The 115,343-nt window shown below is 68.7% G+C and carries 64 protein-coding genes (2 of these 64 cut by a window edge); 34 read left to right on the plus strand and 30 right to left on the minus strand.

Features of this window, described 5'->3' with window-relative positions:
- A protein-coding gene (locus ACWZHB_RS24380) for a UvrD-helicase domain-containing protein (protein WP_427904138.1) crosses the window boundary here: on the minus strand, positions 1 to 876 show its start. It extends 1,692 nt beyond the left edge of the window; 876 of the gene's 2,568 nt are visible here — the first part of the coding sequence; its start codon is at positions 874 to 876; its stop codon lies beyond the left edge, outside the window.
- A 380-nt stretch (positions 877 to 1,256) separates the two neighbouring features.
- Between ACWZHB_RS24380 and ACWZHB_RS24385 the strand changes: the two genes are divergently transcribed.
- Positions 1,257 to 1,550: a chorismate mutase gene (locus ACWZHB_RS24385; protein ID WP_056816138.1), complete on the plus strand. Its 294-nt coding sequence runs from the start codon at positions 1,257 to 1,259 to the stop codon at positions 1,548 to 1,550.
- Between the two features lie 99 nt (positions 1,551 to 1,649).
- Here the strand turns inward: ACWZHB_RS24385 and ACWZHB_RS24390 are convergent, their stop codons facing one another.
- Complete coding sequence (locus ACWZHB_RS24390; RefSeq protein WP_427904139.1) at positions 1,650 to 3,107, minus strand: NAD-dependent succinate-semialdehyde dehydrogenase; 1,458 nt, start codon at positions 3,105 to 3,107, stop codon at positions 1,650 to 1,652.
- A 352-nt stretch (positions 3,108 to 3,459) separates the two neighbouring features.
- On the opposite strand from ACWZHB_RS24390, the gene pgi reads away from it, so the two are divergent.
- The gene (gene pgi, locus ACWZHB_RS24395) at positions 3,460 to 5,103 is read left to right on the plus strand and encodes a glucose-6-phosphate isomerase (RefSeq protein WP_427904140.1); all 1,644 of its coding nucleotides are present in this window, start codon (positions 3,460 to 3,462) and stop codon (positions 5,101 to 5,103) included.
- Positions 5,104 to 5,262: 159 nt separating this feature from the next.
- Complete coding sequence (locus ACWZHB_RS24400; RefSeq protein WP_427904141.1) at positions 5,263 to 6,258, plus strand: hypothetical protein; 996 nt, start codon at positions 5,263 to 5,265, stop codon at positions 6,256 to 6,258.
- Here ACWZHB_RS24400 and ACWZHB_RS24405 read toward each other — a convergent pair.
- From ACWZHB_RS24405 to ACWZHB_RS24425, 5 genes are all read right to left on the minus strand, one after another.
- Positions 6,230 to 7,783: a GAD-like domain-containing protein gene (locus ACWZHB_RS24405; RefSeq protein WP_427904142.1), complete on the minus strand. Its 1,554-nt coding sequence runs from the start codon at positions 7,781 to 7,783 to the stop codon at positions 6,230 to 6,232. The two genes, ACWZHB_RS24400 and ACWZHB_RS24405, sit on opposite strands and share 29 nt — an antisense overlap.
- A 93-nt stretch (positions 7,784 to 7,876) precedes the next feature.
- Positions 7,877 to 8,419 (minus strand): potassium channel family protein, encoded by a 543-nt coding sequence (locus ACWZHB_RS24410; protein WP_427904143.1) that lies wholly within the window; start codon positions 8,417 to 8,419, stop codon positions 7,877 to 7,879.
- A gap of 75 nt (positions 8,420 to 8,494) precedes the next feature.
- Entirely contained in the window at positions 8,495 to 9,163 is a 669-nt protein-coding gene (locus tag ACWZHB_RS24415; RefSeq protein ID WP_427904144.1) for a nucleoside/nucleotide kinase family protein, read from the minus strand.
- Between the two features lie 205 nt (positions 9,164 to 9,368).
- Complete coding sequence (locus tag ACWZHB_RS24420) at positions 9,369 to 10,997, minus strand: acyl-CoA dehydrogenase family protein (protein ID WP_427904145.1); 1,629 nt, start codon at positions 10,995 to 10,997, stop codon at positions 9,369 to 9,371.
- 18 nt (positions 10,998 to 11,015) lie between these two features.
- Positions 11,016 to 11,621, minus strand: coding sequence for a TetR/AcrR family transcriptional regulator (locus tag ACWZHB_RS24425; RefSeq protein ID WP_427904146.1), 606 nt, complete (start codon positions 11,619 to 11,621; stop codon positions 11,016 to 11,018).
- A 204-nt stretch (positions 11,622 to 11,825) separates the two neighbouring features.
- Between ACWZHB_RS24425 and ACWZHB_RS24430 the strand changes: the two genes are divergently transcribed.
- Both ACWZHB_RS24430 and ACWZHB_RS24435 read left to right on the plus strand, forming a co-directional pair.
- On the plus strand, positions 11,826 to 12,587 hold the full coding sequence (locus tag ACWZHB_RS24430; protein WP_427909281.1) for a crotonase/enoyl-CoA hydratase family protein: 762 nt from the start codon (positions 11,826 to 11,828) through the stop codon (positions 12,585 to 12,587).
- Entirely contained in the window at positions 12,587 to 13,981 is a 1,395-nt protein-coding gene (locus ACWZHB_RS24435; protein WP_427904147.1) for a hypothetical protein, read from the plus strand. The genes ACWZHB_RS24430 and ACWZHB_RS24435 overlap by 1 nt, the downstream gene beginning before the upstream one ends.
- 24 nt (positions 13,982 to 14,005) lie before the next feature.
- Here ACWZHB_RS24435 and ACWZHB_RS24440 read toward each other — a convergent pair whose 3' ends face one another.
- Both ACWZHB_RS24440 and ACWZHB_RS24445 read right to left on the minus strand, forming a co-directional pair.
- The gene (locus ACWZHB_RS24440; RefSeq protein WP_427904148.1) at positions 14,006 to 14,704 is read right to left on the minus strand and encodes a TetR/AcrR family transcriptional regulator; all 699 of its coding nucleotides are present in this window, start codon (positions 14,702 to 14,704) and stop codon (positions 14,006 to 14,008) included.
- 44 nt (positions 14,705 to 14,748) lie between these two features.
- A complete protein-coding gene (locus tag ACWZHB_RS24445; protein WP_427904149.1) occupies positions 14,749 to 16,047 on the minus strand; it encodes an alpha/beta hydrolase in 1,299 nt (432 codons plus the stop codon).
- A gap of 133 nt (positions 16,048 to 16,180) precedes the next feature.
- Between ACWZHB_RS24445 and ACWZHB_RS24450 the strand changes: the two genes are divergently transcribed.
- A complete protein-coding gene (locus tag ACWZHB_RS24450; RefSeq protein WP_427904150.1) occupies positions 16,181 to 18,283 on the plus strand; it encodes a bifunctional lysylphosphatidylglycerol flippase/synthetase MprF in 2,103 nt (700 codons plus the stop codon).
- Here ACWZHB_RS24450 and ACWZHB_RS24455 read toward each other — a convergent pair.
- A complete protein-coding gene (locus ACWZHB_RS24455; RefSeq protein WP_427904151.1) occupies positions 18,280 to 18,972 on the minus strand; it encodes a pyridoxamine 5'-phosphate oxidase family protein in 693 nt (230 codons plus the stop codon). The two genes, ACWZHB_RS24450 and ACWZHB_RS24455, sit on opposite strands and share 4 nt — an antisense overlap.
- Positions 18,973 to 19,051: 79 nt before the next feature.
- On the opposite strand from ACWZHB_RS24455, the gene pdxR reads away from it, so the two are divergent.
- Genes pdxR through ACWZHB_RS24470 form a run of 3 tightly spaced genes read left to right on the plus strand, consistent with a single transcriptional unit; the run spans position 19,052 to position 22,208 of the window.
- Positions 19,052 to 20,470 (plus strand): MocR-like pyridoxine biosynthesis transcription factor PdxR, encoded by a 1,419-nt coding sequence (pdxR, locus tag ACWZHB_RS24460; RefSeq protein ID WP_427904152.1) that lies wholly within the window; start codon positions 19,052 to 19,054, stop codon positions 20,468 to 20,470.
- 50 nt (positions 20,471 to 20,520) lie between these two features.
- Positions 20,521 to 20,766, plus strand: a complete 246-nt coding sequence (locus ACWZHB_RS24465) for a DUF2630 family protein (protein ID WP_427904153.1) — start codon at positions 20,521 to 20,523, stop codon at positions 20,764 to 20,766.
- On the plus strand, positions 20,763 to 22,208 hold the full coding sequence (locus ACWZHB_RS24470; RefSeq protein WP_427904154.1) for a dihydrolipoyl dehydrogenase family protein: 1,446 nt from the start codon (positions 20,763 to 20,765) through the stop codon (positions 22,206 to 22,208). Before ACWZHB_RS24465 ends, ACWZHB_RS24470 begins: the two co-directional genes overlap by 4 nt.
- Here ACWZHB_RS24470 and ACWZHB_RS24475 read toward each other — a convergent pair.
- Both ACWZHB_RS24475 and cobF read right to left on the minus strand, forming a co-directional pair.
- Entirely contained in the window at positions 22,201 to 23,070 is an 870-nt protein-coding gene (locus ACWZHB_RS24475; protein ID WP_427904155.1) for an Fpg/Nei family DNA glycosylase, read from the minus strand. The genes ACWZHB_RS24470 and ACWZHB_RS24475 overlap by 8 nt on opposite strands.
- Positions 23,071 to 23,088: 18 nt before the next feature.
- Positions 23,089 to 23,847 (minus strand): precorrin-6A synthase (deacetylating), encoded by a 759-nt coding sequence (gene cobF / locus ACWZHB_RS24480; protein ID WP_427904156.1) that lies wholly within the window; start codon positions 23,845 to 23,847, stop codon positions 23,089 to 23,091.
- A gap of 58 nt (positions 23,848 to 23,905) precedes the next feature.
- Between cobF and ACWZHB_RS24485 the strand changes: the two genes are divergently transcribed.
- The 6 genes from ACWZHB_RS24485 (at position 23,906) to ACWZHB_RS24510 (ending at position 28,141) form a co-directional block, all read left to right on the plus strand.
- Complete coding sequence (locus ACWZHB_RS24485) at positions 23,906 to 24,709, plus strand: thymidylate synthase (RefSeq protein WP_358109177.1); 804 nt, start codon at positions 23,906 to 23,908, stop codon at positions 24,707 to 24,709.
- Positions 24,710 to 24,714: 5 nt separating this feature from the next.
- A complete protein-coding gene (locus ACWZHB_RS24490) occupies positions 24,715 to 25,194 on the plus strand; it encodes a dihydrofolate reductase (protein ID WP_427909282.1) in 480 nt (159 codons plus the stop codon).
- Positions 25,195 to 25,298: 104 nt separating this feature from the next.
- The gene (locus ACWZHB_RS24495) at positions 25,299 to 25,625 is read left to right on the plus strand and encodes a cupin domain-containing protein (RefSeq protein ID WP_101465662.1); all 327 of its coding nucleotides are present in this window, start codon (positions 25,299 to 25,301) and stop codon (positions 25,623 to 25,625) included.
- A gap of 67 nt (positions 25,626 to 25,692) precedes the next feature.
- Entirely contained in the window at positions 25,693 to 26,736 is a 1,044-nt protein-coding gene (locus ACWZHB_RS24500) for a Dyp-type peroxidase (RefSeq protein ID WP_427904157.1), read from the plus strand.
- A complete protein-coding gene (locus ACWZHB_RS24505; RefSeq protein WP_427904158.1) occupies positions 26,737 to 27,534 on the plus strand; it encodes a family 1 encapsulin nanocompartment shell protein in 798 nt (265 codons plus the stop codon).
- Positions 27,535 to 27,613: 79 nt separating this feature from the next.
- Positions 27,614 to 28,141: a hypothetical protein gene (locus tag ACWZHB_RS24510; protein ID WP_427904159.1), complete on the plus strand. Its 528-nt coding sequence runs from the start codon at positions 27,614 to 27,616 to the stop codon at positions 28,139 to 28,141.
- Positions 28,142 to 28,187: 46 nt separating this feature from the next.
- On the opposite strand, the gene ACWZHB_RS24515 is transcribed toward ACWZHB_RS24510, so the two are convergent.
- Positions 28,188 to 28,868, minus strand: a complete 681-nt coding sequence (locus ACWZHB_RS24515) for a TetR/AcrR family transcriptional regulator (RefSeq protein WP_427904160.1) — start codon at positions 28,866 to 28,868, stop codon at positions 28,188 to 28,190.
- Positions 28,869 to 29,085: 217 nt separating this feature from the next.
- Here ACWZHB_RS24515 and ACWZHB_RS24520 point away from each other — a divergent pair, with 217 nt between their 5' ends.
- The 4 genes from ACWZHB_RS24520 (at position 29,086) to ACWZHB_RS24535 (ending at position 34,263) form a co-directional block, all read left to right on the plus strand.
- Positions 29,086 to 30,624: an amino acid permease gene (locus tag ACWZHB_RS24520; protein ID WP_427904161.1), complete on the plus strand. Its 1,539-nt coding sequence runs from the start codon at positions 29,086 to 29,088 to the stop codon at positions 30,622 to 30,624.
- Between the two features lie 110 nt (positions 30,625 to 30,734).
- A complete protein-coding gene (locus ACWZHB_RS24525) occupies positions 30,735 to 31,481 on the plus strand; it encodes a DUF1989 domain-containing protein (protein ID WP_427904162.1) in 747 nt (248 codons plus the stop codon).
- Positions 31,478 to 32,092 (plus strand): urea amidolyase associated protein UAAP2, encoded by a 615-nt coding sequence (locus tag ACWZHB_RS24530; protein ID WP_427904163.1) that lies wholly within the window; start codon positions 31,478 to 31,480, stop codon positions 32,090 to 32,092. The genes ACWZHB_RS24525 and ACWZHB_RS24530 overlap by 4 nt, the downstream gene beginning before the upstream one ends.
- The gene (locus tag ACWZHB_RS24535; protein WP_427904164.1) at positions 32,089 to 34,263 is read left to right on the plus strand and encodes a 5-oxoprolinase/urea amidolyase family protein; all 2,175 of its coding nucleotides are present in this window, start codon (positions 32,089 to 32,091) and stop codon (positions 34,261 to 34,263) included. Before ACWZHB_RS24530 ends, ACWZHB_RS24535 begins: the two co-directional genes overlap by 4 nt.
- Here ACWZHB_RS24535 and ACWZHB_RS24540 read toward each other — a convergent pair whose 3' ends face one another.
- A complete protein-coding gene (locus ACWZHB_RS24540) occupies positions 34,264 to 35,415 on the minus strand; it encodes an epoxide hydrolase family protein (RefSeq protein WP_427904165.1) in 1,152 nt (383 codons plus the stop codon).
- 82 nt (positions 35,416 to 35,497) lie between these two features.
- The gene (locus ACWZHB_RS24545; RefSeq protein WP_427904166.1) at positions 35,498 to 36,496 is read right to left on the minus strand and encodes an NAD(P)-dependent alcohol dehydrogenase; all 999 of its coding nucleotides are present in this window, start codon (positions 36,494 to 36,496) and stop codon (positions 35,498 to 35,500) included.
- Between the two features lie 12 nt (positions 36,497 to 36,508).
- Here ACWZHB_RS24545 and ACWZHB_RS24550 point away from each other — a divergent pair, with 12 nt between their 5' ends.
- Positions 36,509 to 36,970 carry a TetR/AcrR family transcriptional regulator C-terminal domain-containing protein gene (locus ACWZHB_RS24550; protein WP_427904167.1) on the plus strand — a complete coding sequence of 154 codons (462 nt, stop codon included), beginning with the start codon at positions 36,509 to 36,511 and terminating at the stop codon, positions 36,968 to 36,970.
- 146 nt (positions 36,971 to 37,116) lie between these two features.
- On the opposite strand, the gene ACWZHB_RS24555 is transcribed toward ACWZHB_RS24550, so the two are convergent.
- The 3 genes from ACWZHB_RS24555 to ACWZHB_RS24565 all read right to left on the minus strand — a co-directional run bounded on the left by ACWZHB_RS24555 (position 37,117) and on the right by ACWZHB_RS24565 (position 40,993).
- Entirely contained in the window at positions 37,117 to 38,148 is a 1,032-nt protein-coding gene (locus ACWZHB_RS24555) for an ATP-grasp domain-containing protein (RefSeq protein WP_427904168.1), read from the minus strand.
- Positions 38,149 to 38,311: 163 nt separating this feature from the next.
- On the minus strand, positions 38,312 to 39,490 hold the full coding sequence (locus tag ACWZHB_RS24560) for an FAD-dependent monooxygenase (RefSeq protein WP_427904169.1): 1,179 nt from the start codon (positions 39,488 to 39,490) through the stop codon (positions 38,312 to 38,314).
- Positions 39,491 to 39,523: 33 nt separating this feature from the next.
- Positions 39,524 to 40,993 carry an MFS transporter gene (locus ACWZHB_RS24565; protein WP_427904170.1) on the minus strand — a complete coding sequence of 490 codons (1,470 nt, stop codon included), beginning with the start codon at positions 40,991 to 40,993 and terminating at the stop codon, positions 39,524 to 39,526.
- Positions 40,994 to 41,270: 277 nt separating this feature from the next.
- On the opposite strand from ACWZHB_RS24565, the gene ACWZHB_RS24570 reads away from it, so the two are divergent.
- Both ACWZHB_RS24570 and ACWZHB_RS24575 read left to right on the plus strand, forming a co-directional pair.
- Positions 41,271 to 42,536, plus strand: coding sequence for a sensor histidine kinase (locus tag ACWZHB_RS24570; RefSeq protein WP_427904171.1), 1,266 nt, complete (start codon positions 41,271 to 41,273; stop codon positions 42,534 to 42,536).
- Entirely contained in the window at positions 42,533 to 43,219 is a 687-nt protein-coding gene (locus ACWZHB_RS24575; protein WP_427904172.1) for a response regulator, read from the plus strand. Before ACWZHB_RS24570 ends, ACWZHB_RS24575 begins: the two co-directional genes overlap by 4 nt.
- Positions 43,220 to 43,268: 49 nt before the next feature.
- Here the strand turns inward: ACWZHB_RS24575 and ACWZHB_RS24580 are convergent, their stop codons facing one another.
- From ACWZHB_RS24580 to cobM, 3 genes are all read right to left on the minus strand, one after another.
- Positions 43,269 to 43,847 (minus strand): Uma2 family endonuclease, encoded by a 579-nt coding sequence (locus ACWZHB_RS24580; RefSeq protein WP_427904173.1) that lies wholly within the window; start codon positions 43,845 to 43,847, stop codon positions 43,269 to 43,271.
- 110 nt (positions 43,848 to 43,957) lie between these two features.
- A complete protein-coding gene (locus tag ACWZHB_RS24585; protein ID WP_427904174.1) occupies positions 43,958 to 88,549 on the minus strand; it encodes a non-ribosomal peptide synthase/polyketide synthase in 44,592 nt (14,863 codons plus the stop codon).
- Positions 88,550 to 89,627: 1,078 nt separating this feature from the next.
- Positions 89,628 to 90,389: a precorrin-4 C(11)-methyltransferase gene (gene cobM / locus ACWZHB_RS24590; RefSeq protein ID WP_427904175.1), complete on the minus strand. Its 762-nt coding sequence runs from the start codon at positions 90,387 to 90,389 to the stop codon at positions 89,628 to 89,630.
- Between the two features lie 143 nt (positions 90,390 to 90,532).
- Here cobM and ACWZHB_RS24595 point away from each other — a divergent pair, with 143 nt between their 5' ends.
- Entirely contained in the window at positions 90,533 to 91,225 is a 693-nt protein-coding gene (locus tag ACWZHB_RS24595) for a DUF3105 domain-containing protein (protein WP_427904176.1), read from the plus strand.
- Between the two features lie 4 nt (positions 91,226 to 91,229).
- Here the strand turns inward: ACWZHB_RS24595 and ACWZHB_RS24600 are convergent, their stop codons facing one another.
- The 5 genes from ACWZHB_RS24600 to ACWZHB_RS24620 all read right to left on the minus strand — a co-directional run bounded on the left by ACWZHB_RS24600 (position 91,230) and on the right by ACWZHB_RS24620 (position 94,402).
- Positions 91,230 to 91,664 (minus strand): type II toxin-antitoxin system VapC family toxin, encoded by a 435-nt coding sequence (locus ACWZHB_RS24600; RefSeq protein ID WP_427904177.1) that lies wholly within the window; start codon positions 91,662 to 91,664, stop codon positions 91,230 to 91,232.
- The gene (locus ACWZHB_RS24605; RefSeq protein ID WP_427904178.1) at positions 91,661 to 91,915 is read right to left on the minus strand and encodes a type II toxin-antitoxin system Phd/YefM family antitoxin; all 255 of its coding nucleotides are present in this window, start codon (positions 91,913 to 91,915) and stop codon (positions 91,661 to 91,663) included. The genes ACWZHB_RS24600 and ACWZHB_RS24605 overlap by 4 nt, the downstream gene beginning before the upstream one ends.
- 76 nt (positions 91,916 to 91,991) lie before the next feature.
- Positions 91,992 to 92,417 carry a PPOX class F420-dependent oxidoreductase gene (locus tag ACWZHB_RS24610; protein WP_427909283.1) on the minus strand — a complete coding sequence of 142 codons (426 nt, stop codon included), beginning with the start codon at positions 92,415 to 92,417 and terminating at the stop codon, positions 91,992 to 91,994.
- A gap of 75 nt (positions 92,418 to 92,492) precedes the next feature.
- Positions 92,493 to 93,110 (minus strand): LuxR C-terminal-related transcriptional regulator, encoded by a 618-nt coding sequence (locus tag ACWZHB_RS24615; protein ID WP_427904179.1) that lies wholly within the window; start codon positions 93,108 to 93,110, stop codon positions 92,493 to 92,495.
- On the minus strand, positions 93,107 to 94,402 hold the full coding sequence (locus ACWZHB_RS24620; RefSeq protein ID WP_427904180.1) for a sensor histidine kinase: 1,296 nt from the start codon (positions 94,400 to 94,402) through the stop codon (positions 93,107 to 93,109). The genes ACWZHB_RS24615 and ACWZHB_RS24620 overlap by 4 nt, the downstream gene beginning before the upstream one ends.
- 130 nt (positions 94,403 to 94,532) lie before the next feature.
- On the opposite strand from ACWZHB_RS24620, the gene ACWZHB_RS24625 reads away from it, so the two are divergent.
- From ACWZHB_RS24625 to ACWZHB_RS24635, 3 genes are all read left to right on the plus strand, one after another.
- Complete coding sequence (locus ACWZHB_RS24625) at positions 94,533 to 95,573, plus strand: ABC transporter permease (protein WP_427904181.1); 1,041 nt, start codon at positions 94,533 to 94,535, stop codon at positions 95,571 to 95,573.
- Positions 95,574 to 95,624: 51 nt separating this feature from the next.
- Entirely contained in the window at positions 95,625 to 96,341 is a 717-nt protein-coding gene (locus ACWZHB_RS24630; protein ID WP_427904182.1) for an ABC transporter ATP-binding protein, read from the plus strand.
- 147 nt (positions 96,342 to 96,488) lie between these two features.
- A complete protein-coding gene (locus ACWZHB_RS24635; protein WP_427904183.1) occupies positions 96,489 to 96,875 on the plus strand; it encodes an NYN domain-containing protein in 387 nt (128 codons plus the stop codon).
- Between the two features lie 64 nt (positions 96,876 to 96,939).
- Here ACWZHB_RS24635 and ACWZHB_RS24640 read toward each other — a convergent pair whose 3' ends face one another.
- Positions 96,940 to 97,539, minus strand: coding sequence for an SACE_7040 family transcriptional regulator (locus ACWZHB_RS24640; protein WP_427904184.1), 600 nt, complete (start codon positions 97,537 to 97,539; stop codon positions 96,940 to 96,942).
- Positions 97,540 to 97,626: 87 nt separating this feature from the next.
- On the opposite strand from ACWZHB_RS24640, the gene ACWZHB_RS24645 reads away from it, so the two are divergent.
- From ACWZHB_RS24645 to ACWZHB_RS24680, 8 genes are all read left to right on the plus strand, one after another.
- Complete coding sequence (locus ACWZHB_RS24645) at positions 97,627 to 99,225, plus strand: carboxyl transferase domain-containing protein (protein ID WP_427904185.1); 1,599 nt, start codon at positions 97,627 to 97,629, stop codon at positions 99,223 to 99,225.
- A 5-nt stretch (positions 99,226 to 99,230) separates the two neighbouring features.
- Positions 99,231 to 101,360 (plus strand): acetyl/propionyl/methylcrotonyl-CoA carboxylase subunit alpha, encoded by a 2,130-nt coding sequence (locus tag ACWZHB_RS24650; protein WP_427904186.1) that lies wholly within the window; start codon positions 99,231 to 99,233, stop codon positions 101,358 to 101,360.
- Positions 101,357 to 102,517: an acyl-CoA dehydrogenase family protein gene (locus tag ACWZHB_RS24655; RefSeq protein WP_427904187.1), complete on the plus strand. Its 1,161-nt coding sequence runs from the start codon at positions 101,357 to 101,359 to the stop codon at positions 102,515 to 102,517. Before ACWZHB_RS24650 ends, ACWZHB_RS24655 begins: the two co-directional genes overlap by 4 nt.
- Positions 102,518 to 102,615: 98 nt before the next feature.
- The gene (locus ACWZHB_RS24660) at positions 102,616 to 103,065 is read left to right on the plus strand and encodes a MaoC family dehydratase (protein ID WP_427909284.1); all 450 of its coding nucleotides are present in this window, start codon (positions 102,616 to 102,618) and stop codon (positions 103,063 to 103,065) included.
- Positions 103,062 to 103,898 carry an HpcH/HpaI aldolase/citrate lyase family protein gene (locus ACWZHB_RS24665; RefSeq protein WP_427904188.1) on the plus strand — a complete coding sequence of 279 codons (837 nt, stop codon included), beginning with the start codon at positions 103,062 to 103,064 and terminating at the stop codon, positions 103,896 to 103,898. Before ACWZHB_RS24660 ends, ACWZHB_RS24665 begins: the two co-directional genes overlap by 4 nt.
- 56 nt (positions 103,899 to 103,954) lie before the next feature.
- Complete coding sequence (locus tag ACWZHB_RS24670) at positions 103,955 to 105,895, plus strand: acetoacetate--CoA ligase (RefSeq protein ID WP_427904189.1); 1,941 nt, start codon at positions 103,955 to 103,957, stop codon at positions 105,893 to 105,895.
- Positions 105,896 to 105,907: 12 nt separating this feature from the next.
- Positions 105,908 to 107,122 (plus strand): TetR/AcrR family transcriptional regulator, encoded by a 1,215-nt coding sequence (locus ACWZHB_RS24675; protein ID WP_427904190.1) that lies wholly within the window; start codon positions 105,908 to 105,910, stop codon positions 107,120 to 107,122.
- Positions 107,123 to 107,202: 80 nt separating this feature from the next.
- Positions 107,203 to 108,618 carry a DUF1254 domain-containing protein gene (locus ACWZHB_RS24680; protein ID WP_427904191.1) on the plus strand — a complete coding sequence of 472 codons (1,416 nt, stop codon included), beginning with the start codon at positions 107,203 to 107,205 and terminating at the stop codon, positions 108,616 to 108,618.
- 14 nt (positions 108,619 to 108,632) lie between these two features.
- Here ACWZHB_RS24680 and ACWZHB_RS24685 read toward each other — a convergent pair whose 3' ends face one another.
- The 3 genes in view from ACWZHB_RS24685 to ACWZHB_RS24695 are tightly spaced (each overlapping or abutting the next) and all read right to left on the minus strand, a layout consistent with a single transcriptional unit that may run on beyond the window.
- Positions 108,633 to 108,848, minus strand: coding sequence for an MbtH family protein (locus tag ACWZHB_RS24685; protein WP_266293539.1), 216 nt, complete (start codon positions 108,846 to 108,848; stop codon positions 108,633 to 108,635).
- On the minus strand, positions 108,845 to 110,956 hold the full coding sequence (locus ACWZHB_RS24690; protein ID WP_427904192.1) for an AMP-binding protein: 2,112 nt from the start codon (positions 110,954 to 110,956) through the stop codon (positions 108,845 to 108,847). The genes ACWZHB_RS24685 and ACWZHB_RS24690 overlap by 4 nt, the downstream gene beginning before the upstream one ends.
- Positions 110,956 to 115,343: the 3' portion of a non-ribosomal peptide synthase/polyketide synthase gene (locus tag ACWZHB_RS24695; RefSeq protein WP_427904193.1), read on the minus strand. 13,756 nt of this gene lie beyond the right edge of the window; only the last 4,388 of its 18,144 coding nucleotides appear in the window; its start codon lies beyond the right edge, outside the window — the gene reads right to left on this strand; its stop codon occupies positions 110,956 to 110,958. Before ACWZHB_RS24695 ends, ACWZHB_RS24690 begins: the two co-directional genes overlap by 1 nt.

A 115,343-nucleotide genomic window follows, 5' to 3' on the forward strand; every position in this document is an offset into this window, starting at 1 on the left:
CTGGGCGTGGTTGGTGTCCTGGTACTCGTCGACGAGCACGTGCCGGAACCGGCGCCGGTAGTACTCGGCGACCTGCGGATGGTTCTGCAGCAGCGCCACCGTCTCGCCGATCAGATCGTCGAAGTCCATCGCGTTGGCCGTGCGAAGGCGGCGCTGGTACTCGGCGTAGACCCTGGCGACCAGCGCGGGCAGTTCGGTGTCGTCGGCTTCGGCGTCGGCGGCGGCCTTTTCCGGATCGATCAGTTCGTTCTTCAGATTGGAAATGGCGGTCGACAGCAAACGCGCCGAATACTTCTTGGTGTCGATCTCGAAATCGCGGCTGATCATCGTGAGCAACCGCCGGGAATCATCGGCGTCGTAGATCGAGAAATTCGAATTCAAACCGGGCAGCAGGGCCGCCTGCATCCGCAGAATGCGCACACAGCTGGAATGGAAAGTCGACACCCACATGCTGGCCGCCCGCGGACCGACCAGCCCCGCGACCCGTTCCCGCATCTCGGCAGCGGCTTTGTTGGTGAACGTGATGGCCAGGATCTCACCGGTGCGCACGCCACGTGCCGCGAGCAGGTAGGCGATCCGGCGGGTGAGCACCGCGGTCTTGCCCGAGCCCGCGCCCGCTACGATCAGCAGCGGTGAACCCGCGTGCATCACCGCGGCGCGCTGTGGCGGATTGAGCCCGTCGAGCAGCCGCTCGATCTCCTCGGCACGCTGTTGTTCGCGCTCCTGGCGGCGCTGCGACTGTTCGGCGCTGTTTCGGGCCGCCGCCTGAGCCAGCGCGGACGCGCCGGTGCCACCACCGTCCCGAGGCGATAGCGCGCCAGGCGCGGGTTCGTTGGGATCGGTGGCTGAGGCGTGGGGAGCGACCGTGATATCCATCGTCTGTCCACGCTACCGGCGGGCACCGACAAGCTGCGAACTGCTCCCGATTCGATGACCGGCCGGCAACGGCCCGGCAAACCACTGGTGAACTCGACCAGCTCGGCACCGCCGCCACCTGGTGAACCTTCTCAGCGAATTCATAAACAGAACTGTTTTGCCTACCTACCGCCCCGTGGCAGACTGGGCCTCATGATCAGCGCTCCTCCGCATGCCCGGATCGGCCGCCGATCCGATATCGTGACGGGGAGTACGACTGATTGCGCACTCCCGGGGGGATCCAGTACTGCCCATCGGGAAAAGTTTCAGGGTGACGGAACAGATCGGGTAACAGGCCGTTCGGTCCGACCGATCCAAGTTCTGACACGAGGAGATGAATGATGAGCACCCCTGCTACGACAACCGGGTCCGATTCGGCCTTGCCGCAATCCGAAGCCGAGATCGACAAGCTTCGCCTCGAGATCGACCAGCTCGATGCCACGATCCTTGCCGCGATCAAACGCCGCAGCGAGATTTCCCGGATCATCGGCCGCACCCGGATGGCTTCCGGCGGCACGCGCCTGGTCCACAGCCGTGAGATGAAGGTACTCGAGCGTTTCAGTGAGCTCGGCCAGGAGGGCCACACCCTCGCCATGCTCCTGCTCCGTCTCGGCCGCGGCCGCCTCGGCCGCTAGGCCGACCCCCCAAACCATGCGGCGACCAGCCAGTTCGCCGCTTCCATAAAGCCGCCCCGGGTGCGACACCATCCCCGGGGCGGTTGTTTTTTGTCTGGCTCAGGTGAGCGCGATGTATTTGGTGTTCAGGTATTCCTCGATGCCCTCGGTGCCGCCCTCGCGACCTAAACCTGATTCCTTGACACCGCCGAACGGGGCAGCCGGGTCGGAGATGACGCCCCGGTTGACGCCGACCATGCCGCTCTCCAACCCCTCCGAGATGCGAAGCGCACGATCCAGGTCCCGGGTGAAGACATAGCTGACCAGGCCGTATTCGGTGTCGTTGGCGGCGGCGAGACCCTCCTCCTCGGTATCGAAGGCGACGATCGGGGCAACCGGACCGAACACTTCCTCGCGCAGGATGCGGGCGGTCGGCGGGACATCACCCAGGACGGTGGCCGGGTAGTACCAGCCCTCGCCGCCGGGGACCTTGCCGCCGATCAGCACGCGTGCGCCCACGGAAACAGCATCGTCGACCAGGTCGCTCACGATCGTCCGCTGGTCCTCGCTCACCAGCGGGCCGAGGGTGGTCGCGGGATCGGTCCCTGGACCCATCACGACGGTGTCGGCCACCGCGGCGACGAACTTCTCGGTGAACTCGGCGACCACACCGCGCTGCACGTAGAACCGGTTGGCCGCGGTGCACGCTTCGCCACCGTTGCGCAGCTTCGCCAGCATCGCACCGGCCACGGCGGCGTCGATATCGGCATCGTCGAACACGACGAACGGCGCGTTGCCGCCCAATTCCATGGACGTGCGAAGCAACCGGTTCGCCGACGACGCCACGAGTTTCTTGCCGACTTCGGTGGAGCCGGTGAAGGTGAGCTTGCGCAGCCGCGGATCGTCGATCAGCGGGCTCGTCACAGCCCCGGAACGCTGCGTGGTGACCACCGACAGCACCCCGTCGGGCAGACCGGCCTCGCTGCAGAGCCTGGCCAGCGCCAGCATGGTCAGTGGCGTCGCCGAGGCGGGTTTGACGATCATCGTGCAGCCCGCCGCCAGCGCGGGCCCGATCTTGCGGGTGCCCATGGCGAGCGGGAAATTCCACGGCGTGATCGCCAGGCACGGCCCCACCGGCTGCTTGGCGACCATGATCCGGCCCGTCCCCGACGGCGCGTCCAAGTACCGCCCGTGAATCCGCACCGCCTCCTCGCTGTTCCAGCGGAAGAACTCGGCGCCGTAGCGCACCTCGTTGCGGCTCTCCGACAGCGCCTTGCCCATTTCGAGCGTCATCAACAGCGCGAATTCCTCGGCTCGCGCGGTGAGCTGCTCGAACACCGCCCGCAGGATCTCACCCCGCTCCCGCGACGGCGTCGCCGCCCACGCCTCCCCCGCCGCGACGGCCGCGTCCAGCGCCCGCATCGCGTCCTCCGGAGTCGCGTCGGCCACCTGCGCGATCACCGACCCATCGGCCGGATTCCGCACGTCGAAAGTCCCACCCCCGGTGGCCTCGACAGGACCGGAACCGATCCACAAACCCTTGGGCACGAATTCAAGTACGTCGCGTTCAGACACCATGAGCCCACCCTAAGCCCGCACCCGCAACCACCGAAGAAGAAACATGACCACCCTCCCGCACCACACCGTCCATGGCCTGTCCCCGCCTTCCACAACCCACCCACCCCAACCACCGCACTCCCGACCCTTAGGGAGGGACGGCCACGAAGTGGCCGGTCGCGGCCGGGTCGCCGGTTAGGCGCCGTTGCGTAGGCGACGAAGGAGCAAGCAACGGCGCCTAACCGGCGGCCCCTAGGGGCCGCGACTCGAGCGCGCCAGCGCTCCAATAAACACAGCCCCAAACCTCCCTGGGACTACTCAAACCCCATGGCTAGAGCGCGCCAGCCGTACAGCAACGCGGTACCCTCGGCTCGTGAGCAGCAGCGACATCACCGCGTCGGCGGCCTGGCAGGCACTGCACAGCAATCACCGCACGGTCGCGCCGATGCACCTACGGCAGCTGTTCGCCGACGACCCGAAGCGCGGCCACGAGCTGACGCTGCAGGTGGCCGACCTGCACATCGACTACAGCAAACATCGCGTGACTCGCGAAACCCTGCGCCTGCTCATCGATCTCGCGCGCACGGCCGGTGTGCCGCAGCGCCGCGACGCGATGTACTCGGGCCAGCACATCAACACTTCCGAGGACCGCGCGGTCGGCCATATCGCCCTACGCCTGCCGGTCGGCGATCAGCTCTGTATCGATGGCACCGACGCCGACGCCGAGGTGCACGACGTCCTGCGCCGGATGGGCGAATTCGCCGATTCCGTCCGCTCGGGCGCGTGGCGCGGCGCGACCGGTGAGCGCATCGAGACCATCGTCAATATCGGTATCGGCGGCTCGGATCTCGGCCCCGACATGGTGTATCGCGCGCTGCGCCACTATGTCGACGCGGGCATCGCCGCTCGTTTCGTCTCGAATGTCGACCCCGCCGATCTGGTCGCCAAGCTCGCCGGCCTCGACCCGGCGACGACGTTGTTCATCGTCGCCTCCAAGACCTTCTCGACCCTGGAAACCCTCACCAACGCGACCGCGGCCCGCCGCTGGCTGGTCGACGCGCTGGGCGAGGAAGCGGTCGCCAAGCATTTCGTCGCGGTGTCGACGAACGCGGAGCGAGTGGCCGAGTTCGGCATCGACACCGCGCACATGTTCGGCTTCTGGGATTGGGTGGGTGGGCGCTACTCGGTGGATTCGGCGATCGGCCTGTCGGTGATGGTGACCATCGGCAAGGAGCAGTTCGCGCAGTTCCTCGGCGGAATGCACGCCATAGACAAGCATTTCGCCACCGCGCCCCTTGACGAGAACGCGCCGGTACTGCTGGCGATGCTCGGCGTCTGGTACTCGAACTTCTTCGGCGCGGAATCCCGTGTGGTACTGCCCTATTCGAACGATATGGCCCGATTCCCGGCCTACCTGCAGCAATTGACGATGGAATCGAACGGCAAGTCGGTGCGCGCCGACGGCACCCCGGTGACCTCCTCGACCGGCGAGATCTTCTGGGGTGAACCGGGCACCAACGGCCAGCACGCCTTCTACCAGCTACTACACCAGGGCACCCGCCTGATCCCCGCCGACTTCCTCGGCTTCGCCCGGTCCACCGACGACCTCCCGACCCGCGACGGCACGGGCAGCATGCAGGACATCCTGATCAGCAACTTGTTCGCGCAGTCGAAGGTGCTGGCCTTCGGCAAGACCGCCGAGGAGATCCGCGCCGAGGGCACCGACCCGGAACTGGTGCCGCACAAGGTGATGCCGGGCAACCGGCCGAGCACCACGATCCTGGCGGCGGAGCTCACACCGTCGGCGCTGGGTCAGCTGATCGCGCTCTACGAGCACCAGGTGTTCGTCGAGGGCATCATCTGGGGGGTAGACAGTTTCGATCAGTGGGGCGTCGAGCTGGGCAAGCAGCAGGCGCTCGCCCTGATGCCGTTGCTGAGTGAGCCGGAAAAGCCGGTGTCGGTGGGTGATTCGTCGACCGACGGGCTCATCGAGTGGTATCGGTCGCACCGTCGGTGATCTCGTCCGGTAGGAGACAATAGGCAGACACACCCTGCTACCCCACTACCGTCGCAATACAGTCGAAGTGTGCGAAAACCGTGGGGCGAATTCGGCATCGATGAATGGCTGTGGACACAGATCCGCAACCCGCGACCGAAGTTCGCGACCCCAGTCCCGGTGGTCGACCTGCCCGGGTTCGCGGCGGGCGAAGTGTCGTCGCGGCGTTGGCTCGACTGGCGACAGGCGAATGCCATCAACGCGTTCGCGGTGCGGTTGACTCGTGAGATCGTGGCGGCCCTGGGGCAGGAAGGCATTACGCCCCTCGAAACCTGGCTGCACCGAGAAGTCAGAAGGACCAGCGTGGGTGGACGCTCGCGAATAATCGACCCGCGAACCGACGCCAACGGCTTCGCCATCCTGACTTCGGTGAAATTCCCGAAATACAGTATCTTCTCCGGCAGACTGGACGGCAGAATCGTGCCGGCGATCTACGCCCAGTACCCGATCTCCGCGACCACTACCGCGAGCGTCAACAGTTCGATACCCGGCCCCTACGGATTTCGCACGGGCGTGCGGTTCCCACTGAACGGCGAACGGTACGATACCCTCCAAATCGGCTCCCCCAGCTACTTCCACCGCTACCGCGAAAGCCCCGCCTATCCTGGCCGCTACATCGGGAACTGGCCCCTGGACCCCGCTGCTGAGCGCGAACCGCTCGTCTACCCCGACAAGCCACGACACACGATGCCCGCGCGGCGTCACGTTCCCGCAATCGCCGAATACACCCTGGCCGAGGTGACTCGCTGGAGCGAATACCTCGGCTACCGACTCGGCGATGCCACCTCCGGCTGGCACTTGGACTGGAATGAGTCCACCGTCAAAGGCTATGAGACCTACGTGCTCTCGGCGCCGGTCACGCTCACCGTCACCGAAGCCGAGATCGGGCGACGCGCGCTCCCCTACACAGCCGTGTCGGCCAAGCTCAACGGAGTATCTCGTGAACCGCAACCCTGGCATCGACAACGCTCGCCCCTGATTACCTTCAACATCTTCAACGGCTTGCGGGCAGATATCAATGACCCCGATACGCCGGGTCAGTTCGTCCTCACGGTCAAGAGCAGCGGCTACCGCAGTCGGCCGGCGTTCAGTCTTCCCTGCTGCCGAAGCTGCTGAAGAAAGGCTGAGAAGTGGCTTTCAGGTGTGCGGTTGCCGCGGCGCGGATCGTGGACATCGCTGAACGTGCGTCCGACCGGGCCGCTGTCTCGGTGCGGTAGACAACACTGCGCCCGCGGGGATTCTCACCGACGAAGGGCAGTGGATCGAAGGCGTAGATCGTGGAGTGGTCGAGCGGGCCGAGCTTTGCCACGATCTTCCCGAAAGCACCACGCCAGTGGGTATCGCCGCTGACCTGCGACCCCAACGCCAAGACGAGCGCGCCGAAGTCGACCCCGCGCGCGATGTGGACGACTTCGGGTGTGAGTGGGTCGATACGGACCAGGTTGCCCATTTCCGCCTTGAAGCAGATGATTTCTCCGAACGCGGTCCGGAACAGCGGGATCTGACCTGCGCGATGGGTTTCCGGAAGGTCGAGTCCCGCCAGCCATTCGTCGACGATCGGTTGCCATTCGTGCGGGTCGCACACCCACAACAATCCCTTGGCGAAGCCCGCGAACCCGACCTCCCGCCAGAAGGTGTGCACGATGCCGGGCAGATCGCTGTACTCGTCGAAGTAGCTCTCCGGAACCGCCACCTGCTCGAGCGGTTCACCGGTCCAGCTGGTGTTCCACCGGGACAGGAAGTCGTGTACTTCCAGCGGGAGTTGCTTTCCGGTGGCGCCGAGCGCCGTCCACAGCTCGTCGAACTCGGTCTGGCGGGTGATGAACTGCCGCAGTTCCCCTCGTTCGTGCAGGTAGCAGATGACAACGTAGGGGATACGGACGCTGAATCCGTATTCGTCGTGCGAGGACGTGTAGTTGGTGGGGCCGACGCTCGAGTCCCGCACATAGTCCTGCACCGAGTCGTCCAGGCTGTCGATACGCGCATCGAAGTTGCGGTAGATGTATTCGTAGAACTCGGCGATTCTCTTGATCTCGTCCCATCCCACGCATTCGTCGACGAGTTCGTCGATCGCGACGTAGTCGTGCGGGTAGGCCATGAAGGCGAAGTTCTCCAGGTACCGGTAACGCCAGTCATCGGGCATCGTCGAGAGATCCGTCGGCAGGCTATTCAGCACGCGGCCGTGGCTCCACAGAACTTCCTCGTCGAACTGAAATCCCTCGAAGTCGTCCATCATGGACAGCATCGACTCCAGGAGGAGTTCCCGTACGTCCGCGTATCCCTCGACGTGATCGGGGCAGCTACGCAGTAGGTCGTCGACCTCGTCCATCGATTCCTCGACGTCGCCGCTCCATTCGATGTCGTCGCCCCCGAGGTCATCCGACTTCTTCTCGGTCAAGCGGCGCTCGAGAGTGTCGAACAACGTCACGACAGCGTCGGAGTACCGCGGTTCCGCGGCGATGTTCCACTCGATCTCATCCAACGACACGGTGTGCCCGGTCGATTCCGCGATGAGGTTGATGGCGGCGGTCTGGTATCCCTCCGCGATGGGGACCGTCGTCGAGAACCGACCGGATTCGCCGGCCAACTCGCGCGGGATGCGGACAAGGTAGTTCCTTCTACCCTCGCTTCGGACGCTCACGCGATACATGGCCCTCCCCCTGCCCTCCAGTGTCACGTGGTGAGACTCTAGCGCGGCGACCGGGGACGGTACCAGTAGCCGATCGAGCGCAACCTACTGCGCGGCAGTCCCGTTCGCGGCGCTGAGCCTGCGGGTGACGCTGGTCGTGACAATAGTGGCCAGGGTGCCGATCACCACCAGGTCGAACACAATCTGGACCATCGTCGCGACGCGGGCCACCTGACCGACGGCGTGGACGTCGCCGTAGCCGATGGTGCCGAGGGTGGACAAGGTGTAGTACAACGCGTCGGTGCGCGTCACCAGGCCGTCGAACTCGTCCGGATGTAGTTGCTGCAGCCGGTAGTAGAACAGCGAGAACACCACGCAGACGATGCATACGACGAGCAGGACACCATCAACCCGGCCGCCCGCCGTCGCCGGCGCTTTCAGGAAATGCTCGATCCGCCGCCACACCAGCCACACCAGTCCGACGACGCCCGCGATGAAGCTGACCACCCCGAACACCCGCCCCGGCCAGGCATCGAGCTGGAACGTCCAGCTCATCGGCACGCTGTAGTAGAGCAACAGCGCGCATACCGCCGCCGCGCCGTTGCGCAACGCGTGCCCTGGCACCGATACCCGCCGACGTCGCGTCATCGCTCCATGATTGCCCGGTGACGCCGAATTTCGTGGCGCACGCGCCGACTGCGCGACCGCCACTGCCGAGTCACCTCAGCTGATCCGGTATCCCTGCCCCGCCGCCGCGAGCACCAGGTCGGCTCTGTCCCTGCTCGCGGCGACGAGATCGGCGTTGCGCAGATCGCTATCGGTGACCTTGATCCGCGCCTCGGTCGCCGACCACCCGCCGGCTGTGTGCCGGTGTAGCAATCGTTCGGTGAGGATCTCGCGCGGCGCGTCGAGGTACCAGCACGCGTCGAGCAGTCCCCGGACCTCCGCCCAGCCGGGCGCTTGGGCATCGGTGAGCAGCAGATAATTGCCCTCGACCACAACGACCTCTTCGTCACGCACGAGCACGCCGCCTTCGGTGGGTTCGTCGACGGCCCGGTCGAACAGCGGCCATGGCAAGTCAGCGCCGATCGGCGTCGCCCGCAGCGTCCGCAGGTCGGTGACGAAGGCGGCCGCGTCGAAGGTATCGGGCTCGCCCTTGCGGTGTAGTGCTCCGCGGGCGCGCAGTACGTCGTTGCGCAGGTGGTAGCCGTCCATCGGCGCGATGACAGCGGGTCTGCCCGCGCGGGTGAGCTCGGCGCCGAGCCGCTCGGACAGCGTCGATTTGCCCGCGCCCGGTGGTCCCGCGATACCGAGCAGGAAGCGCCCGCCGAGCGAGTGCGGGACCCGCCGGGCGAGGTCGGTCACCGACAGCACCTCACTCGGCCAGGTCACTGCCTCACCCTACGAGATCACCATGCCTGTATGCCTTGCAGCCAGCGCCGAATCCCTGCCCTTCGACCCGCAGAGCCAGGCGGAGGACAGGTGGGCACAGCCGGGGGTCTCGTCACCGTCGACAGCCAGAGGCGGGCGCCCGGTCCCGGGCATCAGCCCGGAGGCCGAGTTGGCCGCAGATGCCCCCGATACCGGCTCGCCCGGATCAGACCACGTCGACGAAGGCTCGCTCGATGATGGCGCCGGTGTCGACGCCGACGGGCAGGGTGCCGAAGGCGATGCCCCAGTCCCCACCGAGGCGGGTCGCGCAGAAAGCATCCGCGACAGCGGGGTGCCCGTGCCGCACCAGCTGCGCGCCTTGGAGGACGAGTGCCATCAGTTCGACGACGCGGCGGGCACGATATTCGATGTCGGACAGGTCGGTGAGTTCCTTGCCGACGCGGTCGATCGCGTCGTCCAGGCGCGAATCGGCGCCGCGGGCGAGCCCGACCTCGGCGAAGTACGCCTCGACCGTCTCGGGCTGACGCCCCATCGCGCGCAACGCATCCAGCGCCGCCACATTGCCCGATCCTTCCCAGATCGACATCAACGGCGCCTCGCGGTACAGCCGCGGCATACCCGACTCCTCCGCGTATCCGTTGCCGCCCAGGCATTCCAGCGCTTCGGCGGCATGCGCGGGCGCCCGCTTGCAGACCCAGTACTTGGTGATGGCGAGGGCGATCCGGCGCAGCGCGGCCTCGGCCGGGTCGCTGCCGGCGCGGTCGGTGGCCCCGGCCAGTCGCATCATCACCGTGGTCGCGGCATCGGATTCGATGACGAGGTCGGCGAGCACATTGCGCATGGCGGGCTGGTCGATCAGCTTGGCGCCGAAGGCTGCTCGGTGCCGGGCGTGATGGATCGCGGTCACCGCGCCGAGGCGCATGCCGGTGGCCGAGCCGATCACGCAGTCGAGGCGGGTCATGTTGACCATTTCGATGATCGTCTTCACGCCCGCGCCCTCGGCGCCGACGAGCCAGCCGGTCGCGTTCTCGTATTCGATCTCCGAGGACGCGTTGGACTTGTTGCCCAGCTTGTCTTTCAGCCGCTGGATGCGAATCGGATTGCGGGTGCCGTCGGGCAGCACACGCGGCAGCAGGAAACACGACAGGCCGCCAGGGGCCTGCGCGAGGGTGAGGAACATGTCCGACATGGGAGCCGAGGTGAACCACTTGTGTCCGACGACGCGGTACGAGCCGTCGGGTTGTGGTGTGGCGGTGGTGGTATTGGCTCGAACGTCGGAGCCGCCCTGCTTCTCCGTCATCGACATGCCCGCGATGAGGCCGGCCTTGGCCGACGGTTCACGCAGGCCGAAATCGTAGGTGCGCGAACCGAGTAGCGGTTCGAACCGGGCTGCCAGTTCGGGGTTGTGGCGCAGCGCGGGCACCACCGCGTAGGTCATCGAGATCGGGCACATGTGCCCGGCGTCGGCAGCGCCCCAGGTGTAGAACTTGGCGGCGCGGGCGGTGTGCGCGCCGGGCCGCTCGTCGAGCCACGGCGAACCGTGCAGGCCATGTGTCACAGCCACATTCATCAGGTCGTGCCAGTGCGGGTGGAATTCGACCTCGTCGACACGGTTACCCCACCGGTCGTGGGTGTGCAGCACCGGCGGGTACTCGTTGGCGAGCCTGCCCCACTCCTGCGCCTCGACACCGCCTGCCAGCGCGCCGAGTTCGCGCACCTCGGCTTCGGCCCAGCCCGCGCCTTCACGGTGCAGGCCCTCGAGTAGCGCGGGGTTGCGCGCCGCGTCGAAGGGGATCAGCGGTGGTGCCTGGTTGAACACTTCGTGGGTCGGCATGTCCTGTAACTCCTTCGACTACAACGTTTCCGGGCGCGCACCGAGCGCGCGTACGGCGAAAGCGACCAATTCCGGGATGACGGTCTCGGCGTGCGGTGCGGCGGCCAACGGGCCGACGAGTACCTCGCCGATCGCGCCGACCAGTGCGGCGGCCGTGAGGCCCGAATCCTGGGCGGGCAGCCGACCTTCGGCGACACCGTGGGCGATGGCGGTCTCGAACGAGGCGGCGAACGCGCGCCGGAACTCCAGCCGTTGCGCGTCGACGGCGGCGTCGACCGGCTCGGCCAGCAGCACGTAGGCCAGCTTCGGGTTCTTCAGCGCGCGGCCCGCGAAGGTCTCCACCGCCGCGGTGACCCGCCCGACCACGTCACCGTCGGCCACCGCGGCCCGGACCGCGTCGACCTCGCGGGCGACGACGGTCTCGAATACCGCGGCGACCAGTGCGGCCTTGTTCTCGAACTGCTTGTACACGGTGCCGGTGGCGATCCCCGCCTCGGCGGCGACCGCGGCCATCGACAGCCCGGCGAACCCGTCGCGCGAGAGCACGCGGGTGGCGCCCTGCACGATCAGCGCCCGTTGCGCGTCGAGCCGGGCCTGCACGGCCGGGGTCCTGCGGTACACCATGCGAAGAAGTGAATCATGGATTCACCTCTTCACACAAGAGGCCTTCACCCACGAGCGCTGTGCCCGTATGGTCGAAGAATGGAAACAGGTTCACCGGCCGAGAACAGCGCGCGGTCCCGAGGATCGGTGGCCGGGCAACCCGGTTCGCCCGCCGGCGGGCGATCGGCCGGGCTGCCCGTCGACGGCAGCGAGGCGGCGAAGTCGGTGCGCGTCGAGCATGCGGGCCCGGTCACCACGGTGATCCTGGATCGCCCGCAAGCCCGCAACGCGGTGGACGGTCCGACCGCGCAGGCGCTGGTGGAGGCCTTCCGCGCGTTCGATGCCGACCCCACCGCCGCGGTGGCCGTGCTGTGGGGCGAACACGGCACCTTCTGCTCCGGCGCGGACCTCAAAGCCCTCGGCACCGAGAACAGCAATCACGCCGCCGAGGACGGTGACGGCCCGATGGGACCCACCCGGCTGCGCCTGTCCAAGCCGGTGATCGCGGCGGTCTCCGGGTACGCGGTGGCAGGCGGGCTCGAGCTCGCCCTGTGGTGCGATCTTCGAATCGCCGAGCAGGACTCCACTTTCGGCGTCTTCTGCCGCCGCTGGGGCGTCCCGCTGATCGACGGCGGCACCGTGCGCCTGCCGCGCATCGTCGGCGAAGGCCGCGCACTGGACATGATCCTGACCGGCCGCCCGGTGAGCGCACCCGAGGCGCTGCAGATGGGCCTGGTCACCCGGGTCGTGCCCACCGGTGACGCCCGCCGCGTCGCCGAGGAATTGGCCGCCCAGCTCGCCGCCCTCCCCCAAACCTGTCTGCGCACCGACCGCGCCGCCCTCTACGACCAGTACGGCCACGCCGAGGAAGAGGCACTGCGCATCGAATTCCGGCACGGCATGACGGCCCTGACCGGTGGCGCGCTCGACGGCGCCGCCCGCTTCACCGCAGGCGAGGGCAGGCACGGTAGTACCGACCACCGCTGATGGACCCGCTCACCGTCGTCGACGAAATCTTCCTCCGCACCCACCGAGGCATGGGCACCCCCATCGCCCTCCAGGGCCTGTGGCGCACCCCCGACGCGATGGAACCGGCTCTCCTGCAAGCGATTCACCACCATCTGCGCACCGGCCCCTTAGGCCGCCGGGTGGTCACACCCCGAGTCCCCGGCGCCCGCCGGACCTGGCACCCCAACGTCACCGCCCACCCCCTCGACATCCTCCCCGACCGAGACGGTGGCCCACTCACCGATCTCGCGATCCTGCCGTGGGCCGACAGCCTCGGTGCCGATCTGGACCCGGAGTTCGCGCCCGGCTGGCGCCTGTCCGCGGCACGCCTCGACGATGGCGGAACCGTTGTCGCCCTGACCTGTTCGCATGCCCTGGCCGATGCCCGTGGCCTGATCCACGCCATCACCGCCGCCCTTCGATCCCTCGAATCCACCGGCCCCGGCCTCGACGAACCCGCAGGATCACGCAGTGCCGGATCGGCGCAGCACATCGACGACGAGATGGGCAGTCGCACACAGTTTTCGGAATGGGCCGACGCCTGTTCCCAATGGGCCGTCATCATCGGCGGCACCGCCCGCGCGCTGCGCCGAAGGCTCGCTCGACCGGCACGTCCCATCGAGGACCCCTCCGCTGACCGCGTCCCGGACTCCGACATCGCGCCGTTGCCGACTGCGCGGAACCCACCTTCGCGGCCCGGCACTGATGTGTCGACGGACGGGCGCGTGGGCGGTTCGGCCAGCGACCGGGACCTACGGCCACTGCTGCTCACCTTCGACGCCGATCACTGGGACACCACCGCCACCGCCCTCGGTGGAACCTCGAACAGTCTGTTCATTTACCTGATCGCAAACATCCTGTGGGAGAACGGCTTCCCCGACCCGACGATCACCGCAAGCCTGCCCGTCGACACCCGCGACGAGCCCCGCGTCGACAACGACCTCGCGATGACCGAGATCGCCATCCAACGCCGCGACACCCCCGCGACGATCCGCGACAAGGCCAAGGCTGCCTACCAACGCCGAATGTCCAGCCCCGCAGGCCTTCCCGAGCAGATCCTCCAGGTGATCCCCGACCGATGGGCCTATGCCCTGAGCAAGGGCGCGGGCGAGCGAGACATCCTGTGCTCCAACATCGGCCCCCTACCCGACACCGTGCGAAAAGTCGGCCCGCACAACTGCACCCGAGTGGCTGCCCGCGCGATCCACCCCGGCATCACCACGTTCCCCCGCACCCAACTCTCGGGCTACCTCTCCCGCCTCGACAACACCTACTCGCTCGCACTGGTCGGCCTCACCGCCGACAACGACTCGCTTTTCGACGCCGTCCAGAATGCCTGCGCGAAACAAGGATTGAGACCTACACCTTGGTGAGCGCCTCCAACGCCGCCTCGGCCGTCAGGTAGCCGTCATCCCGATGAGCAGCACGCGCAGCCCCCAGACGAACTGATCAACGGAGGTCCACGCCGCGATCTCATCCAGATGCGCGGCGGTGCGCGGCCACCGGTCCGGATCCACGTCCCGCAGGGCCACACGACGAGCGGCGATCCGCTCGGATTCCGCGGGGAGCGGCGACTTTCCGTCGGTTTCGGCCACCTCGAGGGCGATCGAGCCGAGCACGTACACGAGCACCGCGTAGACCCCATGCGCCCGGATCGCCGACTGCAGCCCGCCGCGGGCGAGGCAGACGAACAGCGACTCGGTTATCTCCCGCGCCACCGGCCCGTCCGCCGACGGACTGTCCATGGGCCCCGACATGATCAACTCCGCGACGGCGGGATGGTCGAACAGCCGACCGCGCATGCCGAGCGCGAACTGGATCACCGCCGCGGTCCACTCCACCCCTTCGTCGGCGAGCGGCCCGAGCGCCACCGCCCCGAGCACGTGTTCGATCACGGCACGTTCGAGGTCTTTCACGCTACCGACGCGCGCGTGCACCGCATCAGCGTCGACCCCCAGCCGTTGCGCCACCGCGCCGATGGACAACGCTTCGACGCCGCCGGTGTCGAGGATGGCGAGCGCGACGTCAACGAGCTGCTCATCGATGCGCGATTCCGCCCCGCCGATGCCTGTACCTGGGGTTTTATCCTCGGACATGCGTCGAACTGTACTCCGCGAGTCCCCGCGGAACCCGTCACCGATCAGGGTGTCAGGCCGAGCCTGGTGGCCAACCACGGCAGCTGATCGCGCAACGCGGACGCCCACAGCGCGAAGTTGTGCCCGCCCGGCAGAATCCGCAATCGCACATCCATCCCCGCGTCTTTCGCCGCCTGGTACATCCGCTCCACCTGCGGCCGATACACCTCGTCCTCGGCCCCGACCACGAACGCACCGGCCGAATCCGGATACGTCCGCGACTTCAGCAGATCGAGCGGATTGACCCGCAGCAGCGCCTCGGTATCCCCGCCGAACGCGGCGTCCACGGTCCGCTGCCGGTCGCCCAGCGTCGGCTCGTCCTGTCCGGAGATATCGAGGAAGGTGGGATAGACCTCGGGGTAGTTGGTGGCAAGTTGCAGCGAGCAGGTCCCGCCGTAGGACAGTCCGCCGACCGCCCAGGAACGTGGATCCGGATCGATCTGCAGATTCGCTCGTGTCCAGGCAGGCACATCGACGGCCAGATAGGTGGCGACCTTGCCCAGCTCGGAGTCCAGGCACAACGGGTTCGCCAACTGGGAACCGGTTCCATCGGCCACCACGACCACCGGGGCGAGCCCGTCGTGCGCGCGGGCGAACGAGTCCATGGTCTCGGCCAACTGCCCACCGACGAACCAATCCCGCGGCGCACCCGGCTCACCGGCGAGCAACACCAGCACCGGCAACAGCGGCCGCGGATCCGCGAAATAGGCCGGTGGCAAGTAGATCTGGGCCTCACGAGCGGCGAAACCGGAAGCCGTCGGCGGGACCGAGGCCGTCAGCATCCGGCCATCGCGAGCCAGTCCACCGGGCTTGCGCCACGCGGGCTCGAGCGGACGCGCGCTGACCACCTGCTCGCGGCGGGTCAGCTCACCGGGCTCGACCCGATCCACCTGCTCGACGCCGAGCGCCGCGCCGACAGTCGGATACGACGCGTACTCCAGGTTGATCCGCACGCCCACCGCGACCAGCACGACCACCGCCGCGAGGACGGTCACCAACCCGGTCCACACCGTCCGGCGCACCAGAATTCGCGGTAGCACCAGTAGCACCGCGGCCACCGCGATCCCGATCAGCACGTACACCGAGACTGCGATCGGATCGGGAAACGGCCGCCACACCTCCTCGACGAACAGGTACAGCGCCACGGTCAGCACCGCCGCGGACAGCAGCACGATCGGCATGATCGTGGTGACATACCGCCGAACACGGGGTAACAGCAACCACACCGCACCCACGATGCCCAGTACCGTCGACGCCACCGGCAGCCATCCGGTGAGCAAAGACAGATCGGTGATTCGCGTCATCGCTGACCTCCACAGATGCCACCTCGACCGCCCTCGGCGCCCGCATCGCGGTCCCGGTACGGCCGCGATGACATACGGTACACAGAAGACCTCACCGCGCCGGTGCGGCGCACTCGCAGCAAAGGGTGGTTCCATGGACGAGAACACAGCTGCCACCGAACCGGCACCCGCACGCGCCGTCGCCTTGGCGCACACCGTGATCCGCCGGATGCCGTTCACCTTCGGCTTCCTCGCCGTGGTCGCGATTCTCGGTCTCGCCACCGGCGGCCTCTGGCGCAGGCTCGACGGACGTTCCTGGTTCCCCGAGATCGCCTACGGCTGGCCCGCGCTGACCGAGGGCAAGTGGTGGACGCCGCTGTCGGGCTGGTTCTTCGGCCTCACCCCGTTCCAATACCTCTGCATGGCAGTCGTTTTCGCCGCGGCGGTCGGCTGGACGGAGTGGCGCCTCGGGACCACGCGCACCGCCATGGTCTGCCTGTCCGGGCAATTGGTCGGCATCCTCGGCGCCTCGGTGACGGTCGGCTTGCTGGCGCACACCCATCTCGGTTGGGCCGACCGGCTTTCCGAGGTACGCGACGTCGGTTTCACCACGGGGGCGATCGCGGCGCTGGCCGCGGTCTCGGCGACCTTGCGTTCGCCGTGGCGGCTGCGGGTGCGCGCCGCGCTGCTGGCCTACGTGGCGATCACCTTCCTGTTCGAATCGACCTTCGCCGATCTCATGCATCTCATCGTGCTCGCCGTGTGGCTGCCCGCGGGCGAAAAGCTGTTCAGCCGAACCGAACACGGCTTCTGGCCGCGGACCCGCCGCGAGGTGCGCCTGCTCGCGTTCGCCGGACTGCTGGTGATCGCGGCGGCCTCGACAGCGGTGTATTTCTTCCCCGGCAACAGCCTGCTCGGTCCCACCGAGAACGAACGCGGCTCGTTCTGGAGCACGCTCCTCACAGTGCTGGTGATCGCGGTGGTCGCCGATCAACTGCGCAAGGGCAGGCGCTGGGCGTGGTGGGTCACGCTCGCGTACGGCCTGCTGCACGTGGTTCTCACGCTGATCCTGCTCGGCGTGGCCATCGGCACCGACTACGAGACCACCGGCGCGGTGACCGTGGGTACCGCCCTGCTGTGGGCGGGCGAGGTGGCGCTGCTCTACGGCGGCCGCGGCGCGTTCCGGGTGCCCGTCCGGCGCAAGATCACCGACGGCGCGCTCACCGGCGCCGAACCCGGTGACGCGGTCCGCACGCTGCTGGCCCGCTACGGCGGCAGCACCATGTCGTGGATGACCACCTGGCCGGAGAACAAGTACTGGTTCGCCGCCGACGGTGAACGCTGTGTCACCTACCAGCGCCACGCGGGCACCGTCATCGCGCTCACCGACCCGATCGGCCCGGTCGACCTGCTGCCCGACACCATCGCCGGGTTCACCGACCGTTGCGAGTCCGACGGCCTGATTCCGTGCCTGTTCTCCACCACGCGGTCGGTCGCCGATATCGCAGGCGAACTCGGTTGGCGCAGTGTGCAGATCGCCGAGGACACCATCGTCGACCTGCCCGAGCTCGAGTTCAAAGGCAAGGCGTGGCAGGACATCCGGTCGGCGATCAACAGGGCGGACAAGGAGGGGATCGAGTTCCGGCTCGTCGAACTGGCTGACGAGCCGTTCGCGGTGATCGCCCAGGTGCGCGCGATCTCCGAGGAGTGGGTGGGCGAAAAGGGGCTACCCGAAATGGGATTCACGCTCGGCGGCGTGGAGGAAGCACTCGATCCGGCAGTGCGGGTCGGCCTCGCCGTCGATGCCGACGGCATCGTCCACGGGGTCACCTCCTGGCTGCCGGTCTACGCGCCCGGCGACGAGATCCGCGGCTGGACACTGGATATGATGCGCAGGCGACCCGACGGCTTCCGGCCCGTGGTCGAATTTCTCATCGCCTCCGCCTGCCGGGCGTTCAAAGAGGAAGGCGCCGAGATCGTTTCGCTCTCCGGCGCTCCGCTGGCGCGCAGCGCGGGTACCGACGGCGCCGAACCGATCGATCGTCTGCTCGAAGGGCTCGGCGCCGCGATGGAGCCGTATTACGGCTTCCGGTCACTGCATTCGTTCAAGGCCAAGTTCCAGCCCCGCCACGAGCCGGTGTACCTGTGCTATCGCGACGAGGCGGATCTGCCCCGCATCGGCATCGCGCTGACGAAGGCGTACCTGCCCGAGGTCTCGGCCAAGGACTTGATCGCGCTCGGCGCCGCGGGGCACTAGCTCACCGGCAGTTCGACGGGGGTCACCCTGGCCGTGACGTCGGCGGGCACGTCGATGCCCGGTTCCAGGTCGCCGGCCGGGATCGGCTCGCCCCACACCTGCCGTAGCGGTAGTACGCCCGCCCACACACCGCCGGTCTCGATGTCGCTCTCGTCATCGTTCGGGCCGCCCGAACGCACCTTCACTGACGCTTCGGTGAGGTCGAGCGCGAGCACCATCGTCGCCGCCATCTCCTTGCGGTTGGGCGGCCGCACCCGATCCCAGGCGCCGGGCGCGGAATGCTCGACGATCACTCGTAGCGCGTTCGCACGCTCGGCCTCGTCGGTGACCAGCACCGCCCTGCCCCGGATCACCGCCGAGCGGTAGTTCATCGAGAAGTGCATGGCCGAGCGCGCGTACACCAGCCCGTCGACATGGGTCACGGTCAGCGAGATATCGGTGTCGATCGCGGCCCGCATATTGCCCGCTCCGGTGGATCCGTGCAGGTAGAGGGTGTCGCCGACGCGGCCGTAGATGGTGGGTAGCGCCACCGGCGAGCCGCCGAGCAGTACGCCGAGGTGGCAGACCAGGCCCGCGTCGAGCACCGCGTCCAGCGCCGCGCGATCGGTGACGCCACGTTCTTTCGAGCGGGTCAGGGTGGTGCGCGGGGTCGGCGAGAGGGGGCTGCGGTTGACGTCGTGCGTGCTCATAGGATGAGCTTCGCCGATAAAGTGGACCGCGTGTAGATCCAATTCAGCCGAAGTTCAACAGGCCAATTCGAGGTGGACGATGCTCGACGACCTTCCGATTCCGCTCGACCGGACCGCCCCCGAACCGCTGTCGGTGCAGGTGGCCGATGCCCTGCGCACCGCGGCGACCGACCGGGTGCTGCGCATCGGCGACCGTTTGCCGTCCTCGCGCGCCCTGGCTCAGCGGCTCGGTGTGAGCCGGGCCGTGGTGGCGGGCGCCTACGACCAGCTGCACGCGGAGGGCTGGCTGACCGGCAAACACGGGTCCGGCACCTACCTCAGCACCGCCCCCGCCACTGCGCCACCGGCCACCGGCGCGGGTCACGACACCGATCCCGACGCGGATCTGCTCGACCTCGGACCCGGCGCGCCGTGCGCCGAAGCGGTCGACTCCGCCGCCTGGCGCCGTGCCTGGCGTGCGGCAGGAGACCAAGCCCCGGAGGCTCGCAAGAACCGCGCGGGCGAACTGGACTTCCGGTCGGCGATCGCCGACCACCTCCTGCGCCATCGCGGACTGGCCGCCGGGGCCGGATCAGTGGTCCTGGCCACCGCGGGCACCAGCGCGGCGGTGGGTGAGCTCGCCACGGCACTGCTTCGCCCCGGCGATACGGTCGCCTTCGAAGACCCCGGCTATCTGCGCGCGGCCGGCGCGTTCCGGGCCGCGGGCATCGAGGTGCTCCCGGTGCCGGTCGATGCCGGCGGCTTGTGTGTCGACCGGATTCCGCCGGGTGTGCGCGCGGTGTATTGCACACCGGCGCACCAGTTCCCACTCGGCGCGCGGATGCCGGCCGCTCGACGTGTCGAGCTCATCGAATTCGCCAGGAGGACCGGCGCTTTCGTCATCGAAGACGATTACGACGGCGAATTGCGTTATGACACCGCGCCATTGCCACTGCTGGCGGCGATGGCCCCAGACGTCGTCGTCCATCTCGGGACCACCAGCAAGATCATCGCCACCACCCTCGGCGTCGGGTGGCTCGTCGCCCGCCCCGACATCACCGCCGCCGTCCTCGCGCACCGCACCGAGATCGGCAGCTCCCCCAGCCCCGCCGGGCAACGAGTTCTCAGCGAGTTCGCCCGCCACGGCGACCTGTCGCGGCACCTGCGCCGGCTCCGCCGCGTCGTGCCACCGCGCCGCGCCCTTGTGGTCGACGAACTCGCCCGCCGTGGCCTGCCCGTCATCGGCGACGACGCCGGCTCGCACGTCGTCGTCGAACTCCCCGGCCACGCCGCCGAACGCTATGCCGTCGACGCCGCCCGCGCCCACGGTGTCCTGCTCGACGGCCTGGCCCGCCACCACCTCGCCGAACCGCACCATTTCGGCGTAGCCATCGGCTACACCGCCCTGACCAGCGCCGATCTCGCCCGAGCGATGCCCGTCGCCGCCGATGCGCTCGCCGACGCGGCCACCGGTGATGCCGACCCGCAAGACCTCCCCGCCGGACCAGCGCGGTCGTAGCATGGACCGAGAGTCCCGCACTACCCTCCGACTATCGAAGGCGTGAGCATATGACCGATCAGGACATTCTGGCGCGGATCAAACAGCTGGTCGACGACGAGCACTCGCTGCGAGCCAAGGCCACCGCGGGCGAGATCGACCCGATCGCCGAACGCAAGCAACTGGCCGAGCTGGAGGTGATGCTCGATCAGGCGTGGGATCTGCTGCGGCAGCGGCGCGCTCGGACCGGCTCCGGCGAATCCGCCGAGGAAACCGGGCTGCGTTCCCCGCATGAGGTCGAGGGCTATCTGCAGTGACCGAGCTCGAATACGACGTCATCGTCATCGGCGCGGGTCCGGCGGGTGAGAACGCCGCCGCCTACGCCATCGCGGGTAGCGATCGCACCGCCGCCCTCGTCGAGCGGGAGCTGTTCGGTGGTGAGTGCAGCTATTGGGCGTGTATCCCCAGCAAGGCGCTGCTGCGCCCGGGCGCCGTGCTCGACCTCGGCGAGGCGATGCCGGGGGTGACCACGAGCGGCCCGCAGGTCGCCGACGTGCTGGCCCGCCGCGACGCCTTCGTGCACGACCACGACGACAGTTCCCAGGTCGAGTGGGCGAAATCGGCGAACATCGATCCCGTGCGCGGCGCGGGCCGCCTGATCGGCGAGCGCCGCGTCGAGGTCGATACCGACGACGGTGTCAAGGTCTTGCTGGCCCGGCACGCGGTGGTCATCGCGACCGGCACCACCGCCACCGTCCCCGACATTCCTGGCGTGCGCGAGGCCCTGCCGTGGACCTCTCGCGATGCCACCAACCTGACCGTCGTTCCGCGCCGAGTCGCCATTATCGGCGGCGGCGTCGTGGCCTGCGAGGCGGCGACCTGGCTGGCCGAACTCGGCGCCGAGGAAGTCACCCTGCTGGTCCGGGGTGACCGTCTGCTCCCACGCAACGAGCCGTTCGCCTCGGAGCTGGTCCTGCGGGGCTTGCGGGACAACGGCATCGTCGAGGTGCGGTTCCATACCGAACCACTGCTGGTCTCGCGTCGCGATCCCGAAAACACCGGCGTCGGGCGGATCCACGGCGGCCCCGTCACCCTGGTGCTCGACGACGGCGAACTCGAAGTCGACGAACTCGTCGTCGCCACCGGCCGCACGCCCGCCACCGCGAATCTCGGCCTCGACGCCATCGGCCTGCCCGCCGGCTATATCGAGGTCGACGACCAGCTGACCGCGCGCGAGGTGCCCGGCGACTGGCTTTACGCCGTCGGCGACGTGAATCACCGTGTGGCACTGACACATATGGGCAAGTACCAAGCCAGGGTGTGCGGTGACGTGATCGCCGCCCGCGCCGAGGGCAGGCCGCTGGACGGCATGCGGTTCACCGCGAGCGCCGACCACCAGCAGGTACCCCAGGTCATCTACACCGCGACAGAACTCGCGGCTGTGGGCCTCACCGAACACGAGGCACGCACCGCCGGATTCGCGGTGGACACGGTCGAACTCGACATCGCCGTCGCGGGTTCCGCACTCGCGCGTGACGACTTCCACGGTCGCGCGAAACTCGTCGTCGACACCGCCGCCCAGCGCATTCTCGGCGCCACCTTTGTCGGCCCGGAGATGGGCGAACACCTGCACGCGGCCACCATCGCGGTCGTCGGGCAGGTGCCGCTGGACACGCTGTGGAACGCCGTGCCCGCCTTCCCGACCGTCAGCGAATTCTGGCTCCGGCTACTGGAAGCCTGGCGCGAGAAGACTATTTGAGCAGCCGCGACATCCGCCGGTCGGCGAGCACTTTGCCGCCGGTCTGGCAGGTGGCGCAGTACTGGAACGACCGCTCCGCGTAGGACACCTCGCGCACGGTGTCGCCACACACCGGGCACGGTTGCCCGGTGCGGGCGTGCACCCGCATGCCCGAACGCTTTTCGCCCTTCAACCGGGCCGCGTCCTGCCCCACCGAGCGGTCGACCGCGTCGAGCAGAACGGTGCGCATCGCGGTGTACAACTGCGAAACCTTGTCCGTCGACATCGTTTTGGTGTTCGCGAACGGCGAGATCTTCGCGGTGTGCAGTATCTCGTCGGAATAGGCGTTGCCGATCCCGGCGAGCAGGGTCTGATCCACGATCGCGGTCTTGATCCGCTGCGAAGTACTTTTCAGCAGGGCGGCGAACTCGTCCTCGGTCAGCCCGAGGGCATCCGGTCCAAGCCGCGCGATCCCCGGCACCATCTTCGGGTCCTCGACGACGTACACCGCCAGCCGTTTCTTCGTCCCGGCCTCGGTCAGGTCGATCGCGGGCGTAGCACCCTCGGGGGTGAAGAAATGCACGCGCAGCGCCAACGGGCTCTTTCCGCCCGGCTTGGGCGGCACCGGATTCGGCTCATCGACCCAGCGCAACCAGCCACCGCGCGACAGATGGGTGATCAGCCACAGTCCGCCACAATCCATTCCGAGGAATTTCCCCCACCGCCCCGCACCGGTGACATCCCGGCCGGACAACGCGGTGACCGGCGGATCGAAGGTCTTCACCGCGCTCAGGGCGGCCACATCCACACGGCCGACCACAGCGCCGACGGCATGATCCCGAAGGAACTGCGCCAACGCCTCGATTTCCGGCAGCTCGGGCACGGGTGCCAGTTTAGCGATCTATCGCGCGTCGGCGCGGGATCCGGCCCGGAGCAGATAGACATCCATGATCCAGCCCTTTTCCGCGCGCAGTTGCGCGCGGCGAGCCACGATGTCGCGTTCTACCTCGCGCACGTTGCCTTCGATCAGGGTTTCGTCGGGCATACCGAGATAGGCACCCCACCAGATGTGGATATCGTCGCCGCTGATCTCGGTGAACGAGCATTCACCGTCGAGCATCACCACCGTCGACCCTGGCCCGAGCCCCTCATCGCGCAGTCGGCGCCCGGTGGTGACGTGGACGGGTTCGCCGATCCGGTGCAGCACCATCCGGTGCCGGGCGGCCAACGCGGCGACGCTGGTGACGCCGGGGATCACCTCGTAATCGAAGTCAGCGCGCCCGCGCGCGAGCACATGCTCGACCATCCGCAGCGTGCTGTCGTACAGCGCCGGATCGCCCCACACGAGAATCGCGCCGATACCGTCCACCTGGTCGAACGCGGCTTCGAGGAGCTCCGAACGCCGTTCGTGCCAGTCCACGACGACACCCGCGTAGTCCGCGGGGGTACGTTCGCGCGGCGGATCGGTGATCTCGATGATCCGGTGCGGCCCGGCCACGTGCTCGGCCAGGATCGTGGTGCGCACGTCGACCAGTTCCTGCTTTTCGGCACCTTTACCGATCACGAAGAAGGCCTCGGCCTTTCGCATGGCCTTGACCGCCTGCATCGTCACCTGGTCGGGGTCGCCCGCGCCGATGCCGATCACGTAGAGCTTGCGCATAGCGCAAGAGCTTGCCAGGTGCCGATCCACCGGCCCGACCCACGTAGAATCGCAAGTCGTGGCCACCCCTGATACGCAGTACGAGGATCTGCTCCGGCACGTTCTGGAGCGAGGCACGCCAAAGGCCGATCGCACCGGCACCGGAACCCGCAGTATCTTCGGTCACCAGCTGCGCTACGACCTGGCCGAATCCTTCCCGCTGATCACCACCAAGCGGGTCCACATGAAATCCATCGCCTACGAACTGCTGTGGTTCCTGCGCGGTGACTCCAACGTCTCCTGGCTGCGCGAACACGGCGTGACCATCTGGGACGAATGGGCCGACGCCAAGGGTGAACTCGGCCCCGTCTACGGCGTGCAGTGGCGCTCGTGGCCGACCCCCGACGGCACCCACATCGACCAGATCGCCCAGGTGCTGCACACCCTGCGCACCGACCCGGATTCACGCCGTATGATCGTCTCGGCCTGGAACGTGGCCGACCTGGACAAGATGGCCCTTGCCCCCTGCCACGCCTTCTTCCAGTTCTATGTCGCCGACGGCAAGCTGTCCTGCCAGCTGTATCAGCGCAGCGCCGACCTGTTCCTCGGGGTGCCGTTCAATATCGCCAGCTACGCCCTGCTCACCCTGATGGTCGCCCAGCAGACCGAGCTGGAGCCGGGCGAATTCATCTGGACCGGCGGCGACGTGCACATCTACGACAACCACGTCGACCAGGTTCGCGAGCAGCTCACCCGCGAGCCCTACCCGTTCCCGACGCTGCACCTGCGTCCGGCGACGAGCTTGTTCGACTACGCCTACGAGGACATCGAGCTGTCCGGCTACGAGCACCACCCCGGCATCAAGGCGCCGGTGGCGGTGTGACTCGCATGATCGGCCTCATCTGGGCGCAGGCGAACAACGGCGTGATCGGCGTCGACAACACCATTCCGTGGCGCGTGCCCGAGGATATGGCGAATTTCCGCGATACCACCATGGGGCACCCGGTGATCATGGGCAGGCGGACGTGGGATTCGCTTCCGGCGAGTTTCCGCCCGCTGTCCGGTCGCCGCAACATCGTGGTCACTCGCCAGACTGATTGGTCCGGAGAGGGTGCCGAACGCGCCGCGTCGGTGCCCGAAGCGCTGGCCATGACCGGCGAGGCGGACACCTGGGTCGCCGGCGGCGGCGAGATCTACCGGGCCGCCCTGCCACTCGCCACGTCACTGCTGGTCACCGAGGTCGACACCACCGTGACGGGCGATGCCTTCGCCCCGGCCATCGGCCCGGAATGGCAGGCGGACGACACCCCGTGGCGCACCTCGAAAACCGGTCTGCGCTACCGCATTCGCCACTACACCCGCGGCTGACAACACACCGCTAACGGTCGCGGCAAAACGCCCGAACGCGTGGGCGCCGTCGGGCATACTCCTGGCAAGACCTGCCCGCGAGATGCCTGCGAAAGGCCCGATCCATGGACAAGAAATCGCTGACCGCGGTGGCCCGTCAACAGCTCAAGCTGGCCGCCACTTCGACGAGCGGCCGGAGCTCGCAAACCCTCATCGGCGGCCACACCCACGCGCTGCGCCAGACGGTCGTCGCCCTCGCCGAGGGCCAGAGCCTGGCCGAACACGACAACGCGGGCGATGCCACCATCCAGGTGCTCTCCGGCACGCTGGTGCTGATCGCTGGCACCGACGAATGGAAGGGCTCGGCAGGCGATCTGATCGTGGTGCCGCGCGCTCGCCACAGCGTCAAAGCCGTCGACGATGTCACCTTCCTGCTGACCGTCGCCAAATAGGCCGCTCACCTGACACACCAGAGTGCTGCGACGAAACCTGTCGGCGCGGCGCCGTACTCTGGTCCCCATGGGTGAGCCACAGCCTGTCCTCGATCCACTCACACCGGCCGCGATCTTTCTTGTCGCCACGATCGACGAGGGCGGCGAATCGGCGGTCCGCGACCTCCTGGCCGATATCTCGGGTTTGCGCCGTTCGGTCAGTTTCCGGGTGCCCGGCGAGGGATTGACCTGCGTCACCTCGATCGGCTCCGCGGCGTGGGACCGCCTCTTCACCGGCCCGAAACCAGCTGAGCTGCACGAGTTCCCGGGATACGACGGGCCGATCCACAGCGCACCGGCCACCCCGGGCGACCTGCTCTTCCACATCAGGGGCGAGACCCAGGGCCCGTGCTTCGAACTCGCCATGGTGATCGGCGCGCGGTTGAAAGGCGCGGCCACCATCGTCGACGAGACGGTCGGCTTCCGCTACTTCGAACAGCGCGACCTGCTCGGTTTCGTCGACGGCACCGAGAACCCCGAGGGCCGCGCCGCGGCCTCGGCGGCGCTGATCGGCGACGAGGACCCAGCCTTCACCGGCGGCAGCTACGTGATCGTGCAGAAGTACACCCACCCGCTCGACCAGTGGAACGCGCTGTCCATCGAGGAGCAGGAGCGGGTGATCGGGCGGACCAAGCTCGCCGACTACGAACTGCCCGACGATGTGAAGCCGCCGGATTCGCATGTCGCGGTGAACACCCTCGTCGACGCCGACGGCACCGAACGGCAGATCGTGCGCGCCAATATGCCCTTCGGCACCATCGGCACCGGCGAGTTCGGCACCTACTACGTCGCGTACGCGGCCACGCCGAGCGTCACCGAACGCATGCTGGAGCGGATGTTCCTCGGCACCGACGAGGCAGCCTACGACCGCATCCTCGACTTCTCGTTCGCGGTCACCGGTACCTCGTTCTTCACCCCCACCGTCGATTTCCTCGACGATCTTCCCGACGCACCCGAGACCGCCGTCACCGAGATCGAGCCGACGACCCTTTCCGAATTCGACCCGATAGAACGGGCGAACGCCGCGGCAGACGGGTCGCTCGGCATCGGCACGATGAAAAGGAGTATCTGAATGAACAACCTGCATCGCGAACTCGCGCCGATCACCGGCGAAGCCTGGTCGCAGATCGAGGAGGAGGCGACCCGCACGTTCAAGCGCAATATCGCGGGCCGCCGGGTGGTCGACGTGGCGGGACCGCACGGTTTCGACTTCTCGGCCCGCAACCTCGGCCGGGTCACCTCGATCGACTCGCCCGACGACGGCGTGCAGGCCCGTCAGCGCGTAGTGCAGCCGGTTGTCGAACTGCGGGTGCCGTTCACCCTGCAGCGCGCCGAGCTCGACGACATCGAGCGCGGCGCGGGCGACGCCGACTTCGACAATCTCAAGGACGCTGCCCAGAAGATCGCCTTCGCCGAAGACCGCGCGATCTTCGAGAGCTACGCCGCCGCGGGCATCACCGGTATCCGCGAGGCGGCCTCGAATTCTCCCGTCGCGCTGCCGAACAATGTGGTCGACATCCCCGACGCCATCTCGCACGCTCTCACCGGCCTGCGTCTGGCCGGCGTGCAGGGCCCGTATTCGGTCGTGCTCAGCGCCGAGCTCTACACCCAGGTCAGTGAGACCTCCGACCACGGCCACCCGATCCGCACCCACATCGAGCGGCTGATCGAGGGCGAGATCATCTGGGCACCGGCGATTTCCGGCGGCTTCGCGCTCACCACCCGCGGCGGCGATTTCGAGCTGGCGCTGGGTCAGGACCTGTCGATCGGCTATCTCAGCCACGACGCCGAGACCGTGCAGTTGTACTTCCAGGAGACCTTCACCTTCCGCGTCGAGACCTCCGAAGCAGCGGTGTCGCTCGGCTCCTGAGCACGGCCGCTAGGGTAGGCCACGAATCGCGATTCGGGGACGGCTTACTCGGGCCCCGGAGCTGGAGAGGGAGGTCCGCATGTCGGTCGTGCGTGCCGGTGTGGTGCCCGCTGGTCGGAGCATGGCGTATTGCTTGATCGCAGTCCTGGTCACCACGGGCGTCGTCGGGTTGTTCCTGGCGATGTTCGGGGTGAACCGGGTGATCACCGGATTGCTGGTCGGGGCGGTCGGTGGATTCGCGGTGGGTGTCGCGCTGTTCATCCGTGATGTCGTCGAACTGCACGAGCACGCGATCTACGCGCGGACCCCGTTCCGCTCCTCGACCGTGCCGTGGGACCGCGTCGTCGCGGGCCGCTTCACCCTCGACGAGCACTCCCGCTGGGCTCTGGCGCTCGACCTCGACGGCGAGTCGGCCGACGAGCTCGTACTGCTGTCGATTCCCCCGGTGATCCGCCCCGTCACCGGCGCCTACGACATGCGCAAACGTGAACAGGTGAGCGAGATCCGGGAGATGCTGCGCGCCAAGCGAATCCCGATCACCGTCCTGCCCGAAATCGCCGAGGCGCTCAACCAGCACTGGCAGATCGCACCGCCGACCGCCCGCTGATTCCGCCCACCCTCGCGCGGGCCCGATCCCCACACCGGCGCGCGCATCAAGCCGGCGGGGTGCCGCCGATCTCCCCCAACCGTGCGAGTAGCGCGCAGGCCGCGGCCCGCACCGCACCGACATCGCCGCGATGTCCGACGATCCGCACGATCCCGTCCGGGATTTCGCGCTCGGTGTCGATGCCCGCGTCCCCCTCGTCGTACCTGATCGCGATCACCGTCTCGACCAGACGGAACGGCAGGATCCGCGAACCCTCGGATTCCCCCGCGGCCGCCGACGACGCGGCGGCCAGCCGCTCGTAGTGCCCGCGCAGTTCGTCACGGCGGCGCCGGAACGCGACGAAACGTTCGGTGCGTAGCTCCGGCAGCAGGTACAGCGCACCCAGGTTCCAGCGCGCGGTGCGTAATTGGCGCACGTCGAACAGCGCCAGCGCGTACAGCTGGACCACCGCGGATTCCGGCTCGGCCATCATCCGCTGCGCGAATTCGACCGGGCCTGCCACCGTTTCGGCCAGCAGCGCGTCGAGGATGTCGTCCTTGGCGGCGAAGTGGTGATACAGCGAGGCCTGGCGGATGCCGACCGCGTCGGCCACCGCCCGGGTCGAGGTGTTGGCGTACCCCTTGGTGGTGAACAGCTCCGCCGCCGCGTCGAGGATCTCCGCGCGCGGCGTGGTTCCCTGCCTGCGCCGCTGTTCCAGCCGGGGACGCCCGGGCCCGAGATTCGCCACACCGGAGATTCTGTCATCGGGCCATGACCTGCCCCGCAGTGGGCAGCTCACCAGCGAAGATGCCCGGCGGTCGATTTTCTGTCATTTGACAGAAACTCAGGCAACGCAGAAGTTACCGCGGGCCGCCCAGTCGATACACGCACGACACCGTTCGAGCGATCGCGCGCGCAAAACTATCGACTGATAGATATTGGCCGAACCGCTGAAGGACACCGACATGGCCACGACACTCGAATCCCCCGCCGCCCCACCCGAACTCGCCCGCGACAGCGCCGATCTGGCAGCTTTCGGCTACCAGCCGGTCCTGCACCGCAAACTGGGGCGCTACGCGTCCTTCGCAGCAGGTTTCTCGTTCGTCTCCATCCTCACCACGATCTTCCAGTTCTTCGGCTTCGGCTATTCGTTCGGCGGCGCCGCCTTCTTCTGGACCTGGCCGCTCGTGTTCGCGGGCCAGTTCCTGGTCGCGCTCAACTTCGCCGAACTCGCCGCCCGCTACCCGATCTCCGGCTGTATCTATCAGTGGTCGCGCCGGCTGGCGGGCGGGCTGATCGGCTGGTTCGCCGGCTGGATGATGGTGATCGCGCAGGTCGTGACCGCCGCCGCGGCCGCCATCGCGCTGCAGGTGGTACTGCCCTCGATCTGGAGCGGATTCCAGCTCATCGGCACCGACACCGCCCTCACCTCCCGCGACGGCGCGATGAACGCCGTGCTGCTCGGCAGCGTGCTGCTCGTTGTCACCACCACGATCAATGTGATCGGCATCGATCTGATGGCGAAGATCAACTCGATCGGTGTCACCGTCGAGATCGTCGGCGTGCTGGCGATCATCGCGCTGTTCTTCGCCAACAGCGAGCGCGGCCCCGACGTCGTGTTCCAGACCGACCAGGCCTCCCCCGGCCCCTACTGGGCGGCGTTCCTGGTGTCGGGCCTGATGGCCGCCTATGTGATGGTCGGATTCGATTCCGCCGGTGAGCTTTCCGAGGAAACCAAGAACCCGCGCACGGTCGCTCCGCGCACCATCCTGCTCGCCCTGTCGGTATCGGCGCTCGGCGGCGGCCTCATGCTGCTCGGCGCCCTGATGGCGGCACCGAGCCTGTCCGACGGCGAATTGTCTTCCGGCGGACTGGCTTACGTCATCACCTCGAAGCTGAACAGCCCCGCGGGCTCGGTCCTGCTCGGTTGCGTCGCGGTGGCGGTGATCGTCTGCACGCTCGCGATCCAGACCGCGGGCTCGCGCCTGCTGTTCTCGATGGCCCGCGACGGCAAACTGCCGTTCGCCAAGGCGCTCTCCACCGTCCACCCGCGCTTCGGCACGCCCGTGTGGCCCGCCGTGGTGATCGGCGCGCTCGGCATCGGCCTGCTGGTGCTCAACCTGGGTAACCCGGCTATCTTCGCCACCCTCGCCAGCGTCTGCATCGTCAGCCTGTACCTGGCTTATCTGCTGGTCACAGTCCCCTTGCTGATCCGCCGGATCAAGGGAATGCCCGCCCTCGACGACAAATCCCTCTTTCACCTGGGCCGCTGGGGCATCCCCATCAACGCACTCGCCGTCGTCTGGGGTATCGCCATGGTCATCAACCTGGCCTGGCCCCGCCCCGAGGTCTACACCCCCGCAGGCGGCAGCTGGTGGCAACTCTGGGCAGGCCCGCTGTCGGTAGCCGTGATCCTCACAGCGGGCGCCATCGTCTACCGATTCGTCGTCGCTACCCCGAAAGACGCCGCGACGGAGTCCGAAATCGCTTCCGCGACAGCTTGATCCACAGGCGCGGCGGGTGCGCCGAGTACGCACCCGCCGCGATTGCGCCCAGCTCGCACCACGAGCTCGCCCATCGTCCCGTTCGTCACCCACTCGCTGAGGAGTAACCGATGACGAGTACCCAGTCCACCGACGGCGCCCGCGCCCACGCGCGAGCCCAGGCCGCGGCTGCCACACAGGCACGTCCTGAAACACCGGACGGCATCGACCCCGCGACAGTCGTTGTCGCACAGCGTATTCCCTCGGGGGGCTATGCGAACGTCGTGCTCGGCCGCGGCACTCGAGTACGTCTCGCCGACCCGTCCGGCACCACCTGCGCCCACCTGTTCCTGCTGCGCGCCGAAGCATCCTGGGAGCGGCTGAATGTCGCTGACACGGTGAAGGTGCCGTGGCAGGCGTACCTGAGCGCGGGCCACCCTCTGCTCTCCGACCAGGGCAGAGTGCTGGCGACGGTTCTCGCCGACACCTCCGGCCACCACGACACCCTGTGCGGCCCCACCACCGACGGCCGCCACCAGCTCCACGTCGCCGGTGCCAAACAGGGGCTCGAACCCCGCGATATCGGCCCCTCGATCGCCCTGTTCCGTGGCGCCCGCGTCGCACCGAACGGCGCGATCGAGCCGACCGGCAACGGTCCCGTGGGCGCCACCATCGACCTGTTGGTTCACCTCCCGCTGACCCTCCTGGTCGCCAACGCGCCCCATCCCCTCGACGACCGGCCCACTGGCGACCTCGACCTCCTCGCCTGGTCCGCCCCCACCGATCGCGTCACCAACGCCGACCCCGAATACCGACGGGCCGTGGACAACACCGAAGCCGCCTGGTCGGCCGCACTGAACACGGAGGTTCCGGCATGACCACCACCCGCACCGTCGTCCTCGACGAGACCGTCCCCGCCCAGGCACCCTGGTCGGCGATCGTCCGCGCAGGCGACCACCTCGACATCATCGACCTGCACGGCAACCAGGCCGTCGACTGCCTGCTCTACTCCGCTGCCGACCACACCGACCGCTACAGCGCCCAAGCCACCATCGCGGCCCAGCGAAATATCTTCCTCACCACCGGCAGCGTTCTGCGCACCGAAGCCGGCACTCCCCTGATGACCGTCATCGCCGACGAGGTCGGCAACCACGACACCATCGCGGGCGCCTGCTCCCAGGAATCCAACACCCTGCGCTACGGCCACCACACCCGCCACCAGCACGCCTGCGTGGAGAACTTCCTCACCGCCGCCCTCGAATGGGGTCTGGGCAAACGCGACCTGGTCTCCAACATCAACTGGTTCATGAACGTCCCCGTCGAGCCCGACGGCACCCTCGGCATCGTCGACGGCCTGTCCGCGCCCGGCAAGAAGCTCACCCTGCGCGCCGAGGCCGACACCCTGGTCCTGGTCTCCAACTGCCCCCAGATCAACAACCCCTGCAACGGTTTCGACCCCACCCCCGTCCGCATGGTGGTGACCCGATGAGCCTCACCGACACTCGCGCCGGCGCTGCCGACCTCTCGGTCGAAACGCCTACATCGCGCACGAGTACCGTCCTCGCGCCGGGTATCAGCCGAGCCGAGGCCACTGGCGACGTCGGCACTGTTCACGCCACGGTGGCCGGGCTCGAGCCGAACTCGGGCCCATCTTCTCCGGCGCGCATCGAGGTCGTCCGGCCCGGTATGCAGACCACCGTGCAGGACTGGCCGGGCCGAATCGGCTACTGGCACATCGGCGTTCCGCCGTCCGGGCCGATGGACGACCTGTCGTTCCGGCTCGGCAACCGGGTGCTCGGCAATCCGGAAGGTGCGGCCGGGCTGGAATGCACCCTCGGCGGACCCGCGCTGCGTTTCACGACGGCGACGTGGGTGTGTGTCACCGGCGCGGTCGCCGACGTTCGGGTCGACGGCCGCCCGGCCGAGCAGTGGCGCACCGTCGAGGTCCCGGCAGGCGGTGTCCTCGATGTCGCAGCGATCCGTGGTCCCGGCATGCGCACCTACATTCTCGTCTCGGGTGGGATCGATGTCGATCAATTCCTCGGCAGCGCCGCCACATTCACGCTCGGCAAGTTCGGCGGCGGCACCGGCGCGGCCCTGCGGGCCGAAGACTCGCTCGCTCTCGGCGAGCCGGCGACTCGTCTCGCGCCCGCCGTTCCGATGGCCGACATCCCCGCCTTCGGACGGCGCTGGGAGCTGGCGGTCACCGAGGGCCCGCACGGCGCACCGGAGTTCTTCACCCGCGCCGACTTCGACACCATCATCGGCACCGACTACGAGGTGCACTTCAATTCCGACCGCACCGGCGTCCGGCTGATCGGACCGAAGCCGGAGTGGGCGCGTACCGACGGCGGCGAAGCGGGCTTGCACCCGTCCAACATCCACGACAACGCCTACTCGATCGGCGCACTCGACTTCACCGGCGACACCCCGATCCTGCTCGGTCCCGACGGCCCGAGCCTGGGCGGCTTCGTCTGCCCGATCACCGTGGTCGCGGCCGACCGCTGGAAACTCGGCCAGCTCACCCCCGGCGACAAGGTGCGTTTCGTCCCCGTCCGCGCCGACCACGCCGCACCCGCCGCGGCGCTCGGCGCGAGCAGGCGTGCATCCCTGGGCACGGTGCTTTCGGCGGGCCGTGACGGCGACGACGGAGTACTTCGTCGCGCCGATGTCGACGACGAGACCGGCGTGACCTACCGCAGGCAGGGTGACGACGGCGTCCTGGTCGAATACGGCACGCTCACCTTGGATCTGGGCTTGCGCGCCCGAGTTCATGCCCTGCACCAGCATCTGATCGCCATCGGTGTACGCGGGGTCATCGAACTCACCCCGGGCATTCGCTCCTTACAGATCCGGGTCGACCCAGCCGTCCTGCCGATCGCACAGCTCCTCGACCTGCTGGCCGAAGCCGAAGCGCACCTACCGGATTCGGCCGAACTCGTGGTGCCGAGCCGCACCGTCCACCTACCGCTGTCCTGGGACGACCCGTCCACGCGCGAGGCCATCATCCGCTACATGCACGGTGTGCGTCCCGACGCGCCGTGGTGCCCGTGGAATATCGAATTCATCCGCCGCATGAACGGCCTGGCCTCGGTCGACGATGTCTACCGAACCGTCTTCGATGCCGAGTACCTGGTCCTCGGCCTCGGCGACGTCTATCTCGGCGCCCCCGTGGCCACCCCCACCGACCCCCGCCACCGACTGGTCACCACCAAGTACAACCCGGCCCGCACCTGGACCCCTGAGAACGCCGTCGGCATCGGCGGCGCCTACCTCTGCATCTACGGCATGGAGGGCCCTGGCGGCTACCAGTTCGTCGGGCGCACGACCCAGGTGTGGAACCACCGCGCCCGACCTGTGGGTACCGCGGGGCCCGGGGTCGACCGGTTCGCTACCGACGCGGAAACCCCTTGGCTACTGCGCTATTTCGACCGGATCAAATGGCATCCGGTGGAGGCCGACGAACTCCTCGATCTGCGTGCGGATTTCACCGCGGGCAAGGTGGACGTCACTGTCACCGACGGCGAGTTCCGGCTCGCGGACTACCGCGGGTTCCTCACCGATAACGCGAGCTCCATCGAGGAATTTCGCGCTGTCCAAGCCGAAGCGTTCGCCGCCGAACGCCAATCATGGCGCTCGGCAGGCGAACTCGCGGACTGATCAGCGCAACGTACGGAAGAACTCGCGCACATCGGTGGTGAGCAGTTCCGGTTCCTCCAGTGCCGCGAAGTGCCCGCCCCGGTCCACATCGTTCCAGCGCACGATCGTGTTCTCCGCCTCGTCGAAGCGCCGGATCGCCACATCGTGGGCGAAAACGAGCACGCCGGTCGGCACACCCGAATTCGCGGGCACCGCACCCCATTCCACCGGTTGCGCGTAGCCGACGTAGGCCGCCGAGCCCGCGGTGCCGGTGAGCCAGTAGATCATCGCGTTGGTCAGCAGCCGATCACGATCGATGATCTTGTCCGGCAGCGTCTCACGCGGGTGCGTCCACTCCCGGAACTTGTCCATGATCCACCCCAGCTGCCCGATCGGGGAGTCGACCAGCCCGTAGGCCAGGGTCTGCGGGCGGGTGGACTGCACGGCGATGTAGCCGAACTCCTCGTTCATGAACGCCTCGATCCGCGCGATGCGGTCACGCTCGAGTTCGGTCAGGCTCGCCATGTCCGCCTCCGACAGCGGCAGTTGCGGGAACGAGCCCGCACCACCGTTGACGTGCACACCGATTACCCGATCCGGTGCCACTCGCCCGACCTCCGGGCTCACCGCCGCACCGATGTCACCACCCTGCACCCCGAACCGCTCGTAGCCGAGCCTGGTCATCAGTTCGACCCAGGCCTCGGCGATCCGGCGCACCGACCACCCCTGCGTGACCGGTCCGGAGAACCCGAAACCGGGCAGCGACGGGATCACCACGTGGAAGGCATCGGCCGGGTCGCTGCCGTACGCACGCGGGTCGGTCAGCGGGCCGATCAGGTCGAGGAATTCCGCGATCGAGCCCGGCCAGCCGTGCGTCAGCAGCAGCGGCACGGCATCGGATTCGGCCGAGCGGACGTGCAGAAAGTGGATGTTCTGCCCGTCGATCACGGTGGTGAACTGCTCGTGCGCATTGAGTTTCGCCTCCTCTGCCCGCCAGTCGTAGCCGGTGCGCCAGTGGTCGACGAGCTCGCGCAGGTAACCGGTCGGCACGCCGGTGTCCCAGTCATCGCCCGGCAGCGCGGCGGGCCAGCGCGCGTTGTCGAGCCGATTGCGCAGGTCATCGAGCTGCTGCTGCGAGATGTCGATGCGGTAGGGCTGGATCTCGTTGCTCATGAGATCAACAGTACGAGCCACCTAGGACAACTTCGGCCCTAGCTGCGCAAGACATCCGAATCGGCACGGCATCCCCGGCGAATCAGGCGATGAGGACGGTCTTTCCCGACGCGTGACCTTGCTCGAATGCGGCGACGGCCAGTGCCGCGTCGGACAACGCGAACCGCCGCTCGATCACCGGTCGCAAGCTCCCGTCAACGGCCAATCCGGCCAGATATGCGAGGTCGGCGGCCGCGGGTCGCATCAGCAGAGCCTTCAGGGTCTGTCGCGCGAACAGGTCGGTGAGTGCCACCTGACCCAGCCATCGGATCGGGCCGAACCAGTTGTTGCCGGGCGCGGCGGCGGAGGAGATGAAGACGCCGTCCGTGGCCAGCACGCGACGGATCTCCCGCAGTGCTCGGTTGCCTGCCAGATCGAAGATCACGTCGTAGCGCAGATCCGCGCGGGTGAAATCGTCGACGGTGTAGTCGATGACGACATCGGCACCGATGCTGCGCACCATCTCGACATGCCGGGTGCCGCACACCGCGCTCACGTGCGCGCCGAGCACCTTCGCGATCTGCACCGCGAAGCTGCCGACCCCGCCCGACGCGCCGTTGATCAGCACGCGCTGCCCCGGCCCGACCTTGCCGATATCACGCAGCCCCTGCAACGCGGTCATTCCCGAATCCGGCATCGCCGCAGCATCTTCCATGCTCAACGCCGCAGGCACGATGGCGAACGCGCCCGCGCCGGCGCAAACGTATTCAGCGAACGCCCCACTGGGCACCGCACCGAAAACCCTGTCACCAGCGCGAAATTCGGTGACACTCCCGCCGACCGCGACTACCTCACCCGCCAGATTCTGCCCGATCATTCGATGCTTGGGCCTGCGCAACCCGAACCCGAGCCGCAGCAGATACGGCGTCCCGGTGAGCAGATGCAGATCCCCACTGCACAGTGATGCCGCCCGCACACGGACCACCACATCACCCTCCCCCGGCGCCTTCGGCCGCGGCACGATCTCGCTGCGCAACACCTCAGCCCCGCCGTATCGGGGTGCGATCCAGGCGGTCATCGAAGCCGTATCCACATCGGTCATCAGGGCCCCTCAGTGGTGGTCGCCGAGATCTACGTCCCCCGTGCGGGCACCGACTGGCGAGCAGAGCTGCGGCACCGAGCCATCTCTGCCCACGAGGTACTCCTGACCCACCGCTGGGCCACCGGCCTGCTCGGCTCCCGCGTCAATGTCGGCCCCGCCATGCTCCGCTACGTGGACGCCACCCTCGGCTGCCTGATCACCGCTGGCTTCACCTACGAACAGGCAGACCGAGCGTGGAACGCCTTGGACAGCCACATCTACGGCTTCACCATCCAGGCCATCAACTTCCCTCTCGACCCCGCCGAATTTGCGTCGGCCGCAGAACAATTCCTCCCGCTTGTCCCCGCCGAAACACATCCCCACCTGCGCACCCTCTCGGGGCTCGTCATTGCCGGATCCCACTCCGGTGCGGCGGATTTCACCTTCGGCCTCGATCTGCTCCTCGACGGGTTGGCCGGACTGCTCACCCGCTGACATCGTCGCGGTGTCCACCGATCGGTGGACACGAAGTTCGACCGGTCGATGCTGTCTGCGACCCCGGCGCCGAACTCGACGTCAACGACCGCACCCATGCCGTCATCGTCGCCATGAACCGGGGCCTGTTCACCACCGGCGAGTGATCAGCCAGGAACCAGATCCGCGCTGCGACGTACGCCCTCGAGCTGACCGTCCAGCAACGGCGCAACCTCCATCACCGCTTCCGCCACGGCGAGACAGGCACCCAGCCGCGGCGGGTGCCGTAAGCCCGAATCACCTTGCAGCAGTAGCCGAACCGCGGCCCATGGCAAATTCACGTCGGCGAAGGACGTATGGAACAGGCCTGCCGAGGGTCGCGGATTCGCCTCGAGCAGGACCGGTTCCCCACCGCGATAACGTAATTGGACATTGGTCAGGTAGGCCAGTTCGAAGTGCCACACGAGCCGCCGCGCGATGTCGACCGCGGCGGGATCATCGAGCAATACGCGGAAGCGGCCCTGCTTGGCGCGCGGAATCCCCATCAGCAGTTCACCTCCCGGCGCGGAGAGACAGTCGATACTGATCTCCGGACCTTCGAGGAACGGCATCACCAGCAGCGGCGGGACGCATTCCCCCGCCGCCGCGGCCCGGCGCATCGCCCCCGCGACGGCAGCGACCGAGGCCACCGGTCGTGGCGCGACCCGCAAGCTCGCCATGGTCAACGGACGGTCGTCCAGAATGCGAAACCCGAACGCCGAGAACTCACCACTCGGCTTGATGCACAGCGTCTCCCCGCCCATCGCCAACTCGTCGACGGCCGCGCAGAACTCGTCCGCATCGCGCGCCTCCCGCCACGGCGGTACGGGAACTCCTGCCGCACCGGCGATCTCGTAGGTTCGCACCTTGTCGGTCAGCGCCTTCACCGCTGCCAACGGCGAACACATCAGACTGGTGCCGACCGCCGCGAAGTCGGCTCCCCGACCTGCCAGCGCGTCGAGACGCCGTGGCGGAATGAGCACATCGATGCGATGCGTGCGACAGAATTCGAGCGCGAACTGCGCGTACTCCTCGTTGCTCACGTACCGAGGTTCGATCGCCGACACATCACCTGCCGAGAGAGCGACCGCACTCGGATCCACATTGCTGGCATAAATCGTGACGTCGACACCGTCCGGGTTCTCCCGGAGCAACCGCATGACCTGAACGGTCGCTGCCCCGGCACTGCTCAGCCAAATCCGAAGTGCGATAACGAACGCTCCCTAGCCTGTTCCCGATGCGAACCCGGACCCTATCCCGGTTCGGTGACGAGCACATTTCGGGCAGCAGGCCCCCACGTCACATCCATCCCGGCGGATGGGCTCAGTGGTCGGGCAAGGTGAGTGCCGTGTGGGCCGGTCGTCCTGTGGTCGGCGGCGACGTGGTGAGGCCGCGGAGCCGGTGGTTGCGAGCTTCCAATGCCTCGGCGGTGGTGGGAAACAGCGCTGCCTCGCCGGTGGAGATCTGCGCTTGGTTGAGTTCGACGAATCCGCGGCTGGCGCGCTCGTAGGCGGTGAAGGCGGCGGTGTGATCGTCGTGGGTGGCCAGGGCGTGGGCGAGCATGTAGGCGCCGACGAGGGCGAGACTCGAGCCCTGCCCGGTGAGGAACGACGGCGCGTAGGCGGCATCGCCGACGAATGCCACCCGCCCGCTCGACCATCGCGGCAGGTGGATCTGACTGACCGTGTCGAAGAACTGATCCGGCGCGTGACGCATGGCGTCGACGATCATCGGTACCTGCCATCCGTCATCGCCGAAGACGGTGGTGATCAGCTCGTCTCGAGTGCCGTTGTCGCGGAGTGCTTCGTGTGCTGGTTCGGGGTGGGCGAAGGTCAGCAGGGCGTGTACGTCGTCGCTGTTTCCGACGGCGTAGAGAGCGGCGGCGCGTCCAGGGGTGTTCCAGACGAGTGCCTCGTGCGAGAGCCCGAACGTGTTGGGCATGGTGCAGATCGAGAAGCAGTAGCCGAGGTAGCGCAGGTAGTCCTGTTCGGGGCCGAAGGTGAGGGCCCGGGTTCGTGAGTGCATTCCGTCAGCGCCGACCACGAGGTCGAAACTACGGTGGGCGCCGCTGCGGAAGGTGACGTCGACACCGTGATCGTGCTCGGTGAGCGCGTCGATGGCATCGTCGAACAGGAACTCCACGTCGTCGCGGACGGCGGTGTAGAGCACGTCGGTCAGCGTCCCTCGCGGTATCTCGAGGTCATGTCCGTCGACGCCGCCTACCACTGCCTGCGGATGAACGACCGCGGCGCGACTGCCGTCGGCATCGAGGAAGCTCACCCGCCGCGTGTCGATATGGGCTTGCCGTAGGCGCGGCAGGATGCCCATCCGGTGCGCGACGGCTACCGCGGTGCCACGCACGTCGATCGGATATCCGCCGTCGCGCACCCCGGTGGACTTCTCGACCACCGTCACCTCGAAGCCATGTCTGCGCAGCCAGAACGCCAGCGCGGGACCCGCGATGCTCGCGCCGGAAATCAGGACGGTTCCGCTGGATTTCATGTCAACTCCTACGTTTTCTGTCGATGGAAAGGCTCACGCGCGCGTCTCGACGGGTTCGAGCCTCTGCGCCGGCGCCTGATGCTCCGGGCGGGTGGTTCGTACGAGAATGACGACGACCACCGCGGCGATCGCGAATGCCACGGTGGCGATCGCGATGTAGCTGAACACCCCGGTTGCGGAATTCACTGTCTCGCCGTCCGCGACGACGGTGGTCGAGGCGAGCACGGCCGCGCCGACGAAGTTGAACACCACGGCCCCGGTCGACACCATCACCATGACCAGGCTGGACACGATGCCCTGCCGTTGTGCCGACGCCAAGTTGCCTGCCATGTTGAAACCCGACGCACCCAACGCGGCGACCGTGACACCGAGCAGGAACGCGAAGCCCAGCGCCGCGACCAGCTGCGACACACCGAGAAACATCCCGATGGTGGCTGCGGTTCCGAGCATGACCGCCCCGGCCAAGGTCCTGGCGGGTCCGATCCGCGTCCCCAACCAGCCGGCCACCGGACCTCCGAGCATCACACCGACAGCGGGTGCCGCGAGAAGCAGCGCCACCGACCCGTGACCGCCGAGACCGTAGCCCAGATTCTGGTTAGCCGGAATCTCACTGATGAGCGGGATGAGCTGAAGCATGCTCTGGTAGGAACCCGCGCCGAGGAAAACGACAAGCAGCGTGAGAATCAACGGCCTGCCGAGGTTCCCGACGTCGATCAGCGGGTCGGGCTTTCGGCTCGAGACCGCGAACCATCTGGCCAGCGCCACGATCCCACCGAGGAGAACGGCAAGCGGGCCGATGGCCGACCAGCCGAGGTCGGGACCCATGCTGATGTAGCCGAGCACCCCGAGCAGACCGCCCCCGAGCAGCAGCGCACCCGAGATGTCGAGCCGGCCCGGCGTCTTCACGAGCGATTCGGGAACCAGCACACGCACGCAAACCGCCATCGCGACCGCCACCGCGGCCGAGATGAGGAAAAGGATCTGGAAGCCGAACTCCGTCGCCAGCTTCTCGATGAGAAAACGGGACGCGACATTGAGCACCGCGGTACCGGTGGTCACGATGCCGACGATGATCATGGCCAGGCGTGGCGTGCAGACGGTTCGCACGATCGCGACCGACAAGAACATGGCCGCCAACGCGGCTCCCTGCAACATGCGTCCCACGACGAAGATCCACATCGTCGGGGCCACCGCGCAGATCAGCGCACCCACGCAACTGATCAGCAATGCCAGCACGAGCACTCGGCGTTTGCCGTAGATGTCGGCGCTCTTGCCGAGCAGCGGCGCCCACATCACGCCCGCCAGCATCGCGGTGGCGTTGAGCCACGCCGCCTGGTCGGTGCCGAAATGGTCGAGCATCTCGGGCAGGACGATCAGCGGGGCGCCGATCGCCGAGTCCACCACGAAGTTCACCAAGGCCAAGACCGCGACGAGGCCGAGTAGTCGCCAGCTCCATCGCGTGTGTAGACCGACGTTCGCATCGTCGATTGTGTTCTGCTGCATTGACTTCGGCTCCTCACCAGAGGTTGATGTCCCGACTCGGCGGGACTCGCGCCACGCGGGCGCCGGGCTGGTTACCACCGTTCCAGCGGAGCTTCCTGCGGGCATCGTCTCTCGTCACCGACTGCCGCTAGTGCTGTCGCACCAGACGACCGCGCACCCTGGTGCGTACGCACCGAGTCGAGCGCCATGCGGTCGCCGTGGCCTCGGACGCGCGTATCTTGGGCGAGTTGTTGCCAACCCAGCAGCGTTCCCCGACCCGGTGACGGCCACCCACCCAGTGGCACGACGACCCGTGTGGTGGCGCGAGGCGCTCGTCCTCGCGACAGCGTTGCTGCTGTGCCTGGCCGGCGGGATCTTTCACCCCGACAACACCCTGGGATGGCCGCCGATCGCCACCTATGCTGTCGCGGGAGTCTCGTGTGCGGCGCTGGTCGTCCGGCATCGCGCACCCGTGATCGCGGTCGCCGTGACCACCGTGTGCGGGATGCTGGCCGCGCCGTTCGGCCTGCTGTTGACCCCGTTGATCGTGGTGCCCCTCGCGATCGCCGCCTACGCGCTGGCAGTGCATACCGAACCCAGAGTGACGATCGCGATCCTGCTCCCTGCCGTCGCGTTGCTGGTCGCGGTGACCCCACTGCTCGACGGGCTTTCCTGGCAGGACGGCAGCAGGCTGCTGTCGGTGGCGGCGCTCCCGCTGATCGCCGCAGCGCTCGGCAACGCGACGCAGAGCCGACGGGCCTACCTGGCGGCGATGGAAGAGCGGGCTCTGCGCGCCGAGGAGAGCCGGGAGAGCGAAGCGCGCCGCAGTGTTGCCGAAGAGCGAGTACGCATCGCGCGTGAGCTGCACGATGTCGTCGCCCACCAGATCACGCTCGCCAACGCCCAAGCCGTGGTTGCCGCGCACGTGTTCGACTCGCACCCGGAACAGACTCGCTCGAACCTGCGGAACATCATCCAGACCACGAAAAACGCCCTCGATGACCTGCGGGCCACGGTCGGACTGCTACGCCAGGCCGGGGACGCTGGTACTTCCGCCGAACCGTCGCCCGGGCTGTCGCAGCTTCCCCCGCTCCTCGAGTCATTCGGCCGTGCGGGACTACAAGTGACGATGGACAACGAAGGCGCGCCAAAACCACTACCTCCCGGCGTGGATCTCACTGCCTACCGGATCATTCAGGAAGCCCTGACCAACGTGCGCAAACACGCAGGGACCGGCAGCGCTCGAATCCGCTTGTCCTGGAGCCACAACCGACTCGCCATCACCGTCACCGACGACGGACCGGACTCGCAGGCCGCACCGAAACCGCTCGAGCCGAGTGCGTTCACGCGATCGGACCGGCCATCGGGTTACGGGCTGATCGGTATGCGAGAACGCGCCACCGCGGTCGGGGGCCAGCTCTTCACCACCAACAGCCCGGCAGGTGGCTTCATCGTCTCCACCCACCTGCCGCTCACGCCCGAGAACGCGCCGACGGCCGACAAACCGGCTGCAGATTCGGACGCCGGGCGCGTAAGCGACGCAGAGAACGGTGGTCCCCCATGACGATTCGAGTGTTACTCGCCGACGACCAGGCCCTGCTACGCCAAGCGTTCCGGACGCTGCTCGACACCGCCGACGACATCAGCGTGGTCGGTGAGGCCGCCGATGGCAGGCAAGCGGTGAGCCTCACCCGTGAACTGCGCCCCGATGTGGTCATCATGGACATCCGGATGCCGGACACCGACGGCCTCACCGCCACCGCACAGATCTGCGCGGACCCACAACTGCGCGACAGCCGCGTCCTGATCCTCACCACCTATGAGACCGACGAATACGTCGCGCAGGCGCTGCGCGCGGGCGCGAGCGGTTTCATCGGAAAGGGCATCGGCGCAGCGGAGCTACTCGCCGCCGTGCGCACTATCGCAGACGGAGAAACCCTCCTGTCCCCTGCGGCAACGCGCAGCTTGATCGCCCGCTTTCTGGCAACGCCGACCCACGACGCCCACACGTCCGAGCTACTCGACGCCCTCACCCCGCGCGAACGCGAAATGACCATGCTGGTCGCAACAGGACTGTCCAACAACGAGATCGCCGAGCAACTGTTCGTGAGTCCGTTCACCGTCCGCGCCCATGTGCAGCGCGCCATGAACAAGCTGCAAGCTCGCGATCGTGCACAGCTCGTCGTCATCGCCCACCGCACCGGACTGGTCAACCGCGCGAGCGACGGCACCGATCACCTGCCATGACATCGGCGTCGCGTCCTGCCGGGCTGGACGGGCCTTCCTGGGCGCCGACCTAGCGAGGGAGCAGCGCGCCAGGGTCGAAGGTGACCTCGTACGGCGAACGTAAAGTCACCGGATCACCCGCGGACGCACGGTGCGTCTGCTCGTACTCACCATCAGTGCCGAGGGCGTAGGCGAACAGTACCGGCAACTCTTCGCCGGCCAGACAGCCTTTGAATGCGTTGATTTCGAATCGCCAATACGTCGGGATTCCGGCCTGCGCGTACAGAACCGGCTTCACCAATCGGTCCTGCAATGTCGTCGACCTCGACACGACCTCCACGGCGAGCGCGACCTGTCCCACCGGAACCCCGCGCCCGTTCCAGTCGATCGATCCGGCGACAACCATCAGATCGGGGATCGGCTCGTCGTCCCCGATGAGTACGCCGACACCGTCCAGGACGAGGTGATCGGCGGGAACGCACGCGTCAAGGACCTGTGTCAGCCGTTTGATCAACCACTGGTGCTTCGGCTTGGGTGCGGCGTTCACGACAAGCTGGCCATTCAATACCTCGTAACGCAGTCCGTCATCGGGTAGTCGATCCAGATCGGCAGCGGTCCATTCGGCCGAATGAGGCACCGGCATTGCCATGGAAACCACCTCCCACCTTGCTGAACTCGTCACATGAACGCACTGGTAAGGCTCAGTCTAGTTCAGTCATCGTGTCGACCCAGCTCATCACTTGGCTCAACGGTGCAGACCTACTCGGCAGCGATCACCGTGACCTCACCCTCGACCGCGTCGGTCGGGTCGCCCGCGGCGACGAACCAGTGCGTGACCTCGCCCTCGGCCAGGTCGTCTTCGACCGCGCCATCGGGCAACACCGACAGCGCACCGGCGGTGGACGACACCAGGAATTCCTGAATGGCGGCCGGGCCGGAGGCGTGGGTGGTGTAGGTGGTGCATTCGTAGTCGATGCTGTGTTCGTCGCGGAGGCGCTCGGCGAGGGCTACCGCTTCGGACTGGCTGAGGACCGTGGTGTTCTCGCCGGCGACCAGCACAAAGGCCGGGTGGACTTCGGCGAGGGGGCGGACTCGGTCGGCGTAGGAGACGGGATGTGCTGCGGCTGCGGCGATCTCGTCTTCGACGTCGGACAGGGTCAGCCACTGGCCCGCTACGCCGGCGACCGGGTCGGCGCTGATGCCGAAGGATGCTCCGGCAGCGGCGAGTTCGACACCGGAGAGTTCGCCGGCGAAGAGCACCGCGGCGCCTGCCTTGTGCACCGCCCAGGCGGCGAGGACCGAATCCACACTGCGGGGCAGCGAGATCGCGACCACGTCGCCGGGGCCCGCACCGCGCGCGATGAGCACCCGGGCCAGCTGGGAGGACTTGCGATCCAGTGCGCTGTAGGCGATTTCGCTGTCACCACGCAACAGCGCGGGTGCCTGCGGGTCGGCTTCGACGACCTCGGCGAGCACCTTGGCCACCGTCTGCGCGCCGACACCGGACGCCACCGGAGCCGAAACAGCAGCTGTCAGACCGGAATCGGCGAGCAGCTGGGCACGTTCGCTCGCATCGAGGATGTCGATGTCGCCGACCAGGCCGTTCGGGTTGTCGAGCAGCTCGTCGAGCACGCGCAGCAGGCGCTGCGACAGTGTGCGGACCTCGTCGGCGGTGAAGGTGCTGGTCAGGTACTTCATCGTGATCTCGATGGTCGACTCGGCCATCACCACGAGCGTGAGCGGGTAGTGGGTGGCGTCGTCGAGGCCCACACCGGTGACCTGCATGCCGTCGATCGAGCTCGCCGCGGTGACGGCGTCCTTGTCCATCGGGTAGGACTCGAACACCACCAGCGTGTCGAACTGCGAGCCCATGCCCGCCACCCGCTGGATGTCGGACAGGCCGACGAAGTGGTGGCTGAGCAGTTCGGCCTGCTCGGACTGCACCCGCTGGGTCAGCTTCTCCGCGGTCATCCGGTCGTCGATCTGGATGCGCACGGGCAGGGTGTTGATGAACAGGCCGACCATGGACTCCACGCCGGGCAGTTCCGCCGGGCGGCCGGAGACGGTCGCGCCGAACACCACGTCGTCACGCCCGGTCAGGCGTCCGACGACGATGCCCCACGCGGTCTGCAGCATCGTGTTCACGGTGACACCGAGCTCGCCGGCGAACTTGCCGAGCGCCCTGGTGCGGTCGTTGTCGATCTCGACGATGACCTTGCCGAGTTCGTAGCGTTCCTCGGTGCGCGGCGCGGGCGCGAGCTGGGTGGGGCCTTCGACCCCGGCCAGCGCGTCGGCCCAGACCTGCAGCGACACTTCACGATCCCAGCCCGAAAGCCAGGACAGGAAGTTGCGGTAGGACGCCACCCGCGGCAGCGCGGTGAGGTCACCGTGCACCGCGTAGAGCACGAGCAGGTCGCGCATGAGCAGCGGCATGGACCAGCCGTCGACCAGGATGTGGTGGACGGTGATCGCCAGGTGCGCCGTGCCCTCGCCGGTCGTGTACAGACCGAAGCGGATCAGCGGCGCGGTGGCCATGTCGAACTGGTTCGCCTGATCGGCCTGCAGCAGCTGTCGCATGCGCGGCATCCGCTCGTCTTCGGGCAGGTCGGTGAGGTCGACCTCGCGCCACGGCACCTCGAGCTCGGACAGCACCACCTGCACCGGCTGACCGGCAGAATCGGTGACGAACGCGGTCCGCAGGTTCGGGTACCGGTCGAGCACGGCCTGGGCCGCGCCACGCAGCCGCTCGGTGTCGAGGGTGCCGGTCAGGTCGAGCACGGCCTGCACGGTGTAGACGTCGACGGTCGCCGAGCTGAGCATGGCGTGGAACATCAGGCCCGCCTGCAGCGGCGAGAGCGGCCATACCTCCGACAGCGCCGGGTAGTCGCGCTCCCACAGCTCGAGATCGGACTGGCCGACCCGCACGAGCTGCATGTCGGACGGGGTGAAACCACCCGCGTCGGCACGCTGGGCGTGGGTGGCGAGCGCGGTGAGCGCGGCCACGAACAGGTCGGCGAACTCCTGCGCCTGCTCGGCGGTGAGCAGACCCTTCGGAAACGCGATGTTCGCGCCGAGCTGCGGGCCCTCGTCGCCGTCGTTGACGATGGCGTTGATGTCCAGGGTCGCGTTGGCGGGCATGTCGAGGTCCATCTCGGCGTCGAGCTGACCCAGATCCGCCACCGGCACCCAGCCGAGTTCGGCGAGTTCGGCGGGAATCTCGCCCGCGGTCGCGCGACCGAGGTAGTTGAAGCTGATCTGGCCCACGCTCGGCAGGTCGGCACCGTCGAGGTACTTCAGCATGCCGAAGCCGATGCCCTTGTCCGGCACCGCGAGCATCTGCTCCTTGACCGACTTGATGACGTCACCGAGCACGGCGCCACCGGCGAACGCGTCGTCGAGATCAGCACCGGCCAGATCCAGGCGGACCGGGAAGGCTGTGGTGAACCAGCCGACGGTGCGCGACAGATCCGCACCGGCGACGATCTCTTCCTGGCGGCCGTGGCCTTCCAGCTTGATCAGCGCCGCAGTACCGGATTCGTCTCCACGCCAACGGGATACAGCCAGCGCGAGCGCGGTGAGCAGACCGTCGTTGACGCCGCCGTGGTAGAGGCCGGGGATCGCGGTGAGGACCGCGTCGGTGACCTCGGGCGAGAGGGTGACCTGCACCCGGTCGACGGTGGCGAAGGTGTCGACCTGCGGGTCGAACGCCCGCGCGCCCAGCTGCGGGTCGGCGGTGGCCGAGACCTCGCGCCAGAACGGCAGTTCCGCGCGACGGTCTTGCGACTGCTCCACCAGGCTGTGTGCCCAGCGACGCATCGACGTGCCGTTGACCGGCAGCGCGACCTGCTGGCCCGCCGCGATCTGGCCCCAGGCCATGCCGAGGTCCGGGATCAGGATGCGCCAGGAGACGCCGTCGATCACGAAGTGGTGGCCGACGATGAGCAGCGCGTCGCGACGGCGGGGACCCTCGGTGGGCTCGCCGAAGGTGAACCAGACGAACTGCACCATGGCGGCGTTCGCGGGGTCGAGACGGCCCATGGCCTCGTCGTATTCGATACTGGCCAGCTTGGACAGCTGATCGTCGGCGATGTCACCGGGCACCTCGACCCGGCGCACCAGCGTGGTCACATCGACCTCGCCCGGCGCCAAAGCCTCGAAGATCCAACCGTTTTCACCGTGCGCCACCCTCGAACGCAGCACGTCGTGGTGGTCGAAGACCGCGCCGATCGTGGCGTGCAGGACCTCGGCGGTGATGTTCTCGGGCAGGCGAAGCACCATCGACTGGGAGAACCGGTCGTAGGTGGAGCCGCCGGCCAGGATCTGGCGCATGATCGGCAGCATCGGGATATCGCCGACACCGCCGCCCGGCAGTTCCTCGAGCACGATCTGTTCGGCGTCGCCCGCGAGCACGGCGATCTCGGCAAGCCCTGCCACGCTGCGCTTTTCGAACACATCGCGCGGCTTGAAGAGCACGCCGCGATCCTTGGCGCGCGAGACCAGCTGGATGGACAGGATCGAATCGCCGCCAAGAGCGAAGAACGAATCGTCCAGGCCGACGGCGTCGACACCGAGCACCTCGGCGAAGACGGTCGCGATGATCGCCTCGACTTCGCTTGTCGGCGTGCGGAACTCGCGCGGAGCGAGAACGGGCTCGGGCAGTGCGCGACGGTCCAGCTTGCCCGCGGGGGTCAGCGGGATCTCGTCGAGGACCATCACGGCGGCGGGCACCATGTGCGCGGGCAGGTGCTGCGCCGCGTATTCGACCAGGGCGGCCGGGTCGACGTTGCCGCGCACGTAGGACACCAGGATGGTGGCGCCCGCGTCGGTCTTGCGGCCGATGGTGGCGGCGAACTCGACGTCGTCGTGCGCGGTGAGGACCGCGTCGATCTCGCCCAGTTCGATGCGGAAACCGCGGATCTTCACCTGGAAGTCGTTGCGGCCCACGTATTCCACGACCGGCTTGTCGTTGACGGTGCGCCAGGCGACGACGTCGCCGGTGCGGTAGAGGCGCTCGCCGTCGGCGTACGGGCTGGCCACGAAACGCTCGGCGGTGAGGCCGTGGCGCGCGTGGTAGCCGCGGGCCAGCGGGACCCCGCCGAGGTACAGCTCACCGGCTACACCCTCGGGAACCGGGCGCAGGCGGTTGTCGAGCACGTACACGGTCGCGCCCGCGATCGGGCCACCGATGTTCATGGTGTCGCCCGGCAGCAGCGGATCGGACAGGTTGGTGGCGATGGTCGCCTCGGTCGGACCGTAGGCGTTGTAGAACCGGTGGTGCGCCGGGTCGGTGCCCGCGCTGTGCCAGTTCGCGACCAGGTCGACGGGGGCCTTGTCGCCACCGACGATCAGCGCTTCGAGTCCGGCCAGTGCCGCGGGTTCCATCGACGCCGCGACCAGCGGGGTGAGGAACACGTGGGTCAGCTGCTGGCTGGTGATGATGTCGGCCAGTTCCTCGCCGCCGACCACGCCGACCGGCGTGATGACGAGCGTGCCCGCCGAGCCGACCGCGAGGAGGAACTCGAGGATCGAGGCGTCGAACGACGGTGACGCGAACGCCAGGGTCCGTGCGTTCTTGTCGAGACCGAACTGCGCGACCTGGGCGGCGGCGAAGTTGGGCACACTGGCGTGGGTGACGACTACGCCCTTTGGCAGGCCCGTCGAACCCGAGGTGTAGATCATGTAGGCCGTGTTGCCGGGGCGGACCGCGCCGCGGCGCTCGGCCTCGGCGATCGGGGCATCGGACTGCGCGGCGATCTCCGTCTGAGCGGCGGCGTCGTCGAGAACCAGCCAGTCACCCTGTGCGGGCGCGGGCAGGTGGCCGACCTCGGACGAGACCGTAATGCCCAGTGCCGCACCGGAGTCCGACATCATGTGCGCGATGCGCTCGGCCGGGTACTTCGGATCGACAGGGAGGAACGCCGCACCGGTCTTGCTGACGGCCCAGATGGCCAGGGTGGTGTCGAGCGAACGCTGCATGGCGATGGCGACGACCGTTTCCGGTGCCGCACCACGCTCGATCAACACACGAGCCAGGCGCGAGGAAGCCGCGTCGAGCTCGGCGTAGGTCAGCGAGGCCGACTCGCCCGGCGCGACGATGGCCTGACCGGTCGGGTTGGTCGCGACGGCCTGGGTCAGCAGCTCCGGCAGGGTGCTCACCGAAGCGGCGGGACCGCCTGTGCGGGTGAGCAGTTCGGTGCGCTCGGCGCTGTCGAGGAGTTCGAGGTCACCGACCGGGGTGGTGGTGTCGGCGACGACCTCGGCGAGCAGACGCTGGAAGCGCTGCGCGAACTTCTCCACCGTCGACTGATCGAACAACGCACTGGCGTAGGAGAACTCGGCGTAGGCGCCCGCGTCGTCTCCGGCTGCCGCTTCCCGCACGGTGAGCAGCAGGTCGAACTTGGCGGTGTCGACGTCGAAGTCGACCGCCGAGACCGACAGACCCGGCAGCTCGAAGCTGGCGTCGGGCAGGTTCTCGAACGACAGCGCCACCTGGAACAGCGGGTGCCGCGCGGTGGAGCGCTCGGGGTTGAGCAGTTCCACCAGGCGTTCGAACGGGATGTCGGCGTGGGCGAAGGCGGCCAGATCGGCTTCCTTGGCCTGGGTCAGCAGCTCGGCGAAGCTCAGCTGTCCGCCGACCTGCGTGCGCAGGGCGAGGGTGTTGACGAACATGCCGATCACGTCGTCGAGTTCGGCTTCGCCGCGGCCCGCGATCGGGGTGCCGATGACGATGTCCTCGGTGCCCGACATGCGCGCCAGGAATACCGCGAGCGCGGTGTGCACGACCATGAACAGCGTCGCGTTCTGCTCGCGAGCGATCGCGGACAGCCCGGCGTGGATGTCGCCACCGATCGGGAACAGCACCCGGCCACCGGCGAAGGACTGCGTGCTCGGACGCGGCCGGTCGAGGGGCAGGTTCAGCTCGTCGGGGACACCGGCGAGTGCGCGCTTCCAGTAGTCGGCCTGCTGGGCGACGAGGCTGGTCTCGTCGGTCTCGGAACCGAGCACCTCGCGCTGCCAGACGCTGAAGTCGGCGTACTGCACCGGCATCGGCGCCCAGCCCGGGGCCTCACCGGCGGCACGCGCGGCGTAGGCGATCATCACGTCGCGGGTCAGCGGGCCCATGGACCAGCCGTCGGCGCTGATGTGGTGAGCGACGAAGACGAGGACGTACTCGTCCGCCGAGTCCGACCCGGCCCGCGTCGCACCTGTGGCACTGCCGGTGGTCACGACAGCATCGCCCGCGGCCGTCGCGTCGGCGGCAACGCGGAGCAGCTTGGCGCGCAACGGAACTTCGCTGATCACATCGAAGCCGGTAGCGATCACTTCGGCGATCTTGTCGCGAATCTGTTCGGGGGCAACGGTTTCCGGCGTCAGGTCCGGCACATTGCCCTCGACCGGCAGGATCACCTGGTGCGGGGTGCCGTCGGTCGACGGGTACACCGTGCGCAGGGTCTCGTGCCGTGCGAGCACATCGGCGACGGCCAGTTGCAGCGCCTCGACATCCAGCGCGCCCGACAGGCGGACGGCGACGGGGATGTTGTTCACCGAAGAAGCCGTGTCGAACTGGTTCAGGAACCACATGCGCTGCTGCGCGAGCGACAGCGGCACCTGGTCGGGACGCGTCCCGGCGACCAGCGCGCGACGCCCACCGGCGCCCGCACCCTGCTCGACCTTCACCGCGAGACCGGCAACGGTCGACGCCTCGAACAGCAGGCGCACGGGCACCCGGCTGTCCAGGGCGGCACCGAGGCGGGCCGTGACCTGGGTGGCCAGCAGCGAGTTGCCGCCGAGGGCGAAGAAGTCGTCGTCGGCGCCGACACGATCGGCGCCGAGGACATCGGCGAACACGCCCGCCACGATCTCCTCGATCGGGGTCGACGGCGCGCGGAAGGCCTGCGCCTCGAACTCCGGCTCCGGCAGCGCCTTGCGGTCGAGCTTGCCGTTCACGTTGAGCGGCAGCGCGTCCAGCACGACGAACGCGGTGGGCACCATGTAGGACGGCAGCCCGGCGGCGAGCGTCGACTTGACCTGTGCCACATCGATATCCGCGGCAGTCGAGGGCTGATCGAGGCCGTCGGCCACGTCATCCGCCGGTGCACCCGAAGCGGGTGTCGTCGCGGCACCGACCAGGTACGCGACCAGGCGATCACCAGTGCGCGGATCGGACTTGGCGATCACCGCGGTCTGGGCGATCTCGGGCAGCGCGAGCAGCGCGGCTTCGATCTCGCCGAGTTCGATCCGGAAACCGCGGATCTTCACCTGGAAGTCGGTGCGGCCGCGGTAGTCGAGTTCGCGGTTGTGCCAGGCCACCAGGTCACCGGTGCGGTACATGCGGGTACCCGGGGTGAACGGGTTGGCCACGAAGCGATCGGCGGTCAGGTCGGGGCGACCGTAGTAGCCGCGAGCCAGCTGCGCGCCTGCAAGGTACAGCTCACCGGCGACACCGTCGGGCACCGGGCGCAGACGCTCGTCGAGCACGTAGACCTGGCTGTTCCACTCGGGCGAACCGATGGAGACCGAGGCCTGGTCGGCGGCGTTCACCCGGTGCGAGGTGATAGACACCGCGGCCTCGGTCGGGCCGTACAGGTTGAACAGCTCGGTGCGGCCGAACTCGGCTCGGAAGCGCTGAGCCAGCGAGCCCGGCAGTGCCTCACCGATCGCCAGGACCCGCCACAGCGAATCCGGCATCCCGGAAGCGAGCAGCGCGTCGAGCATCGACGGCACCACGTGCAGGGTGGTGACCCATTCGCGGGCCATCAGCTCGTTGAGGTAGGCCGGGTCGCGATGGCCGTCGGCCGAGGCGATCACCAGGCGGCCACCGCAGACCGCGGCCGACCAGAACTCCCAGACCGAGAGGTCGAAAGTGGCGGCGGTCTTGAGCAGCACCGCGTCGGCGGCGTCCATGCCGAACTCGATCAGCTTCCACTGCAGCTGGCTGGCGATGGCGCCGTGCGGGACGGCCACACCCTTCGGGCGGCCGGTGGAGCCGGACGTGAAGATCACGTAGGCGGTGTTCTCCGGACGCAGCGGTTCGGTGCGCTCGGCATCGGAAATCGGTGTGGCAGCGATCGATTCCAGGTCAAGCTCGTCGATCCGCACGACCGGTGCGGCATCGGTGGCGAACTCGGCGTTGGTCAGCACGCAGACCGGTGCCGCAGTCTCGAGGATGTAGTCGGTGCGCTCGGCTGCCTGATCGGGATCGACCGGCACGTACGCGCCACCGGACTTGGCTACCGCGTACATCGCGACAACCAGATCCACCGAGCGCCGCATGGCCAGCGCGACACGGGACTCCGGGCCCACACCCAGCGAGATCAGGTGCCGGGCGAGACGGTTCACCTTCGCGTCGAGTTCGGCGTAGGTGAGCTGGGCGCCGTCGTCAGTGACCAAAGCGGTCGACTTCGGGTCGGCGGCCACGGTCGCGTCGAGCAGCGAGACCAGGGTGGCCTCGGTGTCGACCGAATAGGTGGTGGCGTTGCGGGCATCGAGGATCTGGGTGCGCTCGGCCGGGGCCAACAGCTCGATATCGCCGACCGCGGTGCGCGGGGTGGCGACGATCGCGCCGAGCAAGCGGACGAAGCGCTCCACGAAACCTTCGACCGTGGCGTGATCGAACAGGTCGGTGGCGTAGGTGAACAGACCCGAAATGCCTTCGGGCTCACCGGCATCGCCGTAGCGGTCGGTGGCGATCAGGTGCAAATCGAACTGCGACAGCTCGGTGGCGATGTCGAGGCCGGAGACCGTCAGGCCGGGCAGTTCCAGGGTGGCGCGGCTGAGGTTCTGGAACGACAGGCCCACCTGGAACAGCGGGTGGCGCGCGGTCGAGCGGACCGGGTTGAGTACCTCGACCAGGCGCTCGAACGGCACGTCGGCGTTGGCGAACGCCGCGATGTCGTCTTCACGCTGGCGGGCCAGCAGTTGCGTGAACGCCTCGCCGCCGTCGACCTTGGTGCGGAACACCAGGGTGTTGACGAACATGCCGATCATGTCGTCGAGTGCAGCTTCGCCACGACCGGCCATCGGGGTGCCGATGGCGATGTCGTCGGTGCCGGACAGGCGGGCGAGCAGCACCGCGAGGGCGGTGTGCACGACCATGAACAGCGTCGCGCCCTCGGCGCGGGCCAGTTCGACCAGCGCGCGGTGGGTGTCGGCGTCGATCTGGAGGTCGACCTTGCTGCCGGCGAAGGTCTGCACCGCGGGGCGCGGGCGGTCGGCGGGCAGGTCGAGCTGATCGGGCAGGTCCGCGAGGGCCTGCTTCCAGTGCGCGACCTGCTTGGACGCCATCGAGTCGGCGTCGTCCTCGCTGCCGAGGAGGTCGCGCTGCCAGATGCTGTAGTCCGCGTACTGCACGGCCAGGGGTGCCCAGCCGGGCTCGGAGCCCATGGAGCGGGCCGCGTAGGCGGTCATCAGGTCGCGGGTCAGCGGGGCGACGGAGGAACCGTCACCGGAGATGTGGTGCACGACCAGGGCCAGCACGAAGTCGCCCGCGATGCTCCCGGCGGGCCCGGAGGAGGTAGCGGAGCGTGACCACGCAGGGCCCTCGAGAGCATCGCCATCAGATTCAGCGTTCTCGACGCGGAATAGTGCGACCTTGAGGGGGACCTCGACGGTGACGTCGAACATCGTCGACATCAGTTCCGCCACAGCCGATTCCACCTCGTCGGCGGCGACCGTGCGTTCGATCAGCTCCGGCGCGGCCTGTGCGGGCGACAGGATCACCTGTGCCGCACCAGCAGCGCCCCCTGCCCCCTGACCCACCCCGAGCTGCGGGTAGATCGTGCGCAGGATCTCGTGGCGGGTCACCAGGTCGGTGACCGCCGCACGCAGCGCGTTCACGTCGAGGTCGCCGGTGAGGCGGACCGCGACGGGCACGTTGTAGGCGGCCGACTGAGTGTCGAAGCGGTTGAGGAACCACATCCGCTGCTGCGCGAGCGAGAGCGGGATGTGCTCGGGGCGCGGACCGGCGGTCAGCGCCTTGCGATCACCGGTCTCGGCATGCTGCTCGACCCGCTGGGCCAGCGCGGCCACCGTCGATGCCTCGAACAGCAGACGCACGGGGATGCGGGTGTCGAGCGACTCACCCAGGCGAGCCGCGACCTGCGTAGCCAGCAACGAGTTACCGCCCCAGGCGAAGAAGTCGTCGTCGAGCCCGAACCGCTTGTCGGCGTCGAGGCGAAGGACCTCGGCGAAGGTGGCGGCGACGAGCTGTTCACTCGGACTCACCGGCGCGCGGAACACGGCCTTCTCGACCTCGGGCTCCGGCAGCGCCTTGCGGTCGAGCTTGCCGTTGGCGTTCAGCGGCAGGGCGTCGAGCTGCAGGAACACAGTCGGGACCATGTACGACGGCAGCTCGGCGGCCAGTGCGGCACGCAGGGCCAGCTTGTCGAGCTCAGTGGCGGAGCGAGACTGCGCGGCGTCGGCGTTCAAGGCGGTTACGGTCTGGGCGTCCCCGGTCACGGCGTCCACCACGGCGGCATCAGCAGCGGTACCGGCGACGACGTAGGCGACCAGGCGATCGCCTACGACGGGATCGGTGTGGGCGAGAACGGCGGCAGAGGTGATGCCGGGCTGACGCAGTAGCGCGGCTTCGATCTCGCCGAGTTCGATGCGGAAACCGCGGATCTTCACCTGGAAGTCGGTGCGGCCACGGTAGTCCAATTCGCCGTTGGCATTCCAGGCCACCAGGTCGCCGGTGCGGTACATCCGGGCACCGAGTTCGCCGGCGGTTCCAGCCGCGGAAGCAGCGAACGGATCGGCGACGAAGCGGTCGGCGGTGAGGTCGGCGCGGCCGTAGTAGCCGCGGGCCAGCTGGGCACCGGCCAGGTACAGCTCGCCGGAGACGCCGACCGGGACCGGGCGCAGGCGCGAATCCAGCACGTAGACAAGGCTGTTCCACTCCGGCGCACCGATCGACACCGAGACGGTGTCGGCGTCGGTGACCGCGTGGCTGGTGATCGAGACCGCGGCCTCGGTCGGGCCGTAGAGGTTGAACAGCGCGGCGGTGTTGGCCGTGCGGAAACGCTGCGCGGTCGCGGCGGGCAGCGCCTCACCGATGGCGAGGACGCGGCGCAGCGTGCGCGGCAGCGCCGCACCGGATTCGGTGAGCAGCGCGTCGAGCATCGACGGCACCGCGTGCAGTGTGGTGACGGCGGTGGCCCGCATCAGGTCGTTGAGGTAGGCCGGGTCGCGGTGGCCGTCGGCGGTGGCGACCACCAGGCGGGCGCCCGCGACGGCGGCGGTCCAGAACTCCCAGACCGAGAGGTCGAAGGTGGCGGCGGTCTTGAGCAGCACCGCGTCGTCGGCGCCGATGCCGAATTCAGCCGTCTCCCACAGCAACTGGTTGACAATCGCACCGTGCGAGACCGCGACACCCTTGGGCTTGCCGGTCGAGCCGGACGTGAAGATCACGTACGCGGTGTTCGCGGGGACCAGGGTGCGCCCGGTGATCGCGGCATCGCTGACATCGCTCAGGTCGAGCTCGTCGAGAACAACCACTTCGGCTGCCGCCGTGCTGAATTCGGCGTTCGCCGTGGTCAGCACGACAGCGGGTGCGGCTGTTTCCAGGATGTAGTCGGTGCGCTCGGCAGGCTGATCCGGGTCGATCGGCACGTAGGCCGCGCCCGTGCGGGCCACCGCGTACATCGCGATGATCAGCTCGGCGGAGCGGCGGATGGCAAGAGCCACCCGGTCCTCGGTGCCGATGCCGCGCGAGATCAGGTGCCGCGCAAGGCGGTTGACCTCGGCATCGAGTTCGGCGTAGGTCAGCTCACGACGACCGCCGACGCTCAGACCGTTCGCGTCGGACTCCGGCTCGTCCACGACCAGTGCGATCGCGTCGGGCGTGGCCGCCACAGTGGCGTCCAGCAGCGACACCAGGGTGGCGTCGGTGTCGACAGCGTGCGCGGTGTCGTTCCACGCGGTGACGATCCGCTCGGATTCCGGCGTGGTGAGCAGGTCGATGTCGCCGACCGGGATGGTGGCGTCGGCGGCGACCGCGTCGAGGACGAGCAGGAAGCGGTCCGCGAAGCTCTGAACCGTCGACTCGTCGAACAGGTCGATGGCGTAACCGAATTCGGTCACCAGCTGGGCAGGTGCGCCGTCGTCGGTGTAGCGGTCGTAGAGGGTGACATGCAGGTCGGTCTTGGCCAGCTGCGAGTCGTAGTCGACGGCGCTGACCGTCAGGCCGGGCAGTTCGAAGGTGGTGTCGGCCAGGTTCTGGAACGACAGGCCCACCTGGAACAGCGGGTTGCGCGCGGTGGAGCGGACCGGGTTGAGCACCTCGACGAGACGCTCGAACGGCACGTCGGCGTTGGCGAAGGCCTCCAGGTCGCGGTTGCGCACGTCGGCGAGCAGTTCGGCGAAGGAGGCGCCGGGGTCGACGGCGGTGCGGAACACCAGGGTGTTGACGAACATGCCGATCAGGTCGTCGAGTTCGCGTTCACCACGGCCCGCGATCGGGGTGCCGACCGCGATGTCGTCGGTGCCCGACAGGCGGGCCAGCAGCACCGCGAGCGCGGCGTGCACGACCATGAACAGCGAGGCGTTGTTCGCCCTGGCCAGCTCGTGCAGGGCCGCGTGGCGGACCGGGTCGATCTCGAAGCGAATGGCCTGGCCCTGGAACGACTGCGCGGGCGGGCGCGGCCGGTCGGCGGGCAGTTCGAGCTGGTCGGGCAGCCCGGCGAGCGCTTCGGCCCAGTACGCGACCTGCTTGGCGGCGAGGGATTCGGAATCGGTCTCGTCGCCGAGGACCTCACGCTGCCAGAGCGCGTAGTCGGCGTACTGCACGGGCAGCGGCGCCCACTGCGGCGCCTCGCCCTGCACGCGGGCCACGTAGGCGGCCATGATGTCGCGGGCCAGCGGACCCATCGAGGAACCGTCGGCGGAGACGTGGTGCACGGTGAACGCGAGCACGTGGTCGGTCTCGTTCAGTTCGAACAGCGCGACCTTGAGCGGCACCTCCTGGGTGACGTCGAAGGTGGTCATCGCGAATTCGATGACGCTGCCGAGCAATTCGGCCTCGGTGACCGAGATACGGTGCACCACGGCGCGGCTCTGCGAGATGGGCAGGATCACCTGGTGCGGGCCGTCGGGCGAGCCCGGGTAGGTGGTGCGCAGCATCTCGTGGCGGGCGAACACGTCGCCGATGGCCTGCTCGAGCGCGGGCACGTCGAGTTCACCGGTGAGGCGGACGGCGAGGGGGATGTTGTCGACCGCGGAGGTGGACGTGTCGAACTGGTTGAGGAACCAGTAGCGCTGCTGGGCGGGCGAGAGCGGGATGACGGCGGGCCGCTCCCCCGCGGTCAGGCGCGGACGGGTCCGGCCGGAGCCCGCGTTGTGCTCGGCGCGGGCGGCCAGTGCGGAGACCGTCGAGGCCTCGAACAGGTCGCGCACCGAGAGCTGGGTGTCCAGGGCGGCGCCGATGCGGGCGGTGACCTGGGTGGCCAGCAGCGAGTTGCCGCCGAGTTCGAAGAAGTCGTCGTCGGCGCCGACGCGGGTCACGCCGAGCACGTCGCCGAAGGTGCCCGCCACGATCTCCTCGATCGGGGTGGACGCGGCGCGGAACACCTTGGCCTCGAACACCGGCGCGGGCAGCGCCTTGCGGTCGAGCTTGCCGGAGGCGTTGAGCGGGAAGGCATCCAAGATCACGAAGGCGGTGGGAACCATGTAGGCAGGCAGCGCGCCGCCGAGTTCGGTGCGCACGGCGTCGAGGTCGATGCTCGCACCGGCCGCCGGGATCAGGTAGCCGACCAGCTGGTCGCCGAGGCGCTCGTCGGAACGGACCACGACCACGGACTGGGCGATCGAGGGCAGTGCGGTGAGCGCGGACTCGATCTCGCCGAGTTCGATACGCAGACCACGCAGCTTGACCTGGAAGTCGGTGCGGCCCAGGTATTCCAGCTCGCCGTCCGCGGTCCAGGCGACGAGGTCGCCCGTGCGGTACATGCGCTCGCCATCGGCACCGAACGGGTCGGCCACGAAGCGATCAGCGGTGAGATCCGGGCGAGCGACATAGCCGCGCGCCAGCTGGACACCGGCCAGGTACAGCTCGCCGGGAACGCCGACGGGCACCGGGTGCAGACGCGAATCCAGCACGTACACCTGGGTATTGAAGACGGGAGCACCGATCGGCACCGAGGTGGTGTCGGCATCGGCGACCTCGTGGAAGGTCACGTCGACCGCGGCTTCGGTGGGCCCGTACAGGTTGTGCAGGGCCGCGCCGGTGAGCGCGCGCATCCGCTGGGCGGTCGGCGCGGGCAGCGCCTCACCCGAGGCGAACACCAGGCGCAGGCTGCTCGAGACCTCCGCACCGTCGGCGAGCGCCACGGCGGCGGACTCGGCCAGTTCGGCGACGAAGACCGACATCATCGACGGCACGAAGTGCGCGGTGGTGACGCCCTCGGCGGCGATGAGCTCGGCGAGGTAGGCCGGATCGCGGTGACCATCGGGCTTCGCGACAACGAGTCGCGCGCCGATCTGCAAGGGCCAGAAGAACTCCCACACCGACACGTCGAACGTCGCCGGGGTCTTCTGCAAGACCACATCGGCCTCGGTCAGACCGTAGGCCTCCTGCATCCACACCAAACGGTTGACGATCGCACCGTGGCTGACCGCCACACCCTTCGGACGACCCGTGGAACCCGACGTGAAGATCACGTACGCGGTGTTCTCCGGACGCAGCGGCGCGATCCGATCGGCATCGGTGACCGGCGCATCCGAGTAACCCGAGAGATCCAGGCGCTCGATGTTCAGCGCGGCGGTCGATCCCGCGTCGAATTCGTCACGGGCAGTGGTCAATACGCAGACCGGTGCCGCGGTCTCGAGCACGTAGTGGGTGCGCTCGGCCGGGTGGTCGGGGTCCAGCGGCACATAGGCGCCACCGGCCACGCTCACCGCGTACATGCCGATCACCAGGTCGAGCGAGCGGCGCATGCCGAGCGCGACCATGGTGTCCGGGCCGACGCCCTGGGCGATGAGGTGGCGGGCCAGGCGGTTCACCTGCGCGGAGAACTCGCCATATGTCAGCGTCGCAGCGCTACTAGATGAGGGGTGGTGGTCGGGCGACGGGTGGGCCAGACTCGTCCCCTCGAATGTCACGGCGGTCGCGTTCGGGCTGGTCGCGGCCTGTGCCTCGAACATCGAGACCAGCGTGGCGGCCTGGTCGACCGGGTGCTCGGTGGCGTTCCAGTCGGTGACCACCTGGCGGTATTCGGCCGGGGCAAGCAGGTCGACCTCGCCGATCGCGCGGGTCGGCTTGGCGACGACCGCGGTCAGCATCCGTACCAGGCGCTGCGCGAGAGCGGCGACGGTGCCGGCGTCGAACATGTCGGTCGCGTAGGCGAATTCGGCCGTCATGCCGTCGGCGGAACCGTCGGCACGGTGGCGGTCGGCCAGGTTCAGGTGCAGATCGAACTTGGCGGTGACCACATCCAGCGGCACGCCCGCGACCTCGAGGCCGGGGAGTTCGAAGGAGGCCTCGCCGGTGTTCTGGAACGACAGCATCACCTGGAACAGCGGGTGGCGTGCCTGCGAACGGGCCGGGTTGAGGATCTCGACGAGCCGCTCGAAGGGCAGGTCGGCGTGGCCGAAGGCGGCGAGGTCGTTCTCCCTGGTCTGGGCGAGGAGGTCGGCGAACGGCTGGGCCGGGTCGACGGTGCTGCGCAGGACCAGGGTGTTGACGAACATGCCGATGGCATCGTCGAGCACCGCTTCACCACGGCCCGCGACGGCGGTGCCGATGGCGATGTCGTCGCTGCCCGACAGGCGGGCCAGCAGTGCGGCGAACGCGGCGTGCACGACCATGAACAGGCTGGCGCCGTGTTCGCGGGCCAGCGCGTTGAGGCTCGCCGACAGCGTCGGGTCGATCGAGAACTCGTGCACGCCACCGCGATTGGACGCGACGGCGGGACGGGCCCGATCGGCGGGCAGGTCGAGCTGGTCGGGCAGACCGGCCAGGTGCTGCGACCAGTAGGCCACCTGCTGGGCGATCATCGACGCCGAATCCGCTTCGGAGCCAAGCGTTTCGCGCTGCCACAGGGCGAAGTCGGCGTACTGCACGGGCAGCGGGGTCCAGCCGGGCGCCTCGCCGCGCGAGCGGGCGGCGTAGGCGATCATCACGTCGCGGGCCAGCGGGCGCACCGACCAGCCGTCGCCGGAGATGTGGTGCACGACGAAGACCAGCACGTGGGTGTCGGGCTGCGAGCCGTCCATCGAGCCCGCGATGCGCAACAATTCGGCGCGCACCGGGACCTCGGCGGTCACGTCGAACCCGGCGAGCACGAGTTCGCTGATCCGATCGCGGATCTCGTCCTCGCCCACGGTGATCGGGTGCAGCGAGATCGGCACCTGCCCCACGGGCAGCACGACCTGCACGCCCTGGCCCTCGGCGGTTTCCGGGTAGACGGTACGCAGCACCTCGTGCCGGTCGACCACGTCGGCGACGGCCTGGCTCAGGGCGTCGATGTCGAGGTCACCGGTCAGGCGGACGGCCAGTGGGATGTTGTTGACGCCGGTCGCGCTGTCGAAGCGGTTGAGGAACCACATGCGCTGCTGGGCGAGCGAGAGCGGGATCTGCTCCGGGCGCGCACCGGCGACGAGCTCGCGACGGCTGCCGCTACCCGCGTGGACCTCGACCTTGGCGGCGAGGGCGGCCACCGACGGCGCCTCGAACAGCACGCGCACGGGGACGCGGGTGTCGAGCGCGGCACCGAGGCGGGCGACCACCTGGGTGGCGATGAGCGAGTTGCCGCCCAGGTCGAAGAAGTCGTCGTCGAGGCCGACCGCGCGGTCGCCGGTCAGGCCGAGTACCTCGGCGAAGGTGGCGGCGACGATCTCCTCGATCGGCGTGCTCGGCGCGCGGAACTCGCGCGCCTCGAACACCGGCTCGGGCAGGGCCCGCCGGTCGAGCTTGCCATTGGCGCTCAGCGGCATCTCGTCGATGACGACGAACGCGGCCGGAACCATGTACGACGGCAGCTGTGCCGCGAGATGCGCACGCAGAGCGCCGATTTCGACGGTCTCGCCGGCGGCGGGCACGACATAGCCGACGAGCTGGTCACCGGTGCGCGCATCCGAGCGCACGACCACCACAGCCTGGGTGAGGGTGTTGTGCGCGGTGAGCGCGGCCTCGATCTCGCCGAGCTCGATCCGCAGACCACGCAGCTTGACCTGGAAGTCGGTGCGGCCGAGATAGGTGATGACGCCGTTCTCGTCGCGGCGGACGAGGTCACCGGTGCGGTACATGCGCTCACCGCTTGTCCCGAACGGGTCGGCGACGAAGCGGTCGGCGGTGAGGTCGGGTCGGCCGAAGTAGCCGCGCGCCAGCTGGGCACCAGCGAGGTACAGCTCACCGGCGACACCGGCGGCGACCGGGTGCAGACGCGAATCCAGGACGTAGGCCTGCGAGTTCCAGACCGGCGCACCGATCGGGACGGCACCTTCGACCTGGTCGGCGACCGGGCCGTGCGTCGCATGAACGGTGAACTCGGTGGGCCCGTACAGGTTGAACAGGGCCGCGTCGCTCACCTTGCGGAACGCGACGACCGTGTCGGCGGTGAACGCCTCACCGGCGATCAGCAGGGCGCGCAGCGAGGACAGAGCTCCGCCCTCGACAGCGGCTTCACCGATGCTGGCTGCGAAAACAGTCAGCATGGACGGCACGAACGACGTCATCGTGACCTGTTGCGCGGCAATGACATCCGCCAGGTACTGGGGATCGCGGTGACCGTCCGGGCTCGCCACGACGATCCGGCCGCCGGTGCTCAGCGGGCCGAACAGCTCCCACACCGAGACGTCGAAGGTGGCGGGCGTCTTGAACAGCACTACATCGTCGGCACCGATGCCGTATTCGCCGGTGATCCAGCGGATCTGGTTCACCACGGCCGAGTGCGGCACGGCCACACCCTTGGGGCGACCGGTCGAACCGGAGGTGAAGATGACGTAGGCCGGGTGCTGCGGGCGCAGCGGCGCGATCCGCTCGGCGTCGGTGACCGGGGTCTCCGGGTACGCCGAGAGGTCGATCGCGTCGATGACCAGCGTCATCGGGTCACCCGCGACCTCGCCGCCGACAGCCGAGCCGATCCCAGCGGACGAGCCGGTCACGGCAGCGCCGCCGGTCACGGCAGCCTGGCCGGTCGCGGTCGCGGTGGCGCGTGATCCGGCGGCATCCTCGGCCGCGCTGTCGTCGAGCCCGAACCCGTCGCGGGTCGTAGTGAGGACGGCGACCGGGGCCGCCGTCTCGAGCACATAGGCGATGCGGTCGGCGGGCTGGTCCAGGTCCAGCGGCACGTAGCCACCGCCTGCTTCCTGCACCGCGTAGGCGGCGACGACCAGGTCGACGCTGCGGCGCAGGCCGAGGGCGACCAGGGATTCCGGGCCGACGCCCGCTTCGATCAGGCGATGTGCCAACCGGTGTACGCGCGAAGCGAATTCGGCGTAGGTCAGGGTTTCCCCGGTGGCGGGGTCGATCATCGCGACCGCGTCAGGGGTGGCCGCGGCCTGGCGGGCGAACTCGTCCACCAGCGTGCCCGCGTCGGGCAGCTCGCGGGCGGTGTCGTTCCAACCCCGCACGGCCAGTGCGGTTTCCGCCGAGTCGAGCAGCGCGATGTCGCCGACGGCGCGGTGCGGGGTCGCCGCGATTCCGGCGAGCAGGCGGGCGAACCGGGCACCGAAGCGTTCCATCGTCGCCGCGTCGAACAGGTCGGTGGCGTAGATCAGCTCGGCGACGATGCCTGCGGTCTCGCCCTGCTTCTCGGTCAGCACGACCTGCAGGTCGAACTTGGCCACGTCGATCGGGAGGTCGACGCCGCTGACGGTGAGGCCGGGCAGTTCCAGGCTCGTCTGGGCGGTGTTCTGGAAGGCCAGCATGACCTGGAACAGCGGGTGGCGGGCCTGCGAGCGAGCGGGGTTGATGATCTCGACGAGGCGCTCGAACGGCAGGTCGGCGTGGCCGAAGGCGGCGATGTCGCTCGTGCGGACCTCGCCGAGCAGGTCGGTGAAGCCGGCGTCGCTGTCCACCTCGGTGCGCAGCACCAGGGTGTTGACGAACATGCCGATCAGGTCGTCGAGAGCGCGCTCACCACGGCCCGCGATGGGGGTACCGATGGCGATGTCGTTCTCGCCGGACAGGCGCGAGAGCAGCAGGGCCAGCGCCGCGTGGGCGACCATGAACAGCGTCGCGCCACGGGTGCGGGCCAGCTCGGCCAGTGCCGCGTGGGTTTTCGCGTCGATCTCGAAGGTGTGGGTGGCGCCGCGGCCGCTGGCGACCGCGGGGCGCGGCCGGTCGGCGGGCAGGTCGAGCTGCTCGGGCAGGCCGCGCAGGGTCGAACCCCAGAACGAGATCTGCTGGGCGATCACCGATTTCACGTCGTCCTCGTCACCGAGCACGGCGCGCTGCCAGAGCGCGAAGTCGGCGTACTGGACCTCGAGGGGACGCCAGGCCGGTTCCGCGCCTTCGACGCGGGCGCTGTAGGCGGTCATCACGTCGCGGGTGAGTGGGCCCATGGAGAAGCCGTCGGCCGAGATGTGGTGCACGACAAGGGCGAGCACGTGTTCGGTGGGGCTCACCTCGAACAGGGCCGCGCGGAAGGGTACCTCGGCGGTGACGTCGAACGCGGTGCGCACCAGCTCCGAAAGCCGTTGCGGCAGTTCGGCGGCGGTGGTCTCGATCGGCGCGAGGTCGGGGATCACCTTGCCGGTCGGGACGATCACCTGGTAGCCGGCGCCGGAGACCTCCGGGTAGTAGCTGCGCAGGGATTCGTGGCGGGCGAGCACGTCGGCCACGGCCACCTGGAGGGCCTGGCGGTCGAGCAGACCCGAAAGTCGCACGGCGGCAGGGATGTTGTCCACCGCGGACTCGGGGTCGAAGCGGTTGAGGAACCACATGCGCTGCTGGGCAAGGGACAGCGGCACCCGCTCGGGGCGTTGCTGCGGCACCAGCGGTGCGCGACGCTCGGCACCGGAGTGCGTCTCGGCGCGGGCCGCCAGGGCGGCGACGGTGGAGGCTTCGAACAGCTCGCGCACGCCGATATCGGAGTCCAAGGCGGCCGACAGGCGGGCGGCGACCTGGGTGGCGGTCAGCGAGTTGCCGCCGAGGGCGAAGAAGTCGTCGTCGAGGCCGACCCGGTCGAGGCCGAGCACGCCGGCGAAGGTCGCCGCGACGATCTCCTCGACCGGAGTGGTCGGGGCGCGGAACACCGCGGCCTCGAACACCGGCGCGGGCAGCGCCTTGCGGTCGAGCTTGCCGGAGGCGTTGAGCGGGAACTCGTCGAGGACGATGATCACCGCGGGCACCATGTAGGCGGGCAGGTTGTTGCCCAGTTCCTCGCGGGTGTCCTCGATGTCGACGGTGCGGCCGGTCGCCGGGATGACGTAGGCCACCAGCTGGTCACCGGTGTGCTGATCGCCGCGTACGACGACCACCGACTGCGCGACCTCGTCGAGGCCGGTGAGCGCGGACTCGATCTCGCCGAGCTCGATGCGCAGACCGCGCAGCTTCACCTGGAAGTCGGTGCGGCCCAGGTATTCCAGCTCGCCCTGTTCGGTCCAGGCGACGAGGTCACCGGTGCGGTACATGCGCTCGCCGCCCGTGGGGCTGCCGGCGGGCCCGGAGGCGGTAGCGGAGCGTGACCGCGCAGGGCCCTCGGCTGCACCGCCGTCGGATACAGCGCCGAACGGGTTGGCAACGAAGCGGTCCGCGGACAGGTCAGGCCGCGCGACGTATCCGCGCGCCAACTGATCGCCCGCGAGGTAGAGCTCACCCGCGACGCCGACCGGGACAGGGCGCAGGCGCGCGTCGAGAACGTAGACCTGGGTGTTGAAGACCGGCGCGCCGATCGGGACAGTGTCCACATCGGTGTCGACGACCTCGTGGAAGGTGACGTCGACCGCGGCCTCGGTGGGGCCGTACAGGTTGTGCAGCGCGGCGCCGGTCAGCTCACGCAGACGGTGAGCGGGCTTGGGCGGCAACGCTTCACCGGAGGCGAACACCATGCGCAGCGACTCACAGCGCGCGGCCGCGGCGTCGGCGACGAACACGGCGAGCATCGACGGCACGAAGTGGGTGACGGTGACGCCCTCGGTGCGAATGATCTCCGCGAGGTACGCCGGATCGCGATGGCCGTCCGGCTTCGCGACGACGAGCTTCGCGCCGATCTGCAAGGGCCAGAAGAACTCCCACACCGACACGTCGAAGGTGGCGGGCGTCTTCTGCAGGACCACATCGGCCTCGGTCAGGCCGTAGGCCTCCTGCATCCAGACGAGACGGTTGACGATCGCACCGTGGCTGACCGCAACGCCCTTCGGCCGGCCGGTCGAACCCGACGTGAAGATCACGTACGCGGTGTTCTCCGGACGCAGCGGCGCGATGCGCTGGGCATCGGTGACGCGAGTGTCGGTGTAGCCGTCCAGATCGAGCAGGTCGATGCGCACCTGCGCGGTGTCGATCGCCAGATCGGTGCCCGAGGTGAGCACACACACCGGATCCGCTGTCGCCAGAATGTATTCCGTGCGCTCGGCCGGGTGATCGGGGTCGAGCGGCACATAGGCGCCACCGGCCACGCTCACCGCGTACATGCCGATCACCAGGTCGAGCGAGCGGCGCATGCCAAGTGCCACATAGGTTTCCGGGCCGACGCCGCGGTCGATCAGCCAGCGCGACAGGCGGTAGACCCGCTGGGCGAACTCGGCGTAGGACAGGCTGGTGCCCTCGAAGGACAGCGCGGTGCCCCGCGGCGTGCGCGCCAGCTGGGCCTCGAACATCGAGACGAGGGTGGCCTGCTGATCGACCTCGTGCGCGGTGGCGTTCCACGCACGGACGACGAGTTCGCGTTCGGCGGCATCGAGCAGCTCGATATCACCCACGGCGACAGCCGGTTCCGTGGTGATCGCGGTGAGCACCCGGATCAGGCGCTCGGCGATGCGATGGACGGTGGCGGCGTCGAACAGGTCGCTCAAGTAGCCGGCGCGGATGCGCAGCTGGGTGTCGAGCTGGGCGATCAGCGACAGCGGGTAGTGCGTGGCGTCGGCGGCGTCGAGGCCGGTGACGGCCATGCCGTCGATATCGGCGGCCTGGGCCTTGATGCCCTCGGCGTCGACCGGGTAGGACTCGAAGACCACCAGCGAGTCGAACAGGCCACCGATGCCTGCCGCCGACTGGATCTCGGCGAGGCCGATGTAGTGGTGGTCGAGCAGGTCGGCCTGCTCGCCCTGGGTACGGGTGAGCACGTCACGCACCGATTCGGCGGCGTCGAAGCGCACGCGCACCGGGACGGTGTTGATGAACAGGCCGACCATGGATTCCACGCCTGCGAGCTGCGCGGGACGGCCCGAGACGGTGGTGCCGAAGAGCACGTCGTCGCGGCCGGTCATCCGGCCGAGCACGATCGACCAGGCCACCTGAAGAACGGTGTTCGGGGTGACGCCGAGGTCGGCGGCCAGGGCGACCAGGCGGGCCGTGGTGGGCTCGTCGAGGTCGAACAGGTACTCGTCGGACAACGCGGCGATCTCGCGGCTCGCGTCGGGACGAGCCAGCATGGTGGGCTCGGTGACGCCGCGCAGTGCGTCGGACCAGGCCTCGACCGAGACCGAATGATCCTGGCGGGCAACCCATTCCAGGAAGTGGCGGTAGGAGCGAACGGCGGGCAGCGCGCTCGCGTCGCCGTGCAGGGCGTAGAGGGCGAGCAGGTCACGCATGACCAGCGGCGTCGACCAGCCGTCCAGGAGGATGTGGTGGTTGGACACCACGAAGCGCCACTCGTGCTCGGCGATCTGGATCAGTGTGAAGCGGATCAGCGGCGGGTTCGCCAGGTCGAAGCGGGCGGTGCGGTCGGCCTCGACGAGGTCGTTGTACTCGCCCGATTCCGTGCGGTCGTGTTCGGTCCAGGCAACACGGGTGGTGTCGAGGACGACCTGTACGGCATTGCCGTCGTGGTCGGTGACGAACGCGGTGCGCAGGGTTTCGTGGCGGTCGAGCAGCGCCTGGGCGGCGGCGCGCAGACGGGTGGCGTCGACGCGACCGGTGAGCGTGAGAACAGCCTGGGCGGTGTAGACGTCGACCGAGCTGGCCGCGAGGCGGGCGTGGAAGAACAGGCCTGCCTGCAGCGCGGCCAGCGGCCACACCTGGGTCAGCTCGGGGTAGCGCTGCTCCCAGGTGTCGATGTCACGCTGGGTGGCGCGCACGAGAGCGAAGTCGGACGGCGTGTGGCCGCCCGCGTCCGCCGAATTGGCGTGCCGGGCAACGGCTTCGAGTGCGGTGATCCACAGGTCGGCGAATTCGCGGACCTCGGCTTCGGCGAGCAGGGTGCTCGGGTAGCCGATGTTGGCGCTGAGCTTGTCGCCGACGACGATCGCGTTGACGTCGAGGGGCGCCATCGCGGGCATGTCGGCGTCGTAGGCGCCACCGAGGGCGGCCAGTTCGGGCGCGGGAATCCAGCCGAAGCCGCGCAGGGCTTCGGGGACATCGCTGTCGGCGACGCGGCCGAGGTAGTTGAAGCTGATCTGGCCGGGGAGCTGCGTGGGCAGTTCGACGGCGGTCTCGGCGTTCATGTACCGCAGCAGGCCGTAACCGATGCCCTTGTCGGGCACCGAGAGCAGCTGTTCCTTGACGGCCTTCACGGCCTGGCCCAGCGCCGGTCCACCGGCGAGAGCGGCGTCGATATCGATGCCTGCCAGGTCGAGGCGGACCGGGAAGATCGCGGTGAACCAGCCGACAGTGCGGGACAGATCGGCGCCGGGCGCGACCTCTTCCTCGCGGCCGTGGCCTTCGAGGCGGACCAGCAGGGCGTCGTCGCCGGACCGCGCGCCCGCGGCCGAACTGCGACCGTTCGTGGCGGCACGGTCGCTGCTCGCGGTACCGGTGCGGGTGGAGCGCCACTTGGCGGCGGCCAGTGCCAGCGCAGTGAGCAGGCCGTCGTTCACGCCACCGTGGAACAGCGCGGGGACGGTGGTGAGCAGGGCCTTGGTGACCTCGGCGGACACCTCGACCGGCAGCTTCTCGACGACGCCGGAGACGTCGACCGCCGGGTCCATCGGCCGCTCGGTGAGCAGCGGGTCCGGGGTCTGGACGACCGCACGCCAGAAGTCGAGTTCGGCGGCGCGATCGGCGCTCTTCGCCTCGTCGGCGAGGGCGTGCGCCCAGGCCCGCATCGAGGTGGCGGGGGCGCCGAGTTCGGGCTGCTGCCCGGCGGAGAGCTGACCCCACGCGGAAACGAAGTCGGGCACGAGGATGCGCCACGAGACACCGTCGACCACGAGGTGGTGGGCGACGACGATCAGTCGACCCGCCCGACGGGCATTCGACGCACCGGTCGCGGCGCTGGTGTGCGTGACTGCCAGGCCCTCCGGGGCGGCGTCGCTCGACTCAGCGGTGTTCAGGTCCGGCTCGAGCCAGACGAAGCGCACGACGACACCGTTGGCGGGGTCGAGGCGGTCGAGGCTGGCATCCAATGCGGCGGAAGCGATTTCGACGAGTTCGGCATCGGAGACGGCGGTGTCGAAAGCGGTGTGGTCGATCAGTGCGGTGGCGTCGACGGTGCCGGTCGGGGCGGTGTCGACGACCCAGCGGCCGTCGACCTGGTGCAGGCGCGAGCGCAGCATGTCGTGGCGATCGATGACCGCGCCGACGGTGGCGGCGATGCCGGCGCGGTCGATGCCGACCGGCAGTTCCAGCGCCATGGTCTGGTTGAACCGGTTGAACGAACCGGCCCGCTCCGCCATGAACCGCACGACCGGGGTCAGCGGCATCTCGCCGACGCCACCGCCCGGCAGCTCGGCCAGGGTGATCGCGGAAGCGGCTGCCACATCGGCGGTTTCGGCGACCGAGGCCAGGCCGGCGACGGTGCGCTGTTCGAAGACGTTGCGCGGGGAGAAGAGCACGCCGCGCGCCTTGGCGCGGGAGACGAGCTGGATGGAGACGATCGAGTCGCCGCCGAGGGCGAAGAACGAGTCGTCCACGCCAACGCGTTCCACCCCGAGCACCTCGGCGAAGACCTCGGCGATGGTCTGCTCGATCGGGTTTCGCGCGGCCCGGAAGGTCACCTCGGTGGCGAACACCGGCTCCGGCAGCGCCTTTCGGTCGAGCTTGCCGACCGGGGTGAGCGGCACGTGGTCGATCACCATGATCGACGACGGCACCATGTACGCGGGCAGGCGATCCTCGACGTGCGCGGTCAGCGCGGCGACATCGATCGAATGACCCGGCGCGGCAACCACATACGCGACCAGCGAGACGGCGCCAGCGGTGCTCTTGTGGCCGACTGTGGTGGCGAAGTCGACGGTCTCGTGCGAGGCGAGAGCGGAGTCGATCTCGCCCAGTTCGATCCGGAAGCCGCGGATCTTGACCTGGAAGTCGGAGCGGCCGACGTACTCGACGGTCCGCTCGGCGGTCCAGCGCACGACGTCGCCGGTGCGGTACATCCGCTCCCCCGGCAGGAACGGGTCGGCGACGAACCGGTCGGCGGTGAGCCCGGCGCGGGCGTGGTAGCCGCGGGCCAGCTGGATGCCCGACAGGTAGAGCTCACCCGCGACACCCACCGGAACGGGCTGGAGCTGGGCGTCCAGGATCAGCGAGCGCATGCCGCGGGTCGGCCCACCGATGGTGACCAACTCGCCCGGCACCAGCGCGGCGCTGATGTTCGTCATGATCGTGGTCTCGGTGGGTCCGTAACCGTTGTGGAAGGCGCGAGTTGTGCCGTTTTCCAGGGGAACTGCCCACTTGCTCACCAGATCGGCGGGCACCGCCTCACCACCGGCGACCAGGACGCGCAGCGAGTCGAGGCCGGTGGGGTCGAAGGTCGCCAGGGCGGCGGGGGTGATGAAGGCGTGGGTGACCCGCTCGGTGCGGATCAGTTCGGACAGTTCGTCGCCGCCGTAGACGCCCGGCGGGACGACGACCAGCGTGCCACCGCGGGCCAGCGCCAGCAGCAGTTCGAGGATCGAGGCGTCGAACGAGGGCGAGGCGAAATGCAGTGCGCGCGTGCCGGAATCGAGGGCGTAGCGCTTGGCCTGCTCCTCGCCGAAGTTGGCAAGACCGGCGTGCGTGACGACGACGCCCTTGGGCACGCCGGTGGAGCCGGAGGTGTAGATCACGTAGGCGGGCTGCTCAGGGGCGGTTACCCGGACGAGCTCGGCGTCGGTGATCGGACCGCCGTCGAAACGAGCCAGGTCGAGCTCATCGAGCACGAGCCAACCTGCCGCGGGAGCATCCGCGGTCGAACTGCCATGGCTTGTTTCCGACTCGGCGGCTTCACCCGACGCGTGCGGCGTGGATTCGACACCGGCCGCGGTAGGCGGTGCGATGTCGGGCAGTCCGCCCAGCACCGACGCGACGGTGATGCCCAGCGGCGAACCGGAGTCGGTGACCATGTGGGCGATGCGGTCGGCGGGATAGGTCGGGTCGACCGGGACGAACGCGGCACCGGTCTTGGCGACCGCCCACGCTGCCAGCACCGAGTCGGCCGATCGCGGAACGCCGATCGCGACGAGGTCTTCGGTGCCGATTCCCTCGGCGATCAGCAAGCGCGCCAGGCGGTTCGAGCGTTCGTCGAGTTCGGCGTACGACAGCGTCGCGAAGCGACTCGATGAGGGGCGGTGGTCGGGCGACGGGTGGGCGACACTCGTCCCCTGGAACACCACGGCGGTGCCGGTCGGGTTCTGGGCGACAGCGTCGGCCATGAGGTTGCGCAGGGTGCGCGCGGGCACCGGCGGTTCGCCGACCCGGAACACCAGGTCGGCCCGCTCGGCGGCATCGAGCACATCGATCGCGCTGACGGTCACCGACGCATCGGCGGCCACCGCTTCGAGCACTCGTTCCCAGCGGGTCGCGATGGTGGCGACGGTGTCCTCGTCGAACAGTTCGGTGGCGTAGTTCAGTGCCAGCGCCATCCCGCCGTGGCCGGGTTCGCCCAGCTCGGAGAGGGTGAACTGCAGGTCGAAGCGGGCAACGCTCTCGTCGAGATCGAGCGCGGAGACAGCCAGGCCGGGCAGTTCCAAGGTGGTGCGGTCCAGGTTCTGGAAGGCCAGCATCACCTGGAACAGCGGGTTGCGCGACTGCGAGCGCTCGGGCGCCAGGAGTTCCACCAGGCGTTCGAAGGGCACGTCGGCGTTGCCGTAGGCGTCCAGGTCGGTCTTGCGCGCCTGCTCGAGCAGGTCGGTGAACGACTCGGCCGGGCGCACGCCGGTGCGCAGCACCAGGGTGTTGACGAACATGCCAACCAGGTCGTCGAGCGCCTGCTCACCACGGCCCGCGATCGGGGTGCCGATAGCTACGTCGTCGGAGCCGGAAAGGCGAGCCAACAGCACCGCCAGCGCGGTGTGCATGACCATGAACAGCGACGCGCCCTGGCGACGGGCCACCTCGTCGAGCTTCGCGATGAGCTCGGGCGAGAGCTCGCGATGCACGGTGGCGCCGCGCAGTGAGGCGATGGCCGGACGCTGCCGGTCGAACGGCAGGGTCAGTTCGTCGGGAACGCCGGCGAGTTGCTGCTGCCAATACCCGACCTGGCGCGACATCAACGAATCGGCGTCGTCCTCGGTGCCGAGCACCGCACGCTGCCAGATCGCGAAATCGGCGTACTGCACCGGCAGCGGCGTCCAACCCGGGGCAGTGCCCTGGGCGCGGGCGGTGTAGGCCCGCATGACGTCGCGGGTCAGCGGCGCGATCGAGAAGCCGTCGGCGGCGATGTGGTGCACGACCACGACCAAGACGTGTTCAGCGGAGGCGACCCGGAACAGCCGCGCGCGCATCGGAACCTGTTCGGCCACATCGAAACCGGTGGAGACGAACTCGGTGACGGTCTCGAACAGCTCGTCCGGCGAGACCGCGACCGGGCGCAGATCCAGCGAGATGCGTTCCGCCGCGACGATCTGCTGCACCGGGGTGCCGCCGTGTTCGGGGTAGCGGGTGCGCAGCGACTCGTGCCTGCGGACCAGGTCGGCCAGCGCCAACGACAGTGCCTCGGTGTCGAGTTCGCCGGTGAGGCGGATCGCGACGGGCAGGTTGTAGGCGGCCGAGGTGGTGTCGTACTTGTTGAGGAACCACATGCGCTGCTGCGCGAACGACAGCGGAACCAGTTCACCTTCGGCGCGCTCGCGGGCGACCAGCGCCGCGCGGGCGGTGCCGCCGGTGTGCGATTCCACCCGTGTCGCAAGGGCTTCCACGGTGGAGGCTTCGAACAGCGCGCGCACCGGCACCGTGGCGCCGAGCGCCGCACCGATGCGGGCGACGACGCGGGTGGCGATGAGCGAGTTGCCGCCGAGGTCGAAGAAGTCGTCGTCGACGCCGACCCGGTCAAGGCCGAGGACGTCGGCGAAGACCGCGGCGACGGTTTCCTGCACAGGCGTGACCGGTGCGCGGAAGGCCCGCGCCTGCACCGCCGGAGCGGGCAGCGCGCGGCGGTCCAGCTTGCCGTTGACGGTCAGCGGGATCCACTCGAGGCGCACGAGCGCCGCCGGAACCATGTAGGCGGGCAGCTGTTCGGCCGCACCGCTGCGGATGGTCTCCAGGTCGGGTTCGAGATCGCCCTCGGCGACCACGTAGGCGACGATCCGCTGGTCACCCGGCTGATCCTCGCGCACGATGACCGCGGCCTGAGCGATGCCGGGCTGCGCGAGGACGGCGGCTTCGATCTCGCCGAGCTCGATTCGGAAGCCGCGGACCTTCACCTGGTCGTCGGCGCGGCCGAGGTATTCGAGTTCACCGAAGCGGTTCCAGCGCGCGAGGTCACCGGAGCGGTACAGGCGCGAGCCGCCCTGGTTCGGGCCCGCGAGGGGGTTGGCGACGAAGCGGGTGGCGGTCAGGTCGGGGCGACCGAGGTAGCCGCGCGCCAATTGCGGTCCGGCCACATACATTTCGCCCGCGACACCCACCGGCACCGGACGCAACCGGTTGTCGAGCACGTACACGCCAAGGCCCGCGATGGCGCGGCCGACGACCGAACCAGCCGCGGCGGCAATGGTTTTCGCGTCCAGCGCCCGGAACGACACGTGCACCGTGGTCTCGGTGATGCCGTACATGTTGACCAGCGTCGGCGAGCTGTCACCGTGGCGGGCGACCCAATCCGACAGGCGGCGCAGTTCGAGCGCCTCGCCACCGAATACGACGTAGCGCAGGGCGAGCGGTTCCAGGCCCGGGCCGGCGTTCCGGTCGGCCTCGGCCAGCTGGTAGAACGCCGACGGCGTCTGGTTGAGCACCGTCACCTGTTCCACGCGCAGCAGTTCCAGGAACTGCTCGGGCGAACGCGAGGTGTAGTAGTCGACGACGATCAGCGAGCCGCCGAACAGCAGCGGGCCCCACAGTTCCCACACCGAGAAGTCGAAGGCGTAGGAGTGGAACAGGGTCCACACATCGCGCGGGCCGAAGCCGAAGTCGCGATCGGTGTTGGCGAACAGGCGCACCACATTGCGGTGCGCGACCGCGACACCCTTGGGGCGGCCGGTCGAGCCGGAGGTGTAGATGACGTAGGCGACATTGTCCGGCGAGAGCGGGGCGAGCCGGTCGGCGTCGGTGATCGGGGCATCGTCGGCGTCTTCGATATTGCCGGTTTCCACGGCGAAGCCGTCGAGTACCACCGAGGGCAGGTGCTCCGGCACCGTCACCTGGACGGTCGAATCGAGGACCACGCTGGTGGGGCGCGAGTCCTCGAGCACGTAGGCGATGCGCTCGGCCGGGTAGGTCGGGTCGACGGGCACGTAGCCCGCGCCGGTCTTCACCACGGCGAGCAGCGCGACGACCAGGTCCAGCGAGCGCGGCAGGATCACCGCGACCAGCGATTCCGGGCGCGCGCCGTCGTCGATCAGCCTGCGCGCCAGCACGTTCGCGCGGCGATCGAGTTCGCTGTAGGTCAGCGATTCCATGCCGAACTTGGCGGCGATGCGATCGGGGTAGGCGGCGGCCGCGGCGTCGAACAGGTCGACCAGGGTGGTGTGCTTGTTGCCGAACAGGCCGCGCCGGTAGCCGGCGGGGGTGCTCGCGTCGTGGATGACCGGCAGGCCGATGGCGTCGACCCCCGAGGACACCCAGCGCTGGGCGACATCGCGCTGCTCGGCCTCGCCGAGCAGGTCGATGTCGCCGACGATCACGTCCGGGTTCTCGGCGACGGTGCGCAGGATGCGTACCAGCCGGTCACCGAAGGCGACGACGGTTTCGGCGTCGAACAGATCGGTGGCGTAGTTCCACGACAGTGCGAGCGAGCCGTCGGCGGCTTCGCCCACGGTGAGCTGCACGTCGAATTTCGCTGTGCCCGGGTCGAAGTCGACGACATCGAGGTCGAGGCCGGGCAGGGCGATGGTGCCGGTGTCGGCGGCGGTGGCCGCTTCGAAGGTGAGCACCACCTGGAACAGCGGGTGGTGCGCCTGCGATCGGGTGGGGCTGAGCACGTCGACGAGGCGTTCGAACGGCACATCGGCGTTGGCGAAGGCGGACAGGTCGACCTTGCGGATCTGGTCGAGGAGGTCACTGAAGCTCGCGCTCGAGTCGACCTCGCTGCGCAGCACCAGGGTGTTGACGAACATGCCGACCAGGTCGTCGAGCGTGCGCTCGCCACGACCGGCGATGGGCGTGCCGATGGCGATGTCGGTGCTGTTGGACAGGCGCGCGGCCCAGGTGGCCAGTGCCGCGTGCATCACCATGAACAGCGTGACGCCGCGGGCGCGGGCGATCTCGGTCAGTGCGTGGCGCAGTTGCGCGTCGACCGAGAATCGGTGCAGGTCACCGGCATTGGTGGCGACCTCGGGGCGCGGGCGATCGGCGGGCAGCTCGAGCTGATCCGGCAGGTCGCGCAGTTGCTCGGTCCAGTAGGTGAGCTGGCTCGCGGCGACCGACTCGGGATCGGACTCCTCGCCGAGGACCTCACGCTGCCACAGGGTGTAGTCGGCGTACTGGACCTCGAGTGGCGCCCAGGCGGGGATCTCGCCGCGGGTGCGCTCGGTGTAGGCGATGACGACATCGCGCAGCAGCGGACGCAGCGAGAAGCCGTCGCCGCTGATGTGGTGCATGACCAGCACGGCGACGTGGGTACGGTCGTCGACGCGCAGCAGGCTCGCGCGGAACGGGACTTCGCGGGTCACGTCGAAGTGCACGCTCGCCAGTTCGATCACCCTGGCCACCACGTCGCTCGCGGCGACCGGCTGGGCGGCCAGCGCGAAACGGGCCTCGTCGGCGGGCAGGATCCGCTGGTAGCCCGCGCCTTCCTCCACCGCGCTCGTGGCGATGTCGGCGGCCGGGTAGAAGGTGCGCAGGGACTCGTGCCGGGCGACCACGTCGGCGATGGCCGCTTCGAGCGCGGCGACATCGAGCTCACCGGTGAGGCGGATCGCGACGGGGATGTTGTTGACCGCGGTGCGATTGTCGAAGCGGTTGAGGAACCACATCCGCTGCTGGGCCTGCGACAGCGGCACCAACTCGGGACGCGGGCGAGGAGCAAGCGGGATCCGGCCGCCACGGCCGGTGTGCGTTTCGACGTGCGCGGACAGCGCGGCCACCGTCGAGGCCTCGAACAGCGCGCGCAGCGGCACCTGGATGTCGAGCGCCTCCGACAGGCGCGCCGCGACCCTGGTGGCGACCAGGGAGTTGCCGCCGAGTTCGAAGAAGTCGTCGTCGAGGCCGACCTGACCGGCGCCGAGCACCTCGGCGAAGGTGGCGGCGACGATCTGCTGCACCGGCGTGACCGGCGGCTGGAACACCCGCGCGGCGAACACCGGCGAGGGCAGCGCCTTGCGGTCGAGCTTGCCGGAGGCGTTGAGCGGGAACGCGTTCAGCACCACGTACGCGGCGGGCACCATGTAGACCGGCAGCGCGGTGCCGAGGGCGTTCTTGACCGCGTCGGTGTCGACGGTGGCGCCGGTCTGCGGGATGACGTAGGCGACCAGCTGATCGCCGGTGTGCTCATCGGCGCGAACCACGACCACCGACTGGGCGATCTCCGGCAGCGCGGTCAGCGCCGACTCGATCTCACCGAGTTCGATGCGCAGACCACGCAGCTTCACCTGGAAGTCGGTGCGGCCCAGGTATTCCAGTTCGCCTGCCGCGGTCCAGGTGACGAGGTCACCGGTGCGGTACATGCGCTCGCCGGGTGCGAAGGGATCGGCGACGAACCGGTCCATCGTCAGATCCGCGCGACCCACATACCCGTGGGCCAGCTGCACGCCCGCGAGATAGAGCTCACCCGCGACACCGACCGGAACCGGCCGCAGTCGCGAATCCAGCACGTACAGGCGGGTGTTGAACACCGGGGCGCCGATCGGCACTGTCTCGGTGTCGGCGTCGGTGACCTCGTGATAGGTCACGTCGACCGCGGCTTCGGTGGGTCCGTAGAGGTTGTGCAGTGCGGCGCCGGTCAATTCGCGCAGACGCTGGGCGGTCGGCGCGGGCAGACCTTCACCGGAGGCGAACACGTTACGCAGCGAGACACACTCGGCGGCAAGCGGTTCGGTGACGAACACCGCCATCATCGACGGCACGAAGTGCACCGTGGTGACCTGCTCGGCCACGATCAGCCGCGCCAGGTAGGCCGGATCGCGATGGCCGTCCGGCTTGGCGACGACCAGGCGCGCGCCGACCTGCAGGGGCCAGAAGAACTCCCACACCGACACGTCGAAGGTGGCGGGGGTCTTCTGCAGCACCACGTCGTCGGCGGCGAGGCCGTAGGCGGCGTGCATCCACACCAGGCGGTTGACGATCGCCGCGTGGCTGACCGCGACGCCCTTGGGGCGACCGGTCGAACCGGAGGTGAAGATGACGTAGGCGGTGTTGTCCGAGCGCAGCGGGCGGTGCCGGTCGGCATCGGTGACCGGCGCGGTCGAGTGGCCCGACAGGTCGAGCTGGTCGATGCGCACCTCGCGACCGGCGGCCGCGGGCAGGTCCTCACCGGAGGTGAGCACGCAGACCGGTTGCGCGGTCTCGAGGATGTGCTCGATGCGCTCGGCCGGGTGGTCGGGGTCGAGCGGCACGTACGCGCCACCGGCGGCGGACACGGCGTACATGCCGACCAGCAGGTCGATCGAGCGCCGCATACCAAGGGCCACATACGATTCCGGGCCGACACCGGCGTCCTTGAGCCAGCGCGCCAGCTGACGCACCCGCCCCGCGAACTCGGCGTAGGACAGACTCGTCCCCTCGAACGTGAGCGCGATCGCGTCGGGCGTGCGCGCGACCTGGGCCTCGAAGAGGGCATTGAGGGTGGCCGGGTCGTCGTCGCTCGGGGTGCTCAGCGCGGCGTCGACCGCGAATTCGGTGTCGTTCCAGCGGTCGAGCACCAGGGTGCGTTCGGCGGTGTCGAGGAGTTCGATGTCGCCGACGGGGGCCGAGGGATCGACCACGATGGCGGTGAGCACGCGCAGCAGGCGGGCACCGAACCGCGCGGCGAAGTCGGCGTCGAAAAGGTCTGTGGCGTAGACGAGTTCGGCGTCCATGTAGCTGTCGTCCGGAACCTCGCTCAGCGCGAGCTGCAGGTCGAACTTGGCCATGTGCTGGTCGATACCCAGCTCCGAGACCGTGAGGCCGGGCAGTTCCAAGGTGGTGCGGCCCAGGTTCTGGAACGAGAGCATCACCTGGAACAGCGGGTGCCGCGACTGCGAGCGCGCCGGGTTGAGCACCTCGACGAGGCGCTCGAACGGCACGTCGGCGTGGGCGAAGGCGGCCAGATCGTGTTCGCGGACCTGACCGAGCAGCTCGGTGAAGGTGGCGGCCGGGTCGACCTGCGCGCGCAGCACCAGGGTGTTGACGAACATGCCGACCAGGTCGTCGAGGGCCTGCTGACCACGGCCCGCGACCGGGGTGCCGATGGCGATGTCGTCGGTACCGGACAGGCGCGACAGCAGCACGGCGAAGGCGCTGTGCACCACCATGAACAGGGTGGTGCTGTGCTCGTGCGCGACCTGGTTCAGTGCGTCGACGAGCTCGCCCGGCAACTCGAAACGGTGCGTGCCCGCCTGGTAGCTGGCCTGCGCGGGCCGCGACTTGTGGCCGAGGCGCAGTTCGTCGGGCAGGTCGGCCAGCGCGCCGCGCCAGTGCTCGAGCTGCTCGGAGATCAGCGAGGTGGGATCGGTTTCGTCGCCGAGGATTTCGCGCTGCCAGAGCGCGTAGTCGACGTACTGGATGTCCAGGGGCGGCCAGCCGGGTTCGGTGCCCGCGGTGCGAGCCACGTAGGCGGTCATCAGGTCGCGCACCAGCGGGCGCAGCGAGAAGCCGTCGGCGGCGATGTGGTGGACCACCATCACCAGCACGTGCTCGCGTTCGCTGAGTTCGTAGACCCGAAGGCGCACAGGCGCGTTCGCGGTGACGTCGAAGCCGCGGCGGGCGAACTCGTAGAGCGAGGTCGCCATGTCGGTCTCGTCGGCTTCGACCAGCTCGACTTCGGGGATCGAGCCCGCGGCCGCCAGGACCTTCTGGAAGGCGCTGCCGTCGGCCATGGTGGCGCGACCCGGCTCGGCGGCCACGTACACGGGATAGACCGTGCGCAGGGTTTCGTGGCGGGCGACCACGTCGGCGACCGCGCCGCGCAGAGCGGGCAGGTCGAGCAGGCCCTGGAGGCGGACCGCGACCGGGATGTTGTAGGTGCCGGTGTCGGCGACGTCGAAGCGGTTCAGGAACCACATGCGCTGCTGCGCGAGCGAGAGCGGCGGGTGCTCGGGACGCTGACGAGCCGTGAGTTCGGCGCGCAGACCGGTGCCCGCGTGCGATTCCACGCGCGCGGCCAGGGCACCGACGGTGGGCGCCTCGAACAGGGTGCGCACGCCGACCTCGGCATCGAGTGCCTTGCTCAGGCGGGCGGCGACCTGGGTGGCGACCAGGGAGTTGCCGCCGAGGGCGAAGAAGTCGTCGTCCACGCCGACGCGCTCGGCGCCGAGCAGGTCGGCGAAGATCTCGGCGACGATCTCCTCGATCGGCGTCGAGGGCGCGCGGAACACCTTGGCCTCGAACACCGGCGCGGGCAACGCTTTACGGTCGAGCTTGCCGGAAGCGTTGAGCGGGAAGGCATCCAGCACCACCAGGGCGGACGGCACCATGTAGGTGGGCAGTTCGGCGGTGATGCCCGCCTTCACGGCGGCCACGTCGAGGGTCGTCTCCGCTTCGGGCACAACGTAACCGACGAGCTGGTCACCGGCGTGCGCGTCGGAGCGCACGACGACGACCGACTGCGCGACACCCGGCTGGGCCAGCAGGGTCGCCTCGATCTCGCCGAGTTCGATGCGCAGACCGCGCAGCTTCACCTGGAAGTCGGTGCGGCCCAGGTAGTTCAGTTCGCCGTGCGTCAGGCCAGAGCCGTCGGACACCGAGGTCCAGGTGACCAGGTCGCCGGTGCGGTACATGCGCGAGCCGGCCCCGCCGTACGGGTTGGCGACGAAACGGTCGGCGGTGAGGTCGGCCCGGTTGAGGTAGCCGACGGCCAGCTGGTCGCCCGCGAGATAGAGCTCTCCCGCGACGCCGGGTGCCACCGGGTGCAGTCGCGAATCCAGCACGAACACCCGGGTGTTCCACACCGGACGCCCGATCGGCACCGACTCCACATCGGCGTCGACGACCTCGTGATAGGTGACGTCGACCGCGGCCTCGGTGGGCCCGTACAGGTTGTGCAGGCGCGCACCGGTGAGTTCGCGCAGGCGCTGCGCGGTGGGCGCGGGCAGCGCCTCACCGGAGGCGAACACCTGACGCAGGCGCACCGCGTCGCCGTTGCCGTTGCTGCCGAGGGTCGAGACGAACACCGACAGCATCGAGGGCACGAAGTGCGCGGTGGTGATGCCGCGTTCGGCGATGATCTGGGCCAGGTACACCGGGTCGCGGTGGCCGTCGGGCTTGGCGACGACCAGGCGGGCACCGGTCTGCAAGGGCCAGAAGAACTCCCAGACCGACACGTCGAAGGTGGCCGGAGTCTTCTGCAGCACGGCGTCGGCGGCGTCGATCGGGTACTCGTGCTGCATCCACAGCAGGCGGTTGACGATCGCGGCGTGATCGACCGCCACACCCTTGGGACGACCGGTCGAGCCGGACGTGAAGATCACATAGGCGGTGTTGGTGGCCCGAATCGGTTGCACGCGTTCGGCATCGGCGATCGGGGCACCGCTGAAGTCGGCGGGCGAGAAGAGGTTCTCGACCGCGGCCACGGTCACACCGTCGGCGTCGAACGAGTCGCGACGGCTGGTGAGCACCAGTCGCGGCTGCGCGGTCTCGATGATGTGGCCGATGCGGTCGGCGGGCTGATCCGGGTCGAGCGGCACGTAGGCGGCACCGGTCTGCAGCACCGCGTACATGGCGACGACCAGCTCCGTCGAGCGCCGAATCGCCAGTGCCACATGGTCACCGGGGCCGACGCCGTCGGAGATCAAGCGGCGGGCGATGCGGTTGGCCCGCTCCTGCAGCTCGCGGTAGGACAGTTCCTCGTTGTCGAAGACCAGGGCGACCGCGTCCGGAGTCCGCTCGACCTGCGCGTCGAACAGCGACACCAGGGTGGCGTGCGGGACGGCGTGCGCGGTGTCGTTCCAGTCGACGAGGACCTGCGCGTGTTCCTCGGGCGCGAGCAGATCGATGTCGCCGACCATCACCTCGGGATCGGCGACGACCGCGGCGAAGATGTTGTCGAGCCTGCGCGCGAACGCGGCGATCGTCGATTCGGAGAACAGGTCCAGCGCGTACGAGAACTCGGCCGCCATGCCGCCGGGTTCACCGTCGGTGTCCTGTACCTCGGTGAGGCTGAGCTGCAGGTCGAACTTGGCCAGCTGCGGGTCGTAGTCGATGCCGCTGACCGCGAGGCCGGGCAGCTGCAGCGAGGCCTGCTTGTTGTTCTGGAACGACAGCATCACCTGGAACAGCGGGTGACGTGCCTGCGAGCGCGCCGGGTTCAGCACCTCGACGAGCCGCTCGAACGGCACGTCGGCATGTGCGAAGGCCTGCAGGTCGGTCTCGCGTGCCTGATCGAGCAGGGTCGCGAACGGGGTGGCGCCCTCGACCTGCGAACGCAGCACCAGGGTGTTGACGAACATGCCGACCAGGTCGTCGAGCGCCTGGTCACCACGGCCCGCGACCGGTGTGCCGATCGCGATGTCGCTGGTGCCGCTGGCGCGGGCGAGCAGCACGGCCAGCGCGCTGTGCATGACCATGAACAGCGAGGCGTTGTAGCGGCGGCCCAATTCGACCAGGGCGCGCTGGGTTTCGCTCGCGATGACGAAGCTGTACGTGCCACCGCGGTAGGAGGCGGCGGGCGGGCGCGGGTGATCGGCCGGGAGGACCAGCTCGTCGGGCAGATCGGCGAGTTCCTTCGCCCAGTAGGCGATCTCGGAGGAGATCAGCGACTGCGGGTCGTCCTCGGAACCGAGCACCTCACGCTGCCAGAGCGCGTAATCGGCGTACTGCACCGGCAATTCGGCCCAGGTCGGCGCTTCCCACGAGGTGCGGGCGGCATAGGCCATGATCACATCGCGCGAGAGCGGGGCCATCGACCAGCCGTCCGCGGAGATGTGGTGCACCACCATACCGAGCACGTACTCGGACTCGGAGACCTCGAAAAGCCTTGCGTGCAGGGGTACTTCGCTGGTCACGTCGAACGCCATCGACGCCAGATCGATCAGGTGATCGATGAGGTTGTCCTCGGTGACCCGGTACGGGGTGAGGTCGGGGACGATCTGGGCGGCGTCGAGAACCACCTGCACGGGGCCGGTGCCCGAGTCCGGGAACACGGTACGCAGCGACTCGTGCCGGTCGATGACGTCGATGACCGCGACCTGCAGGGCGGCCACGTCGAGGTCACCGGAGAGCCGGATCGCGACGGGGATGTTGTTGACCGCCGACGCGGTGTCGAAGCGGTTGAGGAACCACATGCGCTGCTGCGCCAGCGACAGCGGCACCCGGTCAGGACGTTCGCGGGCGACCAGCGCCTTGCGCGCGCCGTCACCGGCCTGGGACTCCACGCGGGCGGCCAGCGCGGCCACCGTGGGGGCCTCGAACAGCATGCGCACCGGGACGCGGGTGTCGAGGGCGATACCGATGCGGGACGCGACTTGGGTGGCGATCAGCGAGTTGCCGCCCAGTTCGAAGAAGTCGTCCTCGACACCGACCCGGCCCAGTTCGAGCACGTCGGCGAAGATCTGCGCGACGATCTGCTCGATCGGCGTGGTCGGCGCGCGGAACTCGCGCACCTCGAACACCGGCGCGGGCAGCGCGCGACGATCGAGCTTGCCGTTGACGGTCAGCGGGATCGCGGCGAGCACCATGATCGACGACGGCACCATGTACGCGGGCAAACGCTGCGCGACATGGTCGGTGAGCTCGGCGATGTCGATCGAATTGCCCGGCGTCGCGACGACATAGGACACCAGCGAGGTGCTGCCGCCCTTGTTCTTGTGACCGATGCTCACCGCGAAGTCGACGGTCTCGTGCGAGGCGAGCGCGGAATCGATTTCGCCCAGCTCGATACGGAAACCGCGGACCTTCACCTGGAAGTCGGAGCGGCCGACGTACTCCACATTGCGGTCGGCGGTCCAGCGCACCACGTCACCGGTGCGGTACATCCGCGCGCCGGGGGCGTAGGGGTTGGCGACGAAACGGTCGGCGGTCAGCGAGGCGCGCGCGTGGTACCCACGCGCCATGCCGACGCCACCGATGTAGAGCTCACCCGCGACACCGACCGGCACGGGGCGAAGGCGGTCGTCGAGGATCAGGGTGTGGACGCCGCGGATCGGGCCGCCGATGACGACCCGCTCCCCCGGGATCAGCCCTTCGCTGAGGTTGGACGCGATGGTGGTCTCGGTGGGGCCGTAGACATTGCCGAGCATGCGGCGCGAGCCGTCGGGCAGGCGCACAGCCCACTTCGAGACCAGTTCGGGCGGAACCGCTTCACCGCCGGCGGCGAGCACCCGCAGGTGATCGAGGCCACGGGCGTCGAAGGTGGCCAGCGCGGCCGGGGTCACGAACGCGTGGGTGACCTGTTCGGTGATGAGGATGTCACGCAGTTCCTCACCACCGTAGACACCAGGCGGGACGACGACGAGCGTGCCGCCGCGACCGATGGCGAGCAGCATTTCCAGCACCGACGCGTCGAACGACGGCGAGGCGAAATGCAGTGCGCGCGTAGTGGAGTCGAGGGAGTAGAGGTCGATCTGCTCGGCGCAGAAGTTGGCGACGGAGGCATGGGTGACCACGACGCCCTTTGGCACACCGGTGGAACCGGAGGTGTAGATCAGGTACGCGGGCTGCGCGGGATCGGCCTGGCGGACCAGTTCGCGCGGAGCCAGCGGCGCGTCGGAGATGTGGGTGAGATCGATGTCGTCGACCACGACCCAGCTCACTGTGCCCGACTGCTCCGCAACCGCGTCCGGGCCCGCCGGTCGCTGCGCGAAACCCGGGAGCTCATCGGCCTCGCCGGTGACCGTGATGCCGACGGACACACCGGCATCGGCGATCATGTGGGCGATGCGGTCGGCCGGGTAGTTCGGATCGACGGGCACAAACGCGGCGCCGGTCTTGGTGACCGCCCACACGGCGAGCACCGATTCCAGCGAGCGCGGCACGGCGACGGCGACGAAGTCCTCGGCGCCAAGACCCTGCTGGATCAGCAAGCGCGCCAACTGGTTCGAGCGACGATCGAGTTCGCCGTAGGTCACCGCGGTGCCCTCGAACACCACGGCGGTCGCCTCGGTGTCGCGGGCGGCCTGCGCGATCAGCTGCGGCAGAGTGCGCGCCACCGCGGCGGGGGCGCCGAAGCGGGTGACCAGATCGGCGCGTTCGGCGTCGTCGAGCACGTCGATCGCGCCGACGGTGACGGCCGGGTCGGCCAGGATCGCGTCGAGCACGCGCCGCCAGCGCAGCAGCAGTTCTTCGACGGTCGACTGGTCGAACAGGTCGATGGCGTAGGTGAGTACGCCGGTCATGCCCGAGAGCGAGCCGGTGCCGGTGTGTTCCTCGGTGAGGGTCCACTGCAGGTCGAACTTGGCCATGTCGACCTCGACCTCGTCGGCCGTGACCGTGAGACCGGGCAGTTCCAGGGTGCCGTGCGACATCTCCTGGAACGACAGCACCACCTGGAACAGCGGGTGCCGCGCCTGCGAGCGCGACGGGTTGAGTACGTCGACGAGCCGCTCGAACGGGACGTCCGCGTTGGCGAACGCGCTCAGATCGGTTTCGCGTGTGCGAGTGAGGAATTCGCTGAACGGCTGGGTGGGGTCGACGTCGGAACGCAACACCAGGGTGTTGACGAACATGCCGATCAGGTCGTCCAGTGCCTGCTCACCGCGGCCGGCGATGGGGGTGCCGACGGCGATGTCGGTGGTGCCCGACAGTCGCGCGAGCAACACCGCGAGGGAGGCGTGCACCACCATGAACAGGGTGACGCCGTTGGCGCGGGCCACGGCGGCGAGCTGCTCGTGGGTGTCGGCGTCGATCTCGAAACCGACGCGCGCGCCGCGGAAGCTCTGCTGCTGCGGACGCGGGCGGTCGCTGGGCAGGTCGAGCTGGTCGGGCAGGCCCTCGAGGGCGCTCTTCCAGTAGTCGAGCTGACGGGCGGCCATCGAGGCCGGGTCGGATTCGGCGCCGAGCAGTTCGTGCTGCCACAGGGTGTAGTCGCGGTACTGGACCGGCAGCGGCAGCCAGGCCGGGGCCTGACCGGCGGCGCGAGCCAGGTAGGCGGTGGCGACGTCGCGGGCCAGCGGGCCGAAGGAGAAACCGTCGGCGGCGATGTGGTGCACCACGAAGGCGACCGCGTATTCCGCCGGTGTGTCACCGCCGTGACCGGCGGGCTCGGCGGTCGCGGAGCGTGACCAGGCAGAGCCCTCGGGGGCGGCGCCGTTGGACTCAGCGATTCCGCCGACGACCTTGAAGATCTGGACGCGAATCGGCAGCTCGAGGGTGACGTCGAAGCCGGTGGAGGCGAAGTCGATCAGTTCGTCGCGCAGGCGCGACTGGTCGATCGGAGTCACCGCGATGCCGAGATCGAATTCGTCGGCGCCGAGGACCTGCTGGAAGCCACCGTCGGCGTCGGGGAAGATCGTGCGCAGCGATTCCTGGCGCACCACAACATCATTGAGCGCGGCGATCAGGGCGTCGACGTCGACGCGGCCCTTCATCTGCACCACGAAGGGCAGGTTGTAGGTGGGCGCGGTGGGGTCGAACTGGTTGATGAACCACATCCGCTGCTGGGCCAGCGACAGCGGCACCTGCTCGGGATGCGGCTGCGCGACGAGCGGCGGCCGGGTGGAAACATCGGCGGGCGTGACGGATTCGGCCCGTGCGGCGAGTCCGGCCACGGTCGGGGTCTCGAACAGCGCGCGCACACCGAGCTGGATGCCGAAGGCGGCGCCGATGCGGGCGACGACCTGGGTGGCGACCAGCGAGTTGCCGCCGAGTTCGAAGAAGTTGTCGTCGGCGCCGACGCGTTCCTGGCTCAGCACGTCGCCGAAGATGCCCGCCACGATCTGCTCGGCCGGGGTGCGCGGTGCGCGGAAATCGCCTGCGGCAGCGGTGAAGACGGGTTCGGGCAGGCCCTTGCGGTCCAGTTTGCCCGAGGTGTTGAGCGGGAACGCGTCGAGCACCATGATCGACGCGGGCACCATGTAGGCGGGCAGCTTCTCGGACACGAAGCGGGTCAGCGTCGCCGGGTCGGCGGACTGGCCGGGCGCGGGCACGATGTAGGCGACGAGCTGCTGACCGGTCGCGGTATCGACCACGAGCACCGCGGCCTGGCTGACGGTCGGGTGTGCGAGCAGGTCGGTCTCGATCTCGCCGAGCTCGATGCGCTGACCGCGGAACTTCACCTGGAAGTCGGTGCGGCCGATGTATTCCAGGACGCCGTCGGCGTTCCAGCGCACCAGGTCACCGGTGCGGTACATGCGCTCGCCGGGGGCGCCGACGGGGTTGGCGACGAAGCGATCCGAGGTCAGGTCGGGGCGGCCGCGGTAGCAGCGGGCCAGCTGCCGACCGGCCAGGTACAGCTCACCCGGTGCGCCGATCGCGGCCGGGCGCAGCCGCGAATCCAGTACGTAGACTTCGACATTCCACTCGGGGATACCGATCGGCACCTGCGTGGTGTCGGCTTCGGTTGCCTCCCAATAGGTCACCGAGACCGCGGCTTCGGTGGGGCCGTAGAGGTTGTGCAGGCCGGCGTCGGAGATCGCGCGCAGACCCGCGGCGGTCTCGGGCGGCAAAGCCTCACCGATGACGAAAACCGCACGCAGAGTCGCACATTGGACCTGCGTGGCGTGGGAGACGAAGACGGTGAGCATCGACGGGACGAAGTCCGTCACGGTGACGCCGTGACGCTCGATCATGTCGGCGACGTACAGCGGGTCGCGGTGGCCATCGGGGCTCGCGATGACCAGCTTCGCGCCGACCATCAGCGGCAGGAAGTAGCCCCACAGCGACACGTCGAAGGTGGTGGCGGTCTTCTGCAAGTAGACGTCATCGGCGGTCAACCGGTACTCGTCGAGCATCCACAGCTCTTGGTTGACGATCGCGTGGTGGGTGATCGCGACGCCCTTGGGGCGACCGGTCGAACCCGAGGTGTAGATGACGTAGGCCGTGTTGTCCGGGCGCAGCGGGGACAGGCGGTCGGCGTCGGTGAGAGGTGTGGCGTCGAAGCCGGTCGTGTCGAGTCGATCGATCTCGACGCGGGCGACAGTTTCCGGCAGATCGAGGTCGTCGCCGGTGGTGGTCAGGACGCAGACCGGTGCCGCGGACTCGAGGATGTAGGCGGTGCGGTCGGCCGGATGATCGGGGTCGATCGGCACATACGCGCCACCGGCCCGCAGCACGGCGTGCATGCCGATCACGAGGTCGAGCGAGCGACGCATGCCGAGCGCGACCAGGGATTCCGGGCCGACACCGTCAGCGATCAGGAAGCGGGCCAGCCGGTTGACCTTCGCGCCGAATTCGGCGTAGGTGAGGGTTTCGCCCTCGAAGTCCAGGGCGATGTTGTCCGGAGTAAGCGGGATCTGCGCGTCGAGCAGTGCGGGCAGGGTGGTCGCGGGGACCTCGTGTGCCGCGTCGTTCCACTCGGTGAGCGAGCGTTCCAGTTCCGCGGTGCCGGTGACCGGCAGGTTCCAGACCGGTAGCTCGGCGTCGGCGGCCAGGAAACGATCGAAGAACTCGAGGAACCGGCCGTGATGGGTCTGCGCCTCGGCCGCCGAATACAGGTTCGGGTTGGTCTCGAAGTCGATGTGGGAGCGGGTGCCACCGTGCGACTGATAGAAGTTGACGCCCAGGTCCTCGATGCTGCCCGTGGACAGCACGTTGAGCGTGCCCTCCATGCCACCGAATTTCAGGTGGTTGTCGAACAGCATGATGTTGACCCACGGGCCGAAGAACTCCGTGGAGACCATGCCCTCGCCCGCCGAATCACGGCGGATGTCCTCGTGGCGGTAGCGCTGGTGGCGCAGGGCGCCGGAGACCTCGGTGGTCACCGAGCGCAGCAGCTGCGCGACGGTGGTGTCGTGGCCGACGCGCAGGCGCAGCGGGACGATGTTCGAGGTCGCACCGCCCGAGCGACGCATCACCGCGGTGGTGCGGGCGGTGACCGGCAGACTGAGGATGACGTCCTCGGTACCGGTGATCTGGGCCAGATACGCCGCGAAACCGGCGATCAGCAGCGGTGCGGCCGTGCTGTCGTGGCGGGCGATCGCCGCGGTGAGCAGCTCGTCCTTGGCCGTGCTCAGCGCCGCGCTGGTGACGTCGTTGACCGGCGAGGGCGGGGCAGAGCGGCCGGTGAGGCTGCTGCCCTCTTCCAAGCCCGCGACGCGCTGGGCCCAGTGTTCTTTGTCGGACTGGAAGCGGGTGCTGTCGCGGTAGACCAGTTCGGACTCGTAGAGCGCGCGCAGATCGGTGGCTTTGTTCGGCGGAGCCGGGGTGCCGGTGACCTCGGCGGTATAGAGCTGCGCCGTGCGGTTGACGAAGTTGTTGGCACCGAAACCGTCGAGCACGATGTGGTGAACGCGGGCGTACCAGTACCAGCGGTCATCGCTGAGCTGGATCGCGGCAGCCTGGACGAGACGGTCACGAACGATGTCGAGCGGGCGGCTGTACTCGGCGCGCATCCACGCGGCGGCGGCCGCTTCGGGGTCGGCCTCGCCACGCACGTCGACATAGATCAGCGTCGCGTCCTGGGTGGGATCGACGGTCTGCATCGGCTCACCGTCGACCTCGACGATGCGCAGCCAGCCCGATTCGAGGTCGGTGGCCGCGTCGGCGCTCGCGCGCTCGAGCACGGCGACATCGAGGCGTCCGCGCAGGTCGACGTACTGGGCGATGTTGATCGGCACCTGTGGGTCGACGTGCTGCGCGTACCAGATACCCAGCTGTGCGGGCGAGAGCGGGAAGTACTCCGAGGAGCCTCCACGTCCGTCACCAGTTTCGCCGTTTCCGCCGAAATCCAGCCGGTCCAACCCAAACCTCGCTTCCGGAACACCTGGGTAGGCGCTCCCCGACGACACCGGAACGCGAGCGCCCACCTAACTACCAGCGTGGCGCCCGCGTCTCGGGTTCAGTTCTCGAATCAATCAGGCAAAAATGTCCATTGGCACTATCTATCGACCTGGCACGTCTCGTTACACGGCCGAGACCATGCACTGAACCGTCCACACCGACAGCGCCGGTCTACTCGTCGCAAACCATCGCACCAATCTACCGGTGTGCCTGCCCCGCAACCAACCACCTCCATAGCTGGCGAACATCGGCCCAGGTGAGACCGCAGAGCGACGTTTGCTGACGCTTGTCCGCGTTCTCACATCCCCGTGGGATGAGCTGCGCACCGGCGCAACTGAGTGATGGATCACACCGATCGGTCCGATATGCGGGCCTTGCCACCGCGCCGGACCGCCCCGCACAGATCGGCGATTCGCCATCAGATCCGTTGCCCACAGCACGCCTGCTCCCGCTTGAAGCGATTAGACGAGATGCCTGGAACGTAGCTACCGTGCGCGAACAAGGAGTTTAAGAAGGAAAGCAGGAAGATCATGTTCGCCACTCGTTCGCTGACGTTGGCCGCTGCCATCGCTGGATGCGCAGTGGCCGTTGCCGCCGTCGCACCCACCGCCTCCGCCAGTTGGCCTCCGCATGGGCCGGTGAACAGTTACTTCTTGGGCGACGCCCTCAACTGTTACGTCGACGTACTACTAACAGTCGAAGCTGACCCGAGCGACGGTCGCCCGGTCGCGTTCGTAGAACCTGTCGGCATCCGGTCGACCGTTCCGGGCCTGGCAGCGCCGACGACTTGCTCGGCCACACTGGGAGTCACGTGGACCGATGAACGGAACATGTGGACTGCGCTACCCAGCGGTGTCATGCGTGTCGACGCCGGGCAGGGTCATACCGACCGTGCCCGTCTCGACTTGAATCTGCCATCGGAGACGCGAGGGACCGCAGTCAACTGGGTACCTCAGTCGGCGATCCTGGTGCAGGCATTTGCCTATCCCGCCGGCGGAACCGCCGTGGGCTACGGCGATATCAGCTGACGGCGCCGGTTCAATCCGAGATCTGTCGAACGCGGGCGGGGTCGTAGAGGTGGGACTGAGCGCAGTCGATCGACACCGACAACGCCCGGCCGACCAGGATGACCGCGGCTTGGCGCAGGCCTGCTGCTTCGACTTGGTCGGCGATGTCGGTCAGGGTGCCGCGTAGGACGAGTTGTTCGGGCTGGCTGGCGCGGTAGACGACGGCAGCCGGGCAGTCCGCGCCGTACTCGGCTACGGCTACCAGCTCGTCGGCGAGCGCTCTGATTCGCGTGATCGCGAGATGCAGGACAAGGGTCGCGCCGGTGGTCGCGAAGTTCGCCAGGGCCTCGCCTCGCGGCATCGCGGTGGAGCGAGCCTGGGTTCGGGTGAGGACCACCGATTGGACGACCTCGGGGACGGTCAGTTCGGTGCCGAGGGCCGCTGCGGCGGCCGCGTAGGCGGGGACGCCGGGGGTGATGTCCCATGGCACGTTATGGGCGTCGAGCCGGCGGGTCTGTTCGGTAAGGGCCGAATACAGGGAGGGATCACCGGAGCACAACCGGGCGACGTCCTTGCCAGCCTCGGTGGCGCGCACGAGGTGGTCGATGATCTGGTCCAGGTTCAGGTGCTGGGTGTCGATCAGTTCGGTGCCAGGGGCGCAGTGGGCGAGGACCTCGGGGTCGAGGTAGGTGCCCGCGTAGAGGCAGACCGGGCTGGCGCGCAGCAGGTCGACCGCGCGCACCGTGAGCAGGTCGGCGGCGCCGGGGCCTGCCCCGATGAAATGCACAGTCATGCGCAGGAGTCTAGGGACCGCGTCGAACGAAGCCGACTCGGACCGGCGCCCGAGGCGAAAAGGTTCGGTCGGGTGTCCCCGCGACGTGGCGACAAGTAGGTTCTGTGGTCGGAAGACAAGCGACGACGAAACGGGGGTCTGCGATGCGGGTTTCAGGCTGGAGCGGTGGGGTGCGGGCCGCCGGCGTCTGCTCGGCGATGGTCGTGGTCGCGATGTCGGCGGCGGGGTGCGGCGCGGCCGACGTGATCGTTGGTCAGGCCACCGCCGCCGGGGACAGCTTCGCGCCGACCGCGGACAACCGGGATCCCTCGCTCGGGATTCGCGGCGTCGTCGTCACCGAGATCGCGCCCGGACAACCGCACGTGCTGCCGACCCAGCGCGTCGCCTACTCGTCGATCCCCCCGGTCGGCGGACCGCACGATTCCCAATGGGCAGCCTGCGCGGGCGTCGTCTATTCGAAGGCCCTGCGCTCCGAGAACGCGGTCCACTCGCTCGAGCACGGTGCGGTGTGGATCGCCTACAACCCCGCGAAGGTGAGCGCCGAGGATCAGGCGACGCTGAGCGCCAAGGTGACCGACCGGCAGTACACCCTGATGTCGCCCATCCCCGACCTGGACGACCCGATCTCATTGCAATCGTGGGGCCACCAACTCGCCGTCGACTCCGCCACCGACGAACGCATCGACCAGTTCATCGTCGCCCTTCGCGAAAACCCCTACACCACACCAGAAGTGGGCGCGACCTGCTCCTCCCCCCTCTTCGACCGCGCGGATCCCCCGCCCTACGACCCGACCCCGCCCGGCCCCGACGCCGTCCCGATGGACGGCGCCCGCTAGCCCGTCACTGCTCTGGCGCGTTCGAATCGAAGGTGGCGATCCCGAGCGCCTTCCATGCGGTGAGCAACTTCCCGTCACCGGAGCCGGCAACAAGATCAGGGTCCTCGAGTTGTGCGGCAGCAGCACAATGCACGGCGTCGTAGCCGCGCAATGCATACCGCTCGGCTAGGACGGCGGCCGACTGTGCCAGCTTCTCGTCCACCTCGGTGACGTTGATCTGTTGCCAGAATTCGTCCCGCAGGCGTGAGGCCGCACGGAGCTGAGGTTCGTCGAGTCGGCCCATCCGGTGTGCCTGGGCCAGCGTCGCAGCCGATTCGACATAGAGCAGCCGACACGAGACGACATCATCGGCTAGGTCCCAGAATCGTTGACACGCGGCACTACTGGGCTCGGCGACCAGCAGCGGGATGAACGCCGAAGTATCGAGGTAGCCGATCACCGGCGCTGATCATCGATCAGGTCGGAGACGATCCCACTGCCCTGCACCGGCTCCCCCGCGGGCTGCTTACGCTTTCGGGCTGGTTGAATTCGCCCCTCGGCACGCAGCTGCTCCAAGGCGGTCAGACGATCGACCGGGACGATGCGCGCGATCGGCTTCCCATGGTCGGTCACTGTCACAGTCCGGCCCGCGCGTACATCGGCCAGATGGCTGCTGAGATGGTCTCGCAGGTCCCGCACACCGATCTCCATGACGCTCCTTATTGTGGCCACAAAAGCTTCCTTCATTGTAGCCACTCAGGACGATTCTCGGCGGGATCCGCGCCCGCTAGCCCGTCATATCGAACTGTGCGATGACCTTCGTCGGCCGCAGTCGAACCACGAGCTCGCCGGGAACCCCATTGCGCTTCCCGAACGCCTCCGCCTTGTCCGGCCCCATGTACCGGGCGGCAATGGCGGTTGCCGTTCGCACGAGCTCATCGAGGTCCTCGGACAGCGTGACCGCCCCCTGCACCGCGACCAGCGCGTACGGCGGCTCCTCGAGATCGACACACAGCGCGACCCGCGGATCACGCGCGAACGCCCGCCCCTTGGCAGTGTCCTTGCCGGTGTTGAAAACCAGCTCGTCCCCCTCGACGATGAACCACACCGGTGTCACCAGCGGACGCCCATCAGCGGCAACGAACGCCACCTTGCCCGTTCGCGTTCCGTGGGAAAGAAATTCGCGCACCTTGGGATCAGACAAAGAGGCCATGCGCTCAGGGTAGGCCACCGAGGTGGCACCTCGTGGTACTGACGAACGGCCTGTCAGCGGAGTCCCGCGATGGGTTCAGATCGCGCCGGTTTCGCGGGCCGTGGCGACGGCGGAGGTGCGGGACTTCACGCCGAGTTTGGCGTAGATGTGGACGAGGTGGGACTTCACGGTGGTTTCGCTGAGGAAGAGTTGTTTGGCGATGTCGCGGTTGGAGAGGCCGGCGGCTACCAGGCGGAGGACTTCTACTTCGCGGGGGCTGAGGGTGGTGTCGGCTCGGCGGACTCTGGTCATCAGGCGGGAGGCGACGGTCGGGGAGAGGACGCTTTCGCCTGCGGCGGCGGCGCGGACGGCGGCCAGGAGTTCGGTGGGTGGGGTGTCTTTGAGGAGGTAGCCGACGGCGCCTGCTTCGATGGCGCCGAGGATGTCGGCGTCGGTGTCGTAGTTGGTGACGACGAGGACGTTCGGTGGGGCGGGGAGGGCGCGCAGGTCGGCGGTGGCGGAGGCGCCGGAGCGGCCGTCGCCGAAGCGCAGGTCCATCAGGACCAGGTCGACGGGGGTGGCGGCGCAAAAGGCTACTGCCGCATCGGCATCCGCGACATCACCGACGACGGTGATGTCGGCGGCGGCGTCGAGGAGGGCGCGCAGGCCCGCGCGGACGATGGCGTGGTCGTCGGCGAGGAGTAGGCGGATCATGAGGCTGCGCCGAGCGGGAAGGTCACGGTCACGGCGGTGTGGCCGGGCTCGGATTCGACGGTCATCGCACCACCCTGTTGCTCGACGCGGCTGCGCATGGCGGCGAGGCCGAAGGCGCCGGATCTCGGGTGACGCAACATGTTCGGCTCGATACCGATGCCGTCGTCGACGATGTCCAGGTGCGCGTCGGTGCCGTCGTAGGTGAGGGTGACCCGCATGCGCTCAGCGTGCGCGTGCTGGACCACATTGGCCACGGCGCTCTGAGCGATACGTACCAGCGCGGCCTCGATGGGCATCGGCAGTCGCTCCGGCTCCCCCTCGACGAGCAGCTGCGTGGTCAACGAAGGCGATTGTGCGCGAAGGCAAATGCGTTCCAATGCTTCGGCGAGTGACTGACCGTCCAGCGCGGCGGGCGACAATTCGTCGATGAGCCTTCGGGTTTCGGCCAGATCCCCGGCGGCGGTCTCGCGCGCGAGCCGAATACGGTCCAGCGCAGGGTGATCCGGTGCCGCCTGTTCGGCGGCGTGCAGGAGTAACTGGATACTGCTCAGCCCCTGGGCGACGGTGTCATGGATTTCCTTGGCCAGGCGCTCGCGCTCGGCGAGCTTGCCCGCGGTGCGCTCCTGTTCGGCGAGAATCGCTCTGGTGCCGATCAATTCGTCGATCAGCCGCTCCCGTTCGACCGCCTCGCGATGCAGCGCCTGATACCCGAGCCCGATTCCGATCGCTACCAACGCGCCGAGCACCGGCCCCACTACCGCGCCTGCCGACCAACCACGATGCGCCGCGAACCCGAGCACACCGACCGCCGTCGCCGACACCACCGCGACCAGACTCCACGGTCGAGGAAGCAGGTGCAGATAGAGGAAGAACAGCCCGAATGCCAGATAGACCGCGTCCGGGGTGAGCGCGAGCAAGACCAGCCACAACACGGTCAGCGCCGCCAGCCACACCCATACCGCCACCGCCCCTCGACGAGCACCGGCCGAGCTCGGCTCGCCACGATCAACACCGCGAGCCACCGATCGCTGGCCCGGCGCAGCCGACGTTCCCTCGACCGGCACCCCCGAAGCAGCCCCAGCCCGATCCTCTTGCGCACGGGAGAGAGGGAACTCGGTCCCCGCGAAATAGAGCAGCAACCACACCGCCGTCAGCGCGACCACCGCGATACCGTGCCCGCCACCGCCGGGCAGCAACGCGCGCACCGCGACCACCACAGCCAGCACCGTCACCAGCACATGCAGGCCGAGGCGCAGGGTGGTGACCACCGGGGTCAGGGGGGACGAATGCACGCTGACCAGCTTATGTGCGGCAACCACGCGGGCATCCATCGAAAGAAGTAAACGCCGCCAGACCTTGGTTGGACGGCGTTTCGTGCGCCGGTGCGATGGCGTGGACCGGCGCGAAGGACAGAGTGGAGTCATGTTCGTCGCACTCCGAGATCTGCGGGCCGCCCGCGGCCGCTTCCTGCTCATCACCACCATCGTGCTGCTGGTGGCGGTGCTGGTGAGCTTCCTCAGTGGCCTCACCGCCGGGCTGGCGCACCAGAATATCTCCGCTGTCCAGGGGATCGATGCCGACCAGGTCGTTTTCGCGGAGACCGGGGCCGACCCGTCGTTCGACTCGTCGGTGCTCACCGAGCAGCAGCTCGCGCAGTGGCAATCGGCGGACGCGACCCCGATCGGCATCTCGCGCACCAGGGCCGAGCACGCCGGTGCCAGCCCGACACAGGTCGCGTTGTTCGGCGGCGACCCATCAGCGTTCAGCAACCGTCCTGCTACCGAACCCGGTGCGGTGGTACTGAGTTCGGCCGCGGCTCGTGAACTGTCCGCGGGCACCGGCGATGTCGTCCTGCTGGCGGGCCACGAGTTCACCGTCGCCGATGTAGCCGGTGACGAGTGGTACAGCCACACCCCCGTGATCTGGACGAGCATGCAGGACTGGCAGGCGGCCAGCCCGCGCGGCGGTGCCGCGACCGTGCTCGCGGTGACCGGCGATGTCCCCGGCGGCCTCGACGCCGAAGCCGGAACACACTCGCTGCCCGCGAAAGACGCCGTCCAAGCGATCGGCTCCTACCAGGCCGAGAACAGCTCACTCACCCTGATGACCGTGCTGCTGTTCGCCATCTCGGCCCTGGTGATCGGCGCCTTCTTCACGGTCTGGACCGTCCAGCGTCAACCCGACATCGCCACCTTGAAAGCCCTCGGCGCGACCACCGGCTCACTGGTTCGCGATGCCCTCGCCCAAGCCGCGATCGTCCTGACCGCCGGTGTCACGGCGGGCCTCGCGATCACCGCCGTCGCCTCACTATTCCTAGGCGACGCAATGCCTTTCGTGCTCAGCCCGGCGACGACCTTGGTACCCGCGCTGGCCCTGATCGCCCTCGGCCTGGTCGGCGCCGCTGTCGCCCTGCGCTTCCTGTTCACCACCGACCCACTGATCGCGCTCGGCGCGACCCGCTGACAACCGTCGCCCGCACCGGCAGCTCAGCGCGATAGAACCGAAGGACCGACTGTGGCAATCACTCTCACCGACGTGACCCTCACCTACCCCGACGGCACCGACCGTCTCACCGCCCTCGACCGGGTGAACCTGCACGTCCCCGGCGGCACCATCGCCGCGGTGACCGGCGCGTCCGGCTCGGGAAAGTCGAGTCTGCTCGCCGTCGCCGCGACCCTGATCCGGCCCGATTCGGGCACCGTCGTGCTCGAAACAGACTCGGCCACCACGGATCTCGTCACGCTGAGCCGCCGAGCGGCCGCCACAGCTCGCCGGAACTCGATGGGCATCGTGTTCCAGCAGCCGAATCTCATCCCGTCGCTCACCGCTGTCGAGCAGCTGGAGGTGACCGCCCGCCTCGGCGGCCCGAAGCGGGCATCGCGGAGCGAAACCAGCACCCGCGCACAGGAACTCCTCGAAGCGGTAGGCCTGGCCGAACACGCGCACAAACGCCCGGCCCAGCTCTCCGGCGGACAACGCCAACGCGTCAACATCGCCCGAGCCCTCATGAACGACCCCGCCCTACTCGTAGTCGACGAACCCACCAGCGCGCTGGACTCCGAACGCGGCGCCGCCATCATCGCCCTGATCACCACAATCGCCCGCGACCATCAGGCCGCCACGATCCTCGTCACCCATGACCCCACCCACCTGCACCGCATGGACGCCGTCTACCGCATGACCGACGGCCGCCTCACCCCGCTCGCCACCCCCGTCCCCGCGGACGCGTAACCCGATTCTGTGGTGGCGTCCGCCTACCGGGCGATGCGCACGTGAGAGCGCGGTGCTCGAGCGTCCGCGGTCGGGCGAGACCGCGTGGTGCCGACGATTCGGCCGCCCGTCGCGGACCGGGCCCCCGACGGCGGGCAGACTGGACCGATGAGCGATCCGAGGCATCTCATCGTGGTGGACGCGGCCAACGTGATCGGCTCTCGCGCCAACGGATGGTGGAAGGACCGTGCAGGCGCCGCGCGCAGGTTCCTCGCCGACGTGGCGAACCTGACGACCAGCCTGCCCGCTGACACCGAGATCACCGTCGTCCTCGAGGGTGCCGCCAAGGCCGCCGCCGACGCACCCGGCGCACCGCGCATGACCGTGGTGCTCGCCGAGCGGTCCGGTGACGACAAGATCGTCGACGTGGTCGCCGGAACGAACTCCCACGAGCAGATCACCGTCGTCACCGCCGACCGAGAGCTCCGCGGCCGAGTGGCAGCCCACGGCGCCGAAACCGTCGGTCCTGGCTGGCTGTGGAGTCAGCTCGACTGACCGCACCGCCGCTGATCGCCGACCGCGCCCCGCCTCGACACGGCAGGCGCCGGATCGGCGCGAACTAGCCGGCCGAGAGCGCCGCCAACGCCATCTGGCGCAGCACCGGACGGGCCCTCGACGCGCTCGCCGCTGACGCGCTGTGCGGGGTCGAGTTGATCAGGCCGAACGCCGCGTGGGCCTGGATGCGGGCGGTTTCCTCGGGGAGTCCGGGATTCAGTTCACGCAGGACGCCGACCCAGATCTCGACGTAGTGGCGCTGGGTGCGGCGCAGGATGCGGCGTTCGTTGGCCGGGACGTTGTCGAGGTCGCGGTCCTGGATGCGGATGAGCTCGGGGTTGCCGAAGGCGAAGTCGAGGTGGAAGTCGACCAGCGCGGTGAGCGCTGTCGCGGCCGACGACGAATCCTCGACGACGGCGCGACCGCCCGAGAGCAGACGCTCACTGACTCCGACCAGGAGTTCGACCAGCAGTGCCTCTTTGTTCGCGAAGTGGCGGTAGACGGCGGGACCGCTGATGCCGACCGCCGCGCCGAGGTCGTCGAGGCGCACGCCGAAGAAGCCGCGGTCGGCGATCAGCCGGGCGCCCGAGGCCAGCAACTGTTCACGACGCTGGGCCTTGAGCTGCTCGCGGCGGGTCACCTGAACCGGCTCGGTAGTCGACATCGTGGCAGCCCCCTCTGGACAACTTGGTTAGTCAAGATTAACCTGAATTTCAGTTATTAGCGACTAACCGAATGAGAGAATGGCGCGATGACGGTTACGCATGAAACCGAAGCCACCGTGACGAGCAACCGGGACGCGCACGGCGCCCTGGTCGCGGATCTGCGGCAGCGGCTGGCCACGGCCGCGCTCGGTGGTCCGCAGAAGTCCCGCGAACGGCACGTGGCCAGGGGCAAGCTGCTCCCCCGCGAGCGGGTCGAGCAGCTGCTCGACCCGGGCAGCCCGTTCCTCGAGATCGCGCCACTGGCCGGCAACGGCATGTACGGCGACGAGTGCCCGGGCGCGGGCATGATCGCCGGCATCGGCCGCATCTCGGGCCGCGAGTGCCTGGTCCTGGCCAACGACGCGACGGTCAAGGGCGGCACGTACTACCCGATCTCGGTGAAGAAGCACCTGCGCGCGCAAGAAGTGGCCGCGCAGAACAACCTGCCGTGTGTGTATCTGGTGGACTCCGGCGGCGCCTTCCTGCCGCACCAGGACGAGGTGTTCCCCGACCGCGAGCACTTCGGCCGCATCTTCTACAACCAGGCGAACATGAGCGCCAAGGGCATCGCCCAGATCGCGGCGGTGATGGGCTCGTGCACCGCGGGCGGCGCGTATGTGCCCGCGATGGCCGACGAGGCCGTCATCGTGCGTGATCAGGGCACCATCTTCCTCGGCGGCCCGCCGCTGGTGAAGGCCGCGACCGGTGAGGTCGTCACCGCCGAGGAGCTCGGCGGCGGCCTGCTGCATTCGCGAACCTCCGGCGTCACCGACCACCTGGCCGACGACGATCGCGACGCGCTGCGCATCGTCCGCAAGATCGTCGGCACGCTCGGCCCGAAGCCCGAGACGCCGTGGGAGGTGCTGGCGAGCACCCCGCCCGCCAAGCCCGAGGGCGAGCTCTACGACGTGGTCCCGGTCGACCCGCGCACGCCGTACGACGTGCGCGAGGTGATCGATCGGATCGTCGACGGCGAGGCCGGATTCCACGAGTTCAAGGCCGAATACGGCAAGACCCTGGTCACCGGGTTCGCCCGCATCCACGGCCATCCGGTCGGCATCGTCGCCAACAACGGCGTGCTGTTCGCCGAGTCCGCCATGAAGGGCGCGCATTTCATCGAACTGTGCGACAAGCGCAAGATCCCGCTGCTGTTCCTGCAGAACATCACCGGATTCATGGTCGGGCGCGACTACGAGGCGGGCGGCATCGCCAAGCACGGCGCGAAGATGGTCACCGCGGTGGCGTGCGCGCGGGTGCCGAAGCTGACCGTGGTGATCGGCGGCTCCTACGGCGCGGGCAACTACTCCATGTGCGGGCGCGCGTATTCGCCGCGCTTCCTGTGGATGTGGCCGAACGCGCGCATCTCGGTGATGGGTGGCGAGCAGGCAGCCTCGGTGCTGTCGACGGTGCGCGGCGATCAGCTCGACAGCGCGGGCAAGCCGTGGTCCGAGGCGGATCAGGAGGCCTTCAAGGCGCCGATCCGGGACCAGTACGAGACCCAGGGCAACCCCTACTATTCGACGGCGCGGATCTGGGACGACGGCGTCATCGCGCCCACCGACACCAGAACCGTGCTCGGCCTTGCCCTTTCGGTGTGCGCGCAAGCGCCGCTCGAACCCGTTTCCTACGGCGTCTTCCGGATGTGAGCGATATGCTGAACAAGAACCACCCCATCGAATTCGACACCGTCCTGGTCGCCAACCGCGGCGAGATCGCGGTGCGTGTGATCAAGACCCTGCGCGCCATGGGCATTCGCTCGGTCGCGGTGTACAGCGATGCCGACGCGGGCGCGCGCCACGTGCGTGAGGCCGATGTCGCGGTGCGCCTCGGACCGGCGCCCGCGCGCGAGAGCTACCTGTCGATCGAGAAGGTCGTCGACGCCGCTGTTCGTTCGGGCGCGCAGGCGGTGCATCCGGGTTACGGCTTCCTGTCGGAGAATTCGGCCTTCGCGGCGGCCCTGGCCGACGCGGGCATCGTGTTCCTCGGGCCGCCCGCGAAGGCCATCGAGGTGATGGGCGACAAGATCACCGCGAAGAAGACGGTGACGGCGTTCGGGGTCCCGGTGGTGCCCGGCATCGCCGAACCGGGTCTGACCGATGACCAATTGATCGCCGCGGCAACGGAAATCGGCTACCCCGTGCTGGTGAAGCCGTCCGCCGGTGGTGGCGGCAAGGGCATGCGCCGGGTCACCGACCCCGCCGACCTGCCTGCCGCGTTGGTGAGCGCCAGGCGCGAAGCCGGTGCGTCGTTCGGCGACGACACCCTGTTCCTCGAGCGGTTCGTCAACCGGCCCCGCCACATCGAGGTGCAGGTCCTGGCCGACAAGTTCGGCAATGTGGTGCACCTGGGTGAGCGCGAATGCAGCTTGCAGCGCAGGCATCAGAAGGTGATCGAGGAAGCTCCGTCGCCGCTGCTGGACGCGCAGACCAGGGCCCGGATCGGCACTGCGGCCTGCAACACCGCCCGCAGCGTGGACTATGTGGGCGCGGGCACCGTGGAGTTCATCGTCTCGGCCGATCAGCCCGACGAGTTCTTCTTCATGGAGATGAATACCCGTCTGCAGGTGGAACATCCGGTCACCGAGATGGTCACCGGCGTCGACCTGGTCGAGTGCCAGGTGCGGGTCGCCGCGGGCCAGAAACTGGCGCGCACGCAGGACGAGATCCACCTGGTCGGGCATGCCGTCGAGGCGCGCGTCTACGCGGAGGACCCGAGCCGTGGATTCCTGCCGACCGGCGGCACCGTGCTCGCGCTGTCGGAGCCGGAAGGCGCCGGTGTGCGGGTGGATTCGGGCCTGTCGGTCGGCACCGCGGTCGGCAGCGATTACGACCCGATGCTGTCGAAGGTGATCGCGCGCGGCTCCACTCGTGCCGAGGCACTCGCCGCGCTGGACCGCGCGCTGGAACAGACCGTGCTGCTCGGCGTGACGAGCAATATCGAGTTCCTGCGGTTCCTGCTGGCCGACGACGACGTGCAGGCGGGCCGCCTCGACACCGCGCTGCTGGATCGCCGCGTCGCCGACTTCGTGGCCGCCGAGGTCACCGACGACGAATTCATCGCCGCCGCAGCGCATCACTGGTTGCGGCGCTGGCCCGCGACCGGCGGCGATCCGTGGTCGTCGCCCTCGGGATGGCGACTCGGCGCACCGGCCCCGACGTCGATCAGACTGTCCGCGGGCGACCAGGCGCGCCACGTCTTCATCACTGGCACACCGGCTTCGGCGACAGTGTGGCTGGACGCACCGGAGTCCGGCGCCGCGACTTCGAGTCGGCCGGAGCCGCGCACACTCACCGCCACCGCCACGGCCGACGGTCTCGCGGCGACGCTCGACGGGCTGCGGCGCGACTACCGCATCGCCGAGGCCGACGGGCAGCTGTGGGTGAGCCACGGCGGCGCGCTCGCTGTCCTGCGCGAGGTCGCCGAGGCGGCGGTCCGTGGCGATGCCGCCCACGTGGGTGACGCCGAAATCCGCAGTCCCATGCCGGGTTCGGTGATCGCGACACCGGTCGAGAACGGCGCGACCGTCGCCGTCGGTGATCCGGTGATCGTGATCGAGGCCATGAAGATGGAGCACGCGCTCACCGCGCCGGTGGCAGGCACGGTGGAGGTGCTCGCCGCGCCGGGTGCCCAGGTGAAGCTGGACCAGGTGCTGGTGCGCGTCGTCGCCCATCCCGCCGAAGCCATCGATGCGAACCCCGGCGACCCCGCCGAAACCGACACGGCCGTGGCGGTTTCCACGGCCACATTGCCCGATACCGAGCGCGAAGGAACCCCCGCATGACCGACTACCTGTCCACCGGTTCGCTGCCGGAGGAATATCGCCAGCTCGCACTCACCGTGCGCGATTTCGCCAACCAGGTCGTCGCGCCGGTGTCGGCGAAACACGATGCCGAACACAGCTTTCCGTACGAGGTCGTGGCGGGCATGGCGGAGATGGGACTGTTCGGCCTGCCGTTCCCCGAGGAGTTCGGCGGCATGGGCGGCGACTACTTCGCGCTGTGCCTGGCACTCGAGGAACTGGGCAAGATCGACCAGAGCGTGGCCATCACCCTCGAAGCGGGAGTGTCGCTCGGCGCAATGCCGATCTACCGCTTCGGCAACGACAAGCAGCGCACCGAATGGCTGCCGCAGCTCACCAGTGGACAGGCGCTGGCGGGCTTCGGACTCACCGAACCGGATGCGGGTAGCGACGCGGGCGGCACCAGGACCACCGCGGTGCAGGACGGCGAGAGCTGGGTGATCAACGGCAGCAAGCAGTTCATCACCAACTCCGGCACCGACATCACCCGCCTGGTCACCGTCACCGCGGTCACCGGGCAGACAGGCGGCAAGAAGGAGATCTCCACCATCCTGGTGCCGACCGCCACGCCGGGCTTCGTGGCCGAGCCCGCCTACAACAAGGTCGGCTGGAACGCCTCCGACACCCACCCGCTGAGCCTCACCGACGTGCGGGTGCCGCAGGAGAACCTGCTCGGCGAGCGCGGTCGCGGCTACGCCAACTTCCTGCGGATCCTCGACGAGGGCCGCATCGCCATCGCCGCGCTGGCCGTCGGCGCCGCGCAGGGCTGTGTCGACGAGAGCGTGCGCTACGCGGGCGAGCGCCAGGCCTTCGGACAGGCGATCGGCCGCAACCAGGCCATCGCGTTCAAGATCGCCCGGATGGAGGCACGGGCCCACGTCGCGCGCACCGCCTACTACGACGCCGCCGCGCTGATGCTGGCGGGCAAGCCGTTCAAGAAGGCCGCGTCGATCGCGAAGATGGTCGCCAGCGAGGCCGCGATGGACAACGCCCGCGACGCCACCCAGATCTTCGGCGGCAACGGCTTCATGAATGACTACCCGGTGTCCAGGCACTACCGTGACAGCAAGATCCTGGAAATCGGCGAGGGCACCACGGAGGTACAGCTGATGCTGATCGCACGGGAGCTGGGTCTGTGAGCGCGCCTGATCACGGCGGCCCGGAGGCGGCAGCGGAGCGTGACCACGCAGGGCCTCGAGAGCAGGCGCCGACAACACAGCGGGTCGTCCAGCGCGGACTGTGGTTCGAGGAGTTCGAGATCGGCACGATCTACGAGCACCGGCCCGGCCGCACCATCACCGAGGCCGACAATGTCCTGTTCACCACGCTGACGATGAACACCCAGGCCCTGCACCTGGACGCGGCCTTCGCCGACGCGCAGCCGCCGTTCAACCAGCGCCTGGTGAATTCGATGTTCACGCTGTCGACACTGGTCGGGCTCTCCGTCGCCCAGCTCACCCAGGGCACGCTGGTGGCCAACCTCGGCTTCTCCGAGATGACCGTGCCCGCGCCACTGTTCCACGGCGACACCATGTACGCGGAAACGCTGGTCACCGACAAGCGGGAATCCAAGAGCCGCCCGGGTGAGGGGATCGTCAGCCTGGCGCACACCGCGCGTAACCAGAACGGGGTCGTGGTGGCGACCGCCGTTCGCCAGACCCTCGTCCGAAAGGCGCCCGCCGCGTGAGCAACCGACCCCCCACCGAATCCTGGCAGCCGAGTGGACCCGCGTGGCTGTTCTGCCCGGCGGACCGCCCTGAGCGTTTCGCCAAGGCCGCCGCGGTGGCCGATGTGGTGATTCTCGACCTCGAGGACGGAGTGGCGGCGGCGGACAAGGCTGCCGCTCGGCAGGCGCTGATCGACACCCCGCTAGACCCGCGGCACACCGTGATTCGCGTCAACGCCGCCGACACCGACGAGTACGCGGCCGATCTGGCAGCGCTCGCGCAGACCGGTTATCGCCGGGTCATGCTGCCCAAATGCGAATCGGCCGAACAGGTTCGGACCCTCGATGGCTACGAAGTGATCGTGCTGGTCGAATCGCCGCTCGGTGCGGTGCGGATCACCGAGTCGGTGCAAGCCGGCAATGCCATCGGCGTGATGTGGGGCGCCGAGGATCTGGTCGCCGGGCTCGGTGGCAATTCGAGCAGGCATGCCGACGGCGGTTACCGCGATGTCGCTCGCCAGGTGCGATCGGCGACACTACTGGCGGCCAAGGCATTCGGTCGCTTCGCGCTGGACTCGGTGTATCTGAACATCAAGGATCTCGAAGGCCTCGCCGCGGAGACGAGCGACGCGGTCGCCGTCGGATTCGACGCCAAGGTCGCCATCCACCCGAGTCAGGTCGCCGTGATCCGCGACGGCTACGCGCCCGACCCCGCCGAGCTCGACTGGGCGCGCCGGGTGCTGGCGGAAGTGCCCGACCACCGTGGCGTCTTCGCGTTCGAGGGTCGTATGGTCGACGCGCCGGTACTCCGGCATGCCGAACAGATCGTCCGCCGCGCGGGCGTGCCCAGCTGATCATCGGGTAACCATCTCCCGATACCCGCAGTAGTCCAGTTCGAGGAGGACATCCGGTGCAACCGCAATGGGTACCGAGCGCACACGACGTCGCATCGGCCCGAATCACCGACTTCGCCACCTTCGTCACCGCGCGAACCGGCGACGAATACCCGGACTACCAGGCCCTGTGGCAGTGGTCGGTGGATGACATCGCCGGCTTCTGGCAGGCCGTGTGGGACTACTTCGAGCTCGGCGAGACCGCCGGTGAGGTCCTCGGTTCGCGGGCGATGCCGGGTGCCGAGTGGTTCCCCGGAACGCGGCTGAACTATGTCGACCAGATCATCCGGATGGCCCAGTTCGGCCGCCCCGCGGTCATCGCGCTGCACGAGGACGCCGAGCCGAGGGAGGTGTCGTGGGCCGAATTGATCGAGCAGGTCACGGTTTTCGCGCGCACCTTGCGTGAACAGGGCGTAGAGGCAGGCGACCGGGTGGTCGGCTACCTGCCCAATATCCCGGAGGCGATCGTCGCCTTCCTCGCCACCGCCAGCATCGGCGCGGTGTGGAGTGCCTGCGGCCAGGACTACTCCGCGAAGGCCGCACTCGACCGGCTCGGCCAGCTCGACCCGACGGTGCTTGTCACCGCCGACGGCTACCGCTTCGGCGGCCGGGAACACGACAAGCGGGCCGACATCGCCGCCTTGCAGGACGGCTTGAACCTGCGTGCGACCGTGGTGGTCTCGCAGCTCGGACTCGACGTGCCCGACTCGCTGTCGTGGACGGACTCGGTAGCCGATGCCGGGCTCGGTGTCATCGAAACCGTCCCCGTCGATTTCGATCATCCGCTGTGGATCGTCTTCTCCTCCGGCACCACCGGACTGCCGAAGGGCATCGTGCACGGCCACGGCGGCGTGCTGCTCGAACATCTGAAAGCCGTAGCGCTGCAATCGAACATGGGCCCGGAGGACACGTTCTTCTGGTACACCAGCCCGAGCTGGATGATGTGGAACTTCCAGGTAGCGGGTCTGCTGACCGGCACCACAGTGGTCACCTACGACGGCAGCCCGACAGCGGGCGGTCCGGATGCCCTGTGGCGCATCACCGCTCAGGTGGGCGCCACCGTGTTCGGCACCAGCCCCGGCTATGTCCTCGGCTGCATCAAGGCCGGCTCGGTGCCACGCGCCGACCACGACCTGTCGGCCCTGCGTTCGGTGGGCATCACCGGTTCGGCGCTACCGGTTTCGAGTGCGCTGTGGTTGAACGAGAATGCGGGCGAGCATGTTCAGGTGAGCTCGATCAGCGGCGGCACCGACGTGGTGTCGGCGTTCGTCGGCGGCGCACCGACCGTGCCGGTGTGGCCCGGTGAACTGTCGGCGCCGTATCTCGGCGTCGCACTCGATGCCTTCGACGAGCAGGGCGACTCTGTGCGCGGCGAGGTCGGCGAGCTGGTGGTCACCGCACCCATGCCGTCGATGCCGGTCCACTTCTGGCGCGACGACGACGGAAAGCGCTATCACGCCGCCTATTTCGACACCTATCCCGGCGTGTGGCGCCACGGCGACTGGATCACCCGCACCGAACACGGCAGCATCGTCGTGCACGGCCGCTCCGATTCCACCCTCAACCGCCACGGCATCCGCATGGGCAGCGCCGACATCTACCAGGTCGTCGAACAGTTCCCGGAAATCGCCGAGGCCTTGGTGATCGGCGCCGAACAACCCGACGGCGGCTACTGGATGCCCCTGTTCGTCGTGCTCGCCCCCGGCGCCGAGCTCACCGAGGACCTGAAATCCCGCCTGTCCACCGCGATCCGCACCGAGGTGTCCCCCCGCCACGTCCCCGACGAGATCCGCGAAGCCCCCGGCATCCCGCACACCCGCACCGGCAAGAAACTGGAAGTCCCCATCAAGAAACTCTTCCAGGGCGCCGACCCCGCCCGCGTCGTCGAACGCAGCGCCGTCGACGACCCCGCACTCCTCGACTGGTATGCCCGGATAACCCCGCCCGACAAGGGCTAATACACTTCCCACATGAATGTCAGCGAGTCTCGTGGGGCGCGTGGGGTAGCTGGGACTGAAGTTCGGCGTCGGCCGAAGAATCGCCGGGCGCAGATCGCGGCGTCGTCGGCGGTGGCGTTCGGGGCCGCCGGGTACCACGGCGTGAGCATGGAGGACATCGCGTCCGGGCTGGGGATCAGTTCGGCCGCGCTGTATCGGCACTACCCCAGTAAGTACGCGTTGTTCCGGGAGGAGTTACTTCGGGTCGGGCAGGCCTTCACCGCGTCGATCGTGGTGTCGGCGCAGGACACGCTGCCCGCGGCACAACGGTTGCGGTACATACTGACCGGGCTGATCGGCGCGACCGTCGAGAATCGGGCGACGGTGCGGTTGGTGCGATGGGAGGGCCGCTACCTCGAACCAGCCGATCGTGTGGTGCTCGATGAACAGCAGAGTTCGGTGCTGGTGGCGCTCGACGAGCAACTGGCCGTCTTGCGTCCCGAATTGACCACGGCGGAACTGCGAATGATCTCCACGGCGATGCTCGGTGTCGTCACCAGCATCGCCGATCATCACGCCGCGCTGCCCGTTCGCACGCTGAACAAACTGCTCGGCTCAGCGGGTATGGCATTGACCGATAGTGAATTGCCCCCTGCCGCAACAGTGCCGGAGCAGGGCGTCCGTGCCGAGATTCCGGCCTCGTTCAAACATGAACTGCTGCTGCGTAAAGCGGTGGAGCTGTTTCACATCCGCGGTTATCCGAATGTCAGCGTGGAGGACATCGCCTCGGCGGCGGGATTGTCGGCGGCATCGGCGGTGTACCGGTTCTATCGGGGCAAGAGCGATATCCTCGCTGCCGCGTTCCGGCGGGCGGCGGACCGGGTGTCCGGGGCGATCGGGCCCGCCGTGGCGAGCACGCCCGACAGCGGCGCGGCGCTGGGTGTGCTGGTCGAGCAGTTCGTCGCCGACACCTTCGACGAGCGAGCCCTCGCCGTGGTCTACTACGCCGAATTCGGGCACGTGCCCGCCGAGGAACGCGCGGTCCTGCGCAATATCCAGCGGTTGAGCGTGCAGGAATGGGCGCGGCTGGTGCGCGACATGCGGCCGGAGCTGACCGCTGCCGAGGCGCGATTCCTGGTACACGCGGCGTTCGCGATGGTCATCGACCTCGGTCAGGAGTTCGGCGACAACCCGATCGCGGGCCGGGCCAGGGTCGGCTTCCTGATGCGGCGGGTGCTGCTCGGTTGAGCAGTTCACCCGTCGCGGATGAGGCGGCCTGTTCCTGACGCGACATACGCTCGGCGATCAGGCCGTCGAACGGAGCGTGTATGGATCCACGCGCGGGTGCGCTGACCAGGCGATCGCTGCTGGGTCTCGGTGCCGCGGCAGCCGCCGCGGCCGTGCTGCCGGGGTGTAGCGACCAGTCGGTGCGCCTGCCGGTCCACACAACCGACCGCCCGGACGTGCTCGCGCTGGCCACCGACGCCTACGTCTTCGGCTACCCGATGATGCTGCTCGACATCATGCGCGCGGCGAGCGGGCCGACCAACACCATCGATCACAGTGTTCTCCCCGATCCCAACGATCGCGGGGTGGCCCGGCTCAGCCACGACATGGTGTATTCACAGGCATGGCTCGATCTCACCGAAGAGCCGATGGTGCTGCAGATCCCGGGAATGGAGCCCGACCGGTTCTGGCTGTTCCAGCTGATCGACGGGTGGGCCAACACCGAACACGACCTGACGAGCAAGACCCCACGAACCACCGTCGACGCCGACGGTCCACCGTTCACCTACATCCTCACCGGCCCGCAGTGGGCCGGGGAACTGCCGGCGCAGATGACACGGCTGCACATGCCGTCGACGCTGTGCACGATCGTGGGGCGGATCCAGATCAACGGTGTCCAGGACGCGCCGAAGGTCAACGAATTGCAGCAGCAGATCAAACTGATCCCGCTCAGCGCTTGGAAACGCGGCGACCTCGACGCCACGGTCAGCCGCGTTCACCCGATCGACCGTGGCACCGAACCGCCGGCGAAACGAATCGCCGCCCTGGACGGCCGCACCTATCTCAACCGCCTGTGCCGGCTGATGCTGACCGATCCGCCCGCCGCCGCCGACGCACCCTTGATGGCCGAACTGGCCAAGATCGAGATACAACCCGGCGGGGTCGTCGACGACCGACCCGCCGACATCCTCGACGAAGCGGTCCGCCAGGGACAGCGTCGCATCGCCGACTGGACCGACCCGACCGCCCGCTCGGTCAACGGCTGGGAAATCCCCATCGACCTCGGTACCTTCGGCACCGACTACCTCCGCCGCGCGGCCACCACCAGACGCTCCCCCGGCCTCGCCCCCATCCGCGACATCCTCTACGGGAACCTGGACGCCCCCGCCACCGACGAGCGAGGCGCCCCGTACCGGTACCGAATCCGCTTCGCACCGGGCACCTGGCCCCCCGTCGACGCCTTCGCCTCGATCACCGCCTACGACACCCAAGGTCTCCTGGTCCCCAACCCCGAGCAGATCTACTCGGTAGGCCACGTCCCCCGGGTAGTCGCCGCCCCCGACGGTTCCGTGGAACTAGCCATCCAGCAACAGGACCCCCGCCCGTCCGTCCCCACCGGCAACTGGCTCCCCATCCCACCGACCGGCGACTTCTCCCTCACCCTGCGCCTCTACGCCCCTCGCGGGGAGGCTATCGACGGAAAGTGGGAGCCACCACCGCTGACCAGAATCGACTGAGTCGGCCGCGCTGGTCAGGGCTTGTTGGACATGGCGGCGATGAGGGAGTTGGGGCGCATGTCGAGCCAGTGGGATTCCACGTAGTGCAGGCAGGAGGTGCGGGGGGCGGCGCCGAAGGCTACGGTCCAGCCGCCGGGGACGGCGGCGAAGGTGGGCCAGAGGGAGTGTTCGCCTTCGGTGTTGACCAGGACGTAGAACTGGGCGTTGTCGTCGTCGAAGGGGTTGGTCATGGGGTGGCCTTTCTGATCAGGGCGCTGAGGTGGGTCAGAGTGCTCGGTGTGCCTTCTATTTCGGTGTGGGCGAGGTCGCTGGTGCGGTACAGCCGGTCACCCGCGGGGGGTTCGTGGTACGGGGTGAAGTCGGTGGTGGTGATGCCGTAGGTGGTGATGAGGGCGGCTAATCGGGTGGGGTCCGGTGGTTCGGTGAGGACCACGGTCGCGCCGACGCGCAGCGGGAGCAGGAAGCCGTGCCAGGCGGTGGTGTCGCCGGTGTGGGCCTGGTGCAGGTAGGTGTCGCGGGTGGTGAGGTGGTGGCGGGCCTGCATGGCGGTGACCCGGTGGACCGCGGCGGCGTGGCTGATGGTGACGCTGTGCGTGGTGCCGGGGGGAAACAGCACGATGGCGGGGTGTTGCGGCAGGATCGGCGTGCGGTGTTCGCTGCGGGAAATCGGTTCACTGGAGTAGGCCGAGAGCGTGACCCGGTCGATCGTGACTGTCGGGATGTCGTAGGTTCCGAGGTGCCCGCGGGCGGCGATGGTCAGCGCCAGTGCGGGGTCGGCGATGGGTGGCAGCACGGTGGTGTCGACGGGAACCACCGCACCACCGGCTTTGAGGACCGCGTAGGTGGCGACCACGAAGTCGATGGAGCGTGGAACATTCACGAGCACAGCGGATTCCGGGCCGATGCCGAGGGCGGTCAGGTGCCTGGCCAGCTGGTTGGTGCGCCGGTCGAGATCACCGTAGGTGATGATCGAGGTCGGGCCGTCGTTCGGCGCATGGACGACGGCCGGGTCGAAAGGGGTTGCGGCAGCTTGGGCTTCGAACTCGTCGAGCAGTAGCTCGCCGGGTAGGCCGACCGAACGGGAGTAGGGCCCGTCGTCGATGCGGCCGACGAATTCGATCTCGGCGGTCCAGGCGTCGCCCGGTGGTCTGCGGCGCACCAGGTCGCCGGTGGCGAACATGCGGTCGTCCACCGGGCCGATGGGGTTGGCGAGGAAGGTCGCGGCCGTGGCCTGCCTGCCGATGTATCCGCGCGCCAATTGCACGCCGGAGACGTAGAGTTCACCGATCTCGCCGTCGGCGACCGGGCACAGGTGTTCGTCGAGAATGAGCAGTTCGACATCATCGGCGGCCGAGCCGAACGGCACCACCTCCAGGTCGGCGCCGGTCACCTCGTGTGCGACGAACTCGCCCGCGGTCTCGGGCCTGCCGTAGACGTGCCACAGCGTCGCTCCGCTCACCTCGCGCAGGGCGGCAGCGGTCTTCGCGAGCAGCGATCCACCCGAGCCCAGTACCACACGCAGCGAGTCGAGACGTTCTTCGGCATCGGGCAGCGCCGCCAGTTCCGCCAGCTCGTGATGATCGAAACATGCTGCGGTTACGCCAGTTTCGGCGATGGCATCGGCGAGTACCGCGGTAGGCGAGACTACGAGCGTGGCGCCGGTCTGCAGCGCGAGCAGCATCTCCCCCACCGCGGCCTGCCCGGTCAGCGGCGCGTGCCAGAGCACGGAGTCGCCGGAGCCGATGCCACACAGCCGCTGGCGCCAATTCGAATTCGCCTGTGCCGCGCGATGTCCGACGACCACGGCAGCCGAGGCGACCACGTCGACCACCAGGTAGGCGGGATTGTCGGCACCCGGCCCTGGTAGCTCGTCGGGGGCGATGTCGGCGGTGGCATCGGTGTAGAGCACCGGGAAACCGCTGGGGTGCGGTGTTGCGTCGGTAGTGAGGATCACGGTCGACGCAGCCAATGCGGCGGCGCGTCGTTGCAGGTCACCAGGGGCAGCTGGGTCGAGCAGGACGAACGCGCCGCCCGCGGCGAGCACCGCGTGCGCGGCGACGACGAGTTCCATCGAACGCGGCAGCGACACCGCGACGGTGGTCTCGGGACCGACGCCGTGTTCGACCAGAGCCGCGGCCAGCGCATCGACGCGCACAGCCAATTCGCCGTAGGTACAGCGACTTTCGCCGTCGCGCACCGCGAGGATGTCCGGTTCGCGGTCGGCGTGGGCGGAGAAGGCGGCGAGCAGGGTCGCCGGGTCACGCGGGCGTTCGCCGTCCAGGTCACGCAGCAGCGCGGCGAGGGTGGCGGCGGTTGTGACCGAATCCGTGTGCGACATCAGAGTTGTCCTTCCGAGTCGTCAACCGATGCCGCCCCGGCGATTACCGCGGCGGCATCGGTCACCAGTGTTTGCAGAGTGGAAGTGAGACCGGCCGCGCCGAGTGCGGCGAGCACGCCGGGCACGAGCCCGGCAAGCGCGACGTTCACCAGCGCTTCGGGTTTCATCTTCGCGCCCATCGCCCTGCTCACCGCGGTGAGTTTGGCGTCGAGGGCACCGTAGGAGATGGCGTGCTCGCCGTGGGCGAATGCCACGGTCGCCGGCGCGAGCCGAGCTGCCGAACCGACGAGGTTCGGGAGGTCGGCGACGGTGTAGGTGGTCGGGGTCTGTTCGGCGTCGGTGCGCATGTCGATCGCGCGCACGGCGACGGTGGGATCGGCGGCGACGGCGGCGAGGATCTTTCGGAATCGTTCGGCCAGGACCTCTACCGTCGGCGCATCGAAAAGATCGGTGGCGTAACCGAAATGAACGTCGAGACCGTCGAGGGTGCCGTCGCCGGTATATCGCTGCATGGCGGTGACGTGCAGGTCGAATTTGGCTTCGGTGAGGCCGGGGTCAAGGGCCTGGACGTGGAGGCCGGGTAGGTCGATGCCGCCCGGTGGCATGTTCTGGAAGGTCAGCATCACCTGGAACAGCGGGGTGTAGGCGCCGGTGCGGGTGCGGCCGATGGCATCGACTACCTGCTCGAACGGAACGTCGGCGTGCGAGAGGGCAGCGAGGTCGCGGCGCTTGGCCTGGGCGAGCAGATCGGTGAACGGCGCTCGTGCGTCGACCTCGGTGCGCAGGGCGACGGTGTTGACGAACATGCCGACGAGGTCGTCGAGTTCGCGGGCGCCGCGACCGGATACCGGCGCGCCGATGATGATGTCCGCGCTGCCGGATTGTTTGGCCAGCAGGACCGCCATAGCGCTGTGCACCAGGGTGAACAGCGTGGTTCCGTGTGTCCGGGCAACGCTGTCGAGATCGCGAGTCAGCGTCGAGCCGAGCGCGAAGTCGACGACCGCGCCGCGCATTTCACGCCTGGCGGCGCGTGGCCGGTCCGTGGGCAGAGCCAGCAGCTCCGGGGCGCCGGTGAGTTCACGGGTCCAGTAGGTCAGTTGCTGGGTGAGCACACTGCCGGGATCGGTATCGGAGCCGAGCAGCTCGCGCTGCCAGGCACTGAAGTCGCCGTACTGAATGGCCAGCGGGGCCCACCCTGGTTCGCGGCCGTTGCTGCGATCCACGTAGGCGCGCACGAGGTCTCGGGTGAGCGGGTCGATCGAGTAGCCGTCGGCGCTGATGTGGTGCACCACGACGACAAGGACGTGATCGTCGTCGCCGAGGCGGTAGAGGGCGACGCGGATCGGTGGCGCGGCGGTGATGTCGAAGGGCTGCGCGACGAGTGCCGCGATTCGGGTTTCGACATCGGTGGGCTCGACCGGGATGGGCGCGAGGTCGACGGCGGCGGACCACGCGGGCATCACCTGCTGGATGGGGCCGGCCGCGGTGTCCGGGTAACGGGTACGGAGGGTTTCATGGCGGGCCAGGAGGTCGGCGATGGCCGATTGCAGGGCGGAGAGGTCGAGGTCGCCGGTGAGGCGGATGGCAGCGGGGATGTGATAGGCCGAGGATTGGGGTGACAGCTGGTGCAGGACCCACATGCGCTGCTGCGCGGGCGAGAGCACCGCGGGGCCTTCGCCCGTGCGTGTGCGCAGCGGGGGGCGGGCGACGGTGCGGTCGGCGGTGGCCAGATGTTCGGCCAGTGCGGCGACCGTCGGGGCGTCGAAGACCGCGGCGACCGGAACCTGGGTGCCGAGTGCGACGCCGAGGCGGGCGGCCAGGCGAGTGGCCATGAGGGAGTTGCCGCCGAGGGCGAAGAAGTCGTCGTCCAGTCCGGCCGCCGGGCAACCGATCACCTCGGTGAAGGTCTGGGCGACAAGCTGTTCGACCTCGGTGACCGGGGCGCGGAAGGCAGCCTCGGCGAACTCGGGCTCGGGCAGGTTGGCGCGGTCGACCTTGCCGTTGGCGTTGAGTGGTAACTCGTCGAGTACGACCAGGGCAGCGGGAACCATGTAGGCGGGCAGGTCGGCAGCGAGTTCGGCGCGCAGCCGGGCGGCGACCACAGATTCTTCGCCCGGGGTCAGGTCGGCGACCGCGGCGTAGGCGATCAGGCGGGCACCTGCTCGCTCGTCGACCCTGGCGACCGCGACAGCGGCGCGGACATCGGCACAGCGCGACAGTGCTGTTTCGACTTCGCCGAGTTCGATGCGAAAACCGCCGATCTTGACTTGGAAGTCGGCGCGTTCGAGGTACTCGAGGGTGCCGTCGGCCCGCCAGCGCACGATGTCGCCGGTGCGGTACATCCGCGAGCCGGTGTGGCGGTGACCTACAGCTGCTGTGGAGGTCTCGGAGCTGCGCGCCAACCGCGGCTCAGCGGGTTCGGCGATCGGGAAGGGGTTGGCGACGAAGCGATCGGCGGTGAGGGCGCTGCGGCCGTGGTAGCCGCGGGCGATCTGGTCGCCGGACAGGTACAGCTCTCCGGCGACACCGATCGGAACCGGCTGCAGGCGAGCATCGAGGACGTACAGGCTGCTGTTCCAGGCGGGATTTCCGATCGGCACCACATGCGACAGTTCCTGTGCCACTTCGTGTTCGGTGATCGAGACCGCCGCCTCGGTCGGGCCGTACAGGTTGTGCAGGACCGCGTGGGTACCGCCGGCCCGGAACCGATCCGCAGTCGCCACGGGAAGCGCTTCGCCGATGGCGAGCACCGCACGTAGTGAAACCGGCAGGGCGGGTGCGGTTTCAGTGGTCAGGAGCATGCTGACGAGTGACGGCACGGCGTGCAGGACAGTGACGCCGTGGCGGGTCATGATGTCGCGCAGTCGATCCGGGTCTCGCTCGTCGCCGGGGCGAGTGACGATCAAGGCCCCGCCGGAGGTGAGCGGTGACCAGAACTCCCAGACCGAGAGGTCGAAGGTGGCGGGCGTCTTCAACAGGACTCGGTCGATGGTGGCCATCGCGAAACGGTCGTGCAGCCAGGCGAGCTGGTTGACGATCGCGGAGTGCGCAACGGTGACACCCTTGGGGCGCCCGGTGGAGCCGGAGGTGAAGATGATGTACGCGGGATGCTCGGGGCGCAGCGGAGCGACGCGCTCGGCATCGGTCACCTGCTCGCTCGAGAGCTCCCGCAGCGCCCGGTGATCCAGTTCGAAGACGGGAACGTCCATGGGGATCGGCAAACCGTCGGCGGCGGTGGTGAGCACGCACAGCGGTGCCGCCGTGGTGACGATGTAGGCGATGCGGTCGGCGGGGTGATCGGGGTCGATCGGCACGTACGCGCCGCCCGCCCGGACTACGGCGTGCATCGCGATGACGAGGTCGATCCCGCGCCGCATCGCCAGGACGACGGTGCGCTCCGGGCCTACTCCTTCGGCGATCAGGAGCCTGGCGACACGGTTGACCTGCGCGTCGAAGGTGGCGTAGTCCAGGGACTCGCCGGTCTCGTCGTCCACCAGCGCGAGCTCGCCGGGGGTTCGGTTCGCCTGGCGGGCAGCCAGTTCGGCGAGCGTGGTCGACTCGACCGGATGGGCGGTGTCGTTCCAGGTCTCGAGCAGCAGCGCACGGTCGCTGCCGAGGAGGTCGAGAGCACCGACCGCGGAATCCGGCGCGGTGACGACGGATTCGAGAATCCGGCGCAGCTGTCCGGCGACGCGCTCGGCCGTTTCGGCGTCGAACAGATCGGTGGCGTAGCCGAGGGCCATCTCGATGCCGGCGGGAGCACCGTCGGCGGTGTAGTTGTCGAGAGCGAACAGGTGCAGGTCGAACTGGGCTACACCGGAGTCGAATTCGATGGCGGAGACAGTCAGGCCGGGCAGTTCCAGCCGGCCGCGATCGTGGTTCTGGAACGAATAGCCGACCTGGAACAGCGGGTGCCGCGCGGTGGAGCGGGCCGGATTCAGTATCTCGACCAGCCGCTCGAACGGCACGTCGGCGTGCGAGAACGCGGCGATGTCGGCGGTTCGGGCCGCGGCGAGCAGGTCGGTGAACGGCGCGTCGCCCGCGACCTGGGTGCGCAGGACGAGGGTATTGACGAACATGCCGATGACCTCGTCGAGTTCGGCTTCCCCGCGGCCCGCGTTCGGAGTGCCGACGGCGATGTCGGCGGTGCCGGAGAGCCTGGCCAGCAGGGCCGCGAAGGCCGCGTGCACCACCATGAACAGGGTGGCGCCGTTCGTGCGGCCGAGGGCGGACAGTGCGGCGTGCAGGTCGGCATCGACGGTGAAGCTCACCTTGTCGCCACGCAAGCTCTGGCGGGCCGGTCGCGGGCGGTCGGTGGGCAGCGCCAGCTGATCGGGCAGTCCAGCGAGCTGCGTTCGCCAGTAGCCGACTTGCTGGGCGGCGACGG

The organism is Nocardia sp. FBN12, from assembly GCF_054031145.1.

What these genes read in the sequence shown, in the direction of transcription:
- ACWZHB_RS24385 (WP_056816138.1), top strand. Translation starts at nt 1,257, where the DNA reads ATGAGCACCCCTGCTACGACAACCGGGTCCGATTCGGCCTTGCCGCAA.
- ACWZHB_RS24390 (WP_427904139.1), bottom strand. Translation starts at nt 3,107, where the DNA reads ATGGTGTCTGAACGCGACGTACTTGAATTCGTGCCCAAGGGTTTGTGG.
- ACWZHB_RS24410 (WP_427904143.1), bottom strand. Translation starts at nt 8,419, where the DNA reads ATGACGCGACGTCGGCGGGTATCGGTGCCAGGGCACGCGTTGCGCAAC.
- ACWZHB_RS24420 (WP_427904145.1), bottom strand. Translation starts at nt 10,997, where the DNA reads ATGCCGACCCACGAAGTGTTCAACCAGGCACCACCGCTGATCCCCTTC.
- ACWZHB_RS24425 (WP_427904146.1), bottom strand. Translation starts at nt 11,621, where the DNA reads ATGGTGTACCGCAGGACCCCGGCCGTGCAGGCCCGGCTCGACGCGCAA.
- ACWZHB_RS24435 (WP_427904147.1), top strand. Translation starts at nt 12,587, where the DNA reads ATGGACCCGCTCACCGTCGTCGACGAAATCTTCCTCCGCACCCACCGA.
- ACWZHB_RS24440 (WP_427904148.1), bottom strand. Translation starts at nt 14,704, where the DNA reads ATGTCCGAGGATAAAACCCCAGGTACAGGCATCGGCGGGGCGGAATCG.
- ACWZHB_RS24445 (WP_427904149.1), bottom strand. Translation starts at nt 16,047, where the DNA reads ATGACGCGAATCACCGATCTGTCTTTGCTCACCGGATGGCTGCCGGTG.
- ACWZHB_RS24450 (WP_427904150.1), top strand. Translation starts at nt 16,181, where the DNA reads ATGGACGAGAACACAGCTGCCACCGAACCGGCACCCGCACGCGCCGTC.
- ACWZHB_RS24455 (WP_427904151.1), bottom strand. Translation starts at nt 18,972, where the DNA reads ATGAGCACGCACGACGTCAACCGCAGCCCCCTCTCGCCGACCCCGCGC.
- pdxR (WP_427904152.1), top strand. Translation starts at nt 19,052, where the DNA reads ATGCTCGACGACCTTCCGATTCCGCTCGACCGGACCGCCCCCGAACCG.
- ACWZHB_RS24465 (WP_427904153.1), top strand. Translation starts at nt 20,521, where the DNA reads ATGACCGATCAGGACATTCTGGCGCGGATCAAACAGCTGGTCGACGAC.
- cobF (WP_427904156.1), bottom strand. Translation starts at nt 23,847, where the DNA reads ATGCGCAAGCTCTACGTGATCGGCATCGGCGCGGGCGACCCCGACCAG.
- ACWZHB_RS24490 (WP_427909282.1), top strand. Translation starts at nt 24,715, where the DNA reads ATGATCGGCCTCATCTGGGCGCAGGCGAACAACGGCGTGATCGGCGTC.
- ACWZHB_RS24495 (WP_101465662.1), top strand. Translation starts at nt 25,299, where the DNA reads ATGGACAAGAAATCGCTGACCGCGGTGGCCCGTCAACAGCTCAAGCTG.
- ACWZHB_RS24500 (WP_427904157.1), top strand. Translation starts at nt 25,693, where the DNA reads ATGGGTGAGCCACAGCCTGTCCTCGATCCACTCACACCGGCCGCGATC.
- ACWZHB_RS24505 (WP_427904158.1), top strand. Translation starts at nt 26,737, where the DNA reads ATGAACAACCTGCATCGCGAACTCGCGCCGATCACCGGCGAAGCCTGG.
- ACWZHB_RS24510 (WP_427904159.1), top strand. Translation starts at nt 27,614, where the DNA reads ATGTCGGTCGTGCGTGCCGGTGTGGTGCCCGCTGGTCGGAGCATGGCG.
- ACWZHB_RS24520 (WP_427904161.1), top strand. Translation starts at nt 29,086, where the DNA reads ATGGCCACGACACTCGAATCCCCCGCCGCCCCACCCGAACTCGCCCGC.
- ACWZHB_RS24525 (WP_427904162.1), top strand. Translation starts at nt 30,735, where the DNA reads ATGACGAGTACCCAGTCCACCGACGGCGCCCGCGCCCACGCGCGAGCC.
- ACWZHB_RS24530 (WP_427904163.1), top strand. Translation starts at nt 31,478, where the DNA reads ATGACCACCACCCGCACCGTCGTCCTCGACGAGACCGTCCCCGCCCAG.
- ACWZHB_RS24535 (WP_427904164.1), top strand. Translation starts at nt 32,089, where the DNA reads ATGAGCCTCACCGACACTCGCGCCGGCGCTGCCGACCTCTCGGTCGAA.
- ACWZHB_RS24540 (WP_427904165.1), bottom strand. Translation starts at nt 35,415, where the DNA reads ATGAGCAACGAGATCCAGCCCTACCGCATCGACATCTCGCAGCAGCAG.
- ACWZHB_RS24545 (WP_427904166.1), bottom strand. Translation starts at nt 36,496, where the DNA reads ATGACCGATGTGGATACGGCTTCGATGACCGCCTGGATCGCACCCCGA.
- ACWZHB_RS24555 (WP_427904168.1), bottom strand. Translation starts at nt 38,148, where the DNA reads ATGCGGTTGCTCCGGGAGAACCCGGACGGTGTCGACGTCACGATTTAT.
- ACWZHB_RS24560 (WP_427904169.1), bottom strand. Translation starts at nt 39,490, where the DNA reads ATGAAATCCAGCGGAACCGTCCTGATTTCCGGCGCGAGCATCGCGGGT.
- ACWZHB_RS24565 (WP_427904170.1), bottom strand. Translation starts at nt 40,993, where the DNA reads ATGCAGCAGAACACAATCGACGATGCGAACGTCGGTCTACACACGCGA.
- ACWZHB_RS24575 (WP_427904172.1), top strand. Translation starts at nt 42,533, where the DNA reads ATGACGATTCGAGTGTTACTCGCCGACGACCAGGCCCTGCTACGCCAA.
- ACWZHB_RS24580 (WP_427904173.1), bottom strand. Translation starts at nt 43,847, where the DNA reads ATGGCAATGCCGGTGCCTCATTCGGCCGAATGGACCGCTGCCGATCTG.
- cobM (WP_427904175.1), bottom strand. Translation starts at nt 90,389, where the DNA reads ATGACTGTGCATTTCATCGGGGCAGGCCCCGGCGCCGCCGACCTGCTC.
- ACWZHB_RS24595 (WP_427904176.1), top strand. Translation starts at nt 90,533, where the DNA reads ATGCGGGTTTCAGGCTGGAGCGGTGGGGTGCGGGCCGCCGGCGTCTGC.
- ACWZHB_RS24605 (WP_427904178.1), bottom strand. Translation starts at nt 91,915, where the DNA reads ATGGAGATCGGTGTGCGGGACCTGCGAGACCATCTCAGCAGCCATCTG.
- ACWZHB_RS24610 (WP_427909283.1), bottom strand. Translation starts at nt 92,417, where the DNA reads ATGGCCTCTTTGTCTGATCCCAAGGTGCGCGAATTTCTTTCCCACGGA.
- ACWZHB_RS24615 (WP_427904179.1), bottom strand. Translation starts at nt 93,110, where the DNA reads ATGATCCGCCTACTCCTCGCCGACGACCACGCCATCGTCCGCGCGGGC.
- ACWZHB_RS24625 (WP_427904181.1), top strand. Translation starts at nt 94,533, where the DNA reads ATGTTCGTCGCACTCCGAGATCTGCGGGCCGCCCGCGGCCGCTTCCTG.
- ACWZHB_RS24635 (WP_427904183.1), top strand. Translation starts at nt 96,489, where the DNA reads ATGAGCGATCCGAGGCATCTCATCGTGGTGGACGCGGCCAACGTGATC.
- ACWZHB_RS24640 (WP_427904184.1), bottom strand. Translation starts at nt 97,539, where the DNA reads ATGTCGACTACCGAGCCGGTTCAGGTGACCCGCCGCGAGCAGCTCAAG.
- ACWZHB_RS24645 (WP_427904185.1), top strand. Translation starts at nt 97,627, where the DNA reads ATGACGGTTACGCATGAAACCGAAGCCACCGTGACGAGCAACCGGGAC.
- ACWZHB_RS24650 (WP_427904186.1), top strand. Translation starts at nt 99,231, where the DNA reads ATGCTGAACAAGAACCACCCCATCGAATTCGACACCGTCCTGGTCGCC.
- ACWZHB_RS24655 (WP_427904187.1), top strand. Translation starts at nt 101,357, where the DNA reads ATGACCGACTACCTGTCCACCGGTTCGCTGCCGGAGGAATATCGCCAG.
- ACWZHB_RS24675 (WP_427904190.1), top strand. Translation starts at nt 105,908, where the DNA reads ATGAATGTCAGCGAGTCTCGTGGGGCGCGTGGGGTAGCTGGGACTGAA.
- ACWZHB_RS24680 (WP_427904191.1), top strand. Translation starts at nt 107,203, where the DNA reads ATGGATCCACGCGCGGGTGCGCTGACCAGGCGATCGCTGCTGGGTCTC.
- ACWZHB_RS24685 (WP_266293539.1), bottom strand. Translation starts at nt 108,848, where the DNA reads ATGACCAACCCCTTCGACGACGACAACGCCCAGTTCTACGTCCTGGTC.
- ACWZHB_RS24690 (WP_427904192.1), bottom strand. Translation starts at nt 110,956, where the DNA reads ATGTCGCACACGGATTCGGTCACAACCGCCGCCACCCTCGCCGCGCTG.